The organism is Paenibacillus sp. J31R122, from assembly GCF_056269185.1.
This window is the reverse complement of sequence record NZ_JBWDNM010000003.1, coordinates 1-115,343: the sequence shown is the minus strand read 5'-3', so window position 1 is coordinate 115,343 and position 115,343 is coordinate 1. Positions and strand designations below refer to the sequence as shown.

90 protein-coding genes, 7 tRNA genes, 1 rRNA gene, 1 pseudogene and 1 riboswitch (1 of these 100 running past the window's edge) are annotated in these 115,343 nt (G+C 44.1%); of the genes and pseudogenes, 25 read left to right on the top strand and 74 right to left on the bottom strand.

All coding sequences use genetic code 11. The features are described 5' to 3' along the window. The 9 genes from polA to AC0YN7_RS06785 all read right to left on the bottom strand — a co-directional run. Window positions 1-2,598, bottom strand: partial view of a DNA polymerase I gene (polA, locus tag AC0YN7_RS06825; RefSeq protein ID WP_475809212.1) — the 5' portion only. Its footprint begins 81 nt before the window's first position; only the first 2,598 of its 2,679 coding nucleotides appear in the window; its start codon is at window positions 2,596-2,598; its stop codon lies off the left edge, out of view. 116 nt (window positions 2,599-2,714) lie between these two features. After that, window positions 2,715-3,932 carry an EAL domain-containing protein gene (locus AC0YN7_RS06820; RefSeq protein WP_475809211.1) on the bottom strand — a complete coding sequence of 406 codons (1,218 nt, stop codon included), beginning with the start codon at window positions 3,930-3,932 and terminating at the stop codon, window positions 2,715-2,717. Beyond that, a complete protein-coding gene (locus tag AC0YN7_RS06815; protein WP_475809210.1) occupies window positions 3,929-5,455 on the bottom strand; it encodes a GGDEF domain-containing protein in 1,527 nt (508 codons plus the stop codon). The genes AC0YN7_RS06820 and AC0YN7_RS06815 overlap by 4 nt, the downstream gene beginning before the upstream one ends. A 199-nt stretch (window positions 5,456-5,654) precedes the next feature. After that, the gene (phoU, locus tag AC0YN7_RS06810) at window positions 5,655-6,314 is read right to left on the bottom strand and encodes a phosphate signaling complex protein PhoU (protein WP_475809496.1); all 660 of its coding nucleotides are present in this window, start codon (window positions 6,312-6,314) and stop codon (window positions 5,655-5,657) included. A gap of 58 nt (window positions 6,315-6,372) precedes the next feature. Beyond that, window positions 6,373-7,128 (bottom strand): phosphate ABC transporter ATP-binding protein PstB, encoded by a 756-nt coding sequence (gene pstB, locus AC0YN7_RS06805; protein ID WP_475809209.1) that lies wholly within the window; start codon window positions 7,126-7,128, stop codon window positions 6,373-6,375. An 82-nt stretch (window positions 7,129-7,210) separates the two neighbouring features. After that, entirely contained in the window at window positions 7,211-8,086 is an 876-nt protein-coding gene (gene pstA, locus AC0YN7_RS06800; RefSeq protein ID WP_475809208.1) for a phosphate ABC transporter permease PstA, read from the bottom strand. A 1-nt stretch (window position 8,087) separates the two neighbouring features. Next, a complete protein-coding gene (gene pstC, locus AC0YN7_RS06795) occupies window positions 8,088-9,008 on the bottom strand; it encodes a phosphate ABC transporter permease subunit PstC (RefSeq protein ID WP_475809495.1) in 921 nt (306 codons plus the stop codon). A gap of 141 nt (window positions 9,009-9,149) precedes the next feature. Further along, window positions 9,150-10,151, bottom strand: a complete 1,002-nt coding sequence (locus AC0YN7_RS06790; RefSeq protein ID WP_475809207.1) for a PstS family phosphate ABC transporter substrate-binding protein — start codon at window positions 10,149-10,151, stop codon at window positions 9,150-9,152. Between the two features lie 102 nt (window positions 10,152-10,253). Further along, on the bottom strand, window positions 10,254-11,552 hold the full coding sequence (locus tag AC0YN7_RS06785) for a methyl-accepting chemotaxis protein (RefSeq protein WP_475809206.1): 1,299 nt from the start codon (window positions 11,550-11,552) through the stop codon (window positions 10,254-10,256). 747 nt (window positions 11,553-12,299) lie between these two features. Between AC0YN7_RS06785 and AC0YN7_RS06780 the strand changes: the two genes are divergently transcribed. The 4 genes from AC0YN7_RS06780 (at window position 12,300) to AC0YN7_RS06765 (ending at window position 15,705) form a co-directional block, all read left to right on the top strand. Further along, window positions 12,300-13,118, top strand: a complete 819-nt coding sequence (locus AC0YN7_RS06780; RefSeq protein WP_475809205.1) for an AraC family transcriptional regulator — start codon at window positions 12,300-12,302, stop codon at window positions 13,116-13,118. 136 nt (window positions 13,119-13,254) lie between these two features. Beyond that, window positions 13,255-14,427, top strand: a complete 1,173-nt coding sequence (locus tag AC0YN7_RS06775) for a M20 family metallopeptidase (protein ID WP_475809204.1) — start codon at window positions 13,255-13,257, stop codon at window positions 14,425-14,427. A 54-nt stretch (window positions 14,428-14,481) separates the two neighbouring features. Continuing rightward, entirely contained in the window at window positions 14,482-15,243 is a 762-nt protein-coding gene (locus tag AC0YN7_RS06770; RefSeq protein ID WP_475809203.1) for a threonine/serine exporter family protein, read from the top strand. Between the two features lie 27 nt (window positions 15,244-15,270). Then, window positions 15,271-15,705 (top strand): threonine/serine exporter family protein, encoded by a 435-nt coding sequence (locus tag AC0YN7_RS06765; protein ID WP_475809494.1) that lies wholly within the window; start codon window positions 15,271-15,273, stop codon window positions 15,703-15,705. Here the strand turns inward: AC0YN7_RS06765 and AC0YN7_RS06760 are convergent. After that, the gene (locus tag AC0YN7_RS06760) at window positions 15,689-16,558 is read right to left on the bottom strand and encodes a lipoate--protein ligase family protein (RefSeq protein ID WP_475809202.1); all 870 of its coding nucleotides are present in this window, start codon (window positions 16,556-16,558) and stop codon (window positions 15,689-15,691) included. The genes AC0YN7_RS06765 and AC0YN7_RS06760 overlap by 17 nt on opposite strands. A 218-nt stretch (window positions 16,559-16,776) precedes the next feature. Here AC0YN7_RS06760 and AC0YN7_RS06755 point away from each other — a divergent pair, with 218 nt between their 5' ends. Next, complete coding sequence (locus tag AC0YN7_RS06755; RefSeq protein WP_475809201.1) at window positions 16,777-17,643, top strand: AraC family transcriptional regulator; 867 nt, start codon at window positions 16,777-16,779, stop codon at window positions 17,641-17,643. 49 nt (window positions 17,644-17,692) lie between these two features. Here the strand turns inward: AC0YN7_RS06755 and AC0YN7_RS06750 are convergent, their stop codons facing one another. The 3 genes from AC0YN7_RS06750 to AC0YN7_RS06740 form a co-directional block, all read right to left on the bottom strand. Beyond that, entirely contained in the window at window positions 17,693-18,418 is a 726-nt protein-coding gene (locus AC0YN7_RS06750; protein WP_475809200.1) for a response regulator transcription factor, read from the bottom strand. A gap of 200 nt (window positions 18,419-18,618) precedes the next feature. Beyond that, the gene (pnpS, locus tag AC0YN7_RS06745) at window positions 18,619-20,394 is read right to left on the bottom strand and encodes a two-component system histidine kinase PnpS (RefSeq protein WP_475809199.1); all 1,776 of its coding nucleotides are present in this window, start codon (window positions 20,392-20,394) and stop codon (window positions 18,619-18,621) included. Between the two features lie 65 nt (window positions 20,395-20,459). Next, the gene (locus AC0YN7_RS06740; protein ID WP_475809198.1) at window positions 20,460-21,437 is read right to left on the bottom strand and encodes a bile acid:sodium symporter family protein; all 978 of its coding nucleotides are present in this window, start codon (window positions 21,435-21,437) and stop codon (window positions 20,460-20,462) included. A gap of 219 nt (window positions 21,438-21,656) precedes the next feature. Between AC0YN7_RS06740 and yfbR the strand changes: the two genes are divergently transcribed. Beyond that, window positions 21,657-22,262, top strand: coding sequence for a 5'-deoxynucleotidase (gene yfbR / locus AC0YN7_RS06735; protein WP_475809197.1), 606 nt, complete (start codon window positions 21,657-21,659; stop codon window positions 22,260-22,262). Between the two features lie 6 nt (window positions 22,263-22,268). On the opposite strand, the gene AC0YN7_RS06730 is transcribed toward yfbR, so the two are convergent. The 7 genes from AC0YN7_RS06730 to AC0YN7_RS06700 all read right to left on the bottom strand — a co-directional run bounded on the left by AC0YN7_RS06730 (window position 22,269) and on the right by AC0YN7_RS06700 (window position 33,842). Beyond that, entirely contained in the window at window positions 22,269-23,912 is a 1,644-nt protein-coding gene (locus tag AC0YN7_RS06730) for a response regulator transcription factor (protein WP_475809196.1), read from the bottom strand. Beyond that, complete coding sequence (locus AC0YN7_RS06725) at window positions 23,909-25,720, bottom strand: cache domain-containing sensor histidine kinase (protein WP_475809195.1); 1,812 nt, start codon at window positions 25,718-25,720, stop codon at window positions 23,909-23,911. The genes AC0YN7_RS06730 and AC0YN7_RS06725 overlap by 4 nt, the downstream gene beginning before the upstream one ends. Before the next feature lie 19 nt (window positions 25,721-25,739). After that, window positions 25,740-27,101, bottom strand: a complete 1,362-nt coding sequence (locus tag AC0YN7_RS06720) for an extracellular solute-binding protein (RefSeq protein WP_475809194.1) — start codon at window positions 27,099-27,101, stop codon at window positions 25,740-25,742. 189 nt (window positions 27,102-27,290) lie between these two features. After that, window positions 27,291-27,479 (bottom strand): hypothetical protein, encoded by a 189-nt coding sequence (locus tag AC0YN7_RS06715; protein WP_475809193.1) that lies wholly within the window; start codon window positions 27,477-27,479, stop codon window positions 27,291-27,293. Between the two features lie 9 nt (window positions 27,480-27,488). Beyond that, window positions 27,489-30,395, bottom strand: coding sequence for a DEAD/DEAH box helicase (locus AC0YN7_RS06710; RefSeq protein ID WP_475809192.1), 2,907 nt, complete (start codon window positions 30,393-30,395; stop codon window positions 27,489-27,491). After that, on the bottom strand, window positions 30,392-31,999 hold the full coding sequence (locus tag AC0YN7_RS06705) for an SWIM zinc finger family protein (RefSeq protein ID WP_475809191.1): 1,608 nt from the start codon (window positions 31,997-31,999) through the stop codon (window positions 30,392-30,394). Before AC0YN7_RS06705 ends, AC0YN7_RS06710 begins: the two co-directional genes overlap by 4 nt. A 97-nt stretch (window positions 32,000-32,096) precedes the next feature. Next, window positions 32,097-33,842: a sensor histidine kinase gene (locus AC0YN7_RS06700; RefSeq protein ID WP_475809190.1), complete on the bottom strand. Its 1,746-nt coding sequence runs from the start codon at window positions 33,840-33,842 to the stop codon at window positions 32,097-32,099. A gap of 417 nt (window positions 33,843-34,259) precedes the next feature. Here AC0YN7_RS06700 and AC0YN7_RS06695 point away from each other — a divergent pair, with 417 nt between their 5' ends. The 4 genes from AC0YN7_RS06695 (at window position 34,260) to AC0YN7_RS06680 (ending at window position 37,959) form a co-directional block, all read left to right on the top strand. Next, window positions 34,260-35,846: a plastocyanin/azurin family copper-binding protein gene (locus AC0YN7_RS06695; protein ID WP_475809189.1), complete on the top strand. Its 1,587-nt coding sequence runs from the start codon at window positions 34,260-34,262 to the stop codon at window positions 35,844-35,846. 13 nt (window positions 35,847-35,859) lie between these two features. Beyond that, window positions 35,860-36,528 (top strand): cupredoxin domain-containing protein, encoded by a 669-nt coding sequence (locus tag AC0YN7_RS06690; RefSeq protein WP_475809188.1) that lies wholly within the window; start codon window positions 35,860-35,862, stop codon window positions 36,526-36,528. A gap of 88 nt (window positions 36,529-36,616) precedes the next feature. Next, window positions 36,617-37,192: an RNA polymerase sigma factor gene (locus tag AC0YN7_RS06685; protein ID WP_475809187.1), complete on the top strand. Its 576-nt coding sequence runs from the start codon at window positions 36,617-36,619 to the stop codon at window positions 37,190-37,192. Next, entirely contained in the window at window positions 37,189-37,959 is a 771-nt protein-coding gene (locus AC0YN7_RS06680) for an anti-sigma factor domain-containing protein (protein ID WP_475809186.1), read from the top strand. Before AC0YN7_RS06685 ends, AC0YN7_RS06680 begins: the two co-directional genes overlap by 4 nt. A gap of 125 nt (window positions 37,960-38,084) precedes the next feature. Here the strand turns inward: AC0YN7_RS06680 and AC0YN7_RS06675 are convergent. Beyond that, window positions 38,085-38,171, bottom strand: a pseudogene (locus AC0YN7_RS06675) (helix-turn-helix domain-containing protein); the annotation flags it as partial. 443 nt (window positions 38,172-38,614) lie between these two features. Here AC0YN7_RS06675 and AC0YN7_RS06670 point away from each other — a divergent pair. Together AC0YN7_RS06670 and AC0YN7_RS06665 are read left to right on the top strand one after the other, a co-directional pair. Further along, window positions 38,615-40,978, top strand: a complete 2,364-nt coding sequence (locus tag AC0YN7_RS06670; RefSeq protein ID WP_475809185.1) for a LamG-like jellyroll fold domain-containing protein — start codon at window positions 38,615-38,617, stop codon at window positions 40,976-40,978. 47 nt (window positions 40,979-41,025) lie between these two features. Continuing rightward, window positions 41,026-41,190: a hypothetical protein gene (locus AC0YN7_RS06665; RefSeq protein WP_475809184.1), complete on the top strand. Its 165-nt coding sequence runs from the start codon at window positions 41,026-41,028 to the stop codon at window positions 41,188-41,190. Window positions 41,191-41,371: 181 nt separating this feature from the next. Here the strand turns inward: AC0YN7_RS06665 and AC0YN7_RS06660 are convergent, their stop codons facing one another. From AC0YN7_RS06660 to AC0YN7_RS06630, 7 genes are all read right to left on the bottom strand, one after another. Continuing rightward, the gene (locus AC0YN7_RS06660) at window positions 41,372-41,596 is read right to left on the bottom strand and encodes a helix-turn-helix domain-containing protein (RefSeq protein ID WP_006040330.1); all 225 of its coding nucleotides are present in this window, start codon (window positions 41,594-41,596) and stop codon (window positions 41,372-41,374) included. 123 nt (window positions 41,597-41,719) lie between these two features. Then, the gene (locus AC0YN7_RS06655; protein WP_475809183.1) at window positions 41,720-42,415 is read right to left on the bottom strand and encodes a class D sortase; all 696 of its coding nucleotides are present in this window, start codon (window positions 42,413-42,415) and stop codon (window positions 41,720-41,722) included. Window positions 42,416-42,442: 27 nt separating this feature from the next. Next, window positions 42,443-42,886, bottom strand: coding sequence for a GtrA family protein (locus AC0YN7_RS06650; RefSeq protein ID WP_475809182.1), 444 nt, complete (start codon window positions 42,884-42,886; stop codon window positions 42,443-42,445). Beyond that, entirely contained in the window at window positions 42,864-43,865 is a 1,002-nt protein-coding gene (locus AC0YN7_RS06645) for a glycosyltransferase family 2 protein (protein ID WP_475809181.1), read from the bottom strand. The genes AC0YN7_RS06650 and AC0YN7_RS06645 overlap by 23 nt, the downstream gene beginning before the upstream one ends. A gap of 56 nt (window positions 43,866-43,921) precedes the next feature. Continuing rightward, window positions 43,922-47,725, bottom strand: coding sequence for a phospholipid carrier-dependent glycosyltransferase (locus AC0YN7_RS06640; RefSeq protein ID WP_475809180.1), 3,804 nt, complete (start codon window positions 47,723-47,725; stop codon window positions 43,922-43,924). A gap of 132 nt (window positions 47,726-47,857) precedes the next feature. Further along, window positions 47,858-48,646, bottom strand: coding sequence for a glycosyltransferase family 2 protein (locus AC0YN7_RS06635; RefSeq protein ID WP_475809179.1), 789 nt, complete (start codon window positions 48,644-48,646; stop codon window positions 47,858-47,860). Then, window positions 48,643-49,956: a nucleotide sugar dehydrogenase gene (locus AC0YN7_RS06630; RefSeq protein ID WP_475809178.1), complete on the bottom strand. Its 1,314-nt coding sequence runs from the start codon at window positions 49,954-49,956 to the stop codon at window positions 48,643-48,645. Before AC0YN7_RS06630 ends, AC0YN7_RS06635 begins: the two co-directional genes overlap by 4 nt. Before the next feature lie 216 nt (window positions 49,957-50,172). Here AC0YN7_RS06630 and AC0YN7_RS06625 point away from each other — a divergent pair, with 216 nt between their 5' ends. After that, entirely contained in the window at window positions 50,173-51,270 is a 1,098-nt protein-coding gene (locus tag AC0YN7_RS06625) for a glycosyltransferase (protein WP_475809177.1), read from the top strand. A gap of 102 nt (window positions 51,271-51,372) precedes the next feature. Here the strand turns inward: AC0YN7_RS06625 and AC0YN7_RS06620 are convergent, their stop codons facing one another. Next, window positions 51,373-52,071: a YhcN/YlaJ family sporulation lipoprotein gene (locus AC0YN7_RS06620; protein WP_475809176.1), complete on the bottom strand. Its 699-nt coding sequence runs from the start codon at window positions 52,069-52,071 to the stop codon at window positions 51,373-51,375. A 161-nt stretch (window positions 52,072-52,232) separates the two neighbouring features. On the opposite strand from AC0YN7_RS06620, the gene AC0YN7_RS06615 reads away from it, so the two are divergent. Beyond that, on the top strand, window positions 52,233-53,240 hold the full coding sequence (locus AC0YN7_RS06615) for a beta-ketoacyl-ACP synthase 3 (protein WP_475809175.1): 1,008 nt from the start codon (window positions 52,233-52,235) through the stop codon (window positions 53,238-53,240). 108 nt (window positions 53,241-53,348) lie between these two features. Here the strand turns inward: AC0YN7_RS06615 and AC0YN7_RS06610 are convergent, their stop codons facing one another. Genes AC0YN7_RS06610 through AC0YN7_RS06580 form a run of 7 tightly spaced genes read right to left on the bottom strand, consistent with a single transcriptional unit; the run spans window position 53,349 to window position 60,559 of the window. Then, a complete protein-coding gene (locus tag AC0YN7_RS06610) occupies window positions 53,349-54,470 on the bottom strand; it encodes a YheC/YheD family endospore coat-associated protein (RefSeq protein WP_475809174.1) in 1,122 nt (373 codons plus the stop codon). Window positions 54,471-54,508: 38 nt separating this feature from the next. Further along, window positions 54,509-55,474, bottom strand: coding sequence for an NAD-dependent epimerase/dehydratase family protein (locus AC0YN7_RS06605; RefSeq protein ID WP_475809173.1), 966 nt, complete (start codon window positions 55,472-55,474; stop codon window positions 54,509-54,511). Continuing rightward, a complete protein-coding gene (locus AC0YN7_RS06600; protein ID WP_475809172.1) occupies window positions 55,471-56,802 on the bottom strand; it encodes a UDP-glucose dehydrogenase family protein in 1,332 nt (443 codons plus the stop codon). The genes AC0YN7_RS06605 and AC0YN7_RS06600 overlap by 4 nt, the downstream gene beginning before the upstream one ends. Next, the gene (locus AC0YN7_RS06595; protein ID WP_475809171.1) at window positions 56,799-57,620 is read right to left on the bottom strand and encodes a GT-D fold domain-containing protein; all 822 of its coding nucleotides are present in this window, start codon (window positions 57,618-57,620) and stop codon (window positions 56,799-56,801) included. Before AC0YN7_RS06595 ends, AC0YN7_RS06600 begins: the two co-directional genes overlap by 4 nt. Next, the gene (locus tag AC0YN7_RS06590; protein WP_475809170.1) at window positions 57,617-58,462 is read right to left on the bottom strand and encodes a glycosyltransferase family 2 protein; all 846 of its coding nucleotides are present in this window, start codon (window positions 58,460-58,462) and stop codon (window positions 57,617-57,619) included. Before AC0YN7_RS06590 ends, AC0YN7_RS06595 begins: the two co-directional genes overlap by 4 nt. Window position 58,463: 1 nt before the next feature. Next, window positions 58,464-59,540, bottom strand: coding sequence for a glycosyltransferase (locus AC0YN7_RS06585; protein WP_475809169.1), 1,077 nt, complete (start codon window positions 59,538-59,540; stop codon window positions 58,464-58,466). Next, window positions 59,537-60,559 carry a CotS family spore coat protein gene (locus tag AC0YN7_RS06580; protein ID WP_475809168.1) on the bottom strand — a complete coding sequence of 341 codons (1,023 nt, stop codon included), beginning with the start codon at window positions 60,557-60,559 and terminating at the stop codon, window positions 59,537-59,539. The genes AC0YN7_RS06585 and AC0YN7_RS06580 overlap by 4 nt, the downstream gene beginning before the upstream one ends. Before the next feature lie 253 nt (window positions 60,560-60,812). Here AC0YN7_RS06580 and AC0YN7_RS06575 point away from each other — a divergent pair, with 253 nt between their 5' ends. Together AC0YN7_RS06575 and AC0YN7_RS06570 are read left to right on the top strand one after the other, a co-directional pair. Continuing rightward, window positions 60,813-62,531, top strand: coding sequence for a glycosyltransferase (locus AC0YN7_RS06575; protein WP_475809167.1), 1,719 nt, complete (start codon window positions 60,813-60,815; stop codon window positions 62,529-62,531). Further along, entirely contained in the window at window positions 62,521-63,606 is a 1,086-nt protein-coding gene (locus AC0YN7_RS06570) for a glycosyltransferase (protein ID WP_475809166.1), read from the top strand. The genes AC0YN7_RS06575 and AC0YN7_RS06570 overlap by 11 nt, the downstream gene beginning before the upstream one ends. 86 nt (window positions 63,607-63,692) lie before the next feature. On the opposite strand, the gene AC0YN7_RS06565 is transcribed toward AC0YN7_RS06570, so the two are convergent. The 16 genes from AC0YN7_RS06565 to moaA all read right to left on the bottom strand — a co-directional run bounded on the left by AC0YN7_RS06565 (window position 63,693) and on the right by moaA (window position 87,084). After that, complete coding sequence (locus AC0YN7_RS06565) at window positions 63,693-64,766, bottom strand: glucose-1-phosphate thymidylyltransferase (protein WP_475809165.1); 1,074 nt, start codon at window positions 64,764-64,766, stop codon at window positions 63,693-63,695. Between the two features lie 233 nt (window positions 64,767-64,999). Continuing rightward, window positions 65,000-65,272: a hypothetical protein gene (locus tag AC0YN7_RS06560; RefSeq protein ID WP_475809164.1), complete on the bottom strand. Its 273-nt coding sequence runs from the start codon at window positions 65,270-65,272 to the stop codon at window positions 65,000-65,002. Beyond that, window positions 65,272-65,580, bottom strand: a complete 309-nt coding sequence (locus tag AC0YN7_RS06555) for an alpha-helical endospore appendage domain-containing protein (RefSeq protein WP_475809493.1) — start codon at window positions 65,578-65,580, stop codon at window positions 65,272-65,274. The genes AC0YN7_RS06560 and AC0YN7_RS06555 overlap by 1 nt, the downstream gene beginning before the upstream one ends. A 27-nt stretch (window positions 65,581-65,607) precedes the next feature. Further along, window positions 65,608-65,892, bottom strand: a complete 285-nt coding sequence (locus AC0YN7_RS06550; RefSeq protein WP_475809163.1) for a hypothetical protein — start codon at window positions 65,890-65,892, stop codon at window positions 65,608-65,610. A gap of 124 nt (window positions 65,893-66,016) precedes the next feature. Then, window positions 66,017-73,159, bottom strand: coding sequence for a WIAG-tail domain (locus AC0YN7_RS06545; protein WP_475809162.1), 7,143 nt, complete (start codon window positions 73,157-73,159; stop codon window positions 66,017-66,019). A 221-nt stretch (window positions 73,160-73,380) separates the two neighbouring features. Continuing rightward, window positions 73,381-74,526, bottom strand: a complete 1,146-nt coding sequence (gene thiO, locus AC0YN7_RS06540; RefSeq protein ID WP_475809161.1) for a glycine oxidase ThiO — start codon at window positions 74,524-74,526, stop codon at window positions 73,381-73,383. Between the two features lie 2 nt (window positions 74,527-74,528). After that, window positions 74,529-75,356 (bottom strand): thiazole synthase, encoded by an 828-nt coding sequence (locus AC0YN7_RS06535; protein WP_475809160.1) that lies wholly within the window; start codon window positions 75,354-75,356, stop codon window positions 74,529-74,531. 5 nt (window positions 75,357-75,361) lie between these two features. Next, window positions 75,362-76,216, bottom strand: a complete 855-nt coding sequence (thiE, locus tag AC0YN7_RS06530; protein ID WP_475809159.1) for a thiamine phosphate synthase — start codon at window positions 76,214-76,216, stop codon at window positions 75,362-75,364. A 13-nt stretch (window positions 76,217-76,229) separates the two neighbouring features. Then, window positions 76,230-77,363, bottom strand: coding sequence for a ThiF family adenylyltransferase (locus tag AC0YN7_RS06525; RefSeq protein ID WP_475809158.1), 1,134 nt, complete (start codon window positions 77,361-77,363; stop codon window positions 76,230-76,232). Next, entirely contained in the window at window positions 77,350-79,119 is a 1,770-nt protein-coding gene (thiC, locus tag AC0YN7_RS06520) for a phosphomethylpyrimidine synthase ThiC (RefSeq protein ID WP_475809157.1), read from the bottom strand. The genes AC0YN7_RS06525 and thiC overlap by 14 nt, the downstream gene beginning before the upstream one ends. A 354-nt stretch (window positions 79,120-79,473) precedes the next feature. Beyond that, window positions 79,474-79,578: riboswitch (TPP riboswitch) on the bottom strand. Between the two features lie 75 nt (window positions 79,579-79,653). Then, entirely contained in the window at window positions 79,654-80,811 is a 1,158-nt protein-coding gene (locus AC0YN7_RS06515) for a glycosyltransferase family 4 protein (RefSeq protein WP_475809156.1), read from the bottom strand. 101 nt (window positions 80,812-80,912) lie between these two features. Beyond that, the gene (gene ytvI, locus AC0YN7_RS06510) at window positions 80,913-81,944 is read right to left on the bottom strand and encodes a sporulation integral membrane protein YtvI (RefSeq protein ID WP_475809155.1); all 1,032 of its coding nucleotides are present in this window, start codon (window positions 81,942-81,944) and stop codon (window positions 80,913-80,915) included. A gap of 77 nt (window positions 81,945-82,021) precedes the next feature. Further along, entirely contained in the window at window positions 82,022-83,161 is a 1,140-nt protein-coding gene (gene yfkAB / locus AC0YN7_RS06505) for a radical SAM/CxCxxxxC motif protein YfkAB (protein WP_475809154.1), read from the bottom strand. A 129-nt stretch (window positions 83,162-83,290) separates the two neighbouring features. Further along, window positions 83,291-84,412: an HD-GYP domain-containing protein gene (locus tag AC0YN7_RS06500; protein ID WP_475809153.1), complete on the bottom strand. Its 1,122-nt coding sequence runs from the start codon at window positions 84,410-84,412 to the stop codon at window positions 83,291-83,293. Between the two features lie 138 nt (window positions 84,413-84,550). After that, the gene (locus AC0YN7_RS06495; protein WP_475809152.1) at window positions 84,551-85,999 is read right to left on the bottom strand and encodes a bifunctional metallophosphatase/5'-nucleotidase; all 1,449 of its coding nucleotides are present in this window, start codon (window positions 85,997-85,999) and stop codon (window positions 84,551-84,553) included. 83 nt (window positions 86,000-86,082) lie between these two features. Next, window positions 86,083-87,084 (bottom strand): GTP 3',8-cyclase MoaA, encoded by a 1,002-nt coding sequence (gene moaA, locus AC0YN7_RS06490; protein WP_475809151.1) that lies wholly within the window; start codon window positions 87,082-87,084, stop codon window positions 86,083-86,085. 102 nt (window positions 87,085-87,186) lie between these two features. Here moaA and AC0YN7_RS06485 point away from each other — a divergent pair, with 102 nt between their 5' ends. From AC0YN7_RS06485 to AC0YN7_RS06475, 3 genes are all read left to right on the top strand, one after another. Next, window positions 87,187-87,933, top strand: coding sequence for a molybdenum cofactor biosynthesis protein (locus tag AC0YN7_RS06485; protein ID WP_475809150.1), 747 nt, complete (start codon window positions 87,187-87,189; stop codon window positions 87,931-87,933). Window positions 87,934-88,075: 142 nt separating this feature from the next. Continuing rightward, a complete protein-coding gene (locus AC0YN7_RS06480) occupies window positions 88,076-89,152 on the top strand; it encodes a ThiF family adenylyltransferase (RefSeq protein WP_475809149.1) in 1,077 nt (358 codons plus the stop codon). A gap of 95 nt (window positions 89,153-89,247) precedes the next feature. Continuing rightward, window positions 89,248-90,303, top strand: a complete 1,056-nt coding sequence (locus AC0YN7_RS06475; protein WP_475809148.1) for an HD-GYP domain-containing protein — start codon at window positions 89,248-89,250, stop codon at window positions 90,301-90,303. A gap of 720 nt (window positions 90,304-91,023) precedes the next feature. Here the strand turns inward: AC0YN7_RS06475 and sufB are convergent. The 6 genes from sufB to AC0YN7_RS06445 all read right to left on the bottom strand — a co-directional run bounded on the left by sufB (window position 91,024) and on the right by AC0YN7_RS06445 (window position 96,966). After that, window positions 91,024-92,421, bottom strand: a complete 1,398-nt coding sequence (sufB, locus tag AC0YN7_RS06470) for a Fe-S cluster assembly protein SufB (RefSeq protein ID WP_475809147.1) — start codon at window positions 92,419-92,421, stop codon at window positions 91,024-91,026. 37 nt (window positions 92,422-92,458) lie between these two features. Next, window positions 92,459-92,890, bottom strand: coding sequence for a Fe-S cluster assembly sulfur transfer protein SufU (gene sufU / locus AC0YN7_RS06465; RefSeq protein ID WP_475809146.1), 432 nt, complete (start codon window positions 92,888-92,890; stop codon window positions 92,459-92,461). Further along, entirely contained in the window at window positions 92,874-94,103 is a 1,230-nt protein-coding gene (locus AC0YN7_RS06460) for a cysteine desulfurase (RefSeq protein WP_475809145.1), read from the bottom strand. Before AC0YN7_RS06460 ends, sufU begins: the two co-directional genes overlap by 17 nt. Then, a complete protein-coding gene (gene sufD / locus AC0YN7_RS06455; protein ID WP_475809144.1) occupies window positions 94,100-95,407 on the bottom strand; it encodes a Fe-S cluster assembly protein SufD in 1,308 nt (435 codons plus the stop codon). The genes AC0YN7_RS06460 and sufD overlap by 4 nt, the downstream gene beginning before the upstream one ends. Window positions 95,408-95,428: 21 nt before the next feature. Continuing rightward, window positions 95,429-96,208 carry a Fe-S cluster assembly ATPase SufC gene (gene sufC / locus AC0YN7_RS06450; RefSeq protein ID WP_475809143.1) on the bottom strand — a complete coding sequence of 260 codons (780 nt, stop codon included), beginning with the start codon at window positions 96,206-96,208 and terminating at the stop codon, window positions 95,429-95,431. Window positions 96,209-96,381: 173 nt separating this feature from the next. After that, window positions 96,382-96,966 carry a DUF1802 family protein gene (locus tag AC0YN7_RS06445; RefSeq protein ID WP_475809142.1) on the bottom strand — a complete coding sequence of 195 codons (585 nt, stop codon included), beginning with the start codon at window positions 96,964-96,966 and terminating at the stop codon, window positions 96,382-96,384. 153 nt (window positions 96,967-97,119) lie between these two features. On the opposite strand from AC0YN7_RS06445, the gene mtnK reads away from it, so the two are divergent. Both mtnK and mtnA read left to right on the top strand, forming a co-directional pair. Beyond that, window positions 97,120-98,331: an S-methyl-5-thioribose kinase gene (mtnK, locus tag AC0YN7_RS06440; protein ID WP_475809141.1), complete on the top strand. Its 1,212-nt coding sequence runs from the start codon at window positions 97,120-97,122 to the stop codon at window positions 98,329-98,331. A gap of 26 nt (window positions 98,332-98,357) precedes the next feature. Then, entirely contained in the window at window positions 98,358-99,410 is a 1,053-nt protein-coding gene (gene mtnA, locus AC0YN7_RS06435; RefSeq protein ID WP_475809140.1) for an S-methyl-5-thioribose-1-phosphate isomerase, read from the top strand. Window positions 99,411-99,502: 92 nt separating this feature from the next. Here mtnA and AC0YN7_RS06430 read toward each other — a convergent pair whose 3' ends face one another. Next, window positions 99,503-99,808: a YunC family protein gene (locus AC0YN7_RS06430; RefSeq protein ID WP_475809139.1), complete on the bottom strand. Its 306-nt coding sequence runs from the start codon at window positions 99,806-99,808 to the stop codon at window positions 99,503-99,505. Window positions 99,809-99,928: 120 nt separating this feature from the next. Continuing rightward, window positions 99,929-101,647 carry a hypothetical protein gene (locus AC0YN7_RS06425; protein ID WP_475809138.1) on the bottom strand — a complete coding sequence of 573 codons (1,719 nt, stop codon included), beginning with the start codon at window positions 101,645-101,647 and terminating at the stop codon, window positions 99,929-99,931. 227 nt (window positions 101,648-101,874) lie between these two features. Here AC0YN7_RS06425 and AC0YN7_RS06420 point away from each other — a divergent pair, with 227 nt between their 5' ends. Beyond that, window positions 101,875-102,309, top strand: coding sequence for a hypothetical protein (locus AC0YN7_RS06420; protein ID WP_475809137.1), 435 nt, complete (start codon window positions 101,875-101,877; stop codon window positions 102,307-102,309). A gap of 164 nt (window positions 102,310-102,473) precedes the next feature. Here the strand turns inward: AC0YN7_RS06420 and AC0YN7_RS06415 are convergent, their stop codons facing one another. Together AC0YN7_RS06415 and AC0YN7_RS06410 are read right to left on the bottom strand one after the other, a co-directional pair. Beyond that, a complete protein-coding gene (locus AC0YN7_RS06415) occupies window positions 102,474-104,378 on the bottom strand; it encodes a putative bifunctional diguanylate cyclase/phosphodiesterase (RefSeq protein ID WP_475809136.1) in 1,905 nt (634 codons plus the stop codon). A gap of 157 nt (window positions 104,379-104,535) precedes the next feature. After that, on the bottom strand, window positions 104,536-104,916 hold the full coding sequence (locus AC0YN7_RS06410; protein WP_475809135.1) for a DUF423 domain-containing protein: 381 nt from the start codon (window positions 104,914-104,916) through the stop codon (window positions 104,536-104,538). Between the two features lie 58 nt (window positions 104,917-104,974). On the opposite strand from AC0YN7_RS06410, the gene AC0YN7_RS06405 reads away from it, so the two are divergent. After that, on the top strand, window positions 104,975-105,481 hold the full coding sequence (locus tag AC0YN7_RS06405) for a hypothetical protein (RefSeq protein WP_475809134.1): 507 nt from the start codon (window positions 104,975-104,977) through the stop codon (window positions 105,479-105,481). Between the two features lie 106 nt (window positions 105,482-105,587). Here the strand turns inward: AC0YN7_RS06405 and AC0YN7_RS06400 are convergent, their stop codons facing one another. Together AC0YN7_RS06400 and AC0YN7_RS06395 are read right to left on the bottom strand one after the other, a co-directional pair. Next, complete coding sequence (locus AC0YN7_RS06400) at window positions 105,588-108,680, bottom strand: AAA family ATPase (protein ID WP_475809133.1); 3,093 nt, start codon at window positions 108,678-108,680, stop codon at window positions 105,588-105,590. Then, on the bottom strand, window positions 108,677-109,852 hold the full coding sequence (locus AC0YN7_RS06395) for an exonuclease SbcCD subunit D (RefSeq protein ID WP_475809132.1): 1,176 nt from the start codon (window positions 109,850-109,852) through the stop codon (window positions 108,677-108,679). The genes AC0YN7_RS06400 and AC0YN7_RS06395 overlap by 4 nt, the downstream gene beginning before the upstream one ends. Before the next feature lie 356 nt (window positions 109,853-110,208). On the opposite strand from AC0YN7_RS06395, the gene AC0YN7_RS06390 reads away from it, so the two are divergent. Continuing rightward, the gene (locus AC0YN7_RS06390) at window positions 110,209-110,661 is read left to right on the top strand and encodes an MFS transporter (RefSeq protein ID WP_475809131.1); all 453 of its coding nucleotides are present in this window, start codon (window positions 110,209-110,211) and stop codon (window positions 110,659-110,661) included. A gap of 199 nt (window positions 110,662-110,860) precedes the next feature. After that, window positions 110,861-112,024: a sporulation protein YhbH gene (gene yhbH / locus AC0YN7_RS06385; RefSeq protein WP_475809130.1), complete on the top strand. Its 1,164-nt coding sequence runs from the start codon at window positions 110,861-110,863 to the stop codon at window positions 112,022-112,024. 214 nt (window positions 112,025-112,238) lie between these two features. Here the strand turns inward: yhbH and AC0YN7_RS06380 are convergent, their stop codons facing one another. From AC0YN7_RS06380 to AC0YN7_RS06335, 10 genes are all read right to left on the bottom strand, one after another. Next, complete coding sequence (locus AC0YN7_RS06380) at window positions 112,239-112,940, bottom strand: copper homeostasis protein CutC (protein ID WP_475809129.1); 702 nt, start codon at window positions 112,938-112,940, stop codon at window positions 112,239-112,241. A gap of 440 nt (window positions 112,941-113,380) precedes the next feature. Continuing rightward, the gene (pdaA, locus tag AC0YN7_RS06375) at window positions 113,381-114,118 is read right to left on the bottom strand and encodes a delta-lactam-biosynthetic de-N-acetylase (protein ID WP_475809492.1); all 738 of its coding nucleotides are present in this window, start codon (window positions 114,116-114,118) and stop codon (window positions 113,381-113,383) included. Window positions 114,119-114,415: 297 nt separating this feature from the next. Continuing rightward, window positions 114,416-114,492 (bottom strand) — tRNA-Pro (locus AC0YN7_RS06370). 10 nt (window positions 114,493-114,502) lie between these two features. Beyond that, window positions 114,503-114,578 (bottom strand) — tRNA-Thr (locus AC0YN7_RS06365). 32 nt (window positions 114,579-114,610) lie between these two features. Next, window positions 114,611-114,687: transfer RNA gene (locus tag AC0YN7_RS06360), tRNA-Met, on the bottom strand. 16 nt (window positions 114,688-114,703) lie between these two features. Beyond that, window positions 114,704-114,778, bottom strand: a tRNA-Glu gene (locus AC0YN7_RS06355). Window positions 114,779-114,794: 16 nt separating this feature from the next. Then, a tRNA-Ser gene (locus AC0YN7_RS06350) sits at window positions 114,795-114,882 on the bottom strand. 5 nt (window positions 114,883-114,887) lie between these two features. Continuing rightward, window positions 114,888-114,963 (bottom strand) — tRNA-Asn (locus AC0YN7_RS06345). A 5-nt stretch (window positions 114,964-114,968) separates the two neighbouring features. After that, window positions 114,969-115,045 (bottom strand) — tRNA-Ile (locus AC0YN7_RS06340). A 137-nt stretch (window positions 115,046-115,182) separates the two neighbouring features. Then, window positions 115,183-115,343: ribosomal RNA gene (locus AC0YN7_RS06335) — 23S ribosomal RNA — on the bottom strand; the annotation flags it as partial.

Genomic DNA, 115,343 nt, shown 5'->3' with positions numbered 1-115,343 from the left:
ATCCGGAAGCAACGACTTCATAAGCTCTAATTCATCCTCCGGCACTTCAAACACGAGCTCATCATGAACTTGCAGGAGCATACGGCTCCGCAGCTTGCGTTCGCGCAGGGCATGATCCATATGCACCATTGCCAGCTTGATAATATCAGCAGCTGTTCCTTGAATCGGCGTATTCATAGCGGTACGTTCCGCAAACGAACGAATGTTAAAGTTAGAGGCTTTAATATCCGGCAAATAACGTCTACGCCCAAGCAATGTCGTAACATATCCATCCTTGCGCGCCTCTGCTACAACATCATCCATAAATTTGCGCACACCTTTGAATACTTCAAAATATTGCTCTATAAAATGTGACGCTTCCTTACGTGTGATGCCTAGATTTTGCGATAGACCAAAATCACTTATTCCGTAGACAATTCCGAAGTTTACGGCTTTGGCTTGTCGGCGCATGTTGGAATCAACCTGCTCCGCCGATACTCCAAACACGTCCATGGCTGTCTTCGTATGGATATCCATATCGTTAATGAACGCTTCCTTCAAATTCTCGTCACCGGATATATGCGCGAGCACGCGCAGCTCAATCTGCGAGTAATCCGCCGCCAATATAGACCAGCCCTTCTCCGAAGGGACAAACGCTTTACGAATTTTACGTCCTTCCTCTAGACGTATCGGAATGTTCTGTAGGTTGGGGAACTGACTGCTTAGCCTTCCGGTTGCGGCAATCGTCTGACGATAGTACGTATGTACCTTGCCAGTCTCTCCGCGAACCTCCTTGAGTAAACCTTCAACATAGGTAGATTGCAGCTTCGCAAGCTGTCGGTAATTAAGAATCAGTGGAATTATCTCACTATAAGGAGCCAGCTCTTCCAGCACCTCGGCATCAGTTGAATAGCCTGTTTTTGTTTTTTTCTTAGCGGGCAAGCCCAGCTTATCAAACAAAATTTCGCCTAGCTGCTTCGGAGACCCAATATTAAACTCCGTACCTGCATGCTTGTAAATATTCGTCACGATAGCAGTTAACTGGCGTTCTAGATCACTGCCCAGCGCCTTCAGCTCTTCCCGCTCCACCTTAATGCCCTGACGCTCCATACCAGCCAAAATACGAGACAACGGCTGCTCTAGATCAAAATAAAGCTTACTCATGCCAGTCTCATTCAATTCCTCCGTCAATAATGGCACAAGACGTTTAACCGCTTCTGCTTTAAGCGCCAAATGACGATAAAGAATCTCCGCGCCCGGCAGCTTGAATTTGGCGCCCTTGCCGTAAACGGCTTCATCGGAAGGCAATCCCGGCAAATTATGCTTCTCATTAATACCGCTTAACGTCTGGGTTGCTTCTGTTGGGTCTAATAAATATGCGGCAAGCTGAACATCGAAAGCCGATCCATTAAGTTCAATTCCGCCCCACGCTAACGCAAGCTCTACCTTATGCAGGTCAAATCCGTATTTAGGCTTGTCCGCTTGACCCAGCCATTCACGAAGCTTCGCTGTGAAAGGCTGCTCTAATACTGAAATTGGAGCGACGTATACCGCTTCCTCTGTCGCGATTGCAATGCCTATCAGCTCCGCATGATGCGGATTTTCACCGATGGCTTCCACATATAAGCCGTTCTTATCTGTCTGCTCCAGCGTTAGCAGCAGCTTCTCCAACGCTTCAGCATCATTCTCGGACGCAATAACAGTAATCGTCAAGTCAGCTGCAGATTGCTGCGCGGCTTCCTCCGCCGAACCTACATCATCGCCTAATTGCAGACGCTCGATAAGCGATTTAAATTCAAGCTTGCGAAAGGCCTCTCCAAGCTTGGCAGAATCATAGCCGTCATAACGGATAGCATCCGTTTCTTGCTCCAAAGGCACCTCGCGGAAAATCGTCGCCAGCTTCTTGCTCATGATGGCGTCATCCTTGTGATTCTCGATATTTTCCTTTAGCTTTCCTTTTAGTTGATCAAGATTGTCCAGAACCTGCTCAACCGAGCCATGCTCATGCAGCAGCTTAAGCGCAGTCTTCTCACCTACACCCGGCACACCAGGTATGTTATCGGACGTATCGCCCATAAGCCCTTTCAGATCAATGATTTGCAACGGCACAAGACCGTATTTCTCTTGAATCGCTGCTGGGGTATACACATCAATTTCACTTACACCCTTGCGCGTCATTACAATCGTAACCTGCTCCGAAGCCAGCTGCAGCATATCCTTATCACCTGTTACTACTACTGCAGGTACGTTATTCTCATCGGCAATGCGCGTAAGCGTGCCAATAATATCATCCGCTTCATAGCCGGATAACTCAAACTGTGCAATGCTGAACGCTTGTAGAAGCTCTTTAAGAACAGGGAATTGCTCTGATAGCTCAGGCGGCGTTTTTGCCCGTCCGCCCTTATACTCACTGTATCCCTCATGACGAAACGTTACTTTACCCGCATCGAACGCCACAAGAACATGTGTCGGTTTTTCTTCCTCAAGCAGCTTAAGCAGCATCGTTGTAAAGCCAAATATCGCATTCGTATGTAAACCTGCAGAATTTGTAAGCGGCGGCATCGCGAAGAAAGCCCGATAAGCGATACTGTTTCCGTCTATTAGCATCCATTTTTCCATATGGTTTCAACACCTCATTTAAGTAGCTTCCATACGTTCTATTATACCACAAAAAGGACTATCCCAAGCACTGTCTGCCTTAGGAAAGCCCATATTCATTGTATTTATATCATTTATCAAAATGCTGACGGTCTGCCTAGTAAATAGCCTTGCGCGTAATGGACACCCATCTTACGAACAAGCGCAAGCTCCTCTTCCAGCTCTATCCCCTCAGCTATAACTGAAATGCCCATTTTGGAAGCTAAGTGGATCAAGGTTTGCAAAATATATTCTTTCATCTCATCCTTATGTATGTTTTGAATAATAGAACGATCCACCTTCAAGTAATCCGGACGCAGCTCAATAATAGATTGAAGGGAAGAATAGCCGGCACCTACATCATCAATCGCGATTTGATACCCTTGGCTGCGATAATGCTCCAAAGCCTTCTTCACAGAGCCAAAGTCCGCAATCTCGCTGCGCTCCGTTATTTCGAATACGATATTGTGCGGTGACAAGTGATGCTGCTCCAAAAGACTAAGCGTCTGGCCAGGTGAAAAGCTGGGATCCTCCATGATCTGAGCCATCACATTAATGAACAGCTTTTGCTCCTTCCCTAGAGTCTTACAGTTTGCAATCGCCTTCTCCCTCGCCAATCTATCAAGGGCATAGGTTAGACCTTCCTTCTCCGCAAACAGAAACAGCTCCATCGGACCCGTGAACCACGTCTGATCCTCTGTTCGAGAAAGAGCTTCGTACCCAAACACCTCTCCAAAATGCTGAAGTGCAATAATTGGCTGATAAACAGGTTTAATCATTCTCTTCTCTAGAAGATGATCTAAGGCTCGCCGCTTCAGGCTATGCTTCATTGCTCCTGCGGATTGCCCATGCAGTATCGCCCTTTTCATCGCCTCATACCAGAAATCATGACTATCACTCGGTAACGAAGCATCCTCAGCAACTACGGAGACGCCGGCGTGCAGCATCCCTGCCCAGCGTGACTTGTCATCCTCATGCAGCATGTCTATAAACTTTTGCCCCCATGCTTCCGCATGCTTATAGACAAGCTCTAGCAGCCACCCCTCCAGCAGCTCCTGACGTCCGCTTGGAAGCTTCATAAGAATGAATAAATCATCATGCATCCACCTCAAGCCCTCGAATAAATTGAAACTGTGAAACATAGTTGCTACTTCTTGATCCACAAATACACGCCACCGCTCCTGAAGAGAAGCCTCCTGTCTTTTCTGAGACACAAACTGAAAATTCCATGACAAATAAATAATACCTAAATGTCCTGAAACCCCGTTTTCTTCACCACTTTGCTGCTCTATCGCTCGTTGTTGTCTCACGTTCACTTTCGTTCCTCTCCAAGATGCGTTCCTGATATTTGATCGATCACATAAGCACTACCCTCTTGAGCCTTCGCCAGCTTCTTCAGCTTTGCTGCATGCTTGGATATGTATTCGGGTGTAAGCGGAACCTCACCGTCCCAGATCATGAGAGATAGCGACAGCGTGACGCCCTTCTGCTCAACAATATTTCCATGTCTATCTTCGACCGTCATCACCTCTACACCCCCGTAGAACGCTATTATCCCGCTGTCGAATCGCTCGATCAACAATTGGCAATAATTTTCCGCGCTACTTATACTTGTCACCGCGATAAAATCATCGCCGCCAACATGCCCTATAAAATCATTCTCACCACCCAGCTTATCAAGCTCCTCTCTTAGCAGCTCTGCCAAATAGCGAATAAGCTCATCGCCTAATCCGAAGCCAAAATAATCGTTATACCATTTGAAATAATCCAGATCCGCATAAATGACTGCGAATGGCTTCCCTCGCGCAATTCTGCGCTGCAGCTCAAGTTGAATTTCCTCATTGCCTGGAAGCCCAGTTAGCGGATTAGCACCTCTGGCTGCTTCCGTCCGTAATGCGGTTATGCTCTCAAGTATCGAACGAATGGATGCCGCACCCGCCATTTGGCCATTCTTCGTAATAAGTACGACGTCATATAGCTGTGAGAAATCCCTCGCCATCGCCAGCTGAGATACTTGTTCGACAGGAAGCAGCTCATCCACTATAAGCGGATGCTTATTCATAATTCGTTCAACCGGCCTGTTCCAATAAAGCGGAAGCCCGAATTGACCAGCCAGCATTTGATGCAGCTTCTCTTTCATTAATATGCCAATCGGACGACCTTGATCCACAATTACCGCACCTTGCGCCTTTGCACTCGTATCAAAGAGATGAGCGATCTCTGACACGCGAGCGTTTGGCGGAAAAATGGGGAATGGTACCGCCAGCATCCCAATTGTGACGGTATTGGCCTGAATGCTCCTTGAATAAGCCGATTGTCTCTTGACCTGAGAGCTATTTGCCCCCACCCCATCCGCTTTCAATAAAACATTGGATTCATCGGATGAATGACAGCTTCTGCAGCGAAATTCATGATTTGAGTTTTGCTCCATTGCCTCTAGCAGCATTCTATAGATAATAGTTTCCGATGAGCGACCCGTGACCGAACGTGATGCAACCGATGTGCTTACGCTAATTTCACAGTCTTTTCCAATCATGCTCTGCTGCCCCTCATTGACATGCCGCAAACGATCTCTCAGCCTCTCAGCAGCCGCGCTTATAAAAAGTGCAATGGGTTCACCGGTCTGCTGCATATGAAATAAAAAGAAATAATCATATTCCAGCTGCTGCTGCCAAAACAGATTCGGCTCATCTCGCTTCCATTGCTGTATAGCCAGGTGTAGATCAGTGTTTGCCTGCTTAGAACTGACATAGACAGCCGCTATTCCGCCGTCATGCCATAGTCCCTTAATTTTGTGGACCATATCTCGATTGAATAGACCAACCCCAACCTCGTTCATTTCGATCCCCTCGATTAGTAATCATCAAATTCAGCTTCTCTATGTCTACTGTAACAGCCGATTGTGAATTAAGAACCATTAAACCATTAACTTAAGGTAAAATTCGACAATTTATAGGACTTTTCATCTAGTTATAACAGGAACAAAAAAACCGCCAAAGCAGCTGCTCTAACGGTCATTGATAGGGTATGAAGTGGATTTATACATTCAAGTCCGGGCGATTGCCTGTCACTAAATAAACGACGCTCTCACCAATATTAGTTGCATGATCGCCGTACCTTTCCAGATAACGACCTACAAAGCTCAGCAAAGAGGATTGCGTTATGTTCCTTGGGTTTTCCATCATAAGTGAGTATAACTCGCGAGTAATTTGTCCATACAAGGCGTCAACTTGATCATCGTCCTTCGCCATTTTATAAGCCAAATCTACATTCTCTTGAATGAACGATTGAATGGATTCATAAGTCATCGTCTGAACGATTTCTGCCATTCGCGGCAAATCGATCAATGGCTTAATTAGCATCTGGCCTTCTAAGCGCAATACAACATTTGCGATATCGACGGATAGATCACCCATGCGCTCCAAATCACTAGCAATTTTGAATGCGGATAAAATACGGCGTAAATCCTTTGCAACCGGCTGCTGCGTAGCGATTAGCTTAGAACCGACATCTGTAATTTTCTCTTCCATTTGATTAAGGCTTGGATCATTTTTTATAACCTTCTTCGCACGTTCCGTATCTACATTAACCAATGCTTCCATCGATTCGACTAGCGCCTTCTCTACAAATGTACCCATATCAATGATTAAATTATGAAGCTGCTCCAGACCTTGATCAAATTCCTTACGCGTTGTCATCATAATGATTTCCCCCTTATAAGTTGTCAAACCATACTACTTTTTCTAACGCATCAGCTTAGCCGAAGCGTCCACTAATATAATCTTCAGTACGTTGATCAACCGGGTTGGAGAACAGCTTTTCTGTGTCCGAATATTCAATAACCTCGCCATTTAAGAAAAACACGGTTTGGTTCGAAACACGAGCAGCTTGATGCATGTTGTGAGTGACCATAACGATTGTATACTTGTCCTTCAACTCCTGAACCAGCTCTTCAATCTTCAAAGTTGAAATCGGATCAAGCGCGGAAGTCGCTTCATCCATCAGCAAAATATTCGGATTCACAGCAAGCGCACGCGCGATGCAAAGACGCTGCTGTTGTCCACCAGAGAGACCGAAGGCAGAACGCTTCAAATGATCCTTTACTTCTTCCCACAATACTGCCGACTTCAAGCTCGTCTCAACAATTTCATCGAGCTCTTTCTTGGCAGTAATACCGTGCAGTCGAGGCCCATAAGCAACGTTATCATAGATCGATTTTGGGAAAGGATTCGGCTGTTGGAATACCATGCCTACTTTTTTGCGGAGAGTCTCCACATCAACTTCATTCGAATAAATTTCAGTACCGCCGATAGCTATGCCGCCTTCAATACGTGTACCCGGAATCATATCATTCATACGATTCAGCGTACGAAGCAGTGTTGACTTACCGCAACCTGATGGACCGATGAAAGCAGTAATTGCTTTCTCTGGAATCGTTAGCGTTACATCCTTCAAAGCGTGGAAAGCGCCATAAAACAAGTTCAATTTATTGATATTAATAAGTGCTTCCATTTCGGTCTCCTCCTAAAGGTATAATTCACCGCGAAACGAGCTTTTGCCGCCAAGGACGGCGACAGCCGTTTACGCTTGCTTCTTAAACGTTTTTCTGATACTTGTTGCGAAGCAGAATCGCTGAGAAATTCATAAGCAATAACAAAGCTAGCAGGACAATAATACCACTGGCGGCAAGCTCCTTGAACTCCGCCTGAGGCTTCGAAAGCCAGTTATACACTTGAATCGGAATAACGGTGAACGAATCTCCAAGACCATTCGGCAGAAAAGCCACATACGTCAATGCCCCTATCATAACTAGCGGAGCCGTCTCGCCAATAGCCCGCGACATCGCTAGAATAACGCCAGTCAAAATTCCGGGAATTGCAGATGGCATAACCGATCTTGCAACGGTCTGCCACTTCGTCGCGCCAAGTGCGAACGAGGCGTCACGACGAGATTTAGGAACGGCGCGAATAGCCTCCTGTGCCGATACGATAATAATCGGTAGGACGAGCAAGGTCATTGTAAGCGCGCCTGCGATTAAACTGCGATCCAGCGCAAGCAGTCGAACGAATAAAGCCAATCCCAAAATACCGTACACGATGGATGGAACTCCTGCCAGCGTACTGATATTCAACTGAATGAGACGAGTCAAGCGTCCCTTCTTCGCGTATTCTTCCAAATAAATGGCAGAGCCTACACCGAAGATGAAGGATAGCGGCGCCATAATGAGAAGCATATACACCGTACCGACAATTGCGGATTTCATACCTGATACATCCGCTTTCCGTGAAGGAAAGTTAGTGAACAGTTCCGGCTGAAGTCTAGCTATACCATCAACCAAAATATCGATTATAAGAACACATAAAGCGAGAACCCCTATAGAGGTCGCTACAACGAATAAAATGTGCAGCATCCAGTCCGTTCTGCGTCTTCCGGCAATTTGCTTGCGATTCGCATCTTGAAAGATATCCATTCTAATACTCCTCTCTGAATCGTCTCGCCACATATTGGGCAAGAATATTGAGCAGGAATGTAATGAGGAACAACGTCATTCCTACAGCGAATATTGAACCGTACTCAACCGTACCATGCGGCGTATCTCCCAGACTTACCTGAACGATGTAAGCCGTCATTGTCTGAATACTCTCAAGCGGGTTAAAGGTCATGTTTGGTGTCGATCCTGCCGCAACGGTTACGATCATCGTTTCACCAATCGCGCGGGAAAATGCAAGCACAGCTGAAGCTACAATTCCAGAGAAGGCAGCCGGTACAACAATTTTCAGCGCAACCTCGAAGCGCGTAGCACCAAGCGCGTAAGCACCGTCTCGCAAACTGCGCGGCACCGCTGACATGGCGTCCTCGCTAAGTGAGCTGACCATTGGAATTATCATGATACCAACAACAATACCGGCGCTTAATCCGTTAAATACGCCAGCTCCGCTAAATAGCGTTTGAATAAGAGGTGTTACGACACTAAGCGCGAAGTAACCATATACGATCGTTGGGACACCAGCGAGCACTTCTAAAATAGGCTTAATCACTTTACGCACCTTTTTCGGAGCGTATTCTGACAAGTAAATCGCGCTTGCTAGACCTAGTGGAATAGCTACCAGGCATGCGATAACGGTAATCATGAGCGTGCCAGATAGAAGTGGCAGCACCCCGTAGCTTTTTGGAGGAATTAACGGTGACCATTTTGTTCCGAACAGGAAATCAAAAATCGGTATCTTCTGAAAAAATTGATACGTTTCAGAAATTAGCGTGACAACAATCCCGATTGTTGTGAGTACAGAAACGATCGCGCATAGAAACAATAAGATGGGCATTACTTTGTTTAAAATACTGACACGCTCATTTTTGAAAGCATACGACTCTCTAGGTGCTTTTGGCGTCATGTTAATCTTTTGTAGATCTTTGCTGGGCATGTGGCGGCCTCCCTCTTGCCTTTACAATTCGTTTACATACGTGTCGAGAAAAATGTGATGTCCCTCAAGACACCACATTCTAATCAGCAAGTATGGTTACTTATTATTCGATTATTGAATCTTAGCAGCTTCAGTTGCGTATTGATCGTCTGGAAGAGCAACGTATCCAACTTCACCGGCGAAAGTGCCAATGTTGTTAATGTAGTATTTTGCAAATTCCTTCACTTCTGGACGCTCAAGCTCTTTGTTGCTTACGTAGATGTATAGCGGACGGGACAATGGTGCATAAGAACCGTCTTTGATCGTGTCATAAGTTGGAGTAATAGCTCCTTTACCTGCTTCGATTGGAACTACCTTCAATTTATCTTGGTTCTCTTCATAGTAAGCAAAGCCAAAGTATCCAATACCGTATTTGCTGCCTGCTACACCTTGTACAAGAGAATTGTCATCTTCACTGAATGTGATTGCTTTGTCATTACGAATGCCTGCTTTATCAAGGATAGCTTCATTAAAATAGTCATAAGTTCCGGAATCAGCACCTGGTGAGAACATGACAATCGGCTCAGCAGGGAATGTGTCGCGAACGTCTTTCCAAGTCGTTACTGTGCTGCCAGTTAGAAAAATTTTGTTCAATTCTTCAACAGTCAGGTGGTCGATAAAGTCGTTATCTTTGCTTACTACTACAGACAAACCATCAAATGCTACGGAAAGTTCAGTGTACTCAATTCCTTTATCTTTACAAGCTGCTGCTTCTTCGTCTTTGATTGGACGGGAAGCATCCGCTATAGCAATTTCGCCTGCGCAAAACTGTTTGAAACCGCCGCCTGTACCGGATACGCCTACAGGTACACGAACATCTTTATGTTCTTTATTGAATTCTTCCGCAGCAGCCTCTGTTAGAGGGAACACTGTGCTTGAACCGTCAATTTTAATTTCACCAGACAGCTTAGCTGTTTCGTTTGTTGGCGTATTCGTTGTTGTGTTATTCGTTGAACCTGTATTTTCCGTTCCTTCATTCCCGCTCTTCGTATCGTTTCCACATGCAGCCGCGAATACAAGCAGCGCCACCATAGATAACATCAAAATTCCTTTAAATCCTTTTTTCTTAAACATCTGTTCCACTCCTCTAGTTATTTCTATTTGGGTTGTCTCCCCCGTGCCTTTAATACTACTCCCCGATTGTTAATCAAGTGTTCTGTTTTTGTAAACTCCATGTTAAAAATATGACTCTTGTAATTTCTTCATTTCTTCTGCGACATGTATCGACTGCTGATGCGCTTGCTCGGATAGCGACTCAATCTGCTTGGCACTTGCGCGATTGTCCGCTGCAGCCTTGAACAATCGGTTGAAAGCCTCTCCCGCTTCACGAACATGCGCTTCACTAGCTGCCGTTTCAGCTCGTCCCTTATGGGCAAGTGTTGTTGTTTGCTGGATGGCAGTCAAGATGGTTTGTGTTAGTTTTGTAATCTCATTAGCCGAATGCTTCGTTTGACCTGCCAGCTTCATAACTTCACCGGCTACTATCGCAAAGCCGCGACCATGCTCTCCTGCGCGCGCTGCTTCTATAGAAGCATTTAATGCAAGCAAGTTACTTTGCTCTGCAAGCTCCTTAATTAGCGTTGACACTTTGCTTATAGATCCCGCTTCCTCTTGCAGCTCATTCATTCGCTTTTCTTGAAGTTGCGAATTAACCGTTATTGAACCAATAACGTTCGTGACCTTATCCAGCTCATTTTTTCCCGATAACGTCAAATCTACCATTTCAACCGATAGAGACTCACCTTGTCCCGTTGAGAGGCGCACGCTGCTTATTGCCTGCTCAATTTCATTCACTCGCAGCTCCGCTGACCGAATCGTCCTCATTTGAGCGTCGATTGCTTCCTGCTGAAGCAAACGGGACAGCTTAAGCAGTCCCGACATCGTTAGAACACCCGACAGACCGCCATTCTTCGTCACAATTACACAATCGTATAGAACACTGTCATGCCGACTTAATGCGCTGTCGATAAGCTGCTGTGGTGGATAATTGCAATCAACTGTCAGAGGATCCGCATCCATAAGATTTGTAATCGATTTGTCATAAAATAAATCAGCACTGAAGCGATGTCCTAGCTTCAGAAAAAAACGATTTCGCATCATAAGACCGATTGGCAGCCTTTCAGCATCACATACAACAACACATTCACATTCTGGATGCTGTTTAAAGGTTGAGATTGTCTCTCTGCATGTTTGCTCTGCTGATACGACTGGTGCAGCTATTACAAAATGCTGCAGACTAGCAGACTGTGGCTTAGGAGCCGTATACGATTCTGTTGCTTCGTTAGTAGTAATTGATATGATACTTGCGATTTTTGTTGCATTTGCTTCGGTGTTCATGTCTGCACTTTTATTTTCATTCTGGATGCTTTTAGAGTTTTCTTTTCTGTTCTTGTGGATTAAATCCACTGTTAGCTTGTTATGCTTGCTAGTTTCAATATTCGGTTTAGCTCCATGCTCCAAAACTGATTCTGTCACAGGCTCTCACCCTTCCTTATATTACCTCTGCTATCAATATAGGTCTGAAGCATCAATACTATTAAAGAGATATGTTATCCCATTGTTAAATTCGACAATTATTTTTTGAAAAAATGTATAACTCCCTCCTATATGCCTACTTCTTAATCATTATTTGTTTCTTTGAGTCAGACTAGGCGAAAATACTTAGCTGGAGCCAAGTATTTCGTTAATAAACTGAAGCAAACCTCATTAATAATGAATATTCCTTCATTAAATCAATACTGATGCAAATGGGCTATTCCATTAGTGAGTTTTTTCTCACTTGCCATGAACCGAACCTCATGGTGTGTGAGCTCTACCTCACTAATTTGAAAAATAACGATCTCTCACGTAGTTTTGTGAAGTTTACTTCAGTAATTAATGAGTTCGCTTCACTATAGGTCAAATGTTCGATAATGCCCTTACCTGTGAAAAAACGAAAAGGCCGTGCAAGACGCATAACTCTCAAACGTCTCACACAGCCTTCTTATATACACTTATCTACTTATAGACATATAGCTTTCTCACATTCCTCGCCGTATTTATCCGCTGATCGGCAGGAATTCAGCAGTCATTTTTATAACCTCCTATTTGTTATTGATAATAGTCCGAAATGGATATACTATAATGATATTCATATTATATATTTTTAAATAAACGATTAAAATAATAGTATTTTCGTATATCTTTTAAAATATGAAACTGGAGTGTTGCCCTATCGATACGATGGCTTTTCCAATTCTAACTGAAACGGACACCACTTTGCCGGTTTATCTCACCAGTATCGGGCATTGGACTAACCAAGATCCGATTGACCGCCCATCTGGCTATCCGCATTTTCAATGGCTGCAGGTTATTTCCGGTGTAGGCGAGCTTCACGTTGGTGATCAAAAAATGACCGTGCGCGCGGGCCAGGGCTTCTGTCTTTTTCCGAATGAGCCCCATCAATACTATGCTACACAAGAGCCTTGGGATATTATTTGGATGAGCTTCAAAGGGGATTTATCAGAGCTGCTGTTTCGACAAGCTGGTATCGCAAATTCCGGCGTTTATTCGACTGCTAATCATGATATAATTGTGACCCATATGAAAAATATTTACGCTATGACACAATCTGGTCGAGCATTTCTCGGAATCGAGTGTTCGAAGCTCGTTTATATGTTTTTGCTTGACTTAATGAAGGTAATTCTCGTTAGCTCCCTCTCGGTAGAACAAAACTATTTGAAGCTCAATCCAGTATTTCGATATATCGAAGCCCATCATAGCGAGCTTATAACGATTAAGGATTTAGCGAATTGTATAGAAGTAACACCCCAGTATTTGTGCTTGCTCTTCAAAAAGGCTATGAAGATGCGACCTATGGAATATGTAAACCGCGAGCGAATCAATCGCAGCAAAGAGCTCATGTTCAACGAGAGTGATATAAAAATGCATGAAATTTCACATCGAGTCGGCTTCGACTCGCCTAGCTACTTCAGCTCCGTATTCAAACGAATCGAAGGACTTAGTCCCGAACAGTTCAAAAAAATTCACGGCATGCGATAGAACGTATATACGTAGTGATTTTTGCTTCGCAAAAATTCAAAGCTCATGCTTACGTAGTGATTTTTGCTTCGCAAAAATTCAAAGCTCATGCTTACGTAGTGATTTTTGCTTCGCAAAAAATTCAGGAGGTACCAAAATGACGCACAAACAACAAATCTTCTCTACAATAGATCTTCACGCTGAGACGTTTCGTTCTATTTCACGATCCATCGGCAATCGTCCGGAGCTTGGACATGAGGAATATTTTGCATCTGAGCTGCTTACAGTAGAGCTTTACCAACAGGGCTTCAGCGTTGAGCGAGGCATACTTGGGATCGAAACGTCTTTTATTGCTACCTATGACACCGGTAAGCCTGGACCAACGGTCGGCTTTCTATGTGAATATGATGCCCTGCCCGAAATAGGTCATGCTTGCGGTCATCATCTTATTTGCTCGATGAGCATTGCTGCTGCTGTTGGACTAAAGGCGGTATTAAACAGCATAGGTGGAAAAATTCGCGTGTATGGCACACCTGCCGAGGAAACGCGCGGAGCCAAAGTACCTATGGCGGAAGCAGGATTGTTCGATGATTGCGACTTTGCGCTAATGGCACATCCTTATTATACCTTCGAGAGGTCTGGCGAATCACTTGCGCTTGACGCGGTTCAATTTGAATTTAACGGTGTCGCCGCGCATGCAGCCGCCAGCCCCTATGAGGGCGTAAATGCTCTAGATGCCGTACTCCAGCTGTTCAACAGTGTAAACGCGCTGCGCCAACAAACACGCAGCGATGCTCGTATTCACGGTATTATTAATAACGGAGGCCAAGCGCCGAACATCATCCCTGACTACGCGTCAGCTAAATTTTATGTTCGCTCCGCCACGCGTGCCTATACAAATGAACTAACCGCTAAAGTGCTTCGCTGCGCAGAAGGTGCAGCTTTGCAAACGGGCTGCGCGTTAAAAACGAATCATTATGAATTTTCATACGATGAGCTGCTGACCAATGAAGCATTATCGGAGCAATTTAATGCAAATTTAATAGCAGCAGGCATTCTTCCTGAAGAAATTGAGATTGGCAAAGATCACGGCTCGCTTGATCTCGGTAACGTCTCCGTTCGCTGCCCGGCCATCCACCCTTACATTAGGGTTGTACAAGAGCGATTACTACTGCATACCGAAGCGTTTCGCGATGCGGCCATGACAGATTATGCACTAGACGGCATGCTGTTCGGAGCAAAAATGCTCGCCGCCACTGCATACGATGTATTTTCAGACCCTTCATTATTGAAACGTATTCGGATAGAATTTGAACAGCTATCAAAGTAGGCTGTTCATCATAATTATCGCGGGCAACTCCGCCTTACGAAGGGGGAAGCAATTATGAGCAATGATAATAATAGCAATGCTGATGAGATTACACGAGTTTGTTTGCTTGCGGGGAAGATCATTTTGCAAAATGGCGGAGAAACCTATCGGGTCGAGGATACCATGATACGTATTGCGGCAGCCTACGGGTTGGATAACTCGCACAGCTATGTGACGCCAACCGGCATTATTTTTGCAATTGATGGATCTTTACAGGTGACTAGACTTATTCGAATATCTGAACGTGACACAAACCTCCTCAAGGTGTCTTTGGTCAATGATATTTCGAGACGAATAAGCAGCGGTGCGCTTGCCGCGGCTGATGCCCATCGTCTGCTTCTTGATATAGATACAGCAGCTTACATCTATCCCATTTGGTTGAAAGTATTTGCAGCTGCAATTGCGAGCGGTTGCTTTCTAATTATGTTCCAAGGAAGCTGGGTGGATTTTTTGCCGGTCTTCCTTACAGGCGGTCTCGGTTTTTTATTTCTCATTACGCTGCAGCGTGTCGTGCATATTAAGTTTTTTGCCGAGCTCCTGACCGCTATGCTCATTGGTACGATATCCTTGCTTTTCGTACAATTCGAGCTAGGCTATCACCTCGACAAAATTATTATAGCTTCCGTTATGCCGCTAGTTCCAGGATTGCTTATTACTGCCGCTGTAAGGGATTTGATGGCAGGGCATCTGGTATCTGGACTATCCAAAGGAGCCGAGGCATTTCTAACTGCGTTCGCCATTGGCTCTGGCATTGCAGCCGTGCTTTCCTTTTATTAACCATTACGGAGGGGATAGAAGTTGGGAATGATAGAACAGCTGCTAACTAGCTTTATAGCTTCAGCCGCTTTCGGAATCATCTTCAATGTGCCGAAGCGAACACTTGCTCATTGCGGCGCTGTCGGCATGATCGGCTGGCTGATTTATGTCATCTGTACACAGCTATCACTGCATATAATTGCCGCAACGCTCATTGCTGCTTTTTTTGTAACTATAATAAGCCAGCTTTTCTCAAAGCATTACAAAACACCGATTATCGTATTCAACGTATCCGGGATCATTCCGTTAGTACCTGGTGGAATCGCTTATGATGCCATGAAAAACGTTGTACTCAATCAATATAATCTAGCTGTTCAGCTAGCAGTGGAAGCCTTCATGATCTCTGGAGCGATAGCGATCGGACTTGTATTCTCCGAGGTTATCAATCAAATTATTCGGAAAATGCTTACTCGTCCAAGCTGATGACTCGTTTTTCGATCATATATCTTGCGCGGAGCTTGTCAATCATCTCTTGAATCTGTTCTTGTGAAGGCATAGAAAATGCGGCTTCGGCATTAGCTATTCCTTCCAGCGTCTGTTCACTCGTAAAGATGCGCTTCAAAGCCTCGATGAACACTTTTCCAGAGTCTGGACCTAAATTGGTCAATTCCTCAAGGCTAGCCGTACTGCTCTCTGTGACGACGGGATGGTCAGAAGTACTGCTGCCCTCTAAGGCAAAGTCATAGAAAGAACGAACAAGCTGTGCCCTCTTCTGCCCTGATCCCTCTGCAATAACAAATGCTTGCACGATGAAAGCATGTGTCTGCCGCCTCTGCGCAATTCCACAAAATTTTAGACCCTTAATACTTAAATCAAAATCACCAGGACAAAAAGCGCCCTGTATTTCACCTTTATCAACCTGACAGCCAGTTTGCTCTAATGCCAGTTTAATTAAGCCGTACATTCTCTCAAAGTCTTGATGAAAATGAAAGCTCTGAACCGTATCCTTTGGCAAAATCAGCGAAATATTAATGACACCAAGATCTAGCGGAACAGCCGCCCCGCCTGAATTCCGTATGGCAACTGATTTGCCTTGTGCTTCCAACCACTGCTGAGCAGCCTCGGCTTCCGGTAAACGGCTATCACGCAAGCCCATCACAAATGCGTCCCGATGCCGCCAAATATGGCAAATCGCCGGCCCGCCTTGTCCTGTACTTCGGCACAGCAGCTCATCTAAAGCAAACGGATATAAGATGTCATTCTCCGTTAAATCATCCGTCCGATCAAGCAACAACACATTTTTTAATTGTAAATCAGTCGTTTTATCCCATTCCATATGCCATTCATCCTGCCCTCTCTTGCAAGCCAATACCCGTGCTTGAATTCTATGCTATTTATTTTAGCGATAAATGAACAATCATGCATCTCTTTTCCTGAAAAAAGACACCATACATTTAAACTTTCCATTTATCTTTCAAAGCTCCCTTATTGCCTTTGAAGAGCCCTTTCACTACAATGAAGAGTAGGTTATTAAGTGCCAAGGGGGAAGCATAATTGGAAGCCGTTAATGAAAAGGTCGCATACGAGAACCCATTATTGTCGCTGCGAATTTTTCAGTCGACGCGCGGTCAAAGTGGATTTACGAATTGGCATTATCACAAACAGCTCGAGCTGCTGCTTATTTTGGAAGGAAAATTAGATATCTTTGTGGAAGATGGCAGCTTTCACCTTACTCCAGGCGATGTCCTCTTATTAGGGGCTTCAGAATTGCACCGAGACCGCAGTCACAATGAACTCAATTATATTGTGCTGCAATTCGATTTGGAACAATTTTTCGACCAAAGCACCATTCCATACATGCGATATTTCTCAGAATCGCAAATGCCGCTTAGTAAAGTGAATTATATTTTCGAACAAAATGATTCACTCAAACAGCAAGCCGCTTCCTACATTAGTCAAATACTTGAAGAAGCAACGCGCAAAGAAACTGGATATGAGCTCGCGGTCAGCGTCATCATTAAACAAATTTTGCTTCTTTTACTGCGTAATGACACTCGGAAGGTGCTCATTGAACAGGATAATTTTGACCGACTTCGCCTCAAGCCAGTGCTTGACTATATAGAAAATCATCTAACAGAACGGATTCAAGTCGAAGAGGTGTGCAAAATCGCCAATATGAGTTATTTCTATTTCGTTAAATATTTCAAAAAGACGATCGGCTTGTCCTTCACGGAATATGTGAATTATCGAAAAGTGAAGTGGGCGGAGCGTATATTGCTTACGAAGGATCTTAGTATTTCGGAGGTTGGAGAACGAATAGGTATGCCTAACATGGCGCATTTTTACAAAATGTTCAAAAAGTATAACGATTGCTCGCCAAAGCAGTTCCAGCGTAAAATGCTCATATGGAATCGTCAATAGCTGACAGCAACAAACGACTTTCTTATATTTTGAAAAAGACTCGCTCTCCCTATAATTTGGGGGTAACGAGTCTTTTTGGCATGACGAGCTTATAGCCTACGCCTCTAATCGATTCAATCTGTACGGACTGCTGTCCAAGCTCAAGCTTCTTACGCAGCGAGCTAACATGAACATCAACTGTTCTTTGCCCGCCAATATAATCAAAGCCCCATACTACGTTCATTAGGTCATCACGAGTAATAACCATACCCGGGCGTTGTACCAAATAGAGCAGCACTTCAAATTCTTTCGGTCTAAGCGGTATCGTCTCTTCGTTTAGTATCACTTCATATTTCTCAGGATAAATTAACAATTCGCCTGCAGTGATTACCTTCTCAGTCGACTGAACCTCCTGCTTGCTTTCATCAAGCTGAGTCCTCCGCATTACTGCTGATACCCGGGCGAGCAGCTCCGCTACACCAAACGGCTTCGTAATATAATCATCTGCTCCATGCTTCAGTCCTTGAACTACTTCTTCCTCCGCATTACGCGCTGTTAAAATAATGACAGGCGTCCGTACACCATTCTGTCGAAGTCTATTCAAAATCTCAAAACCATTCATACCGGGCAGCATGATATCCAATATGACCAGATCAAAGCTTCTTTGCAATGCTGTTTGCAAGCCTTGCCCGCCATGGTCTATAACCGTTGTTTCATAACCCTCTTGGGTTAAATTATACGACAAAAGTCGCGCTAATGTCGGTTCATCTTCAATTACGAGCACTTTATGCGACATATTAACCTCCAGCTCAGCAAATGCCGCCAATAAGCGGCATTCACTTTTTTTGTACTTACTACTTAGAGTTTATCATGCTTTCATGAAGAATAGGTAAACCTTTTTAAAATATAGGGTATAAGTTGCCCTCTTTATACTCTGATTATATTTCATCGCGAAACGAGCTGACGCCGCCATGGGACTGCTTCAGCCGTTTACGCTTATTGTAGAACAGGTAATTCGATAATAAAGGTCGATCCGCTGCCTACGGAGCTTGTAACAGAAATAGTCCCTTTGTGAAGCTCGACCAAATGCTTGACGATAGACAATCCTAGTCCTGTACCGCCTGAACTCCGCGAACGGGCTTTGTCCACACGATAAAAACGTTCAAATATTCGCGGCAAATCCTTCTTTGGAATCCCTATCCCGGAATCGCTAATTTCAATTTGAATATGATCCTCGCCCTTGCCTTCTACCTTAATAGAAACCCTTCCGCCTTCCGGCGTATAATTAATGCCATTTGAGAGCAAATTCATAATAATTTGACGCAGACGATCCTCATCAGCTTCCACGTACAAGCCTTGCTCGATTTTCATATGAAGGCCAATTTTTTTGCGCTCCGCTTCAACCTCTAATAACTTAACAGTTTTAGAAACGAAGGAATCCATCTCTACCGGTGAGAATATAAGCGGAACACGGCGTGATTCGACCTTGGAAAGCTCCAAAATATCTCCGATCAATCGGTTTAAACGATCACTTTCATCGTATATGATTTGCAAAAACGAACGGGTCGTTTCTTCATCCTTCACCGCTCCGCCAAGCAATGTCTCGGCAAATCCCTTAACCGCTGTTATTGGCGTCTTGAGTTCATGGGAAACGTTAGCAACGAATTCGCTGCGCATCCGCTCCAAGCGACGAATCGCGGAAACATCCTGCAGCACGAGCAATACGCCGGTAAACTCATCACTATCGGTAAGTACAGGTACTAAATTAAGCTCAAGCAGCCTCTCTTCCGGAAAATAAAACGTAATCTCCTCATGCAAATGCTCCTTGCTCGTAAGTCCCTCTTGTATCATTTGCAAAAGCTCATACTGCTGCTTCGCTTCAGCAAAATGCCGTCCGACGAGCTCAAGCGCTGAGAAACCAAGCACTTCCTCCGCACGCTTGTTCATAAGCAGGATCTGACCATCTCGATCTATCATCACGATACCGTTAATCATATTATCGAGTACGCTTTCGAGCTGACTCTCATTTTGTTCGATACGCGTCATTTGTACATGCAAGCTATCTGCCATTGCATTAATGGCGTTGCCAAGCTCTCCGATCTCATCATTCTTCAGAACTTTTACGCGTGCGCTATAATCCATATTTTTTATCCGTTTCGCAACCTTCGTTATTTGTTCTAGCGGGCGAGTGAGACCAAGGGCAACCCGGTAGCTAATGATGGCAGCAATTAGAAACAGCACAAGCAAGCCTATAACTAATACTATCGTTAGGTTGCGTATACTTTGCTCTACCTCATTCAGATTCATGGCCAACCTCATGATATAAGGGGCTTGACCAGGGTTAATTTCCACCGGTACTGCTACATAGATCATATTTTGATTGGCTGTATCGCTTTCCCTAATTACCTGGCCAGTACCGGTCTCCAGCGCTTCCTTTATTTCCTTGCGGGCTAGATGGTTGTCCATTTTCTTCGGATCCCAGTCGGAGTCGCCCAGCACGACGCCGTCATCGCGTATAAACGTTACACGCGCGCCAGTGTAGCCTTTAAGCTCCTTTGCTTCCAACGTGTAATAATTAAAAAGTGAAGACAGCTCACCCGTTTCCCACTCCATCTTTGCTATTATAATTCGCATTTCTCTGACCATATTTTCTTCAAGCGCTTTAATATGGTTATCCTTGTATGATTTCGCCATAAATATTCCCGCGGCGCTAACGGACAACGCAATCATTCCAATCATTATGAGTGTCAGCCTCGTGCGAAAGCTGTTCATCCCGTTCACCCTCCTATTCGATTCGCTGTATAAAGGTTAATTTGACTTTCCTTTACATGCAAAGTTTATCCTACACTCGTCGGCATCGTTGCGCCAGCTTTGTTTTTGTTAAGTTTTTGTAAAACGTAATGATGGAGCGTTGCCAGCGGCTGCTGAATAAGGATAGAAAGAACAACTGGTACAGCGGACAGCGGACTAAAATAACCGAGTGCAAGCACGATGCCTAGCGAGATATTGCGCATGCCAGTCGCATACGATACCGTAACCTGCTGCTCAAAGCTGTGAAATTTAGCTGTACACACAAAGCCAATCGCGTAGCATAATGCAACGAGAACAACTACAAGAGGAACAATTACAAGCATATCATCCTTGAGCTGTTCTATATGCGGCGCTATAGCCGAAGCATTTAGCGCAACCACCGCAACGAAGCAGAGCTTTGATAACGGTGCCGTGAACGGCTGCACAACACTTTGGATACGTCCTTTACTGAGTTGATTTAATCCCACACCAATGACTGTAGGTAGCACAATAATAATTAGCAAATCAACGATCAAAGGTCCGGCTTCCACTTCTACAGCTGAGTTAAAAAATAGATGAAGGCCTGTCGGTACTACGAAAGGACTAAGTATTGAATCCAAGACAACCATCGCAAGGACGAGTGGAACATTTCCTCCTGACATTCCTACCCAAAGAACAGTAGACACTCCGAGCGGAATGATCGTGAAGAGGACAAAGCCTATAACATAGGGTGAGTCTGCTCCGAAAATGGCTGTTCCAAGTCCATAAGCTGCCAGCGGGCATATGACATGAGCAATAATAAAAGTAAGAAGCATAATACCCGGGCGCTTCATAACCTCTTTCAATTGTCCCAGCCCGCAGCCAAGCGCCATTGTGAGTGTCACGTACGCGAACAAATACGGTACAGCAGCTATAAGCGGTTGAATACGATTAGCAAAAAGAAAACCCAGAATAAGTGACCCCGGGATAATGATGAACATCCATCTCTCGAAATATCGATTAAAGGAAAGACCGAACTCACGCATACTATATCCCTCTTTTACATCATCTAGTCGTTTTTGTACATAAGCTATATAATAGCATAGACAGTATAACTGTAACATGCTAACCAAGTGTAAACGGCTGTCGCCGTCCTTGGCGGCAAAGCTCGTTTCACGGTGAATTATAAACCTATTATAAGTGTGAAACTTATGAATTGTTATAATTTATCAAACAGCCGCTTCATAAAGGAGTGTAGTTTTCCAATGGAAAGTCATTTCTTCGCTTATATGTACAGGTTGAAATATATTGAACGATGGAGCCTCATGCGTAATACAACGAAGGAAAATGTAGCGGAGCATACATTTCACGTTGCTATATTAGCGCATATGCTCTGTGAAATTGGTAATCATGTCTACAACCAAACGTACAATGCGGACAGAGCAGTAACAATCGCCCTGTTCCATGATGTGACCGAGGTATTCACAGGAGACATACCGACACCCGTCAAGCATCATAACCCGAAAATGCTGGCCAGCTTCCGTGAAATTGAAGCAATGGCTGCGGATAGACTGCTCAGTATGGTTCCGTCTTCACTTAAGCCAGCCTACGAGCCTCTACTCGGCAAGCTGCCCCAAGCGCAAGCGGCTGATGAGCATGACAAACAGCTGCATCACATCGTGAAGGCAGCTGATTTATTGGACGCTTATTTAAAATGCTTATCTGAGTTGTCCGCAGGTAACCGTGAATTCCTTGTCGCCAAAGGACAAACAGAGCTTGCGCTCGCCAAGCTTGAAATGCCCGAGGTCGAATGGTTCCTAACACATCTTGCTCCAAGCATAGGCAAAACATTGGATGAGCTTTCCGAGTAACTTGCCTTAATCGATCAATTCTCCCGTATCTAACCCAACATCAGAAGCTTCCTGCCGGTTGCTTCTATAATCGGTTGGGTTTTCACCCGTATATTTCATGAATACCTTTGTAAAATAGCGCCGCTCCGCATATCCGACTTCCTTAGCTATTTGAGCCACACTCTTCGATGTGTCTAGGAGCATAGACTTCGCTCGCTCCATTCTTTGTCTGGTTACGTATTCAATGAACGTTTCTCCGAATGTTTGCTTGAACAGCAAGCTGAAATATGACGTGCTTAGTCCAACATAAGTCGCGGATTCCTCCACACTGAGATCCCGGTAAAGGTTCCGATCCAAGAAAGCTTTAATATCCAGCATGGAACGCTCTGACTGCTTCTTCTTGTCCATCGACTTCTCTGCCACTGCGCTTGTCGCCTGATGAATAACTGACAACAAATCCTTAATGCCGAAGTGCCGATCTAATTTACGCCATAGCACTTCCTCTTGCTCCCGTGAGAACACGCCCATCTCTTTTATTTCACGCATAAGATGCAGTACAAAGAAGTGCAGCATCGGCTTTACACGACCAATTGAAGGCCCGTCTATTTGCTGCAACAGATTGGTTATACTTTGCAGCTCGTTATCCACCGCCAATGAGTCGCCGCGCTTCACTGCTCCTACTAATTTCTCCGCTGTATCCCAGAAGAGCTGGTCCTTTTGTAATGATTTTAGCTGCTCAGATGGATACAGCGTAATAATATCATGCACTGGCGTCAGCTGCATGCCTTGCTGCACCAGCTTATATGCCCGTGATAAATCAATTGCTGCTGCAAACTCTCGGTAAATTCCAGCAAACAACGAAAGCTTCACATGATTTTTAACGGCATTCAGCAGCATATCCGCCCATCCCCGAATGACAGACAAATTGAAATCGGCTGTTTTATCGCATTCAATTAATACGCACCATTCACCATCTCTAATTTGAATCACCGCGTGATGCAGCCCGTTTTGCCCAAGCTTCTCGCGCAGCACATTGCATACAGCAAAATTCCATAACTTCCGCTCTTTGTCCGACCATTCGCGCCAGTCCTTTGTTTTCTCCGAGCTTACATCTAGATCCAACACAATTACTACAAACTGCTGCTGACTCAGCTGTTGTTCGTCACCAGTAAACATCCAATTGACTGCCGATACATCCGTGTAATCCTTAATAATGTCATACAAAATTTTCTCACTTGCTAGGTCAATCATCCTGCCTAGCTTCTTCTTTTCTTCTTGTAGCTGCTTTTGCTTATTTCGCTGAGTAGACATTACCCTAGCAATAACACCTGTTAGTTCATCATATGGAATAGGTTTAAGAATGTAATCATTGACGCCGAATTGGATTGCAGTTCGTGTATAGGCGAAATCCTGATACCCTGACAGCATAATAATGTCGCAAGGCGTTCCGTTCTCACGTATATGACGCACAAGCTCCAGTCCATCCATAACCGGCATCCGAATGTCGCATAGTAATAGATCAAACGTATGCTGCTCCATAAGCTCTAGCGCCTCTTGACCGTTTTTAGCAGTGCCTGCCACAGTAAGACCTAGCATTTCCCAGGGAATAACCTTCTCTAGGTTTCTCGTGATATGTGCCTCATCATCAACTAACAGTACTTTGCCCGTCATACTTGTTCACCTCTGCTCTTAGGAATGACACAGCGAATTACCGTACCGTACCCTTCTTGGCTGCAAATCCATAATCCAAACGCTGATCCGTAATGAATGCGAAGCCGGTCCGCTACATTTTTGAGGCCGAGTCCTCTTCGTTCTCCAAGTTCTACCGCGTTCGGCTGCCTGCTTGACGGGTTGAAGCCTTCCGCAAGCTTACGTAATACCTCCATGCTCATTCCAAGGCCGTTATCGCGGATCATCAAAACAATTTGGTGCATCTCCACCTCAACATCAATCGAAATAACACCCTGTCCGTCAGCATAACCGTCAAATCCATGCTGAATGCTATTTTCTACGAGTGGCTGAAGCGTAAGTTTTAATATCGTATAATCAAGCGCTTCATCAGGAACATTCAATTCATAGGAGAAAAGCTCTTCAAAGCGGTATTTTTGAATTTCTAAATAGCTGCGCGCATGTTCGATTTCTTGTCTTAATCGAATTTCTTCCGAATCGTTCATCGCTGTCCGGAGGAGGATGCTTAATCTCCTAACCATCAGCATAATTTTCGCTCCATCATTTTGAGAAGCAAGAGCATTAATCGATTCGAGCGTATTGAACAAAAAATGCGGCTTAATTTGCGCTTGCATCAGCATCAGCTCCGCATGCTGCTTGCGAGCTTGCTCTCTTCTAACCTCACTGAGCAAATTGCCTATACGCTCAACCATACTATTGAAACTATTAGCAAGTAATACGGTTTCATCCTTGCCCTGCGCAGTAATTCGAATATCAAGCAGCCCTTGTTCGACCAGCCTCATTTTCCGAACGACTTTAATGATCGATTTTGCAACACGATTGACAAAGAAAACGTTGAACAGCACTGCTGAAAACAGGCCAAGCACGGTTATCATGCCAATCCACTGCACGAAACGTACATTTTCATCCGTTAGTGAGTTCCACGGCTTAATAGACACTAAGATCCAGTCATTCCGATCCAACTGATAGGACGATACTAAGCTGTCTATACCAGCAAATCTCTCGCGAGAGCTCTCGTAATTACTCGTCTGCTGCGGAAACGAATGCGTTTGTTCATTAATGCTTTGACCATCCAGTTCACCTTGGCTGTCCAACATAATAAGACCTGATTTATTAACGATCATATATCTGGTTTCAGTAGCATCTGCTTGCGGGTTCTGAAAGGCTTTCAGCATACTCGAAATCTCTTCCGACTTGTACTGTGTAATCATGACACCAAGGTCATTGAATGTTTCCATATCCTTCACAACACGCATTTGTGTAAATAATGGCGGATCAACGCCCGTTAGCTCCCTCTGCTCGTAAGGACCTATCCAAAGTGGACGCCCCCCAAGCCGCAGCACTTCCTGATAAAGCGGTGTCTTCTCCAGCAGATCAAATGCAATCGGTTTAAAAGTCGTCGGATCATTCCGATAGGAACGGAACATCGTCCCATTCTGGGCATACAGCACAACAAAGCTTACTGCTGGATGCTGGAATAAAATCCTTTTCATTTCTTTCTCAGCTTGGTTGACAGCAATAAGCATACTGGCGTCACTCGAGACAATATTGCTATATTTGAGCGTATCCTGCACCTCGGAGCTTGTCAGGTTTCCATCAGACAGCTGATCCAGCTCACGAAAGAAATACCGAATATTCCCTCCCACAGCCTTCAGCGTTATTTCTGTTTGCTCGCTGTATTTTTTCTCAAGCAAAGCCTCTGAATTAATAAAGGAGAATATGCCAAGACCAATCATTGGGATAATAATTAGAAGTATAAAGGCCAGCATCAATTTCGGTTTCAAGTTCATTTATACAATCTCCTACCAATTAATGAATGGTATTTGCCCGGTTGGCTCTATCTTGCGTAGCTTGTATTTTTGCTGCTACATGCTCTGGTCCGCTCACTTTACCAATGAGCTCTTGAATGCCCACGTTAATGTCAGAACCGACAGCTGGCTGGACGATTGCATCATACGCTTTCCAAGAACTAGAGGCGTTAATCATGACGTTTAAAATTTCTGTTGTCAGCGGGTCTATGCCGGATAGATCGCTTAACTTCATGGACGGGAGTAATTTATCTTCCACTAACGTGCGTTTTTGAACTTCTTCCGTATAGAAGTTGGCAATGAACTTCTTCACCGCTGCTATTTGATCTTCACTCAGGTCAGCAGAGAAACCAAATCCATTCGAGTATGATGCGTTAATTGATGTTTGATCACCCGCACCACCTTCAATAGCCGGGAAGGCGAAGTAACCGATATGCCCTTTAAGCGCGCCAGCGTCATCGCCAGAAAATCGATTCGCGTCCCAAGTTCCTGTGAATACCATCGCTGCTTTACCGGAAAGAAATAGTGTTCCTTGGTCTGCGTAAGCAAGGCTGAGTGCATCTTTTGTAAAAAAATCTTTATTTACAAGCTCAGCATACGTAGCAAAGCCCTTAATAAAATTGGCATCCGTCCATTTCGCTTCACCTGTAGTCACTTTAGTGAACTCCACAATACCGACGTTTCGCTCCATTACTGTATTCCACAGCATTCCATTAACCCAGCCGTCTTTCGCGGCCAAATCAAATGGCGTATAACCAGCCTCTTTAATTTTCTTGCATACCTGAAGCAATTGCGCCCATGTTGTTGGGATTTCCAAGTTAAGCTCCGCAAACATTTTCTTATTATAGAAAATCGCCTCGCTATAGCCTCCGAATGGAAGACCGTATACTTTGCCATCGATTGTGAACTCATCCAGACTTGCGAATTTATCAGTCAGCCCAAGCTCATCAATGATTGAAGTAAGATCAAGCATGCGGTTTGCTTTCACGTATAGCTTAAGATCCGCTCCGCCAAATACTTCAAAAATATTAGGTGGATTGCCGGCAGCCATTTCAGCCTTCAGCTTTTGATCGCGATTAACAATCTCATCAATGCCTTCAAGCTTAAACGTTAAACCTTCGTTTTCTTGTTGTGTCTTCGCAACAACATCCTCAATAATTCTCAAACGTGACTGGCTTGTTTCTTTTATTTGTGTATGACGCAGTGACAGGGTAACATCTTTCGTTTCCGCCACAGGGTCAGAAGATCCATCTGTCATGTTTTTATTTGGTTGCGTATGGTTGGCTCCGCATGCAGATGCTATAAGCACTGTAGATATTAACAGCGCAGATAGGGCAACAAATCCTTTATGTCTTTTTTTCATTGCCTGAACCTCCTAGTTTATAGGGCTGCAGATTTGCCGCGCATCTTTATTATAATCTTATCCATTCACCAGATAGAAGACCAAATACCGACGAGTTAGGGATACAATTCTATTTTAATGGAAAAGCGACACAAGAAATAAGCCCGCCGAGTTATTACCCCGACAGGCTCAGTATAATCACTAATCGTATTAGTAACGCATATTGCTTGTTATCTCTTTGATCACATTATAAAACTGCTGCCATTCTTGATTAGCATGCTCTAGTTGCGGCTTACTTAGCTCAGTTGATTCTGCTTGTGCATTTTTGTCTCCAGTGTCGCTTGTATCGCTTTGTAGTTGAAGCTTTTCCTGTTTTATACGCAAGCTATCTAATGACATTTATATCCCTCATCCCTTAAGCCAGCTTTTCCTTAATGCAAAAAGCTCCTTCAAGTCATCTGTTGACATTTCCGTAATAAACTGCTCGGATTGACCGACGACCTGATCGTTCAATGATTGCTTCCGCTCAATCATTTCGTCAATCTTCTCCTCCAAGGTTCCAGTTGTTATAAATTTATGCACCTGAACCGACTTCGTTTGTCCGATACGGAATGCACGATCGGTTGCCTGATTTTCTACCGCCGGATTCCACCAACGGTCGAAATGGAACACATGGTTAGCAGCGGTCAAGTTGAGCCCCGTGCCCCCGGCCTTTAGCGATAATACAAAGGCACAACAGGCCTCTTCAGGATTTTGAAACTTGTCGATCATCTCATCCCGCTTTGCCTTTGGAACGCCGCCGTGCAAGTAAGGTACAGGCATACCTAACTTCTCTTCAAGCAGCTGCTTAAGCTGATGACCCATATCAATGTATTGGGTGAAAATCAAGCATCGCTCGCCTTCGGCAGCAATTTCCTCGCACATCTCCAGCAGTCTCGCGACTTTATTAGAACGCTCTGCCTCCCATAATGCAGGAGAACGGTCATCACTGGCTAACAATGACGGGTGATCACATAGCTGCTTAAGCTTCGTTAAAGTAGCCAGAATAAGCCCTCGTCGCTGCATGGGTCCTAGCTTATCTAGATTTTCCAGCAAATCGGCAACAATATTTTCATACATGGCCCCTTGCTCTGCCGTTAAAGTCATATAGGTCTTAGATTCTTGCTTCTCCGGCAAAGAAAGCTGTATCGACGGATCCTTCTTAATTCTTCGCAGCATGAATGGCTTAACCCAACGTTGAAGACCTAAGATGAGGCTCTCGTCACGCGTCTTCTCAATCGGTGTAACGACCGCCTTGCGGAATTCGTTCAAATTGCCCAAATAGCCCGGATTAATAAAATCATAGATCGACCACAGCTCAGTCAAACGGTTCTCCATCGGTGTTCCTGTTAGTGCAACCCGATGATAAGCTGGAAATCTGCGAATCGCGGTAGATTGCTTCGTGTACACATTTTTAATATTTTGAGCCTCATCCAAACAAAGCGCATCCCATTCCATCATGCTAATATCCTCTTCATCAAGCTGCGCCAGTGAATAAGACGTAATGACTAAATCCGCCTCCATTGCAGCATCTCGGAAGGCTTCACCCTTATCCCGCTTATTTCCATAATGCAGCATAATACGAAGCGAAGGCGCGAATTTATCAAGCTCCTTCTCCCAGTTTCCAATAACTGATGTCGGACATATAAGAAGCGAAGGACCATTAGGTTGCAGCTTCTGCTCCTTCACATAGGCCAAGTAAGCCATAAATTGAATCGTCTTACCTAGGCCCATATCATCCGCGAGAACGCCTCCCAAACCAAAGCGTCTTAAGAACAACAGCCAGGAGACACCCTGATGCTGATACGGTCGAAGATCTCCAAGGAAGGTGTTCGGTATATCAACAAGCGGAATTTGTGAGGTTTGCTGCAGCTGTTCAAGAAAGGAGGCCAGATGCTCATTTAGCTCTACCTCAGCCTGAAGATCCATCTCCAGGTCACCAGCTTCGTCAAACGGCGCGCCGCCACGGAGATGCATTTCCAGCACATCACGGAATGACAGCCCTTTTCGTTTACCCATCCGCTTCAACCATTGCTTAATTTGGGTAACATCCTGAGGATCGAGATGAACCCATTCACCGCCTACATTAAACAAACGCCGATTCTGCTCTGCGAGATTAAGAAATTCCGCTTCAGACAGATCAACATCACCCAGAGCAAGCTTCCAATCGAATTGAACAATTTGATCTAGACCGAACATCGGCTGTGCCGCTGAACCCACTGATGATTTCATCTTTGCCTTCAAACGAAGCTTACGTGAACGAACGGCTTCCCACCAGCTCGGCAATAAAACCGGACATCCCGCTTCAAGAAGCCGTACACTTGCCTCCTCAAGAAACTTCCAAGCTTCATTTTCCGTTAGCCGCTCACGTATTTGCCCATCACTTGAAATTTCCTCCCATTCGGGGAGAGCGCTAATCCACTTCGCCTGCTCCTTAACGAGCTTGGCATCGATATAGGGCTGCCATTCAGTCGGAATTGGCTGCTCACCTTCACTCTCAAATTCAGGTCCATCCTGCCAATCACTTTTCCGAATAGGCAGCCAAGGTCCACCCTCACGATCCTGCAGTGCTGGACGTAACCGCCATCCATCAGCTTCAGTTGGCTCCGCTAATTGAAGGGCCACGCGGAATGGAAGTGTATCCTTATTCAGCCCTATTGCTATGAGCCAATCTTCCTCATCCACAGATTTCCTTCTTAATACCGCATCACCGGACGCTTCACCTATCTTTTTCCAAGCCTCCGCAGCCTGCTCATTATCTTGAATCATTTGATTGATCACATGGCTCAGCCAATGCTGGGTACCTTTATCTCCGTTTGCGAGTGCCGTTTGGATCGATTCCTCCCATTGTTCGGCCAGCTGTTGCTCATGCTTAGGAATGGACATTTTCCAGCTCTTACTGTCTTCACTCCACTGCTCCCAATTCGGAGCAAACCAACCATACAGCAGAGCTCTTCGTATGTGCTCGGCTATGTTCATCAATGTTTTCAAGCGATCCGTCCACTCTAGCTGCAGCAGTCGAACATGCTTAGGAGAAGACAAGTAATCCATTGCAAGCAAAGGATTTACTTTGAGGAGAGTACGTTCCCCTATGCTGATTTCTTCAATTTCCGCACCATAATAGGATGCTGAATGCCAAGCAAATAAAAGGGGTTTTAGTCTAGCCTCTGCAGCATCTTTCCGATCGGCCGCGCTCAAGAGAACGGAAGCTCCGTCAGTATCTTCGTTCCAAAATCCATCTATCACTAATTTGCGCGCGCCAATATATGCTCTCATGTTACGATTTTCCCTTTCCACAGTTCCTCCTGAAACGCTCTGAGACGCTGATGTTTGCGAACAAGACCTTCAATATATATATCCCATCTGTATGAATCATTTTCCGCCTTATAGAGTCGCTCCAGCTTCTTCAATTGCTTAACGGCCATACGGTAGCCTTGGCGATTACGAGTCAGCATCCATGTCTCAACCGATTGATGGTAAAGCGGCATTAAGGATCGCGGTGCTAATTTGGCCACCTCGCGAAGCGCTTGAACGCTAATATCCTCAGGATGCGAACCAATTAACAGTTGAAGATCAGCCCATTTATCGTAATATTTTTGATTCAACCAATGTTCAGACAGCTCGGTATAGGAATGCGGCAGCAATTGCGTCATATAATCCGTCCACGTTGAAATATCTGGCCGATCCTGATCAGCTCTTCGACATAACGCTACAAATGGGCCGACAGAGCGGCCATTCCGAACTGCGAACACTCGCTCATATAAAAAGCTCATCCAAAGCTTCACCTGATCCCATTTTGCTTCTTCCAATCGGAGAGCCGCACATGGATACATCACCTTTTGAGAACGCTCGAAATTTGCTTTCGCGAAATGCGCAATGGACAGCTCATCCTTGTTATCTAGAAAATACATCATACCAATGGCAATATGCGAAAAGGAAGCGTTGAAGGTAACATCCTCCTCATTCTGTACCGTTAGGAGCATAGCCTGTAATTCCTGATCATACCAGCTCCTGTTCTCGGACAGCTTCTCGCTTACAGCTAAATAAATATGATCCCACTCAAATAATTGTCGTTCTGTATTTGATGCCCTAGCCTTGATATAGGCAACCAGCGCATTTGCCCATTCTATTTCCTTCGTGTCCATATCAACAGGAACTAGGTCTGATACGAGTGTATATAAATGTTCCACCCATGGCTCCGCCATGCGTATGAAAGACATTTCATGATAATATCTGCTGAAGGAGTCCACAGTCAGAATAGCGCGTTCAGCTTGATCTAATACAAATGCGACTGCTGTTGACCAATGCAAGCGCTGAAGCGGTTTTTCCCAGTGTTTCGACGAGCCCTTCAACGACTGCAACACGGGCTGAAGCGCATGAAGAGAATGTCTGCACTTTCTCCAAGCATCGCCATGTGTTGCTTCCATCCATTCTAGCCATTGCTCGGTGCTTCCGTTATGACCCGGGTCAGTCGGCCCTTGCTGGTTCATGGTTGACAATGGCTCTTCGCTTTGTTTCTTCAGTAAGACGCTTGCCGGTGTAAGGCCGAGTAAACGGAAATAGGTCTGCTCCGCATTGTCATGCCCGCCTTCCAGCATACTGCAATATTGGAAATAAACAGCTGCCATATGCTTGCAAAACCCTTCATATGAACAAGTACATGAACTGTACTCAAAATGTCCCGCATCAATTACGACCGCATATAGATCTGATCCTTGCACGACACCATAAAGATTGTCATGATTTCCTGCCTTAGCGTTTTTAACATGACCATCTAAATAATATTGCCAGCCTCTTTTCACAATCGTACTCGCGACTTCATCGCTTATTCGCTGTTCTAAAGCTTCATGCAGCTTTTCGTTGAGATGCATTGCAGACATTCACCCGCTTCCTTTCCGTTCACTTGCATTCTTTCCATTATAACAAAAAAAACGCCGCACCGACGAATGGAATTCGATCAGTTGGCGCTTTTCCTTATTATAGAGGAATTTTTACAATAAACGTAAGCTGTCCTAAAGGCTCCGCTTTAACACAAATTTTCCCTTTATACTGCTCGGTAATCAGCTTCACTATTGGTAACCCGAGCCCTTGGTGATCATGCTGCTTCGTTGAAAAACCCGTTTCAAAGAGCGGCTTCTTAATGACCTCGTCAGCCTTCTCGCAAGTATTGCTAATAACAAACTCCAAATGCTGAGTTGTCTGCGTACCGATCAGCTTTACCTGACGATGTTGTTCTGGATACTTTAGAACTTCATCAAATGCGTTATCGATCAAATTGCCAAGCATTCGATTTACGTCTAACGTCTTAACACCCATTTCCTGCATGTTTAACCCATTGAAGGAGCAGCTGAATTGAATTTTAAAATCCTCGGCTTGAGAAATCTTCGATCGCACAAGCGCAGCGATCGCTGGATTTCCGATATTAATAATATCGTTCATCATTCGAATTTCGCCGGTCAATTCCTTCGTATACGCGATAAGTTCATCCGATTTCCTAAACTCGGCAAGCGAGTGAATGGTCTGCACATGATTTAAGAAATCATGCCGCTGAGCGCGAATCGATTGGAATAGCTGATTAATTTCATCTACATATGTTTCTTGGGTTACGCGCACTGCTTTATCACGGGATAGTCTGTAATATTTCATTGCAAAAAATGCAATCAATACGCTCAAGGCTGTAAAAATTATAATAATAGAAAAGATATTCAAAAACTGAGAATGGAGTTGTTCTCTTATTAACTTATGATCAGAAACTATCGATAGCACATAGTCGTTCAACGGATCACCGTACATATCCGTAATATTAATGCCTTTATCCTTCACATTAACAGGAATAAACATTTTGGATATGTATTTATCACCGACTTTGCGCTCAATGGTTATCGTCTTCTTTGTTCTATGCGCTTCTCGTACAGCGTCTACATCCTCGTCCAGCTTTATCGTGTTTGTTCCATAAAAAATCGCCCGCTGCACAAAATGCTCTTGTACGCCATTCGCTTTTTTTGTTTTCTTTCCGTTAGGAAACGTTTCTGGATTAATAACGGCTACTTCTAGCAGCGTGTCACTATTTTTCACCAAATTCTGGATCATATGATTCACGCCTGTAGCCGTTTCATATTCATCCTGAACGGCATAGCTGATGTAAGGATCAATGATATAGTTAGTAGAACCGTCGTAGTAATAGCCCCATTTATATATTTCATTCAAGTCAGTCGTTGCAACCTCGAATGGACCGCTCCAGAAATTGGGCATCTTTTGACCAAGCCAATTTAAAGATACGTTCTGCTCGTTAAATAGTTCAAGAAAAGCAAAATACCATGGCTTCCAAGTGCTCGTGCTCTCACCAACCTCTTTCTCATCGGATGATTTATAAAGAACAATGTCGTCGTTATCCAATCTCTTTAATAAAGTGATATCCTTAACACCTAGCTTGCCGCTCAGCTCCTCAAGCTGCTTGGTCGTCACCTTTTCCACATCTGGATCAAGCGCGTACTGCGCTGCGATGGAAACCGCCCGCAGCTCGCGTGCGGTTTGCTGCTCAAATAAATTGGCTCCCTTTCGTGATTGTTCCACAGAAACTTCAATTTGTTTGGCAAGCAAGGACACTTCATGATTAAGGGCATCCTCCAGCGTTTCTTTCGTTAGAAAATAGTAAGCCGTATTGTTTATTAAAATCAATATAACGATCACGCTAATTGTCATAAGCCATATATTGCGCTGCATCTCTTGTATCTTGCCCCTCTACGTAACATAACTATCATTTTTTAATACATATGTACTTCTATTAAAACAAGAGACTTAAGAATGATAATCCCCAAATTAATACATCCCATCCTCCAATATTTTTCATTTAAATAGTGAAATACGGTTCTATCATATCATAAAACCTTCAATTATTGAGTGAATTTAATTTATATGATCAATCACAATAATAGAATAATAATGCCGTTCAGAGTGGACATGTCGGAACGTTCTCGACCAATGAAGGCATGGAGCTATCCGAAGAACTTGGTCTAGCCCACTAATTTCGAATTAGAACGGTCATCTTATCTTGGCTCATTTTTTTTATATCGTATCAAACCGGTATTGCTATTCGTTCGTTATCTCTTATGAAACTAAATTCACAGGAGGTAATTGTATATGCAGGCAAAAAAATTTTTAATCGCTTTCTTAGTTTTTATTTTTAGCACGGGAGCTCTACTATCCTTAGACGCTTCGGCTGCGGGTGAACCTTCAGCAATCAAGACGGATGCAGAAGCAGCCGCAGAGTTAGGTTTATTGCTCGGTGACGGTAATGGCGTCGACAGCTCCTATCTAGGTAAGCACTCGACTCGGCTGCAAGCTGCCATTATTTCTTTGCGTCTTCAAGGACTTTTAGATGAAGCTATGGAGTATGCTGGCGATATCAACTTCTCAGATGCAAATGAAGTCAGCAAAGCCAATCAAAAGATTCTAGCTTATTTGAAAAATCATCCAGAACACGGCTGGTTAGGCACAGGCAATGGAATGTTTAACCCATCCAAGCAAATTAGCTCACAACAGTTTTACAAGGTGCTTCTAGAGGTTTTAGGTTATCAATCAGGTAAAGAGTTTTCGTACGCGGATACGGAGAAATTTGCAGCGAACAAAGGACTACAGCAAGTTTCGGGAACTTCCTCACTAACAAATGCACATATCGCAACCGCACTCGTTGAGGCGTTATCCGTACATACATCAAGCGGTCCTTCTCTGTTTGAAGTGTTGCAATCCGAAAAAGTTATTCCTTCAACAGCTCAACTTCCTGATAATCAAATCTTATTAAACAAATCCAACGACAAGCTCAGAACATTTTTCACCGACAAAAACGGGCGTACGCTCTATTTCTTTACAAAGGACGCAGAAGATCCAAATTCCTGCCAAGAGAAATGCTTAAGTAATTGGCCCGTTTTCTATTCCGAGCAACTGATAATACCCGGCAGTTTAAATGCGGATGATTTCTCGGTTATGACACGTTCAGACGGCTCCAAACAAACGACTTATAAAGGCTGGCCTTTGTACTATTTTGTAAAAGACATGACAGCCGGCGATGTAGCAGGCGAAGCAGTCGGCGGAGTATGGTTTGTGGCAAAGCCCGACTATTCGATAATGATCGGAACTTCAACAAAGCTAGGAAATTACTTTACTGACGCTTATGGCCGCACGCTTTACTATTTTGATAAGGATACGCCGCAAAACAGCGCTTGTGAAGGAGCTTGTCTAGCCAACTGGCCCGCATATTCGTTCACAGAGAGTCACACCACCCCATCAACAGTCCCAAGCAGCGATCTAGGCTCAATCACTCGTTCGGATGGAAGCAAACAAGCAACCTATAAAGGTTATCCCTTGTATTATTTCATCAAAGATATCAAACATGGCGACATTAATGGCCAAAATGTCAATAAAGTATGGTTCGTGATTGATCCCGCCGTGTTCAATGGAACGACTGCCCCTCAAGTAAAGACGTACAAGGTTGACATTAAACAGTTTTCCTTCGGTTCAGAGGCCTTAACTGTTGAAGCTGGCTCACGAGTGGTGTTCACCAATTACGACGATATGAAACATAATGCAGTTGCGGTAGATGGTTCTTTTGCTTCTCCTCTCCTTGGCAAAGGGGAGTCATATACGATAACACTAGATAAGGTCGGGACGTACGACTATTACTGTGAACCGCATAAGAATTTTATGACTGGCAAAATCATCGTGAAATGAGTGTGATGTGAGTATGCAAAGCAAACTCCGATTTTTATCACTGCTCCTAAGCAGCTTTCTATGTCTAATTGTCATTGCTGCATGTGGGTCAGAGGCAACGCCCGTTTCGGAACAGCATGCCAGTAACGCGGTCGTTTCTCCTGAGATAGATATAGAACCCACAATTGAAGCATCAACGGAGCCGGTAAGCACACCTACACCTACACCTACACCTATGCCAACTAAAGAAACAGAAGCTCCCACTGCTAAACCATCTGAAAGCAATCATTCTGATGGGCATGCTTCTAATATCGATGATAAAGATAAAGTCGATGATAAAGAGAAGGTGGATAATCCAGTCACTCCTAAGAAGACGGATCCAACTCCAACAAAATCAACCGCTATAAGTCCTAAGCCATCGGCTGCAACAGCTTCTAATGCACCAGAAGAAGTGCATGTCGTGGAAATTACGAACTTTGCATTCTCTCCCGAGAAGCTTACGATTAAAGCTGGAGATCGTGTGAAATTCATCAATAAGGATGAGATCAGCCACACTGCTACAGCTGATGATGATTCTTTCGACACCGGGTTGCTAGATCAAGATAAATCGCAAGAGGTTACATTCTCGAAGACTGGTGAGTTTTCATATTTCTGTGTGCCACATCCAGGGATGAAAGGAACGATCGTTGTAGAAGCCAATTAATAAATTGAGAGATAGGAGAGCCGTTTACGGCTCTCCTATCTCCTGTTATGATAAATCTTATTACAGCCTGATCTGGAGGCCAAACGATATGCGGAATCTGTCCGATTACGAACTTATGGTGCTGATCAAAAGAAAGCAGCATAACGCACTCGAGATTTTATATGACCGATATGCTTCTTTTACATACTCATATGCCATGAAAGCGGTAAAGCACGAACCTGCAGCGAGAGATATCGTCCAACTGGTTTTCATCCGGTTATGGACAACCGAATCGGAATTCGAATCCGACAAAGGCCGATTTTCGAGCTGGCTTCTGACAATTACTCGAAATATAACGATTGACTGGATACGCAAAGAACGGCGGGAGACGATGGATAACGTCCCTTTCGAGCCTGAGCAAATAGATGGCATCCCAGACCAACTCACCTTATCTCCAGAAGATAATGTTGTACGAAGTGCACAAAAGGAAGAAATTCAAAGTGCCTATCGTTATTTGTCTAATCCACAAATTATGCTCTTAGAACATTTTTATTGGCAAGGTTACAGTTTAAGCGAGCTGTCAGCTATCTATAATCAGCCTCTAGGAACAGTAAAAAACCGACTGCATCAAGCATTGAAAATACTACGTAGGCATCTACTGGTGGAAGGAGATGGGCTAGGATGAACAAGGACAAGCAAACAGCGGCATGTGACCTATGTCTGGATTATGTATCAAGCACATGTACAGATGAACAAAGACTTTTATTCGAAAGTCATCTTTCCGAATGTATCCACTGCCAGAAAGAAATCGATGAACTACGAATTGTATGGGAGGCGTTTCCAGAAACTATGGAACAAATCGATCCACCAAAAGATTTGAAGAAACAAGTAATGGATGCTATAGTCGCTTTGGATGCTACTAATCCGGTTAATGCGGTTAGTGCTGCTGCCACGCCACCAATCAAACGCTTCTTCACTCGAAGATGGAAATCGCTCGCTTCAATAGCAGTTATGCTTGCTTTCTTCGCAGGTTCTGTCTGGAATTATCAGCTGTACCGCGAACGATCGGCTGCTCCATATTCATTAGAACAAGCATTACAGGTTCCCGCAGCCCAAATTGAGCGACTAGTATCATTAAAACCTCAAAACCTCACAGAATCTAAACAATCATACGGCGTCGCTTGCATTATCGACAATGGCCAAAGCAAGCAGTTTGTCGTATACGTGTTCGGAGCAAAGGCTACAACGGATACACAAGCATATCAAGTATGGCTTCTCCAAGACGGTGAGCGAAAAAGTGCCGGCACATTCCGCGTTGACGAGCACGGAATCGGCTTAATGGCACTTCCTCTTACTACGGATAACCTCACTTTTGAGTCGATTGGCATCACTCTTGAGCCCGACGATCGCGGAGACAAACCACGTGGCGAGAAGATGTTTGGATCTGTTTAGCTAATAGATTACAAATATGCTGCCATCGTCACTACCCTTCAATGTTTGTCACCCTACATTCCACACTATGTGAACAAAAATAAGACAGCATCCTTTTCACGATGCTGTCCGATTATTTGACTATGTTAGATTTGTAATTCCCCCAGCTTGATTAGTTCAACAACCGCTTGCGACCGTCCTTTAACGTTCAATTTTTGCATGACGTTAGAGATGGGTTTTAAATACGTCAGATGAACGTGCAGGGATTGCTTTCACATGCTTGTAATTGTTCTTGCTAAAGAACCTTTTCGCTTTGACTGAATAAGCAACGTTTAGATATCGAGGAAAACCTCCCTAAATTCTATGGGGCGGTTATTTGTCATGCGTTTTTACCAGAATAGCACCCTAGTTATAATACCCTATGGCTCACCTCCTACTGTTGAACGAAAAGCCCAAAAACGGCCGCATCAGTCTACCTCCCGGCAACCTGTCACAAGCTCAAAGCCAAGTGTGTTATAGTAGTGCTAAGATAGCAGCTCCGATGTACTCGAGCAATGGGATCGCTTCGTACTTACATCGAAAGAATCAAACACATATTGAGATTTCAGGATTGAGGGCATATGGTGTTCATCGGCAATTTTATCCTAAAAAAATCGTATCGGGGGAAATTGACAATATGCAGCCGGTTTACGGTCAAATGATCACAGCTAGTGATGTCATGCTTGATGACTCAATGGGCAACAACCCAACATTTCAATGGCAAGTACAGGAATCACGTATAAGCGACCAATATATTAATGTGAAATCGGGTGGGACATCGGACAGCTACACCGTAACATTAAATGATATTGGCAAAAAATTGCGTGTTGTAGTTTCACAATTAAATGGTGACAGTAAAACTTCATTGCCCACGAGCACAGTATTAAATACCAACCCCCTTATTGCATCGATTAATTTCGATAATCATTTAATGAACGATGCAGATCAAGTGCATTTGTTGGTAGCAAATGGAGAATATCGTTATGTAGACGGTGTATTACCCGGGACCAAAGCTCTGCATTTAGAAAGCGGAAACAGCAATTATGTCGGTACGACGCATAGCTTGAATTTTGGTCATGACAGTTTTACCGTATCCTTCTGGTATAAGGGCGACACGAACAACACTCAGGTCATCTGTTCAAACAAGGATTTTAGTAACGGCTCTAACGCAGGCTGGGCGATTTACACATCAGCCCATTCAGTCGAAATGAACTTCGGATTCCCGAATGCGGCAGTAAAGAACATCTCCTTTGGACGCAACACGTTTGATGCATCCGATTGGCGTTACGTGACCTACGTTGTAGATAGAAATAAAATGCTCGCGTCGTTGTATATTGATGGTTACGAAATGGCTCAAACTACGCTAAGCCTCGGAACTTTAGATACATCGAACCCCTTACATATAGGTTGCGATGGGCTTTGCAACCTCGGCGGTAATTCATTCGATATCGCTGATCTGATGATTTGGCAAGGCGCATTTAGCAGTGATGTAGTTCAAGCGAATTATAACAGTTACGCTATAAATAAAGTAGAGATGCAAGCGCTTAACGACACTATATCAGAAGCAAATACAATAATTGCAAGCGGTCTTGGCAACGGCTTCAGCGAAACTGATTTTGATTACTTGAAGAAGGTTTTGAATACGGCAGCTTCGGTTGCAGCAACGCAACAAGTAAAATTGTATACACAGGAAACCATCAATTATTACGTACGTGAACTAAACAATGCCTTATTCATCTATCAAAAAAGTAATAAAAAATTAACTCCCGCCGATTTAAATATGATTGTGGACAGCGACCCGGAAATGAGTCCCAATGCAATCAAGCGCGTGGAAGAAAGTTTCAGAAAAGAACTGAGCGTATTCCCGCAGGCCGACGTCATGTTTATTCCTGGCGACGTTACCGGCGGTAACAATGCCAACGAATATGTGTGGATGAAAGAGATGACAAACGTATACGACAAACTTAAAAATGAGGGGTTATTTGACAACACGGCGTTTTATATAATAAGAGGGAACCATGATATGGAAGGCGCTGAAGAGATCATACCTGTCGGTTCGGCAGGCGCGTGGAACGAATCTACGAATTCGTACGACAACAATTTTTTTAACGATTCTTATCGGGTACAGGTAAAAGGATTTAATCTTGTAGGTTTTGATGGTAATTATAACAATTATAATACGGTGGGGAAAACCAACACTTTCCTCAACCAGATTACAGAAGAAGAGGATTACGATCCTACAAAGCCGATATTTGTATCTTCTCACTTCCCAATAAGCGGAACCGTGTGGTCATCGGAATGGAGCAGCAAGGCAAGTGATGAGGTAGGAAAATATATTGCTGACAACAATTTGTCCCAGGTTATGTATCTATCAGGTCATACGCATTTCGACCCGACCGACGAACGTTCTCTCTATCAAGGTGCGGCCACGTATCTCGAATGCGGCGCGTCGACATATTCCAGTTATATTGATAACGGTCCGTACGGTGGATATATAGAAGGCAAGTATATCAAATACAATATCGCACCCCGCATCGCGAATTTCTTTGAGGTTTACGGCACCAAGGTTATTATTAAACAGTATAATTTAAGCACAGATCAATTTGTAGGCATACCTTATGTAGTAAACGTCGGCGAAGGCAAAGATGCTTTTACATACAACAGGCGCGATACAAGAGAACTCATTGCTCCGCAGTTTGATGAAGGTATTACGGTCAATTCTATCGATTGCACCGAAGTTACTTTTACAATAAAACAAGCAAATGACAATGTGCGCGTATTGGAATATAATATCCAGCTAATCAACAAGCTCACCGGGGAAGTGGACAAATCGTTCAACAGCCTTTCGCTGCCGCTAGACGATCCATACCTTGAATACAAGGAATATAAAATGACTGATTTATTGCCGGGTACTCCATATATAGTCAGGGTATTCGCCGCGGATTCCATGTATAACCGTTCGTCGCAGGACATTGACATTATTACTGACGGTGTAAATTAAACAGCTTCGCTGCGCCTACTAACATAACAGGGGTGGCAATCGGAACGGTGAAGGCAGCGGACGCCCTTGCATTGCCAACAACAGTAGAATTGGTTACCCATGCAGGAAGCGTGAATGCGAACGTAGCCAGGAATGTCGATCACGCGAGCTATGATCCGTCCGTCAAAACTACACTCCTTGCTTCTCGTTTTACACCGCTATCATCTTTTTGAAGATGAACGGCTGTCGTTTCGTAATGAATCAGAAAAAAGAAGCAAAAATCCACAACCGCGAGAGGTTGTGGATTTACATGGTGGAGACGAGGGTATTTGAACCCCTGTCCACTATCTCCTACTATGTGAACAAAAATAAGACAGCATCCTTTTCACGATGCTGTCCGATTATTTGACTATGTTAGATTTGTAATTCCCCAAGCTTGATTAGTTCAACAACCGCTTGCGACCGACCTTTTACGTTCAGCTTTTGCATGACGTTGGAGATATGGTTGCGGACGGTCTTTTCACTAATAAATAGTTGCTGAGCGATATCCCTCGTTGTTTTGTCCTGTACCAGTAGCTCGAATACTTCGCGTTCACGATGAGTCAGTAAGAACTTGCTCTTATGGTCGCTGCCCTTCAATGTTTGTCACCCCTCCTTGCGCGGGTTTTTATGGTTTAACAAGGTTAAGGGATACAGTCAAAATATAGTATGAAGGGGCGATAGCAATGGTGCTTTTATCAGCTAAAATGGGCACTCGATGACTTACAGTTTTGCGTGGATAATCAACCGATGGGTTGGATTAACGATGGGGTCGCATGTAATCAGTGTGAGCAGCTTGTCTTTTTTGTTGTAATTGAGAACAGAGACGTCTGTCGGTTCAACGATTGATACTTTATATACGGTATAGGTGTACGTTCCCGACTTCGTCTCTACAACAATCTTATCACCGACCTCGATCTCGCCTAAGCGATTAAACAGCCTTCCTTTAGTGCGCATACGGTGCCCTGCAATGGCTGCATTCCCTACTTGCCCGATAGCCGCCGTTTCCTTCAAATGGGCTGTGGCTGCCTTCAAATTTTTTTGCGTCGCGCCTTCAACAACAGGAAGCTTCAGCTTTATCTTATCGATCTTAAGGGTCGCAATAGATACTTGCTTGGGAGCTGCTGTTATTGGAGTTGGCGATGGCAATGACGTCGGTAATGGGGTTGGTACGGTCGATGGGTCTTGTGTTACTGCCGCAGCTTCAGGTTCCTCGTTCATATTCTCCTCATCAAATAAGGCTGTCAGCTGCTCATATTGCTGCTGAACTGGCTGCTGAGCCGTTTCATCAAAACTCGACTCTTCCCATTCCGCCATCAGCTTTTCCTGCTGCCTATTTCCATACCATTCGTTTGCTTTCGGATACAGCAGCACCAAAATACCAAGAATGACTAATGTATAAGACAATATTCTCCTCATGGCTTCACTCCCAATACCGAACTAACTTCAGCCTGAAGATGATGCTTTTGTGACAAAAACCCATCTTTTGCTGCCGTAGAAATTAATGCCGACTATAACGATTGTTACAACGACCTTAGCTACAAACTTATCGATGCTCCAAAACATAGTTAAAGCCGATAGCATTAATAGAGAAAGTCCGAGTAAAATTAGATTCCATACTATAAAACGCAAGCTTCTTTTCCAATCCTTGAAGTAAGATGTTGAACTCCCGCTCTTTGCGAATGTGAATTTATTATTCAATATATAGCTATTAATCATTCCGGCGCCGTATGCAGCAATTTGAGCCAGAATTATGGATACACCCAGCCAACTGAGTAAAGTGAACGTAATAAAATCAATAGCTGTATTCAAAAGTCCCACCAAATTAAATTTAACGAATTGAATCGCCAATGCTTTTCTGCTTGGTTCAAACATATTTCTTAACGCCATCCGCGCCAGTTTCCACGCTTGAGGCATTCCCCTTTTGCTCGGGATATCCCTGCACCTCACGAACGATATACAACGGTCGATTCTTGGATTCATCATATATTCTGCCGATGTATTCTCCGATAACGCCAAGCAGCATTAGAATAATGCCGTTAAATAATAAATTTACAGCAACTATGGATGCCCAGCCTTCTACGGTGCCACCTGTAACGAGCTTCTGAAAAATTACGACTACTAAGTAGATAAAGCTTGAAATAGACAAGGCAAAACCTACATAGGTAGCAATTTTGAGAGGTTTGTAGGAAAAGGACGTAATACCGTCTACCGCAAAGCCAATCATTTTCTTAAGCGGATACTTCGTTTCTCCGGCAAACCGTTCCTCACGCACATATTCAACCATCGTTTGCCTAAAGCCTATCCAGCTTACCAACCCTCTAACGAAGCGATTCTTTTCTTTCAGGCTGCGGAGTACGTCACATACCTTTCGATCAATCAAGCGGAAATCTCCGGTATCGATCGGTATATCGACATTTGTCATGCTGCGCAATAAGCGATAAAACAGCTTAGCGGTCGCTTTCTTGAACAAGGTCTCCCCTTTTCGTTTCAGCCGCTTCCCATATACGACCTCATATCCTTCCTTCCACTTTGCAATCATATCTAAGATGACCTCAGGGGGGTCCTGGAGATCCGCGTCGATGACGACTATTGCATCACCCTGCGCGTAGTCCATACCCGCAGAGATGGCGATTTGATGACCGAAGTTGCGTGAGAAATTAATGAGTCGAGCATTTGGGTCGCATTGGCATATCATCGTAACCAGATCAACCGTTCGATCTTTGCTTCCATCGTTAACGAATACAAGCTCGTATGGCTCTTTCGTCAGATCCATCACTTGCTTTAGTCGATTATAGGTATGATCAATAACCTCTTCTTCGTTGTACATAGGCACAATGATGCTATATTTTACAGCTGACTGGTTCATCCTTGAACCTCCTTAAAGTTTTCCGACAAGAATAGCAACTTCCAGCATGCTCTTAGCTAAAATAACCAACTTGGGAACCAACGCAGCACATACATGATATACCACTTCTGGACGGGCAAGCCGGATAAAGCTGGATAAAATAATAAAAATAATATTACAGCCGCCGTCAAATACAGATATCGTATTTTGACAAAGCCTGGTTTCTTTTCTTCCATTATTTTAAACAAGTATACAAGACTAAGAATAATAAACGGCACCATTGCGAAGTAGTGATAAAGATAAGTTAACCGAGTCACTAGCATCCATGGCACATACTGCGCTAAGAAAGCAATCCATACGATATACATCGATTTATCTTTGCGTTTAATACTTACCCAAATGGTTAGCAGCATGGCAAGAATACCTGTCCACCAAATGAGCGGGTTACCCATCGCCACAATAGTCGAGGCTTGTCCAGCCGGCATATTGTCACCGGAATAATACCAGACAGGCCGTTTCATAAACGGCCACTCCCACCAGGTCGAAGCGAATGGATGTGTCGAGACAAGATTGCTGTGATAACTAAACATATGCTTCTGGTAGTCTACAAGATTCTTAACAGTATACCCTTCATCCATAACCGTAAGTACCGGAATGTAGGACAAACTATATATTATTAGAGGAATCGCAATATAAAAAATAAGGCAGCTGGCTAAAGTAATCAATGTATTTCTCGGAAAAACGTTAACGATATGCAGAAGCTTCTCTTTATTGTATAACTCGCTCCCTTTGCGAAGTACCCGCCTTGCAGCAGCATATTCCTTGTAGCGATCATAAAGCGATAGAGCTAGTATAATCGCTAGACCTGCGCCGCCATATAAAACAATCCACTTTGAAGCAACTCCAATTCCAAAAAACAGACCGGCTAAAAACAACGGCATTAGTGTTGCGCCAAGCTTAACACGGTAAAAGCTGAGCGACTGATACTTTTGCATAAAATAAAACATCAGCATAATAAAGAACACGCCGTAAACATCAATTGTTGCGATTCTCGTTTGTGTAAAGTGCATGAAATCAACCGCGAATAACGAAGTTGCTAAAATAGCGTAGCTCCGATTTTTAAATAAGCTTCTTGCAAACAAATACATAATAGGCAGCATTAAAATACCGAAGACAGTGCCCGCAATCCGCCATCCAAATGGATTTAAACCAAATAACTTAATACCAAGCGCTATTATTATTTTACCCAGCGGCGGATGTGTATTCTCATAGGCTACAATATGTTCAATATGCTCATAGGCTGTACGAGCGTGGTATATTTCATCAAAATAAGAGCCATTCATATAGGTAGCTTGATATTCTGCTTTACTTTGCTCATCGAAAAGCAGCTGTACGCTCCCGCGCTTAGCTTCCAATGCTTGTTCTGCATGAACAGCAGTAATTGGCAGCGGAGTTTCGCTGCCTTGCTCATAAATCGCAAGCTCATGCATAGAAAAACCACTTGTTTGAACGTTTAACTTAACGTATCTCGCTTCAACAGCTACGTTTTGAGTATTCCAAGTAAACACGGCGGTATGACTATTTTCTACATCCGTCTTATTACCCCAATTTGTTCCATCGACACTAAATTCATAGTTGAATTTGCCTGTGCCGACCCCGCCGAAGTTATTAATTCGCTCAATCTGCTTGTTCTCTCCTAGATCTACATAGAAGCTTTGAGCACTGCTTGAAGGCTGCCAAGCCGTTTCAGGCCCCTTCATCGCGCCGAGATTAGATATGGCTACAATCGCATACAATAGCGTAATAGCTCCCATCCACAGCCAGTCTTTGCGATCTAGCCGCTTACCCTTCTGTTTAACGCTCTCCTTCGAATCCAGCTTAAATGGCTGCAAGGCTTGATGATCCGCAACGCTTTTTACTTCGTCTGTAACGATCTCGACCTCTTTAATTGCTCCTCTTTTATAAATATCATATCCGATATACAGCATATAAAGCAGCAGCCCTATATTCGTTATGGATCCCACTATAACAAACCCGTCCATTGGCAGCTTCGTTGTTGTCTCACTGTACGCCAATACATATGAAATGTTTATAAAATTGGTCACACTAAATCCAAAAAACAGATGCAGCATTCTTCGGTCAAGAGTTTGAATAAAAGTGAATAGGCTGAGTAGAAGAATAGGGAACATATAACGCTCATGCATTTTGGTCACGAAGAGAAATACAATACTGATTAGAAGCATCGCAATATAAAAGGACCGATCACTTCCTCTGCTGTCCCTCTTTCTCCATGAGTAATAAATAGCTAGCGCGACCGCGACAAAAATAAATATCGTTCCCCAAGTTTTGAAGGTTAGAAATAACCATTCCTGATCCAGCGGTTTCCAGTTGGCATTGCTGAGCGCATAAATATTAAATGCATTCAATGTCGCATAAGGATACGAGGAAAGCGTCCCTTTATACAAAGCGATAAGCGTCTTAAGCCCGCCCTCGCCTCCAAAAAACGGAAGTGCAAGTAAAATGAATGTAGTAAAGCCATAAAACGCGCTGAGCGCAACTTGCTTCCAGTCACGACGATAATAGAGTGCGATAAGCAGCACCGGCATAAAGATGAACGCCTGTGGCTTAATCAACGCGGCAATCGCATACCAAATCGATGCGCTTCTTATGCGATTTTCCGAAATGCCGTGAATGGATAGAATAAGTACAAACGCAAACACAGCATCTACTTGTCCCCAAGCCGCAGAATCAACGATAACAGCAGGATTAAAGAGATAAAGGGTCGCAAGACCTAGAGAAACCGCGTAGCTTACTTTCTTCTTCGCGATAACATATATATAAGCGGCAGCAGCTAAATCTGCTATAATTGCGGGTAATTTAAACAAGAGAAGCGCTTGAGCCGAGCTTGAATTCAGAGCAAGCATGCTTTTAATAGAGCCCAATATATATAAAATATAAATATAGCCAGGCGGATAATCTACAAACATGCCAGTATTATAAAATTTAGACAGACCGCTATTAGCCGCGTGGTCAGCCCATGCCATAAACAAAGCGATATCATTCTCATAACCTTTATTAGATACGGCAATCCATAATCGAAGCGCTAATGCGACCAAAAAAACAGCGGCAAAAGCAATTGGATACATAGCTTTCCTCTGATCTAACCAGTTCCTATCCCTTATTACCTTATTGTAAATGACTCCAAATAGAATGGCGAACATCATCGCGTACAAAAGATACGAAATAACCGATACAGGCTTGCTAGCATCCGCTTCCGTATCGGTCACAGTAGTTGTTGCGAGTGAGAACACTTCCGTCCCTGCTGGTGCACTGGATACCTTTTCAACCTTTAAATCATCGAAGAAAGCTTGTCCAGTGTTGACACTTCCGTATCCGCCCAGGCTGGCACCGACAATGATTTCCTTTTGTTTCTTGCTCGTCTTCCCATAGAACTCGACGTATTGCCATTGCCCGTTCGTATTCTTTACTTGAGGATAGGATACAGCTACCCCCTCAACGAATAAATGGGCTCCCATGGCATCCTCATTGATTCCTTCTGCTAGGACGTACCCCGATATACGATAGATACTTTTCTCCTTGACTTCTATCGTTTGAATCCATCGCGCATGGTCAGCTGTTGCATTATGTATAGAAACAGAATTAGAGCCAGAATGAGCAACCTCTCGTTCAATTGAAAAAACGCTTAAACCATCATCCTTGCTCCATTCCTCATGGACCCAAGCATCAGGTGCATCTGCTGTTACTTGCTCAAAGCCTGCATTCTTCAGCAAATTATCAGCAGCGCTGCTCATAACAGCGGGCCACATCATGAAAAGTAGAATGACTGCGGCTATTGTTCGAGAGTACAGTTTAAAGCTCATTTTAATGCTCACCTCAAATCTAAAGAATAAGAAACCTTTATTTTACATATAAACACACTATCACTGTAAAGGATGAAAACGACTTGGTCAATGAATGTACAAAAAAAACCGGTAGGATGGCAAATGCCATCCTTATTTAATTGTAACCGATTGGCTTACCAAATTTCTATACCGATCCGTTCGAGAGACAAACTTCACACGGAGCAGCCGTTTCGTCCTCGCGCTTACTTTCCAGGTATGCGTGCTTTGATCAGCCCTTCTTAAAGCAGCAAAATTATAAAAGCTGGTAGATTGGATCTTGTAACCTTTATTGATGCAATCTCTTAAAAACCGCATATCTGTTCCTTTAGGCAGATCAATAAAAGGAACGTTCAGATGAATCTCCTTCTTAAATAATATAGTCGCTCCCGCAACACGGTTAACATTCGGCATTTTGGCCAGCATAAGCTTTTTCGATTGCAAAAAATACATGAAAAACTTATTCTTTCCAATAATATCTGCATTGGATTGGTCGAATTTTTTAATGGCTTCTGTTAAGTAATGCGAGGAATAGAAATCATCATCATCAAATTTTGCTATTATATCGTACCGAGCTCTACTAATTCCTTCATTCAAGCATTTGCCTAACGACCATTTCTCCGGCAGCTGGAGGATAGTTATTCGTTTCAGTTTCTTCGTATACCGCTTGTAGCTGTTAATGCTCATGCTATCGTTATTTAGTATAACGATCAATTCTTTCCTCTTAAAATTTTGACGGATATAGTTTTTGAATAATGGTTCCATAAATTCCGGCCTGTTTGTTACACAAATAATTGAAATACCCTTTATTGTCTTCCTAGTTGAGTGAGCTTCCTCTTCCTTCGGCAACTGCTTTGGAGCAGCGGCATCCAGGCTTTCTGAAAGCTCCTGTTTCCCTGTCATGGATTGCCTCCTCCAAGTCTGACAATTTTAGCATTTCCGGTTACTCCTTCCGTTACATTTCGAGTGTCATAAATAAGAGACGTGTAATTAGTCAGCAAGGGCAGCGGCAGATTGGAATGATCCGTTGCAATAATAACGCAGTCTACCCCCGATAATGTTTCTTCCGTAAGATCAACGCTTTCTAGCTTGTGCCCTCCTACTTGAATGGAAGGTATATATGGATCATGATATACCACTGCAGTACCTTCAATCTGTAGAAGCTCAATCAGTTCAATTGAAGCGGACTCTCTATAGTCGGCGATGTCAGGCTTATAAGCAGCCCCATAAACCATCAGATTAGCGCTAGAGAGCGGCTTAGGAGCGAGCAGCCGTTTAAGCTGCTGCACCACGTACATCGGCATCATTTGATTAACAGCATTTGAAATTTGAATAAACTCAGAATTGATCCCGTACTGTTTAATTTTCCATACCAAATAAGAAGGATCTACAGGAATGCAATGTCCCCCAATTCCCGGACCCGGATAAAAGGCGGTATAGCCGAATGGCTTTGTACTTGCCGCGCCTATAATTTCCCATATATTCAGGCCTAGAACATCAGATATCATCGCCAGCTCATTGATAAACGATATATTAATTAATCTAAATGAATTTTCCAGCAGCTTCGTCATTTCTGCCGCGTCCGTTGAAGAGACGGGATGGACTTTAATAAATAACTGCTGATATAGCTTTTCTACTTTGTCCAAGCAGCTTTCGGTTATTCCGCTTACTACCTTTGGAATACTTTCCATAGGGTACTTCTTATTGCCAGGATCCACCCGCTCAGGGGAATAAGCGACAAAAAAATCTACACCAATCCTTAATCCTGAATTACTTAAAACGGGCAGAAGAACCTCTCTTGTCGTCCCAGGGTATGTGGAGCTCTCTAAAATAACAAGCTGTCCTTTTTTCAAATAACCGCTTATTTGCAATGCAGCTTCTGTCAAATAACTCAAATCTGGTGTTCCATAGGAGGAGAGCGGTGTCGGTACACAAACGATAATGGCTTCAGCAGCCTCCATCATACTGAGCTGATCAGTGGGCGTAAAGCGTTTTGAGTGAAGGACAGTCTGAATCTCCTGATCTGCGATTTCTAATATATAGCTCTGCCCTTTGTTTAGCTTTTCAATTTTATGTTGGTCTAAATCGATGCCAAGCACATGAAATCCCTTTTGTGCAAATAGCAATGCTAAAGGAAGACCGACATAACCCAGACCCATTATTGCTACTGTACGCTGTTCATCATTTGTTCTCATTATTAATTCATCTGTCATAATCTACTATCTCGCCCTCTTTCTAGCAACTAAATTAGATTCGATAGTATATGAAGAAGCGAATTAAAAAGATTGGACAATTAGCCAAGTAGTGATTTACAACATGATAGATAACCATTTGACTCTGACCCAAGCATTTGTCTTACACAGGCAATGGTTCAGCAGCATAGAATGAAGGAATCTGCCGCGATTAAATGAAAGGGATGTGGTCTTGAGATGAGAAGGAAGTTCAGTAGCCCCCGTGAGCATTTCGACATTATACTGATGTCCAACTTTGGTCTTCCGGGAGGAACAACCTCATCAAATATTGAAGAAATGAAAGTGCAAAGACAAGCTGGATTAAAGACTGGCCTCATACACATGCCGAGTAATGGGAGAAAAAGCGCTAGAGTAATCAATAAGAAAATTAAATATATGATTGATAGAAGACGAATTAAAATGCTGGCTTATAACTCTAAGGTTTCCTGTGATGTGCTTATTATTAGGCACCCTAGAGTGCTTCAAGTGAAAAAGCGTTATAAACCCAACATTGTAGCGAAGAAGATACACATTATTGTTAATCAAACACCTAGAGTAGATTACGGCAAAAGAGGAAAGCTTGTATATAATATCAGGCAGTGCGATCAACGGGTTAAACATTATTTTGGTCATGCGGGCATTTGGCATCCTATCGGCCCTCAGGTCAGATCAACCCTTCATAAGCATCATCCAAATCAATTAAAATCTATTCAATTAGCGTCAACTGATTGGGTAAATATTATTAACACGAGAGAATGGAGAAGGAAAAGCCGTCCGAAACAAAACAATGTTATTAAAATAGGCAGACATTCAAGAGATGGGCTCGTGAAGTGGCCTAACAATTCTACTGATTTGTTGAATATATATCCTACATCACCTAAGTATGAAATACATGTTCTAGGCGGAGCAGAAATTCCAAAAAAAGTGCTAGGCAAATTGCCGGAAAATTGGCGTGTGCTCAAATTTGGAAAACGCTCTCCCAAAGCTTTTTTATCAGAGCTTGATGTATTTGTTTATTTCACTCATCCAGACTGCGTAGAAGCTTTCGGACGCGTTATCTTCGAAGCAATGGCAGTTGGCGTACCTGTTATTCTTCCATATAACTACAAAGTGTTGTTTGGAGAAGCAGCCCTCTATGCAAAGCCTTCCGAGGTAGAAAGTCAAATTCAAAGACTGATGTCTGATTCCGAGTTTTATGAAAGGCAAGTGAAAAAAGCTATAAAATATGTAGACTCTAACTTTGGTTACACGAAGCATAGATCTAGAATAAGAAGGAGTAGAAGGAGCTTAAAATAATTATGAAAAATGCACCTGCGCGATAATGGCGTATGTAGGTCAGACTACATCTTAAGCCACTCACGCTAGGTGCATTTTGCAATACTGTCATAAAAGATCTATTTACATCGACTTTGGAGGGAAGATTCGTTCAGCTAGTGCGTTGAATTCTGCTATATAACCTTGTATGGGGTGTCCAAGCTTCACATCATTCATATAGGCATTCATACGTCCGACAAACTCTGGATTTGCCGATACATACACGTGCTCCACACTTGGTTTCAAGCGCTTGACCTCATCCGTAATTTTTTCTTTCATTTGTTCCGTCAGCTTATCTTGTCCCGTTGAAAGGCTGCTCATTCTTTTACTCCAATTTATGCTGTCTTTACCTAAGGACTCCGTATTTGATCTACTCATCATATGCTTATCTCCTTTTAGCTCACCTTCAGCTAGCGATACCGCGACATAGGCATTTTGATCAGTCAACATGACGTAGGATCGTTTTACCATTTCCAATTTAGAAATTTGCTCAGAGATTGCTTCACTCATTTCCATCCGATAATTTTTATGTGAACCGCGCACATTGTTTCTTTTCGATTTATTGCCATTTACTTGGCCGCCTGCTTGACCATCAACTTGATTCATTTCATATGCTTGGTCCTTCGTGGAGCGCTGAGCCTTAATGAGGTTGCCATTGGCATCATATCGAATCTTATTTTGACGAATGTTTTTATTTCCCAAATCCCCTAACTTGTCGCTGCATCCCGTCAGCATAGTACTAAGTAGTAAAGCCGCGGACAGAACCGCCATTATTTTGCGCATTTAGCCATCCTCCATTTAGGTTTGATCAGACTACAGGCCTGCTCTTAGCGTTTGCAGTGATCATACTGGCTATACACGCATTGACAAAATCAAATCAATGAAGTAAATTGGTATCAGATACTAGTACTAGGTACTAATTATGAAAGGATGCGTGATCTGATATGTCTGAACAAAGTCAATACGCCGTTCGCTCCAATGCTGTCATTACCGCCATCGGCTCATATGTACCTGAACGCATACTAACGAATGCTGATTTAGAGAAGCTGGTCGAAACGAATGATGAATGGATCGTGCAGCGCACCGGTATTCATGAACGACGAATTGCAGCCAGCAACGAATATACGAGTGATCTATGCTTTGCTGCTGTACAAAATATGATTGATAGATATAACGTTAACATTTCCGATGTTGACTACATTATTGTGGCTACTTCAACGCCAGATTCAACCTTCCCCAGTGTAGCATCACAAGTGCAAGGTCATTTTGGAATTACAGGATGCGGAGCAATCGATATGCAGGCAGCATGCGCAGGTTTCACCGCTTCTATACAGCTTGCTAATGGGCTTCTATTATCAGGTGCATATAATAAAATATTGGTAATTGGGGCAGAAGCCCTATCCAAAATTACGGACTACACAGATCGTACAACGTGTATATTGTTTGGTGACGGAGCAGGAGTAGTGCTAATGGAGGCAGCTGCAGAAGATTCGGGCAATATACTCGGGGTGTATTCTAGTACGAACGGCTCTCGCGGTCATCTTCTTTATCGCAGCAGCCTTGCACCCGCTATCGGCGAACATGCTATTGATATGAACGGTTTTATCGTGCAAAATGGTCGTGAAGTTTATAAGTGGGCCGTCAGTCAAGTAGCAGCTAGTGTGAATGAGATGCTGCAACGCAGTAAGCTGACGGTTGAGGACATCGCTTGGTTCGTCCCTCATAGTGCCAATATGCGTATTATCGAAGCGCTTTGTGAACGAACCGGATTTAGCCTTGATCATACGTTAACCAGCATTAAACATTTCGGCAATACATCAGCCGCTTCGATACCTCTAGCTATCGATTTAGCCCTTCAAGCGGGCACCCTGAGGCCCAATCAGCTCATGCTTTTATTTGGCTTCGGAGGAGGCTTAACACAATCTGGAGTCATTATTAGGTGGTCTTTATAGACGAAATAAGCAGTGCTGGAACCTCTAATTACGCGATAAGCAAATAACCCCTTGCAAGAAACTGACAGGATTACATCCTAATAAGCTTCTTGCAAGGGGTTTTCTTAATTAAACAATTTGTGCCGTTGCCTCATTTTCCAACTTTGAGCTCTCGTACTCTTTTGTTTGTGCTTTTTCCTTCAGCTGCTTATTGAGATATGTTGCATAACGAACAGGGTTGGCAAAGGTTGCCCGCCACTTTTCCTTTTCACCTGCATCTCGGAACGTAATCCTCAAATCGCGAAAATTAACCTCAATAAGCCAAGGATGCTGCTGTTCATCCAGCGCAATGTCCATTCCCAGGTCGGCAATATGAGGGTGCTCCTTTTCAATCGTTTTTGCAATTCGCAATGCTAGCTTTGCCACTTTTCTTTCAATAACAGGTCCATTCCAACCCCATTTCTCAAACAGCTGCTCCGCCTTCAGCGATTGGCCGCCGCAATGAAGATTTGTAACAATCGAACCTTTCTTCGCGACTCTGCCGACTATACCCGTATAATTCCAGCGGCCTCTTCCGTCCTTTTGTACGGATACTCGGAAATCAACTGGTTTACCATGGTAGGGCATTAACGTAATTCCACGCTGCACCAAATATTTTTGTTTCTTTCTTTTGATCATTTTAATAATTTGATCAATACTAACTTTTTTTCGTCTAGTCCGTCCAAGCACATTGATTTCAGCAACCGTTTTTTCATTCTCTTTACGAATACGTATGATTCCTTTTCCAACGGATAATTTGCTTGGTTTTAGAAATAAATACGTGTCTTTGTTCTTTTCTAAAAGTTCCTTCACTGATTGATGCGTTACTGATTCTGTATCCGGAAGATGTGGGAGCAGCCTTTTTTCTTTAGCCAAAATGTGATGAATGTCCAGCTTGGAAATGATATTTTGCTCGTTGAAGACGATTTTCCCCATTTTTTTTAGTTTTTTAATCTTATTAATAGAATAGGAGTTATTCGTCCTTGTTCGATTTATAATGACGGAAGGAAGTGCTGTTTTTAATCGAGCCGAATCTGTTCCGTTCCAGCCTCGGACTTTCCCCTTATCCCAATCGATATCAAGCAATGAAAAAAAAATGATTTCTTCTCCTGTTTGATGAGCCGTTTCGATATAAAAAGCAGGCTTTTCAAAGCTGCGTATACCTTTGATTAATCGGCGTAGCATCGAATGAGGATACAGTATTCCGATCATCGCTTATCCTCCGATCATAATAAAATATTTTTGATATATTATATGCCCTCCACGTTTCCGTGACCGTAAAGAATGGAAATATAACGCCATTGTTTTTCCATTCCTTCGTCGAGGGATATGATCGGATTGTAGCTGAGCTCGCTTCGAGCGAGTGAAATGTCCGCTCGTGTAGTAAAAGGGTCGCCTGCCTGCTCTGGCAAATAAGTTAACCGTAATTTTTTTCCGGACAGTCTTTCAATTTTCTGAATGACATCATTAACGGATGCTGTTTCAACTCCTCCTATATTAAATACGGTCCCATGCGTTCCATAATTCATCGCGGCTATATTAGCTTTCACTACATCTTCTACGTAAGTGAAATCACGTGTTTGTTCACCATTTCCATAAACTGTTAACGGCTGATCCAGCAACGCGGCTTTCATAAACCGGTGAAAGCCCATATCTGGACGCTGTCTCGGACCGTATACGGTAAAATACCTCATTGCCGAGTATGGCAGGCCGTATTGTTTATGGTATAGAGAACAAAGTTGCTCTCCTGCTAATTTTGTCAATCCATAGGGGGAAATCGGTTTGGTTGGTGATTGCTCTGTACTGTATTGTCCGGAACCGCCTCCGTAGACGGAGGAAGAAGAAGCGTAAACTAACTTTTTTAACCTCGTGGATTTTTTACATGCTTCCGCAATTTTTTGAGTCAACAAAATATTTGCTTGCAAATAGTCTCCAAATGTTGATCCCCAACTATTTCGTACACCTGCTATTCCCGCTAAATGAAAAACCACATCAGCATCATCAAGCAGACGTTCCAGATCAGCATTTAACATGTTAACAGCCTGCCATTTAAAATTAGGATGCAGCAGCATCCTCTTCATATTGTCATCTTTAATATTTCGGTCTGGATTTTGCTCTATATGATCAAATCCTAGCACGTTATGGCCCTGCTTCAGCAAGGCCTCGCATAAATGTGACCCGATAAACCCAGCTACACCTGTAATTACAATGTTCATGTCAATTCCCCCCGAGCAACACCAACGTATTTCCAACCAAAATGACGCATTTCCTCCGAGTTAAGAAAATTTCTTCCATCAAATAAATAAGGATTATCCGTTTTCTTAACCCACTCTTGCCAAGGATATGAGGAAAATTGCGACCATGATGTCGTTAACAGGATAGCATGAACACCAGTTGCAGCTTCGTCGTCCACCGTGACTATTTTGATTTTCGCCTTATCACGGTCATCAAGCGCTTTTGTCCAATGAATTTGATCTACTGAAGAAATTGTAGGATCTATCACTCTAATTTCATCGATCTCATTCGCTAGCAATTGCTCAATTATGCTAATGCTTGGAGACTCCCGCTGATCATCTGTATCTTCCTTGAAGGTCACACCGAGTACAAGCACCCTTTTTCCTTTCAGAGGAAGCATGGTTTGTATCTTCTGGATAAACCAATCGATTTGTGAATCATTGATACGTTTTACTTGCTCCAGCAAGCTCAAATTTACATTCCTCTGCTTTGCAAGATAAAGAAGTTCATTAACATCTTTAGGGAAACAAGAGCCTCCATAACCGATCCCTGCATACAAATGATGTGGAGATATTCGAGGGTCCATTCCCATTCCCGCTGCAACTCCGCCAATATCCGCGCCAACCAGGTCAGCTAATCGGGCAATTTCATTAATATATGAGATTTTAGCGGCTAAAAATCCGTTAGAGGCGTATTTGATAAGCTCAGCCGTTTCATAGTTGCATATAAAATACGTGGTTTGCAGGGGAGTATATAGCTGTTTCACCTTTTCTATTGCCTCTTTATCCCCCCCGCCGATTACTGTTCGGGAAGGATGAAGCGAATCATGAAGAGCATTACCTTCACGTAGAAACTCAGGGTTTGATATCACTTCTATCGGAAACTTGCTTGTATTTATTTTGTCAGTTAATTGCTGCTTCATCCACCGATTCGTTCCAATGGGCACCGTGCTTTTGGTCACGATAACCTTTGGAGCATTAATATGTTCGGCGATGACGTCCAGCACTTGATGAACATATTTTAAATCAGCGTTTCCGTTTGAGGTTGAAGGCGTGCCTACAGAAATCATTAAAATTTCACTATGAATAATCGCAGCCCTGCTGTCTGAAGTGAACACGATCCGATTGTCTTTCAGCAGCTCCTTCAGCATGGGCTCTAAACCAGGTTCACTAAATGGAAGGATTCCATCGTTTAGCCTCTCCACTTTGACGTTATCGACATCGTAGCCGATGACATCATGACCGAGATAAGCTAATACAAGCGCTGTCGTCGTACCAACATATCCCGAGCCAATGACGGTGATCTTCAAGTCTGCTCTCCCCTTTCTGCTGACTCCTTGTTGTTATCTGTCTTTCTGGGATTCCACGACTTAACTTTTTGATTCCCTTTAATCATGAATATCGCTGATTTCCCAAAATCAATCGCAATTCGTTTCTGTTCCTCCGCGAGCTGCTGCGCCAATATAACTGCATTAACTCCTGCGGAAATAAATACGATATCACAATCTATTTCTTTCATCTTCTGCTTCACTTTTGAAATCTCTTCATAACGATTGATCTGAATCGTCTTGACGAATTTAATGTCGAACGCTTCGTATCTGCTTTTTAATAGGTTTTTGAAATCATCGGCCCAGCGGGAAATGACTACCACCTTTTTACCCCTTAACAGCTCCCAAAACTGAACGTGTTCGACCATATGACGATTGACGAAGGTATGACAAAGCCGCTTAGGGTGCAGATTGTATTTTTCAAAACAAGTGTCAGTCAAGGGACGTAAATATCGCTGTCTGGCCAGTATCTCCTTATCATCGTAGTAAGGAATACCGACAATATCCGCTTTTGCAATCGCTGCTATCAATTGATCGCGAAGCTTAATATTCGGCAGCCGAACTCCTTTCCAATTGGTGCTGCGAGACAGTCTGCCCCATCGTGTTGAAAGTGTTTTTTGAATAGGCCATACTTTGTACTGGGTTAGACAGATGTTTTCACCGTCACCTATCCGGATGATGGAGAGAGGCGTTTTCTCCTCCATAGCCCTGCCAATCTCTTCAATCACTTCCAATGTCGTTAACCACTTTTCTTCCGTTTGACTGCTCGAAGCAGTCTCTAGCTGCTCATCTATCGTCATTTTCTGATCAACCTGCCTACTTTAAGCCGACCTTTAACCCAAGTGAATTTTGCTTTGTACTTGTTTCCCCAACGCTTTAATGCGCTTTTGTACAAATATCTTGTAACCTTGGCATACTTATGACGATTGTCTATTCTAGAATTATTATTTTTATGCTTTAAACGGTTATATAAGCTTTCTCTGATTATTTTAAAGGAATAACGTCCGGCAAGCTTAAGCAGAATTTGTCTATCCTCTGCAAAACGGCCACCTTGCGGAACTCTTGTTGACCAGCCTCCAACTTTGCGAAGTGCCTCTGTGCGGTAAAAACGAGGATAAATCATTGGATGATAAGTAATAAATTTATATTTGCTTGTAATTCTCTGCTTTTTTTTCTTTTCAATATACCTGACCTTACCCCTTTTTCCAGACTTCCATACTTTCTCATGTCCATACACTAAGGCTGTTCTTTTCCCTGACTTCTCCATTTTGTTCAAACAGGTTTCAAGTGTATTTGGCTCATACCAATCATCTGCATCCAGCTGCGAAAAATAAGGTGTATCCACCAACGACAAGCCGTGATTCAACGTATAGGACACGCCTTTGTTTTTCTTCAACCTCACATAACGGATTCTTGGATCATTTAAGTAGTCTTTAACTACCTTGTTCGTTTTGTCCTTTGAGCCATCGTCAACTATTAAAAGCTTCCATCTTTTGGTCGTTTGCCCTAATATACTTTCTATTCCCCTCTTTAAAAACTTCGCTCGGTTATACGTTGGAATTACCACTGTAACTAGCGCGGAATCTAGGCCGGCTACCTCACTCGTTTTATCAACTTGACTCACGGCATTGTTTGTATCCAAATCATCGCCCCTTTCTAATTAAATCGCTGTATATTTCCTCCAATTTCCGGACCTGCTTCGCCGAATTAAACTGTTGTTCTATTTTTTCACGTCCCTTCTTGCCCATATCCTCCCTTAATATGGGATTTTCTATTAAAAGCTTGATCTTTTCCGCCAGCATCTTCGTATTTTTTTCAGGAACCAAAAATCCTTCCTTTCCATCAGTAACCAATTCCGGAATGCCACCATGTCGAGTAGAAACGATAGGAATACCCGTCGCCATCGCTTCTTTAATAGCATTTGGAATACCTTCATGATTTCCATTCTTCGTCGTTACGCTGGGCAGGCAAAAAATATCCGCTTGAATCAAAAATTCGGATAGCTTGCTGTGGGCGACTAGCCCTTCCATTTGAACATATTTTTCAAGCTTCAACCTTGAAATGAGACGTTTTATTTTCTTTTTCTCATCCCCATCACCTACAATGATGAGTTTGCAAGAGGAATAGCGATCACGCACCATTTTGAAAGCCTTCAACAAATAGGGAAACCCCTTTTTAGGATGAAGACGTCCGACAGCAATGATCGTTATCCCTTCTTTTTTTTGTTCACGCTTCGTATATTGGAACTTATTTAAATCAATACCGCTGTACATAATTTTAATTTTTTGCGGGTGGCATCCCCATTTAATTAGCTGCCGCTTCATATGACGGGAGGGTACTGTAAATTTATTACCGACTCTGAGTAATTTAGGCAGCTTACGGTGATAATCTTTTTTCTTCGTCCTTTTTGCAGGTAAGTCAAAACCATGAAACGACGTTAACATAGGAATTCGAAGCTTTTGTTTAACCCGGAGCAAACGGACCCCTGCATTTCCAAAACGGGCGTGTATTAGCTTGATTTTTTTTCTTCTGAATACTTTCACGATTCCCCTTTGACTATGAGGCAATTTTTTTATTCTAGGAAAGGGAAATCGATTCACATTCATTTTTTTTCGTGTAAACACGATTGGCTTGTAATCTGTAATATTTTTCAGCTCTTCATAAATAAATGTTTCAGATGGAGGAAGGTAACGCATGCGGACAAATGCGATTTTATTCAATACTGTCCCTCACCTTCTAGGGTACCTTTGGTCTTAATAAAATGTTTGTATATATACGATACTTTTTTCTTTTCTTGTTTGATCCTATGCTTTAGCTCATCTTTGCTCATTCCGACATATTTTTTTTTGCGAAGCATCCTCTCGAAAATATGCGGAAACAGCAAGTCTATGAAGACCAGCTGTTTGACTTCTGGAGAAAGTGAATGATAACGTTCATATGTCTTCATCATGCTATCGAATTCTTCCCCTACAAATGGGCGATTTTTGGTGTACATACTATACGTGCGAATTAAATCCTTTGAGGGAAGATCATAGCGAATATCTTCAAAATCAATCAGTGTAACCGCAGCTTTCCCATCAATCAGATTATTGTGATGTAGGTCGCCATGCACTAGACTTTTGGCAGAAACAAGTCCCTTCATGTATTCATCGTATCGGCTGCTTTTCAGAGCTTTCAGTGCCTTCTTCGCCATCTTTTGAAAAAAAGGAATTTCACTGTTAATAATTGCTTCTGCCTGATTTTTCACGGCTTTATGCTTTTTATACCAGCGTTCTATCGACTTTAGACGGTCTTCGTATTCATTCATCCAATGAGGGTGTTCATATACTTTTACACCCGAGGGATAATCCAGTTCACGAGATGCATGGTGAAATTTCGCCATTACCTTTACGATTGTTTCAAGATCATCCAGATGACGTAATCGCGTACTTTTTCCATCCACCCATTCATATAAGACGTATGGATCATCGTTATAATTCGTATACAAATCACCTTTTAAGGTCGGTGTCGGCTGGGCTAACTCAACACCTCTCTCTAACAGCATCTGCTCCGATTTAGCGATAAACAGCTGTCGTTCTGGTGATATATATAAGCTTTTCAGAGCATATTTCTCACCTTTCTCGGTGATAATACGAGCGACATAGCTGGATTTTTTTTCGTCCTTGATGACATCCCATTTCTTGATTTTAATCCCAAAGTCTTTTTCTACCCTCCGTTTTAGTCTCTCGATTTCGCTCACGTTTCCTTTCTTCCTTACCGATTCTTCTTACCACACTATGCGAAATCATATAAAAAGCGTGGGCAAAAAGGTTCTTTTCTCGAAACGCTGCCCCTAACTACACGGTTGTCTATACATCCTGCAGTAACCCATCATAAATTAAGGAGGAATGCATAAAACATCAAGGGAGGTAAACTTTCTGAACAACATCGCGGTTGTCCGTTCCGTTTTTTTGCCGATCAGTGAAACTTTCATTTACGGTGAGATCCAGCAGATGAAACGTTATGAGCCTTACATTTTTTGTGAGAAGAGAAGAAACAAAACACGTTTCCCACATAAAAACGTAATAATCTCCCCCAATAATCGCAAATTGGAATCCATGCTTCAAAACCGCTATTTTAAACTGATTCATGCGCGGTTCGGGACGTCAGGCATCAAAATGATTCCATTAAAAGAAAAGTGGACCATTCCACTCGTTACTTCCTTTCATGGGTGCGACTCGCCTGGCGCCGATAATATGAAAAAGCATATGAAATCTTTGCTGCGTCTATTTTCTATAGGAGATTACTTTACTGTCCCTTGTCATACGATGAAATACGATTTAATTAAACATGGCTGCCCAGCAAATAAAATTGCTGTCCAATACAGTGGAATCAATTTAAAGCAATTTGCCTTCAAAGAACGTTTTTTCCCTGAGGATGGTCAGGTTCGGATCGTTTATGTTGGCAGGCTGGTCGAAAAGAAAGGTGCAGATCTACTAATTAAAGCCTTTCAGCAAGTTCATAAAGCATTCCCGCAAGCCCAGCTAAGCATAGTTGGAGACGGTGTGCTGGCAAAAAAATTAAAGCGATTAACAAAAGAATTGAGCCTAGAACACCATGTTTCGTTTTTGGGTGCTCTCCCTCACCATGCAGTAGCAAAACTTTTGGAGCAGGCACATATCTTTTGCCTTCCAAGCTTGAAAGATCGAGCAGGAAACATAGAAGGCATTCCCAATGCAATCAAAGAGGCTATGGCATGTGGACTGCCCGTTGTATCAACGTTTCATTCGGGAATTCCTGAATTGATTGAAGATGGCCAAACAGGGCATCTGGTTGCTGAAAATGATATTAATGGACTGACGAGGAAACTCATTCATTTAATGAGTCATCCAGATACTTGGAAAGAGCTCGGATTAAATGCGCGATTAAAAATCGAGGCAGACTTCGATCGGGACATACAAACAGAGAGATTAGAACGGCTCTTTGATCAAGTAATCAAAGCCCATGAACAAAAAGAATCTAAAAAGCCTTTCTTTAGCGTTATAATTCCTACTTATAACCGTGCGCAATTTATTGGAAAAGCTATTAAGAGTGTTCTGAAACAGTCCTGCAATGATTATGAGATTATCGTTGTAGATGATGGTTCAACGGATAAAACCTCGAAAATAGTAAAATCCTTCGGGGATCAGGTTCGATATATCCGTCAAAAAAACAAAGGACCTTCCGAAGCAAGAAACACGGGGATTCAGTCAGCAAGAGGTAAATATATCGCTTTCTTGGACTCTGATGATCGCTTCCTCCCTAACAAACTAAATGAGAATAAAAATTTTTTGATGAGCAATCAAAATTGCAATTTTTTATATAGCTGGTATTACAATATTAGACGAGGGCGAAGAAGAAGACTTATTCGTAATATCAAAAGCTATCCAAATTTAAAAAAGTTCCGCGATCACCTATACAAGCGGAAAATTACTATCCGAACCTCAACTGTTGTTATTCATCAAGATTGTTTTGATCAAACTGGACTATTTAACGGGAAATACCGCTATTCACAGGATTGGGATATGTGGCTTCGTTTAGCATGCTATTATCCTGGAAGCTGCCAAAAGAAACCATTATCCGTATATCGCAGGCATCATCGCAAGAGAATCCCAGGAAGTAAACGTCACTCTATCATAAGAAAAGCTGCTAAGAAGCTATACAAAAGGGGAGGAACAATAGATGTCAACTGAATTACCTGCTATTTTGCATCATAAATACTCATTAGATGACGGGCATGTAGCAGACCAAGTTAACAAGGTTAATGGATATCGAGGGATTATGATAACGAATAATCCTTCGGAGTACGTTGATCAATCTCCTTTTACATCTGTTCTCTCATTAAAAGCAATTAAACAAAATCCGAGCCTATTAAAAAATGCTAATGTCGTAGGCGTTCATGTTCACCATGGTTCTCTAGCTCCAAAATTTCAATTTCTGAAAGATCAATACGGAATTCCATTGTTCGTCAGCTTCCGCGGGAAGGATGCTACCGCTTATCCTAAAAAAGAAAAAAATTTAGAACGTTTGAAAAGTTTGTTTGTAACTGCTGACCTTTTTTTACCGGTATGTGAGCATCTTAAACAAGAAATCATTAAATTAGGATGTCCCGAGCATAAGATTCGCGTATTGTATGGGGGCACTGATTTAAATCGATTCAAATACAAGCCTCGCACAATAGAAGATCAGAAAAATATACGTTTTTTGGCGATTGGACGTTTTGTCGAGAAAAAAGGTTTTTCCAACTTGATTCGTGCCTTTGCAGATGTAAACAAAAAGCATAAGAAGCTCGAATTATTATTAATAGGCGCAGGGCCATGCGAAGCTGAATATCGCAACCTTATTAAAAAATTCCACCTTGAAAAAAATGTGAAAATCTTATCATGGGTCACCTACCGAAAAATTCAAAAAAATTATTACAGCTCTCATATATTTTGTGCCCCAAGCGTTACAGATATGGACGGGAATCAAGAGGGAATTCCTAATACGCTAAAAGAAGCAATGGCTACTGGAATGCCTGTTATATCAACAATCCACGCCGGAATCCCAGAGCTCGTCACACACAAAGCATCTGGACTTCTGGTCCCTGAAGGATCCGTTGATGAGCTGGCAAAGGCTATGAAATGGTTAATAAAAAACCCAAGTGAATGGGAAAAAATAGGCGAAAACGCACGTAGGAAAATAGAAGCAGACTTTAATCTCGCTACACAATTGAAAACACAACAGAAGTATTATGATGAAGTCATTTTAAATAAATTAGAAAATTGAATGCATACATGAAAAAATGGCGGTGCAGGAGCTATTCCTGTACCGCCATCCTTTAATTTTGGAGTAAGCCACCCGAAATATTTTATTTAAGAAGGGAAATTGATTTGAGAATGATCCCCTACCCACAGCTGAACCCGCTTCGGTTGCTGCGATTTTCCCATCAATTTCACTTCTCCGCCTATTAAGCTTTCATCAATGCGATCCGGAATGTTCTGAAGTACAGTATTCTCTAAAATAATGCTATTTTCAAGCTCGCAATTATAAATAGACACATGCTCAGAAATCGATGTGTACGGGCCAATATAGGAGTTTTCTACAATCGTATTTGGACCAATAATGACTGGGCCTCGAATAATGCTATTAATAATTTTCGCGTTTTCTCCGATTATAACTGGTGATGAGACACTAGAACTCAGGTCGACTTCCCCTTGAATATGAAGACCTTTTATTTTTTGCAGAAAATACTGATTGCACGTGAGCAAATCTTTTGGCTGTCCAGTATCTTTCCACCAATAAGGGGATCGAAATACACCCAGCTGATAATCGTCATCAATCAATTGTTGAATCGCATCGGTTAGCTCATATTCCCCCCGTAATGATGGAACAATTTTCTCAATTGCGCCAAAAAGGGAATTCCGAAACAAATAAACGCCATTTATAGCTAAATTACTTAAACTATTTTTAGGTTTCTCTACTACTTTAACGATTTTCTCCCCATCCAGTTGAACAACACCGAATTGCTCTGGGTTTTCCACGAGGCTCACCGATATCAATCCGTCCAAATTTTCATGCTCGAATTTGTCAATAAGCGGCTGGAGTGAACCGTCAATTATATTGTCACCTAAATATAAAAGAAAATCATCCTCTTGAATAAAGGATTCTGCTACTCTAATGGCGTCAGCCAATCCTCTTGGTTCAGGCTGTTCGATTAGAGAAATGGTAATATCCCAAGGCGCGCCGCCTTTCAATGCTTCATCAAATATTTTCCGGTATACCGGAGAAACAACAACTGCAATCTCAGTAATGCCGGCCTGGATCATTAATTCGATTCCATAGAATATAACAGACTTGTTCATTAATGGCAAAAGATGCTTTGGTCGAGAAAACGTCAAAGGACGCAATCGAGAACCTAATCCACCACATAAAATCAGGCCTTTCAAAATAAAAAACCTCCCATTATACAGTCATGCCTAGCTTGAATTAGTTCTTTCGTCTTCCTACTATATGGAAGAAAGTTTCTAGTTGGCACGGTACTTGTCTTGGGATTGAAAATCTAATTTTTAGAATGATTTGTAAACAGTCATAAAATAATAGATTCGTAAACAACAAAAAAAGGCCAAGGACATAAATACCTAAAGCCTTTAATTGAAACCAATTCTTCTCTTCAAAAATCCTATAGCCGCAACCAGGGCTGCAGCCATGGTTCACTCGGCCTCGTACTCCGCCTAGCTCGTTTTCGCCTACCTAAACCTGCTATCATCTCCGTAATCGATTCCTGCATCGCGGTTAATGAATGCATATTATCTCGCAATAGCTTAGCTGTTTCAGGCGAGCATTCCCCAATATCAGCTATACTCTCCAACACTCTGGCAAGCGCCTGCAGGCTTCTCGCCAATGAAACCAGGAGGGCTGTTCTCGCCTCACGCTCCAGCTTATCGCTATCCATTAGTTAGTATCGCCAAATGAAAAAGAGTCATTATGCCCTTCCTCATCCCCTTGAAGCACAACCTTCATGATTGAGACCATACCTAAATTAACTTTTGTAATGCCATCAATGAGTTGAACCACCTGTTCATGTATTTGCAAGGATTGATTTAGCTGGATTTGCTGTGAGTTTTCACTATGCTGATGGTTGCAAAACCAGCTGCGCATTTTCTCTGCCTCTATAGCCTTCGCTTCCAGCATTAAAGCTATGCTCTGCTGCATATCGACCGTAGACCCAAGCATGCGCATATAAGCTTCTTTGCGATTCATCACTACCACAGCCTCCTTATAGGATCCTTATTCTTCCTCATCTGCTTCCTTTAGTCCATGAATAACAAAGGATAATTGAGCGGCTATCGATTCCTCTAAGTCCCCTATGCTTGTTAAATAAGCGGCTAAATTGTTCGCTAAGGCTTGTGTATTTTCTAGACACACCGGCAATTCAGCAGAATGCTCGTCTGGAAGCGCCTCTACGAGTCCAGACAATTTCATCGTCACATGACTATCGGCCTCAGCCATACGAGCAAGCTGTTGACTAGATTTAGACATGTACTTCAACATTTCTGTCACCATATCTTGCATAGTATCCACACTCCCTGCTTCTACAGCATATGCACTGCCTACAATTGTGATACTCTTTGAGCGTTCCAAAAAAAGAGGACCTTGACGCGGAAGGCTTCCGCTCCAAATCCTCTTTTTGCTTTCCCTATGCTCTTCCTATTGCAATCCAGTTCAAGCTGCCTATCGGCTCATGGCTAATTCGAGTACGAATTATTTTGATGATTGCTTGATCCTCTCTCTTCGAATGAACTACTGCATAACAAGCAGTATTGTCAGATGTGACGGTTAATACGTAACCGTTATCTATGAACGGCTCATTGAATGCTATTGTAAGCTCGACCTGCTCTTCTTGAGCCGTAAAGCTGTATGGAGCCAATCCGAACTGCTGCTTTACGACTCCTATAGACGAATTCGTTATAACAGGCGTAAACCGCAATGTGTCTAATTCAATGGATTGTTCCTGAATATGATGACCCGAAATCGTTTTTTCTGCGATATGCTTACCTTGAATCTCCGCTAACCCAATTGAATAATCAGGCATTAAATCAGGCGCAAGCTTATCAGCCGTAATACTTCCATTAGCTAGCTGCTCGGTACCAACGCTTCCTAACGCCAGCTTATCAGACGTCACGCTGCCAATTGACAGCTGCTCCGTCCCAATTGATCCAGTTTCAATTTGCTCGCTGCCAACTACAGCTGCCGAAAGCTTTTCACGTGTAACCGCGCCATCCTTCAACTGCTTCGTCCGCACACTGTCGACAGCTAACTCTTTACTGCTAATTGTTCCTGATTTGATCTTGCTGCCAACAATACTTCCCTCAATTGTTTTATCATATGCAAGCACTTCACTAGCCAGATGGGCCAACGTTATGGTCCCTTTATGAATGTGATAGCCCTCTATCGTATCTGGCTTCAGATGCTTGCCGGACAATGACACTTCCTGCACATGCTCACCGGATATGGAGTCAAGAGCTAGCTTCGATTGTGTAACCGACTCATCCTGCAACGCTTCCTCGCCAACGCTTCCGTCCGCTAGCTTCTCAGCTGTCACGCTGCCGTTTGACAGCTGCTCGGCGCCTATACTGCCGTCCGCTAGCTTCTCAGCAGTTACGCTGCCGATTGACAGCTGCTCGGCGCCTATACTTCCTAGTGCCAGCTGCTTGCTGCTGATTGAACCTGTCTTGAGCTTGCTGCCATCGATGCTTTCCTCTTCTACTTTATCGAAAGTAAGCACATCATCAGCCAAATGGGCCAATGTTATCGTTCCTTCATGAATGTGATAGCCCTGTATCGTTTCTGGCTTCAGATGCTTGCCGGATAATGACTCCTCCTGCACATGCTCACCTGATACGGAGCCGAAAGCTAGCTTCGATTGTGTAACCGACTCATCCTGCAACGCTTCCTCGCCAACGCTTCCTTCCGCTAGCTTCTCAGCAGTTACACTGCCGATTGACAGCTGCTCGGCGCCTATACTCCCTAGTGCCAGCTGCTTGCTGCTGATTGAACCTGACTTGAGCCTGCTGCCATCGATGCTTTCCTCTTCTACTTTATCGAAAGTAAGCACATCATCAGCCAAATGGGCCAATGTTATCGTTCCTTCATGAATGTGATAGCCCTGTATCGTTTCTGGCTTCAGATGCTTGCCGGATAATGACTCCTCCTGCACATGCTCACCTGATACGGAGCCGAAAGCTAGCTTCGATTGTGTAACCGACTCATCCTGCAACGCTTCCTCGCCAACGCTTCCTTCCGCTAGCTTCTCAGCAGTTACACTGCCGATTGACAGCTGCTCGGCGCCTATACTCCCTAGTGCCAGCTGCTTGCTGCTGATTGAACCTGACTTGAGCCTGCTGCCATCGATGCTTTCCTCTTCTACTTTATCGAAAGTAAGCACATCATCAGCCAAATGGGCCAATGTTATCGTTCCTTCATGAATGTGATAGCCTTGAATCGTTTCTGGCTTCAGATGCTTTCCGGATAATGACTCCTCCTGCACATGCTCACCCGATATGGAGTCAAGAGCTAGCTTCGATTGTGTAACCGACTCATCCTGCAACGCTTCCTCGCCAACGCTTCCGTCCGCTAGCTTCTCGGCAGTCACGCTGCCGATTGACAGCTGCTCGGCGCCTATACTTCCTAGTGCCAGCTGCTTGCTGCTGATTGAACCTGACTTGAGCTTGCTGCCATCGATGCTTTCCTCTTCTACTTTATCGAAAGTAAGCACATCATCAGCCAAATGGGCCAATGTTATCGTTCCTTCATGAATGTGATAGCCTTGAATCGTTTCTGGCTTCAGATGCTTTCCGGATAATGACTCCTCCTGCACATGCTCACCCGATACGGAGTCAAGAGCTAGCTTCGATAGTGTAACCGACTCATCCTGCAGGGCTTGCTCGCCAACGCTTCTGTCCGCTAGCTTCTCAGCAGTTACGCTGCCGTTTGACAGCTGCTCGGCGCCTATACTTCCAAGCGCCAGCTGCTTGCTGCTGATTGAACCTGACTTAAGCTTGCTGCCGTCAATGCTTTCCTCTTCTACTTTATCGAAAGTAAGCACATCGTCAGCCAGATGGGCCAACGTTATCGTTCCTTTTTGAATATGAAGACCCTGTAGTGTGTCTAGCTTCAGATGCTTGCCGGACAACGAAACGAACTGAACATGCTCACCAGTTACGGAATCAAGAGCTAACTTCGATTGTGTAACCGACTCATCCTGCAAGGCTTCCTCGCCAACGCTTCCTTCCGCTAGCTGCTCGACGCCTATACTTCCTAACGCCAGCTGCTTGCTGTTGATTGAACCTGATTTGAGCTTGCTGCCATCTATGCTTTCCTCTTTTACTTTATCGAAAGTAAGCACATCATCAGCCAAATGGGCTAATGTTATCGTTCCTTCATGAATGTGATAGCCCTGTATCGCTTCTGGCTTCAGATGCTTTCCAGACAATGACTCGAGCTGCATATGCTCACCTGACACTGAGTCTAAAGCAAGCTTTGCTCGTGTTACCGATTCATCCTGCAAAGCATGCTCACCAACGCTGCCCGCTGACAAGTGAACGGATAAAACCGAATCCGGCTGAAGTTGATTAGCGCCAATTGAATGGTCTGCGATCTTGCTCGACGTGATTGCGCCCTCTGCAACATGATCCGTTTTAATAGATCTCATTTGTATTGCTTCTGCACAAATGGAATCATTTTGCAGCTGTTCTGCTCCAACGCTTCCGGCAGCAAGCTTCTCAGTCGTCACGCTGCCGATTAACAGATGCTCAGCTCCTACGCTTCCAAACGCCAGTTGCTCTGCCTTTACGCTTCCAACTGACAAATGCTCAGCGCCTACAATTCCGTTTGCAAGCTGCTTACTGCCGATTGAACCTGACTTGATCTTGCTCCCACCGATACTTTCCTCTGCTATTTTTTCGAAAGCATGACCATCGCCAGACAGGTGGGCTAACGTAAGCGTACCTTTTTGAATGTGATAACCCTGAATCGTATCCGGCTTCAGATGCTTTCCAGACAATGACTCGAGCTGCATATGCTCACCTGACACTGAGTCTAAAGCAAGCTTTGTTCGTGTTACCGATTCATCCTGCAAAGCATGCTCACCAACGCTGCCCGCTGACAAGTGAACGGATAAAACCGAATCCGGCTGAAGTTGATTAGCGCCAATTGAATGGTCTGCGATCTTGCTCGACGTGATTGCGCCCTCTGCGACATGATCCGTTTTAATAGATCCCATTTGTATTGCTTCTGCACAAATGGAATCATTTTGCAGCTGTTCTGCTCCAACGCTTCCGGCAGCAAGCTTCTCAGTCGTCACGCTGCCGATTGACAGATGCTCAGCTCCTACACTTCCAAACGCCAGATGCTCTGCCTTTACGCTTCCAGCTGACAAATGCTCAGCGCCTACAATTCCGTTTGCAAGCTGCTTACTGCCGATTGAACCTGACTTGATCTTGCTTCCACCGATACTTTCCTCCGCTATTTTTTCGAAAGCATGACCATCGCCAAACAGGTGGGCTAACGTAATCGTACCTTTTTGAATGTGATAACCCTGAATCGTATCCGGCTTCAGATGCTTTCCAGACAATGACTCGAGCTGCATATGCTCACCTGACACTGAGTCTAAAGCAAGCTTTGCTCGTGTTACCGATTCATCCTGCAAAGCATGCTCACCAACGCTGCCCGCTGACAAGTGAACCGATAAAACCGAATCCGGCTGAAGTTGATTAGCGCCAATTGAATGGTCTGCGATCTTGCTCGACGTGATTGCGCCCTCTGCAACATGATCCGTTTTAATAGATCTCATTTGTATTGCTTCTGCACAAATGGAATCATTTTGCAGCTGTTCTGCTCCAACGCTTCCGGCAGCAAGCTTCTCAGTCGTCACGCTGCCGATTGACAGATGCTCAGCTCCTACGCTTCCAAACGCCAGATGCTCTGCTTTTACGCTGCCAGTTGATAGATGCTGAGCTTCTATAATTCTAAACGCCAGCTGCTTACTGCCGATTGAACCTGACTTGATCTTGCTCCCACCGATACTTTCCTCCGCTATTTTTTCGAAAACCTGACCATCGCCAGACAGGTGGGCTAACGTAAGCGTACCTTTTTGAATGTGATAACCCTGAATCGTATCCGGCTTTAGATGCTTTCCAGACAATGATTCGAGCTGCATATGCTCACCTGACACTGAGTCTAAAGCAAGCTTTGCTCGCGTAACCGATTCATCCTGCAAAGCATGCTCACTAACGCTGTCCGTTGACAAGTGAACGGATAAAACCGAATCCGGCTGAAGTTGATTAGCACCAATTGAATGGTCTGCGATCTTGCTCGACGTGATCGCGCCCTCTGCGACATGATCCGTATTTACAGCACCATTTCGGAGTGTAACAGCACTTACGGAACCATTTTTCAGATGTGCTGCTCCAATGCTTCCGGCTGCTATCTTCCCCTCTGTAATGGAACAGTCTGTCAAATGAATATCGTGAACGCTGTTTTCACTCAAATGAATACCTAGTACAGATCCGTTCACCAAATGTCGGCTTTGCACTGCTTCATTGGCAATTTGCTTCGACTGAACAGCACCACCCGTCAGTTTTACAGCTGTGATCGAACCATCCTGCAGTGCTTCTGCTCCGACCGACTGTTTATCCAAATGCTTGGCTTCAATCGCCTTAGTCTGGATATGCTCCTTCTGAATGGATTCGATCCGGATATGCTGTGCCGTTACGGATTGCTTCACTAAATGGTCAGACGACACGGCATTAGGTGCAAGCTTTGCACTTGTAACACTTCCATCCGCCAACTTCGCAGATGATACACTGTAATCAGTTAACTTATCAGTAGAAACCGATTCTGGTGATAACTTGAGCGAATTTACAGCATAATCCGCCATATGATGTGAGAATACAACGCCGGAGGCGATAATTTGTTCCGTTACTGCGCCATAAGCCAGCTTATTGCTCGTTATGACTCCATTCTGCAAATTATTTGTTTCAATAACAGCATTTGTCAGATGATGATTCTCGATTATACCGGGCAGTAAATGACCACCTTTAATGGACTCATTAGCAATCGCATCACCTGATACTGAGCCCGCTCCAAAATGAAAGGAACGAAGCTGTTCGGGCGCTATCTTCTGGAATGTTATCACATCGTCTTTCAGATGAGTCGATTCCACAGATCCATCCGCCAATATTTTTCCATCTACCGCTCCATGTGTCAGCTTGCTCCGTGAGACAGACTCATCAGCAAGTTGCGCCATACTTACAGCATTGTAGCCAATATGCTCTTCGCGAACTGCTAAGGGTGCTAGCTTATCCTCGGTAATGATCCCGTTTTGTAAATGCTCCCTCTTGATAGAATCGGTAGCGATCTGCTTTGTCCTTACTGATCCTTCAGCCAAGTGCGACTGCTTGATCTGAACCTCACCTATATTATCGGAGCGGACGCTTCCCCTGCCAAGATGTTGGTTATGAACCGAGTCATTAGCCAACTTCTGTGCGTTAACACTTTGATCGGAAAGCTTGGATGACGTAATGGAATGATCGACGAGCTTTATAGTCGATACCGATTGATCGGCTAACTTCGAGGAAGTAACCGATACGTCAGCCAGCAATCCGCTTGTGATTTGTCCTGTTCCGATATGTTCGCTTTTAACAGCCGCTGCCTGCAGATGAGACGAAGATACCGAGCCATCTGCTATTTGTTTGGATTCGACTGCTTTTTCCTGCAACGCTCTTGTTCCTACAGCTCCCTCCGACAAATGCTCGGCTGTAATTTCACCCAAGGCTAAATGCTTCCCCTGGATATTGCCTAAAGCGACATGCTCAGCAAGCAATATCCCTGGCTGCAAATGACTGGCTTCAATCGCTTCAGCAGCAATTTTCTCACTTGTTACAGCCCCATCGCGAAGTTTAGAACGAGTTACAGATCCTTCTGTAAGTTTGGAATTATCAATTATATCATTTGCCAAATTCCCCGACTGAATCGTACCGCTTTGTATTTTTTCAGATGTAATCGAATGATCCGCAATCAGCTCAGTTGTAACGAAAAGTGACTTTAAATGTCTTGAATCAATGGAGCCATCCGCGATTTTGTTTGTATCTATCGTACGATCTGCCAGTTTATTTGACGTAATACTTCCATCCTGCAGTTTGCTTCCATAAATGGAGTGATCTAATATTTTATCGCCAGATATCGAATGGTTGGTCAAATGGTACCCAGCTATCGATTCAGGTGCGATTTTAGCGGAACTAATGGCTCCATCTGCAATATGAATGTTCTCTATCGCAAAATCTGCAATTACATCAGAATGAACACTTCCTGCTGCAAGCTTGCTGTTGTCGATTGCGCCTGACGCGACTTTTTCGGCAGTAACGGAGTAGTTTACCATATCATCCGTATAAATAAACGGAACTGGTCTATCTGGGTTTTTCTTTTCTTCAATCATTTCTATCTTCTGTTCTTGGCTAATCTCATCCAATTGATTATTCTCTTCAACTATTTCAACTAATGTTGATTCTTCAATCAGATTGCATTCATTCTGTTCATCACTCTTCAATTCATCTTCAACGGGTTCCGTCTCCGGTTCCAATTCTGCAGTAATCGCATGAATATTAACTTCTGGCTGGTCTGTAACCACGGCTGATAAATTCGTTTCAGCTGCTTCAAATCGAGTAGTTCCTTTCCTTATGTTCGATTCATCCAGCCACTGTAACTCGGAAGTCTGCGGATTATCAACATAAAAAAGCGGCTTTCGCCCCTTCGGGCTTTTTCCTCTTCTGCTTTTTGTCATTGTTCTCTCCTTCTTCCACCTGAAATGTCATAGGCAATATATGCAACTACCTATGGGCTGGCTACTCATGAATCAATAAAAATACAATTGTACAAAAAAAAGCAGGAGCACTTAGCTCCTGCGACATGGCTATACTCAAACTTACAAGGACGTTATCTTCATTGACTGTAATGCATCTGGCATAGAGACTGTTATACACCTGGCATAGAAAATTGTACTTACTAACAACTTCGTCGTCTGGATTGAGAGACTGTAAAACGATTTGGTGAAAATGCATTTATCGGTAGTTCAGCCTGCTTCCCTTCAAGCAAATCTGCAATCATTAACGCAGTAACTGGACTTAACAAAATTCCATTACGATAATGTCCCGCCGCCATTAAAACGTTCGGCATCCCATCGACCTCACCAATAAGAGGAAAACCATCCTTTGTTGCTGGACGCAGACCTGCCCATCGATTAGCCGTTTCCTTACCTTCCAGATACGGAAAAAGCTGATTGCTGCTTCTTATCAACCGACCGATCCCTCGCTCTGTTACTTGTGTATCAAAGCCTGCTACATCCTCGGACGCTCCACAAACGAGACGGCCGTTCTGTTTGCCAACCCAGTAAGCTTGGCTGCTAAATATCATATGCCTCACTTCATCAATGCTATGCTCGAAGGAACAGATTTGTCCTCGTATTGGATGAATCGGTATCGTTAGTCCGAGCCAACTCTCATATGCGCCTGACCAAGCTCCCGCACAGACAACGAGCCGTTCAGCGCTTATCGGCCTATGCAGTTCCTTGGCATGAACCGTTACACCTCCATCGACATGCGCGACGACGTTATCCACTTCACCCGCTTGCGTCACGATCAAGACACCGAGCTTACGGCACGCCACCTCCAATGCAGCTACCAGCTTTGGCGCGTAGATATGACTCTCATGAGGCGTATATACACCAGCAACGGCCGACTTTACAAGCTGCGGCTCAAGCTTCCTAAGCTGTGCCGCGTCAATAAGCTCCGCTTCTGCTCCGTGAACGTTTTGCCAGTGCAGCCTAGATTGCATCGGCAGCACATCAGCTTCATGCAGAAGCACGTTTATGCTGCCGCTGCGAGTCCATTCCACCGACATGCCAGACAGCTCCTCTACAACTTCAATCCACTTCGGATAATGACGAAGGCTGTGCAGGCTCAGTTGGAAGAAGCTATCCGGCTGCTCCGTATTCTCTGAATAGGGAGCGAGCATTCCAGCAGCAGCACCCGATGCTTGACCGCCGAGTTCAGCAGGCTCAATTAATGTAACCTTCATTCCTCTGCAAGCCGCTTCAAAAGCGCAGGACAAGCCAATTATTCCTCCACCCAACACGATAATGGATTGCGTCATTGTTAATCGCCTCCGCCTATACCCTTGCCGCTCGCTGCAGCTTCGAACAACGAGCCTGCCCAGTCGCTGCTTGCCGAAGCGTAGCGCTTCTTCGGTATACGACCAGCCTGCCAAGCGAGACGGCCTGCTTCAATAGCTAAGCGAAATGCTCGTGCCATCATGACAGGATCCTGTGCTTTAGCTATCGGCGTATTCGCCAATATACCGTCCGCGCCAAGCTCCATCGCTTCCGCGGCATCCTTAGCCGACCCGATACCCGCATCAATGATGACGGGCACTTTAGATTGCTCAGCTATCAGTCCGAGATTATACGGATTCAGCAAACCAAGCCCTGTTCCGATTGGTGAACCTCCTGGCATGACCGCTGCTGCTCCAGCTTCCTCCAGCCTTTTGCAAAGCATAGGGTCATCCGATGTATAAGGAAGAACGATAAAGCCTTCTTTAGCAAGCATTTCGGTCGCGCGAAGCGTTTCAATCGGATCCGGCAAAAGCGTGCGCGGGTCACCGCTTATCTCAATCTTTATCCAGCTGCCCAACCCCGCCTCTCGCGCAAGTCTAGCAATTCTTGCCGCCTCCTCAGCTGTTCCCGCACCTGATGTGTTTGGCAAATAAATAGTCGATTGCTCCGCGAAATGCTGCAATATAGAGTCATCCTCTACACTGTCCAGATTAACGCGTCTCACAGCAAACGTAATGACTTCTGATCCAGATGCCGCGAGCGCCTGCTGAAGTACAGCAGGACTTGGAAATCTTCCCGTTCCAAACAAAAATCGCGAGCGAAGCGTATGACCGCCTATGACTAGCAGGTCTTCATTTTCCCGTTTCTCCATACCCTTCAACCCCCTCCTACAAAATGGACCAGTTCAATAACAGCACCATCTTCAAGCACTGTATTTGCCCAATTCGTACGCTGCACTATGACTCCGTTTAGTTCAACTATAAGCTTCTTGTTTTGTTGACCAAGCAGAACGACCAGCTCTTCAATCGTATCTGCACAAACCTGCTCAAGACGGCCATTTACAGTTACACTCTTCTCATTGGTCGAAAATTGTGAGTCCACAGACTGGATAGCTTGAAGGAATGACCGGCATACTGCGGCGGGGTTTTCACTGCCTACGATTTCCGATACGGCGCATATTCGCTTCGCGCCAGCCGCGAGCACTTGATCAACATTTGCTAAATTGATCCCGCCAATAGCAACGAAAGGAATCGAGATATGACTTGCCGCCTCTGAGACATAGCTTGTCGTTACAGCTGCGCGGCCTGGCTTCGTATTGGTTGGAAATACGGGCCCCACGCCAATATAATCGGCCCCGTCTCGTTCAGCCTTTATGGCCTGGACCAAGTTATGTGTTGAAATCCCAATGATTCGATCAGGCCCCATAAGCCTTCTTGCTTCTGCAATCGGCATATCCTCTTGACCTAGATGAACGCCATCCGCATCGACCTCCAGAACGATATCCGGATAATCATTAATAATGAACGGCACCTTATATTTCCGCGTCAGCAATCGCAGCTCCCTTGCTTGTTCAAGCACTTCCGCTCGCGTTCCTGTCTTGTTGCGAAGCTGAACGATCTGTGCGCCTCCCAGAAGCGTCTGCTCCATAACGTCCACAACCGATCTCCCCGGATGATTTGACTGTGCGGTTATGGCATACAACCGAAAATCCTTCCATCCTTCATATTGCATAACCAATCCCCCGTTATCGAATAAATGACTTATGTCTTTTTCCCAAAATATAGGTTTTGCACAGCCAGGCCGCCTTCTCCCTATCAGCTGTACCTTGTACAAGTACTCGCCCATCCGGGAATAAGACTAGCTGTTCCCCGCTCGGCAGAAAGGCCTTTACCAAATAACGATTTACAGTCAACCTGCAGCCTTGAGCTGCTAATTGCTCCTCCTGCTTTTCTAGCTGTAGCGGCTTTGCTAGCGTCACCTGTACCGAATTCCTTCCACATAGTACAACGGTGCCTACTTCATCTTCATCTGCTACTGTTTCTGCAACCATAACAGCACCGTATGCCGCTCCCTCTTCTTCTGCACGAGTATCGCTGCTCTCCTCCATCCGATGCTTTTGGCCGCAATATTTACATGCCTCGCTGCCCAAAGGCAATATCGCTTCTCGGAGACGGAAAGACCATAGATCAAAGCTGACCATCGTTAGACGTATCGCGGCTTCATTGCCCGACAGCCACTTGATTGCCTCGGCAGCCTGCAGTGCAGCCACGAATTCTACAGCTGGAGAAAGAACACCAACCGTGTCGCAGGTGTCCACCTCCGCTTCCTCTTCCGATGAACCAATTAAGCATCGCAGACATGTTGTTTGTCCTGGTATAAGGGCGGCGCTCATCCCATGTGATCCTGCAATTCCGCCATAGATAAACGGAATGCCTTGCTGGAAGCATTGATCGCTAAGCAGCAAGCGTGTTGACGTATTATCTGTACCGTCGAGCACAAGGTGCGCTCCTGCAACTAGAGGTTGTACCGTATGCTCATGTACGTCTGTTACAGAAGCTGTTATGCTAATCTCGCTATTTATTTTACGAAGCTTTTCGGCAGCAGCAACAGCCTTTGGCAGCATAGCAAGCGCGTCAGCCTCATCGAACAGCATCTGCCTTTGCAAATTACTAGGCTCGACATAATCGCGATCGACCAGTCTCACCTCGCCGATACCTGCGCGCACCATATGCTGTGCAAGCGAAGCACCAAGAGCACCGATTCCAACAATAAGGACGATAGCATCACTCAGCTTTGTCTGGCCCACTTCACCAATCGGCGCAAATCTCGTTTGCCTGGAATACCGGTCAGTCCAAGCGTGTTGGTCATGATTGACCATAAATAGAGCTCCCTGCCGCTTTGAATGCCTCTGCCTTTTCCTTCATACCAGATTCAATTGCTTCCGTTGTCTCAAGCCCGTTCTGCGCCGCGTACTCCCTAATATCCTGCGTAATCCGCATGCTGCAAAACTTCGGCCCGCACATGGAGCAAAAATGGGCGGATTTCGCGGCATCTGCCGGCAATGTCTCGTCGTGATAGGCCATTGCCCGTTCTGGATCAAGTGATAGATGGAATTGATCACGCCACCTGAATTCAAAGCGAGCTTTCGATAATGCATCGTCACGCAGCCTGGCGCGTGGATGACCCTTTGCTAAATCAGCGGCATGTGCCGCGATTTTGTAAGTGATGACCCCCTCCTTCACGTCCTCCTTGTTCGGTAGACCCAAATGCTCCTTTGGCGTTACGTAGCAGAGCATTGCTGTTCCGAACCAACCAATCATAGCCGCTCCGATTGCTGACGTAATATGATCATAACCGGGTGCGATATCAGTCGTAAGCGGTCCAAGCGTATAAAATGGCGCCTCATCACAAACTTCCAATTGACGATCCATATTTTCCTTAATGAGATGCAAAGGCACATGTCCTGGCCCTTCAATCATCACCTGTACATCATGCTTCCACGCAATTTTCGTCAGCTCCCCCAGCGTATCCAGCTCAGCAAACTGCGCGTCATCATTCGCGTCGGCTATTGAACCTGGTCTTAGTCCGTCACCCAACGAGAACGAAACATCATACTGCTTCATAATTTTGCAAATATCTTCAAAATGCGTATACAAAAAATTTTCTTTATGATGGGCTAAGCACCAAGCAGCCATAATAGAGCCCCCGCGTGAGACGATGCCCGTTACTCGCTTGGCTGTAAGTGGAATATAACGCAGCAGTACTCCCGCATGAATTGTAAAATAGTCAACGCCTTGCTCCGCTTGCTCGATTAGCGTATCGCGATATACTTCCCAACTGAGATCCTCCGCTTTCCCATTTACCTTTTCAAGCGCCTGATAAATCGGCACTGTTCCTACAGGAACCGGTGAATTTCGTACGATCCACTCACGCGTCGTATGAATGTTTTTGCCGGTCGACAAATCCATAATCGTATCAGCGCCCCAACGCGTTGCCCAGGTCATCTTTTCTACCTCTTCCTCGATGGATGACGCAACTGCTGAGTTTCCTATGTTCGCGTTTATTTTCACATGAAAATGACGCCCGATTATCATCGGTTCACTTTCTGGATGATTGATATTAGCAGGTATAATGGCACGCCCTGCAGCAATTTCATTCCGCACAAATTCAGCGCTCAAGCCTTCTCGAATCGCGATATACTCCATTTCAGGAGTAATGCAGCCCTTACGGGCATAATGCAGCTGTGTTACGTTTAAGCCTTCCTTCGCCCTCAGCGGCCTTCTTGATAAGCCAGGAAACAGCTCAGCGCCTCGCTGCTCAGCCTTTTCCTCCGATATAAATCCGTTATCCTCTGGACGAACTTCTCGCCCTTCATAGGCCTCTACATCGTCTCTTTCAGTAATCCAACTCACGCGCACCGCAGGCAATCCGCGTCTGATGTCAGCCTCATAGGCAAGATCGGTATAAGGACCGCTAGCATCATATACGAAAACCGATTCATTCGACTGCTCCTCGCCGTTTCTTCCAGTAGTCGGATCTAATACAATTTCTCTCATAGGTACGCGGATGCTCTCCTTCGTTCCTGTTACATATACCTTGCGGCTGCCTGGCAGCGGCGTCATAATAATTGCCATAGTACAAAAAAACCTCCCATATGGAATAATCGGAATTCCACCTGGAGGTATATGCGAGCATATAAGAAAGTTTAAAGGCACCGCTAAAGACGCATAATCTAATGCGGCAACAATCGCTGAGGCGGGGGATTAGAAAGGCTGCTCTTAAGTGAACCAGCATATGGTTCTACTAAATGGGGAGCACTCTATCACAACAAAAAAACCGCCCCAGCGAAGGAGCGGTTGAAATGTGTCGTCAAACACGAGAATCGAGCCTGCTTGGCATACAAGCGGACGAAGCACTGCCATCCAATCTCATTCGAGCTGACTATGCAGCCGATTGAAGCAGAGCGCTTTCTCACGTTTTGTGTAAATAAACGCACAATCCCACTTTCCTACGCTGGCATGACCCAGATCAGGTTCAAAGGGACCAAAGCATATCGCTTTATCTCAGCCGTAACGGCGCCCCTAGTGGATTTCCTTGTTAGACTATAACGTTAATTCAAGAAGAGTGTCAACCCTCATTTTCTCATTTCCACAAAATCGTGGTACCAATTAGAATCCTTTTTCTCGGAATAGCTTCAACCAACGATTAGCGGTATGCCTCCAAGTAAACGTCTGCTCCACCCGTTCACGGCTGCGCTTCCCCATCCTCTCACGCAGCTGTTTATCGCTTAACAGCAGATTCAGCTTATTTTTGAGCTCCGATTCAATATGACTTTCGTTAACCAAATAACCAGTCACTCCATGCCGAATGATTTCCTTCATTCCGCCTGCACGAGTTGCGATAACGGGCACGCCGCAGGACATTGCTTCCACATTAACAAGCCCGAATGCCTCACGTTGTCCAGATGGAACGACGGCAATATCAGCTGCAAGTGCCCAGCTTGGCACTTCCGTATAAGGCACGTAAGGTATAAATCGTACATGTCCTGGACACTTCCGCCCAAGCTTCTCCAGCTTACGCGAATAAGCGGTCTTTCGATGCGAGCCGTAAAATGGACTGCCGACAATAATAACGATTAAGTCAGGATGTCTTTTTATTAGCTTCGGAACGACACGCAGCAAATGATGAACGCCTTTTAGCGGAATAAGCCTCCCGATGAATAATACAACCTTTTTTCCATTCAGGCCTCTGTTATTACGAAATTTCTTCCGCATTTCAGCTCCCTGAGCCGAATATTGTGAAGGAAATCTGATCGTGTCGACACCAGGATAGATAACGTTAGTCTTAGCTGCAACCTCAGGAACCTTAGTAACGACTATATGTCTCAAATACTCGCTGTTCACAATAATTTTATCTGCAGCCTGCAGACATTTATGCAGCTTTGCAGACGAAATATACGGCGGAACGATAAATGTGGATGAATGCAAATAAAGCCAGACAGGCTTGTCTGGATTCATTCGTTTCATCGTTAATACATATTGAGGACGATTTTCGACATCGATGATATCCGGTGAGTAGCGCTTCACACTGCTTGCTACCGCTTCAACATATCTTTGCTTATTTCCAGCAGGAAACCTCTCGCAAACAAGACCTTTAAACATCCCGTAGCGGGGCAGCTTATTACTCAGTTTCCCATAAATACGAGGCTCGGCATAGGGCAGCAGCAGCGGAGCAAACTTCTCAATCACCCGCTCGACCGAACTGCTCCCAGCCGATGGAATCGGGTACGACCCAGGCGTAATAATCGCCATTTTTATTGGTGCCATTTAATTAGAGGCCTCCTAGTAATCTGCTTTTTTGCAGTATCATACGTGAAGGAGGCTCTCTTTGACACGGCTCGGCCTATTGCTTTCCAGCCAATTGCATGCTATAACTTTATTTTCATTTGGAATAATCCAGCTTTGCGCGCCGCCATATAAATAATGACGATGAGAGGTCCGATAAATACACCGATAACGCCGACCAGCTTGAAACCCACGTATAAACTAATAAGTGCGGACAAAGAGCCAATTCCGACTGAATCCCCAAGAATTTTCGGCTCAACAATCCTGCGGAACACCGTAATAAATAGAAACAGTATGATGAGTCCAACTCCTGAGAACGCATCGCCAGTAAGTATTAAGTAGGTTCCCCACGGCACTAGCACCGAACCCGTCCCGAGAATAGGCATAATGTCAACCACAATAATAAGCAGTGCAATCGCCAGAGGATACTTAATATCGAGAACAAACAGTCCTATTAAGGAAATGATATACGTTAAGGCGCTTAATATAAACTGCGAACGCAAAAATCCAAAAATAGATTTTCTCAAATTAAGCAGCACATCATTTACTTGCGTCTGTGATTTCTCATCGAACATCGACAATACAGTTGCCTTCATCGTATTTAAGCTGAAGCTAAACATATATACAGCCACTAAAAATACGATAAAGAATATAAACATGCCAGGTATACTTGATGCAAACGCAAGAACGGTATTAGACAATGAGCCTACCATTTTCGTTAGTGTACTCGTTAAGCCCATTAGCCAGCTTTCAAGTGTATCAATTGCATCTGGAGGCAAACCTTGATACAACGATTGCGCTTGCAGCATAAGGTCATCGACCATACCGTTGACGTCCTCGAAGTAATTCGGTACTTTTTTGAAGAAAGCGATAAGCTCTGCTACAATTTTGACGCCTAGCAATCCGATTAAACCAATGAGGATGACTGTAAAAATAGAGCTAGACACAGTAGCTGCGACTAGTCTATTCATCCGGAATCTCTTCATGAAAAACTGACAAAGCGGTTCTAGAAAGATTGCTACAACAAGGGCTAACATAAAAGGTGCCCCGACTGTAAACATCAAGTACAGCAGCAGCAAGCCAACTGCAATAAATATTAGCGTTTTTACGGACATCGCTTCTCCTCCTCTCCTATTGAACAGGCAATTCGGCATTTCAAATTCAATCGATGCAAGAGAGCGGCAACTGCCTGCTATTCCAACATAGCACTGCGTTGATGAAAATCTATATCCTTAAAATACATATCTTTGACAAGCAAATTCGGACCGCAGCAGGCTGCTGCTGAACAATGACAATTCACACTTTTCGCAAGCTTATGATCAAGCCAGCTTTCAAACAAATCATCCAGCTTTGAAGAGCTAATATTACCAAAGGCCGGTACATCAGAGAAGTCAGTTACGTATACGTCACCTGTAAACAAGTTAACATTGAGCCTGTTACGGCCGTCTGGATCGTTCCGAACGGTTACATTCGGCTCGTTTGCGAGCCGTGTAAGCAGCTTACGCTCCTCAGCGCTATCACTGCAATGGAAGAACGGTAAAGTTCCAAACAGCATCCAAACGGACTTATCCCTTGTATCCAGCAGCTTCTCAATCGCCTGCAGCATTTGCGCTCTCGAAAGAACAGGCAAATCCTTGGCAAATGCACTTGGGTACATCGGATGCACTTCATGGCGCTGGCATCCCATTTCTACGATTAACTGATGGATCTCATCGATTTTGTCATACGTTCTATAATTGATCATCGACTCCGCCGATACTAATACTCCCGTTTCACTAAGACGACGGGTATTATCGATCATCCGTTCATACAGCTTGGTAGCTGCTTCTAGCGATACGTGATGTCCTGCCTTTGCAAATCCAATCTGGTGAAATTGCTCTGCGGAGGTATAATTAAATGAAATATGCATGACGTCCAAATAGGGCGCTAACTGCTCATATCTGCTATAAGGAAGAGTTACATTGGAGTTGATTTGCGAACGAATACCACGGCTGCGCGCATATTGAAGGAGCGGCACCATGTAGTCGCGTACGGTTTTATCAGAGAAAGATGGCTCTCCTCCCGTAATGCTTATCGTTTCTAGATGCTCCACTTCGTCTAATCGTTGCAGCATTTGCTTGAGAGGTATTTTAGCTGGCTCTGACATGACAAGCGTATCACCAACGGCGCAATGCTCACACCGCATATTGCATAGATTAGAAACTGTCATTTCCACGCTAGTTAATTGATGTCTACCATACTGCTGCAGAGAGCGAATTGGATCCCATGGGTCATTCGTAGGAGATAAAGCAGAAAGCGGGTTAAAGGATTGTTGTAAATCTATCGTATTCATGTACTCAGCACCTGACTAATTATATATGTAATGTATCCTACTTTATTGTAATGTCCTATTCGGCAGGAAGCAAATAAATAACTAAAAAAAATAAAAAGGAGCCATTATGGCTCCTTTTCCTGTGAATAATTAAATAACTGAAGCCCTCTGCACGTCGGTTGTCTCGTCATTGACACCGACAATCATCATCGACAGCTGCTTCGATAAATCAATCTCGTAGGGCGATGTAATCTCCTCGCCCGCTTCGTTATAGAGCACCCGAACTATAGGTCTCTGGGGATAGGAATGATTCAAATCAACGACAATGCCAGTTTCACCAGTCTGCAGCTTTACTGAAATGCCTATCGGGTAAATAGCAACTTTATCTCGAAAAAGCTGAATCATATTTTGCTCGTATAACGTACCCGTACCCGCATACAAACGCTCCATCGCGTGATGCGGCAGCATCGGAGCGCTATATACACGGTTTGTCGTCATAGCATCGTATGAGTCAACCAATCCGATCCATTTCGCATACTCATGAATTTCATTTCCTTTAATACCCCGAGGATATCCGCTGCCATCAATCCGCTCATGATGCTGAAATGCGCAATGCGCAGCCAGCAGCGGTATATTCGGCTCATCCTTCAATAGCTCATAGCCGATTCTTGGATGCTGCTTCATCGCCTCAAACTCTTCTTTAGACAGAGAACCGGGCTTTCTTAACACATTAATCGATATTTGTGTCTTTCCAATATCATGCAGCAGCGCGCCCATGCCCAGCGTCATCAGTTCCTCACGGGAGTAACCGTTTGACATACCCAGCAAAGTCGTATAGACGCATACGTTTAGTGAGTGTTGATACAAGTAGTGGTCGACAGTCCCCATATCCATAAGCATGATCATCGCATCACTATGCATGGATAAATCATCTATAATCATACTCATCATTTGCTTAAAGGGCTGAGCAATATAAGGATAAGTCCCGCCTTTTTTTTTCACTTTTGGACGATCCATCATCTCACGAAAACTTGTACGAATCTCCCGAATCGCAAAGCGCGTCGTATCCTCGTTAATTAAAGAAGGCAGAACGATATCGTCTGTTCTGTGATCCGAAATATATACGTATTCTATCCCGCACTGATTAAGGCGGGTAATTAGGCGACTTGTTAGTTCTATATTTTCACCGAGAAGGATCATGCCATCCTGCGAAAATATTTTTTTGGCCAGCTTCATACCTGGCAGACAATTAGTAATCGGTACCAAACGCATCTTCTCGACCCTTCCCTATATGGCATCTTAACTAATACATCGGAAAATGCCGTTCGTAATGTTAATGTAAGGGAAAATCTCGACAAGATCAACCATTTTTTCTTTATAAACGACAAACGACTACATTTATCGACATTATCACAACTTAATTGAAATATTATCCCATTTTTCGTAATGACATTGTTCAAGCGCGGTTTCACTTTGAAGTTGTGCGGCAATGACGTCTCGTATAAACTCCGGCAAATAAAACGACGTTTGTTCAGCTTTTGCGAGCGATTCATAACCTACCTTGAAGCTGAACATATCAATGGTGCCTACCGTGTACAGCTTCTCATCCACAAGCAGGTCTCCATTGACCTTTACCGATATGAGCTTGCTCATCGCAGGAAGCGTTGAGTCATATTGAATGGTCATGCCGTCTACCGCGAGCATGCCCAGTACTTCTCCTCGGAAGCCATAGCCTTTAATCGGCTTCCCGATAAATTCAGGCAGCAGCGACTGCTCAAGCGCTGCCCGCAGGTGCGTGCCGGCAATGACCATCCGGCACGGATTAATCGGCGACGGACAGAGGGCGTGCAGCTCGCCCGCTGTCACGTCACCTAAAGCTAAGCCGCCTAGCAGCTGACCCGCGTTGACGATGCCGATCTCGGCATCGGTCAAGCGTCTCAGGCCAGCGGCCAGCAGGTTGCCGAGCGGCGTTTCTCGCTCGGCTCTAGCTGGCAGCGGCACCGTAAGCCGGGCTATTACCCGGCTTAGGCGCCGCTGGCTTATTTCTTGAAAGCCGCTAATGATCTCGGCGGCTTCTTGCTGCTCCGCTAATGCGGCCGTCGGCACGCAAGCTGCGCGGAACACAGGGCGGGTTGAAATCGGATCGATCCCGATTTCAACCCGCCCGATATACTCGCCGAATTTTCCGGCTGCGCAAATCGTCGTCTCGCCGATAACAATTGGCTCCTCAAGCAAATGATGGGTATGCGCCCCAAGAATGAGGTCAATCCCTTCTACTTGTTCCGCCATTTGGCGATCTAATGTTATGCCAAGATGCGACATAACGACCACGACATCAACACTGTCTCGAAGCCGTGCCGCTTGCTTCTTCACTGCTTCCAGAGGATCTGTCACCTGCCAGCCCAGCAATATATAAAATTCAGAGAATGCGGCTGTCACTCCAATGAGTCCAATACGCAATCCGTTTTTTTTAATTATCGTGTAAGGAAGCATCCAATCAGGAACCTCGCCAGTTTCGGAGTCGAACATATTAGCGACAAGCACTGCAAATTTAGGGTGGTTCGTGTACGCGCTAGTGAGAATTTGATAGGAATATGTCAGCCCTTCGTTATTGCCAAGTGTAACGGCTTCATATCCCGCATCGTTCAAAAGCGCTATATTCACCATTCCATCGCTGCCCTCGGTTTCGACACGCATCCGATCCATATGATCTCCGCAATCTACCGCAAGCACACTGTCACTGCCATAATTACGCCGTTCCTCTGCAATAAATGCTGCGATTTTGGCAGCATTCTCAAGTCGGCTATGAATATCGTTACTATGAAGGAGCACTACTCGGGTTTGAAAAGTTTGTTTCAAATTTATGAACGCCTCCTAATCGCTTCCTACTCACGATACAAGTTTCTCTTATCTTTATTATGGAAATTACTTCAGAAGCAACTCTAGCCGCCAATTTGCGACATGCGCCTTTCTGTCGGGACATGGGACAGCGCTTTATCCGCAAGTTTTGCAGCCATTTCATGATTTTCCGGTTTAATATCCATTGCTCTTAATAATATTTGCTCCATAGCTTTCGGATCGCCAAACGCAGTTTTCACGTTTAATTCATCTATCCAATACAAACAAGGCTTAATTGAGCCATCCGCAGTCAACCGCAGACGATTACAGTTTTTACAAAAATGATCGCTAATCGGATGTATAAGCCCAAAGGAACCCCGAGCGCCTTCCATTTGCCAATCATCAGATGGGCCATTACCATGAACATTAGGACCCCGATTGATGCGGAAGCCCTCTTTCTCAGCAACCTCAAGTACTCGTGTCAACGGCAAATAATGCTTTTTCCAATTTTCATCCGCGTGCCCTATTGGCATATATTCAATAAATCGGACGTGCAGCGGCTGCTCGTAGGCAAGCTTAAGGAAGGCGGAAATTTCGTCTTCGTTAACTTCCTTCAACAGTACGCAGTTCAGCTTGATTGGATCGAATCCAACCTCGCCCGCCGCCTCGATCCCTTCCATTACTTTTTTCAAATCTCCTCGCCTTGCAATGAACCGAAAACGCGAAGGATCTAACGTATCCAAACTAATATTTACGCGATTCAATCCAGCTTCACGCAGCGCCTTCGCTTTCTTTGCGAGAAATATGCCGTTTGTCGTTAATGCTATATCATTTATGCCAGGGATGGCTTTTAATCTTCTTATTAATACGTCCAAATCTGGGCGAATAAGCGGCTCGCCACCAGTTATGCGCAGTTTTGTAATGCCAAGCTTCGCACCTGCTTCAACTACCTCTACGATTTGATTGTAGGAAAGCAAAGTTTCGGATTCCGCGAATTCCATGCCCTCTTCCGGCATGCAGTATAAACATCGTAAATTACAGCGATCTGTAACCGAAATACGCAAATAATCATGTACGCGTCCAAAGCGGTCCGTCATGATCGGCATGTCATACACTTCCTTTCTAATACTGTACCAGCATAACATTTTTTTCGGAAATATGGTATTCTATAAAGATCATCACGTCATGATAATGAGAGGTTTACTACCATGAATTTCAATTGGACAATTAAACTATTCGCCGGTCTTCCAGAACGATTTGGACATTCTGAGATCATCATAGAATCAAGCTTAGAGCAGCTTACAGTAGAGCAATTAAAGTTATTCATATCAGCAAAATATCCCGAGCATGCAAGCTTGATTTCTATTTCTTTTATTGCTTGCAATCATGCTTACGCCACTGATAACACGCTGCTGAGCTCCTCAGACGAGTTAGCCTTGTTACCTCCTGTATCCGGAGGTCAAGAAGCCTTAGAGGGGCTTCCAGACTCGTCAGGCGAGCAGCATGAGCGCTACGTAATAACAGCAGAACAAATTATTTCAGATGACGTGCTGGCGAAAGTAATCGTAAAGGAGCACGGAGCCGCGATCGCGTTCGTAGGAACGACAAGGGAATGGACTCACGGTCAAAGAACCGTAAGACTCGAATATGAAGCCTATGCGCCGATGGCAGTCGCTACGATGCGTCAAATCGGTGATGAAATAGCTGACCACTGGCAAGGCGCATTATGTGCCATTAGCCATCGGATCGGGGTTGTAGGACTTGCGGAAACAAGCGTCGTTATCGCTGTATCCGCTCCCCATCGAGATAGCTGCTATGAAGCTAGCCGATACGCAATTGAAAGACTGAAACAGATTGTGCCAATATGGAAAAAAGAAATATGGGAGGATGGTTCTGAATGGAAGGGGCATCAGCTTGGCCCTTGGAATCCAACAGAGCCATTAGCCGAATCTTAAGGATAGATTAAAGCCGATGCTTATGATGCTAGCTATCCTACGTAAAGTTTAAGTTATGCTTTCGATGCCAGCTTTACTTCGTAAAGCTTAGGTTATGCTTACGATGTAGCTTTACTACGTAAAGCTTGAAGGAGAACCAAATATGACAAAACAACACGAGGATGCGTCGACCGAGTCAACAACGTCGGCCTCCTCTTCTCGTTATGCCAGACAAATACGCTTCGCGCCCATTGGTGATGCTGGGCAGCATGCTTTAGGTAAAGCTCGCGCGGCAGTCGTCGGAATGGGGGCTCTCGGATCTGTAATCGCCCAGCATCTTGTACGCTCTGGGGTCGGCTTTGTGCGAATTATAGATCGCGACATCATTGAATGGAGCAATCTGCAGAGACAAATGCTCTATACGGAGCAGGACGTTGTTTCTATGCTCCCAAAAGCTCCCGCTGCTGCCGCTCATTTGCGCGCGATGAACAGCTCTGTCACGGTTGAGCCTGTAGTTGCTGATGTAACTGCGCTTAACGTCGAAGAACTACTCTCTGATGTTCACGTCATTATAGATGGAAGCGATAATTTCTCCGTCAGATATTTATTGAACGATTTCAGCGTGAAAAATCAAATACCTTGGATATATGGTGGAGCGGTTGGCGCATCCGGCATGTCAATGACTATAATCCCGCATGAAACGCCGTGTTATCGATGCTTATTTTCCAATCCTCCCGCACCTGGTACAACGGATACTTGTGAAACGGCTGGCGTAATTTCCCCTATCGTTGATATTATTGGTTCTGTGCAAGCGACGGAAGCTATTAAGCTGTTATCAGGCAATCGGCAAGCGCTGCATCGTTCTCTATTTCAAGTAGATCTCTGGAACCACGCGTGGTTGCCGGTCTCACTCGAAAAGGCTAAGCGAAGCGATTGTTTAGCTTGCAGCCATCAACGATTTGATTTTCTAGATGAGAACCAATCAGAACCAGCTGCCGCATCGCTGTGCGGACGAAATTCTGTTCAGATTTCACCTAATCAAACAGTTGCCCTTCAATTGGAAGAGCTGGCTAATCGACTGCATCCACTAGGTACCTTAACTATAAATCGATTTCTATTACGAATTGAATTAAACAGTGATATGACATTCGTATTATTCAGTGACGGAAGAGCTATCATTCAAGGAACAAATAATTTGACAAAAGCAAGGTCTATTTATGCTGAAATTTTGGGTATTTAGTCGCATTATCAACATCCTCATATTGCCAATTCAATAAATCATTGCTACTATTATTCATATATTATATTCCATGCTTATTCAATAGGGGTGTCTTGATGAAGGTTCATGTCACAGATTTAATAAATGGGGACCAATTAAGCCGGGATACGTTCAATAACTACGGGCTTCATGTTCTTTCACAAGGAACGATATTGAAGGACGTTGAAATATCAAAGTTATTTCAGCATCAAATTGAATACGTCGACATTGACGATCGAGCGAATAATCCGTCACTAGTTCGGACTCTCGAGTCAACGATAAATCCTAATTGGCTCCCCGTAGTGCAGCCTATTTACGAGAACGCTGTCAAAAGCTTTGAAGCCATGTTTTCAGAAGCCATGAATCTAGGCCAGATCGCTGATGAGCAAGTTACAGAAATACTAGAACCGTTATTTCAAAATCTCCAATTAGAACGTGATGTAGTATCCATGCTTTTATTATTGAATACAACGGACGATTATACCTATCAGCATTCCGTTCAAGTAGGTATGCTCTCCTATTACTTAGCAACTTGGCTCGATTACTCAGAGACCGAAATTAACCAGATCGGCAAAGCTGGCTTTCTTCATGATATCGGGAAATGTCGCATACAAGATGAATTATTGAATAAACCTAGCAAGCTTACCGATGAAGAGTTTGAGGAAATCAAGAAGCACACCCTATATGGACATGACATTATATCAAGCTCTTTTAACGAGCCCTATTTAGCAATTGGAGCACTTCAGCATCACGAACGAAACGATGGCAGCGGATATCCTCATGGTTTGACTGGAGAATCCATCCATCCTATAGCCAAAATTATTGCGGTAGCCGACATATATAGCGCTATGATATCAGAGCGTGTCTACCAAGAGAAACGCGATCTGTTATATGTATTGAAAGAGCTTTATCGCTTGAGCTTTAAGGAGCTAGACCCTTTAACAACACACACCTTTATTAAGCACATGATGCCTAATTTTATTGGCAAACGTATTGAGCTCGTATCCGGAGAAATAGGAATGATTGTAATGACTCACACAACTGAGTTTTTCCGCCCGCTCATTAAAATTAACGAACGATTTATCGATCTGACTGTCGAACGTGAATACGAAATCAAACATGTGTACTTATAAATAAAAGCCCAGCTTGCAGTGATTAATCTCACAGCAAGCTGGGCTTTTAACTTATGTAATTAGTCGATAGAGTCTTCCATTTCGACTAAATGCGACTAGCTCATAACCTATGTAACGGAAAGATAACCGATTAGAATGGATATTGTACATTCAAACAGCTTATTTTCCAAGCTTCAATGTGTTTGAATGGAAAAAATACAATCAAATAGGTAGTTAAATGCTCTTTCTCTGCGTAACAGGTGATTAGCTTGTATGAAATACAGTCTGGGACAATGACAACGGTTCTGAATTGGAGTTGATTGTATGAAATACAGTCTAGGACTAAGACAGCGTTTTTGAAGTGGAGTTGATTGTATGAAATACAGTCAACTCCGACATCAGAAGGGTACAGTCAGTACAGTGGAGTGGAGTGGAGTACAGTACAGTACGGTAGAGTAGAGTACAGTAGAGTACAGAACAGAACAGTAGGCTGATCTCACTTTCTGTCCACGCTGATTTTGAAGTTGAGCCGAAAACATCTACGGAATCAACGATTGGTTATATGTATTCGGTGGACAATCACCGTATCGCTATTCGTACTAATTCTTAGTATTTAACTAAACGGTATCAAAAAGGGTTCACCAAATTTCAAATTTCACATTAGTGTTTACACATGAATGAAAAAAAGCTTTGCCTGCAGTGATATATATCACAGCAAGCAAAGCCTTCTCCAAGTTATTATTAGCCGATAGAGCCTTCCATCTCGAACTTGATCAAACGGTTCATTTCAACTGCATATTCCATTGGCAGCTCCTTCGTGAACGGTTCAATGAAGCCCATTACGATCATTTGCGTAGCTTCCGCTTCGCTTAATCCGCGGCTCATCAGATAGAACAATTGATCTTCTGATACTTTTGATACCGTTGCTTCATGCTCAAGTGTAATGTTATCGTTCATAATCTCGTTATAAGGAATCGTATCTGAAGTCGATTCATTATCAAGAATGAGCGTATCACATTTGATGTTCGCCTTTGCGCCATCAGAATTGCGTCCGAACGATGCAAGACCACGGTATGTTACTTTACCGCCATGCTTACTAATCGATTTCGAAATAATCGTTGAGCTCGTATCTGGTGCAAGGTGAGTCATTTTGGCACCAGCATCCTGATGCTGACCTTTACCTGCAACAGCTATGGACAACACCATACCTTTTGCGCCGCGGCCTCTAAGAACAACGGCTGGGTACTTCATCGTCAGCTTAGAGCCAATGTTTCCATCTACCCATTCCATCGTTGCGTTCTCATCGGCTACCGCACGTTTTGTTACCAGGTTATAAATGTTCGGAGCCCAGTTCTGAATCGTCGTATAACGGCAGACCGCATTTTTCTTAACCAAAATTTCTACAACCGCACTATGCAAAGAGTTTGTGCTATATACAGGTGCAGTACAGCCTTCAACATAGTGTACGGAGCTGTCTTCATCGGCAATAATAAGCGTGCGTTCGAATTGGCCCATGTTTTCGGAGTTAATCCGGAAATATGCTTGGAGTGGAATATCACATTTCACGCCTTTCGGCACGTAGATGAAGCTTCCGCCTGACCATACCGCACTGTTAAGTGCAGCAAATTTATTATCACTCGGAGGGATAATCGTTCCGAAATATTCTTTCATCAGCTCAGGGTACTCACGCAGCGCTGTATCCGTATCTGTGAAGATAACGCCTTGTTTTTCCAAGTCCTCTTGCATGCTGTGGTATACAACCTCGGATTCATATTGTGCAGATACGCCGGCAAGAAACTTTTGCTCTGCTTCAGGAATACCAAGCTTGTCGAATGTTTCTTTGATTTCTGAAGGAACTTCTTCCCAAGTCTTACCTTGTTTATCCGAAGCCCGAACGAAATATTGAATGTCATCGAAATCGAGATCATCCATGTTTCCGCCCCATGTCGGCATTGGCATTTTGTAAAATTGTTCAAGCGACTTTAAGCGGAAGTCAAGCATCCACTCAGGCTCATTCTTAATTTCCGAAATCGTCCGTACGATTTCAGGAGTTAATCCTTTACCCGATTTAAAAACAGCTTCATGCTCATCACGGAAACCATACTTATACTCTTCCATTTCAGGCATTTGTTTAGCCATCGTTATTCACGCTCCTCATATATAATGCTTGTAGCTGTTATTCCTGCTGTTGATGTTCTATACCTTTTCGCAAGGCATTCCAAGCAAGGGTCGCACATTTGATTCGAGCGGGAAACTTATTCACGCCAGATAGTGCTTCGATATCCTCTAGCTCTTCAAATTCAACGGGCTCGCCCTTCATCAAGGCTGAAAATTTGGATGCCATAGTAAGCGCCTCATCAAATGTTTTGCCTTTGACTGCTTCCGTCATCATCGAAGCCGAGCTCATGCTGATTGAACAGCCTTCTCCACTGTATTTCGCATCGACAACCTTACCGTCGACTACTTGAAGCTGCAGTGAGATTCGGTCTCCGCAGGTCGGATTGTTGAGATTAATTGTAACCGCATCGTCATTCATCGTTCCACGATTACGAGGGTTTTTATAATGATCCATAATTACTCTGCGATATAAATCATCCAATTGTTGCATGGCCGAAGAACTCCTTTGTTTGAATTAAACCATCGGCTAAGCGGTCAATGTCTTCTTCCGTATTATATAGATAAAAGCTTGCTCTAGCCGTAGCCGACACATTCAGCCATCTCATGAGCGGCTGGCAGCAATGATGACCCGCTCGCACTGCGATCCCTTTGGAATCCAATACAGTCGCCACATCATGAGGATGAACGTCATCGAGATTAAAAGTAACAAGTCCAACTCGGTTTTGCTTCGGACCGTACAAGGTAATCCCGTCCATCGATGAAAGCTTCTCATAGGCATAAGCAGCTAAACGCTTCTCATGCTTATCAATTTCATCAAGCCCAATTTCCTGTAAGAAATCAATGGCTGCTCCTAAGCCGACCGCGCCAGCGATAATTGGTGTGCCGCCTTCGAAGCGATAAGGAATCTCTTTCCATGTAGACTCGTAGAGATCGACAAAGTCAATCATCTCGCCGCCGTACTCAATGGGTTCCATATTGTTAAGCAATGATTTCTTGCCGTATAAAGCACCGATACCAGTGGGACCGCACATTTTATGACCGGAAAGCGCATAAAAATCTACGTCCAAATCCTGAACATCGATTTTCATATGCGGCGTGCTTTGAGCACCGTCCACAACCATAATCGCACCATTACGATGAGCAATTTGCGTGATTTCCTTAATCGGATTAATTAAGCCAAGCACATTCGATACATAGGTTATCGAGACTACCTTTGTTTGCGGCGTGATCGTCTTCTCGACATCCGCAAGGGATATGGACCCATCTGGTTGAAGCGGAATATACTTCAGCGTTGCGCCAGTGGCTTTCGCCACTTGCTGCCAAGGAATCAAATTGCTGTGATGCTCCATTGGAGTAATGACGATTTCGTCACCTTCACCGCATACCGATCGCGCATAACTTGAAGCAACTAAATTAAGAGCAGTCGTTGTTCCCCTTGTAAAAATAATTTCTTCCGATGCTCCCGCATTCAGCAATTTTGCTACTTTCTCACGCGCTCCCTCATAGGCATCAGTCGCCCTCGAACCGAGAGTATGCACGCCGCGATGAACGTTCGCATTATCGAGCTCGTAGTATCGTTTAACCGCATCAATGACGGAGCGCGGCTTCTGAGAAGACGCCGCGCTATCCAGATAAACGAGCGGATGCCCGTTTATTTCTTGATGCAATATCGGGAATTGCTCCCGTATCGCATTTATATTCATCCCTCAAGCTTCCTTTCGAGCAAGCGCTGAAGCTGCCCGCGTACCGCTTCGACTGGAATTTCCGAAACGACTGGAGCCAAAAAGCCGTAAATAATTAAGCGTTCAGCGTCTTGTTTAGATATACCGCGTGACATCAGGTAATAGACCTGCTCTGGGTTTACTTGCCCTACGCTTGCTGCATGGCCTGCAGTTACATCATCTTCATCTATAAGCAAAATCGGATTGGCATCGCCGCGCGCTTTCGGACTAAGCATAAGAACCTTCTCGGTTTGTACGCCGTTTGCTTTCGTCGCGCCTTTCTCGATTTTTGTAATTCCGTTAATGATCGCTGAAGCAGAATCCTTCATTACCGCGCGAGTTACCATATTGCTATCGGTACTCTTGCCGAAATGTACGGCCTGCGTAGTCAAGCTGTTTTGTTGTGCATTTTTGCCTACACTGATTACTTTCGCATCTGATGTAGAGCCTTGACCCTTCAGAATAGATTTCGTATCGGATAGGGTATGTCCATCATTCAGATCACCAATAATCCATTCCATCTGTCCATCATTTTCGATAATGGAGCGACGAATCGTCATATCGACACCTGTCTCAGCCATATGATGTATGGAGCTGAATCGAACATGAGCGCCCGCATTAACGAATACTTCTACGATAGATGGATGTACGAACGGAGCGTTGTTTGCGCCTGTTTCAGATACAACACAATCCACGTAAGTCACACGGCTATTATTGTCTGCTACGATAAGGATATGCGGAGCAAACGTAGCTTCTGCATTATCGTTGTAGAAAATAGCTTGAAGAGGAAGCTCTACTTCCACATTTTTTGGAACATAAACGAATACTCCGCCGTTCCAAATAGCTGCTTGCAGCGCTGTAAGCTTATCTTCGTTCTTCTCTACTGCTTTGAACAGATACTTCTGAACGAGCTCACCGTGTTCCTTGCAAGCTGTCTCCAAATCTGTGAAAATAACACCTTTACTTGCCAGCTCCTGCGAGAATTGATTCCAAACGATACCTGAATTGCGTTGAACAAGCAGGCTTTCCGTTCCTTCTGTAATCAATTCACGAACAGCCTCTGGCAATTCGCTAATTGCACTAACCGCTGCAGGCTGCTCGAAGCTTCCTACTGCATTCAAATTCCAACGTTCAATACGAACCTTCTCAGGTTTTGGCCAACCGATTGTTCCGGCAAGCTCTGCGGCTTCTCCGCGCTGTTCGATAAGCCAATTCGGCTCATTCTTGCTCCGGGCCAGCGCTTCAGCAGCTTGGCGGTTAGTCGGAGTCGTTAGTTGTGTACTCATCCGTTATGCCCCCTTCTCTGCTTAAGCTTGACCGACTGTTTCATCTTCAATACCAAGTTCTTCTTTAACCCAATCATAACCTTCGTTTTCCAAACGTTCAGCAAGCTCAGGACCGCCTGATTTAACAATGCGTCCTTGCATCATAACGTGAACAAAGTCAGGTGTAATATAGTTAAGCAAACGCTGATAGTGAGTAATAATAAGGAATCCGCGATCTTCCGAACGCATTGCATTAACACCGTTCGATACGATACGAAGCGCATCAATATCAAGGCCTGAATCTATTTCATCAAGAATTACAATTTTCGGATCAAGCAGCATCATTTGCAAAATCTCGTTGCGCTTTTTCTCACCGCCTGAGAAACCTTCATTCAAATAACGGTGTGCAAATTCTGCGTTCATTTCAAGCTCTTTCATTTTGCCTTCCATTTTACGAATGAATTTGATTAGCGAGATTTCATTACCTTCGCCAAGACGGGCATTCAACGCGCTGCGTAGGAAGTCAGAATTTGTTACACCTGAAATTTCACTTGGATATTGCATAGCTAGGAATAAGCCTGCAAGAGCACGTTCGTCCACACCCATTTCAAGAAGGTTTTCGCCGTCCAATAGAGCAGTACCCTCTGTTACTTCATATTTAGGATGTCCCATCAATGCGGAAGCTAGCGTACTTTTTCCAGTTCCGTTAGGACCCATGATTGCGTGAATTTCTCCACCTTTTATGTTGAGGTTGATTCCTTTTAATATTTCTTTTCCTTCGATAGCCGCTTTCAGGCCTTCGATGACAAAATGCGTTGCCATAATATGCTGATCCCTCCAAGGTTGGTTTAAGTTGGTTCATTCGCACCGCGTTAGACAAACCTGTCTAGTCGGTCTTGATTCTCATTGATTCTCAATAATCATTTTAATATAGTTTTAGTTATAAATCAATGCGTGATGAAGTTATATTGTTTATTCATGCCGCCTTTTGGTCATTATTGAGCTAACGCACACTTTATTTTTTGATACTCAGCCTGAAACATTTTCTCATCCAGCACTGGCTTCATTTCTGGTGCAGCTAGTTCATCTATCAATCTTACCCAAGATTTGCATCCGTTATAAGCTGGCCTCATAGGAATGGCTAGAGGCTGTTCCAAACGATATATACGTAGAACCAAAACATGCAAAGGCTTTGTTTTTTTCCACTTCAATCTTTCCTCCGCGAACGTGTCCGTCCAAATATGCAACGCGCGAAGACGATCCAGCGTTTCCTGATCCCTTATTTCAATATCTTCAACGACCTCGGCATAGGCTGCCAATCTCATGGTATCCATGTCAGCAGACCACTCTGTCAGCGTTTCTTCCAAATCAGCGATGTAACCATCCTTTAACAGATGCTGTTTCTGATGCTCATACGCGGGCATTAAATAAAAAGCTGGACTAATAAGTTGAAAATCCCTGGTCTCTTCAATAATTCCGCCTTTGCGCATGACGATAATTTGCTTCCCCTCCGCAAGCGCTTTAACGCTAACCGCCCATTCCTTTAACGCTATAGGTTCCAACTCTTTTTGCAATGTCATAATGACTCATCCACCCAACTCGTTTATAATAGATAACATTATATCAAATGAGGTATTCCAAGGCGAAATATAATCCATTATACTATGTTGAGATGAATACTAGGCTTTAATGCACTATTCCCCCTATTACTATGGAACCGGAGGTGGACAGCTATGTCTACGTATCACCCGTTAAATGACCAAGAAGCTATTGAAATAGCCGCATCTCTCGATGGTTTTTTTCCAGCAGGCGCAGCCTTGAATTGCCGTGAAATCGGCGATGGCAATCTTAATTTAGTATTCCACATAACGGATGCTGCAAGCAAGAAAAGCCTTATTATGAAGCAAGCATTGCCATATGCGAAAGTAGTAGGCGAGTCCTGGCCGCTAACTTTAGACAGAGCTCGTATTGAAAGTGAGAAGCTTATATTGGAAAACGAGCTTGCTCCAGGACTTGTACCAATCGTTTATAAATATGATCCTGAGCTTTATCTTACTATAATGGAGGATCTTAGCGATCATGTTATTATGCGCAAGGGACTAATTGAAGGTATACGCTACCCCAAACTTGCTGATGATATTTCAACCTTTATCGCGCAAACTTTATTTTTCACTTCAGATCTTGGCTTAAATCAGCAAGAAAAGAAATTACGCGTCAAAGCTTTTATTAACCCTGAATTGTGTAAAATAACCGAAGATCTTATTTTCGACGATCCATACACGAACTCATCTAACAACAGCTATGATGCGGCCATTAAGGATGCTGCTGAAGCGCTCTGGCAAGATGAGAAGCTTCAGCTCGAAGTCGCTATTTTGCGCGATAAATTTTTGACTAGTTCTCAGGCTTTGCTTCATGGTGACCTTCATACCGGCAGTATTTTTGCAACTCCCGCTTCTACTAAAATAATAGATCCTGAGTTTGCTTATTATGGACCAATCGGCTTTGATATCGGTGCGGTGATCGCCAATCTACTTCTTAATTTCGCTGGTCAGGAGCATTGGATTGCGGATAAAGAGCAGCGTATTGAATTCCGTCGTTACTTAACAGACACCGTATGCGACATCTGGCATTTATTCGATAAGAAGTTTCGTGCCTTGTGGAATGAACAATGTGTCGATCGACTCGCATCCTCGACACCTGGCTACCAGGACTATTACATGAATCAACTGCTCCAAGACACAGTTGGATTTGCAGGCGCCAAAATGGTACGCCGTATTGTTGGCCTGGCACATGTCGCGGATATCGACACCATCCCTAACGATGCTGCTCGCGAACGCGCACAACGGCTTGCATTGACAATCGGAAAGACGCTTATACGCAACAATCGTACAACGCAATCAATAGAAGAAGTAGTCGATATTGCTCTATCCGCTGCAACCCAATGATTCAAGACAGAGAGGAACAAAACATCATGACAACAAATTACACAGGCTTACAATCACTTATTTGGTCCGATAATAAACTAGATCTATTAGACCAACGTCTATTACCTGAAGAAATTGTTTATTTACCTTTAACAACATCCGAGGGTGTATGGGAAGCAATTAGACATTTGAAGGTTCGCGGAGCTCCTGCAATCGGCATTTCCGCAGCATACGGTGTCGTACTGGGCAGCCGCGATGCAGCTACAAGCGAGCAATGGCTTACTGACGTTATCAAGCATGCAGAGTATCTCGCGACCTCCCGGCCAACAGCAGTAAATCTATTCTGGGCACTTGACCGTATGAAGGCTGCAGCAGCTTCTTTTGTCGAGAAGGGTTTATCACTTGAGCAGAGCAAAGCAGCCTTGCTTATTGAGGCAGTCTCCATCCAGAGTGAGGATGAGCAAACGAATCGACTTATTGGCGAGCATGCGCTATCTCTCTTCAAAAATGATATGGGCGTACTTACCCATTGCAACGCGGGCGGCTTAGCTACTGCCAAATACGGTACCGCGCTAGCGCCTTTTTATCTCGCGTTAGAACAAGGCATTACTTTACGTGTCTACGCTGATGAAACTCGTCCCGTACTTCAAGGCGCACGTTTAACCGCTTTTGAGCTTCAACAGGCGGGGGTAGATGTCACGTTAATTTGTGACAATATGGCTGGGATGATCATGGCTAAAGGTTGGGTTGATGCCGTAATTGTCGGAACCGACCGCGTTGCTGCCAACGGTGATGTAGCCAACAAAATCGGTACCTATAGCGTTGCTGTTTTGGCAAAAGCACATGGCATCCCTTTTTATGTCGCTTCTCCGCTATCTACGATTGATTTGAACACTCCGACAGGTGCCGAAATTCCGATCGAAGAACGGAATGCTGAGGAAATAACGGAAGGCTTCGGTAAACGTACTGCTCCAACAGGCGTTAAGGTATACAATCCCGCCTTCGACATTACGCCAAATGAATATGTAACAGCGATCATTACGGAGAAGGGCATTGTACAAGCACCTTATGACGTTAATCTTTGCAAGCTTTTTGAATAATTGCAGCCAGCTATGCTGCTCGAATAATAAGAGTCCTAACCAAGGAAGCATGCCTAGACAGCGCTTTCCTGGTTAGGACTATTTTTACATTTTCATAGCATCAAGTGAAGTGCGTCCGAACCTTTCATCCCAACTTCTATACCCAGCGTCTCGGCTGTAGTTGTCACAGATTCTAACGGCGCGTCCATTAGCTCCTCTAAAGTTTTCACACCGACAGCTCGAGCGGCTACTATTTCCCGATCCTTAAGTCGCTCATTAAGAAGAGATACGTCCAGAGCCCCGCACATAATATATCCTTTGTCCGTCATAATGGCTAGCAGCGTCGTTTTGGGCAGCTTCACTTCAACGCCAAGAACGGTTTCTCCATTCTTAAGTGTGAAAGGAACCATACGCATCATATAGGATCCCTCCCTTCATCCGATAATAAGAGGCATAGCACCGCATCAACATTATATGCTCGACTTTTTTTGTAGTTGCGTGGTATATGCTTATTTATCGAACTAAATGGCTTTGATAGATTAGAATCCTTCAGGCAGCAAAAACAGTCTTCCTTCTCCCGCAGCAAAATCAGCGGATAATGTGCCGGTTGTAGGATCAAAGTTCGTACTGGTTTCCTCACCATTTACTTTGGAAATTTCGTTTACAGTTGATGGATTTCCTGTAATTCGGAATTGGACGGTTGTCGGATTTCTCCAATCCCGATTGACGACCATGATATATTTCCGGCCCTCCTTATCGAGGGAATACCCAATAATTAGCTGTTCATCCTGATCGACAGGCTGCCAGAAAAATTGCTCCGGCAACTCGACTGTAGAAACAGGCAATGCACCTGTATGATACACTTCTTGTGATGTAATCTTCAGCAAAGCAGGTCCGAGGTTAAGAACTTCGCTGTTTAATTGTTTGGCCCATTCATAGAGAGGACTTTGGGAACCATCCGGTAAAATGATTCCACCATGAAAAGCCCCTTGCCCGACTGGCGTTTCATAAGTGAAGTACATGTAACCTTTCGCCCCATAAACTAAGTTGGAATAAATATGGTATCTCAACTCGTTTTGAGTAGGGGAACGCAGCATACCTTCGAGTCCGACAGATTGGATATATGTCCAGAAGTCGACGGATCCAGCAAGAGATTGGCGACGGATGATATCCAAATTTTTATAATATCCGAAGGGAATTTCTGCGTCACTGTTCTCTCCGAAAGGATAATTGTCGAATATGAGCACTTCCGGATTGGTCCTCATCCAGCGATATACATATTCTTCATAGCTATTGCCTTCAAAGCTTTGATTGATGGTAAACCACAGATCCGCATCTATCGGCTTGCCGTTTTTGTAAGCAGATCCTTCAATAAACCATTTCTCACCGAGCTTGGAATGGTAAACTCGACTTACGATATTATCCCCTCCGCCTTGATGCGTTAGCTCAATATAGTACATTGTGTCCGGTTTTACTTTCGCATCCAATGTGAATAGCATCCAATCGCTTCCCTCTCCAGTACCAGTGAGTGATTGTTCCGCAATTAACTTTGATTTCTTAGGTGAATCCCATAGCGATAACAGTAGTTTTTCATTTACCTCCCAATCCTCCGCGAACATGCCTAGTTGAATAGTTGAGATAAGTGTTTCATTCTTATTCGTTCGAAAGGTTTGCCCTAATGATTGGTCTGGGCGAAGTTCACTCCTTGGCATTGAACCTTGCTGGAAAAGTTGTGATGAATTTGCGTAGTTTGGAAACAAATTAACAAACACCAGACTGTTCGGATCTTTTAACTTTAAACGATTTGTCATCGAAGCCAGCTTCACCATTTCCTTTGTGGAAGGTTCGTCATAAAGATGATATCCGAGAACAGCGGGATGGTCCTTGTAACGTTCACTCAAAGAATCCAAAACGTCATTGTCAGCGAGCCCCCGGAATCTCGAGTCATCAATTAGCAATTTTAAACCGTTCGCTTCAATTTGTTCTAATGCAGCATCGTTAGTTTCCGGATTAGTAACACCGTTGGTACCTACAATAAAGTTGACATTCATTTTTTTGAGTTCTTCATATTTCTCATAGTTCGTATTTTCAGGAGACGCCTGCCAAAAAATACCGATTGGAAATGTTTTCTCTCCCAATACAGATACATAATCTGAATCCGTATTCCCAATGTCTAAATCTAGAAAATTGAAGCTGAGCAGTGCAACTAAAAGTAAACCAAGAATCACATAAATAAGTAAGTTATCTCTTTTCATCATCTTTCCCCCCTTGGATACAATTTGAAAAGAAGTCCGACAAATTCTTAATCATTAAGATTATTACAATTATTATTGTATATTACTTACTATCGATGTCAAGATATACTTGCTCATACCTGTCTCACTTGGATTTCGCGCTAAGCATCTTGCCTTTTATACCTGCTCAATATTAAATAAATGGTTCATTTATGTTATATTAGACATATAACATCTAGCACGGAGGTCCTATGACAAAGCAACCCGCATCCTCAGATCAATCATCCTTTGTCTTTAATGTAGAGGTTCTTATTGAAGGAAGTAATAATGCCGTCGCACTGGAGCAACTGTTCCACGCGCTTAACAATTGTGATTTTCTAGATTATCGCGTATTATCGGGTATAAAGCTTGGTAAACGCATTGACGAACAAAAGGCAGCTGCATCTTCAGTGGTTGACGTCCCTATTGCCTCCGAATCTAATAGCGGTTTCGAGCCTATACGAGCACTTATGAAAAGCAATGCATTAATTAGGCTAATAGTGAACAAAGGTCTTGGAATCATGCTAAACATCCCTTGTAGAATTATTAACGTAGATGAAAAAGATAATCTAATAACCGTCTACCACGTTGACGAGAAACAAGTCTATTCGTTCCGTTTAAATGAAATAGAAGACTTCTCTCAATAATTAATCAAGCGTGAACGGCTGTCACAGTCCTCTGGCGGTAAAAGCTGACGTTTCGCGGTGAAATATAGGCATTGGTATACGTGTGAAACATATACTTTCCTATATTTTAAAAATTGAAAATACCCGTTCGTTTGACTGTTGCTGCAGTCAAACGAACGGGTATTTTACATTCCGCTGGCCGTTAACAATTCTTCGATGTTGTCACTCGGAACGGGTGGACTCCAAAAGAAGCCTTGTATTTCATCGCAGTTATGCTTGCGAAGAAAATCCAGCTGTTCCTTGTTCTCGACTCCTTCAGCAATAACCTGTATGTTCAGATTATGTGCCATCGCAATAATTGCGGCAACAATCTCTGCATCACTTGGATCCTGCTGAATATCACGCACGAAGGAGCGGTCTATCTTCAAACGGTCAATCGGAAAGTTTTTCAAATAATGAAACGAGCTGTAGCCTGTGCCGAAGTCATCAACACTAATGCCAACTCCGAGGTCCGTTAGAGCCAATAAGCAACGTGATACATGACTTACGTCCATCGTCATTGATTCGGTAATTTCTAAATCCAAATATTTAGAATCAAGGCCCGTTCTTTCAAGAATGGAAGCAACCTTGCTTGCCAAATCATTTTGCACAAATTGTCTAATCGACAAATTGACCGATACAGGCATCGGAGCAAATCCAGCATCCTGCCAAGCTTTATTTTGACGGCAAGCTTCTTCCAGCACCCAGTCACCAATTTGAACGATCATCCCGCTCTCTTCCGCTAATGGAATAAAGCTTCCAGGCGGAATCATGCCCTTAAGCGGATGCATCCACCTCACAAGCGCCTCTACTCCTACCATTGCGCCAGAAACCAAATCGTATTGGGGCTGGTAATGAAGAATAAACTCATTTCGCTGAATGGCGCGATACATCTCATGCTGGAGAGTAAGCCGCTCAAATGAAGAATTGCTCCAGCTCTCTGAGTAGAGCAGACAGTCATTTTTTCCGCTTTCCTTTACCTTCACAAGAGCCATATCCGCTTTTTTGATGAGCGTATATCCGTCATCCTCTTCATCACGATTCGTTACAGATCCAATGCTAGCTGTTATATGAAGCGGAAAACCTTTTAATTCATAGGGCTCCTCGATCGATTTCAAAAGCTGTCGCGACAGCTCATACAAGTGCTTCTCAGATTGCACGTCACAAAACAACAAAGCGAATTCATCGCCTTCCATCCGTGCGGCAAAATCATTTTCTGAAAGGTCTCTATTCAGCCTCTCCGCAACCTGCATGAGAAGCATATCTCCAAACTCTCGTCCAAAGGACGCGTTAACGAGCTTAAAACGGTCAAGATCCAAGTAACAAATACCAACTACACGTTCTTCTTCTTTGGCCCTTGTTAAGGTCTCCGTTAATTTCATTTGGAACAAAGTGCGATTAGGCAAACCGGTCATATCATCATAATAAGCCATATAACGGATACGTTCCACGTTTCGCTTGCGATCGCTTAGATCATGACAAATCATTACGGTACCGATCACTTCATCTTCTCTAATCATTGGAGCGCATACAACCTGTAGCTCTAATGGAAAGCCCGAACGATGTGTAATATTAATGTTTGTCTGACCTGCCTCGCCATTTAATGCCTGATCAAACGTCTCTTGAAGCGGCTTTCTGCTTCCTGGTTCAACTAAACGGGCAATAGGCTCACCGTGCAGCTCAGAACGATGATATCCAAAGGTTTTGCTCGAAGCTTCATTCATCTCTATTACAATACCGCTGCGATCCAATATGGCAAGTGGGACAGCTTCAGAACGAAGTAATGTTTCAACGATTGCCGTATGATAATTACGGAAGCTCGCTGCTTGATGTCGCTTTAAATAAACTATAATTGCTGTAACGAATAACGATGCCGCAATGGCCATAGCGATCCATTTGTACATCGGATTAGAAATAAATAAAATAGAAATTACAACCCAAACCATTCCAAGTGCTGTAAGAAGTGCACTAATTGTCCACGGCTGGTTTAACGACATCGAGATCAGCTTTCGTTTCCGCATTTTAGGCAAACCATCCATCCTCTTTGTCACGCACCAACTTCCTTCCTCTAGTTCGAGTCAAGTGAGTGTTCGCTTTATTATAAACGATGAGAGGATTTCGGTATAGAAATATTTACTAAAGTCCTTTTATTTTTTGTAAAATAATTAGTTATAATGTCGAAAACGCACTTGCTATTACATTTTTTCTCTATTTTCGAGCTGATTTTAATGCTGCCATAACGACACAGATCCAGCCTGCAATTATCCCGACACCGCCAAAAGGGGTAATAATACCTAGCTTGCTCATGTCCGTAATCGCTAGAATATATAAGCTGCCGCTGAACAATATCATTCCAGCCAAAATGAGACGAGCACCATTTAATACAAGCTTGCTCTCATTAATTTGTTTAACCAAAAGTGAAATGAGCATTAGACCAAGCGCGCTGTACATGTGATAACGGACGCCCGTTTCGAACACCTCCAGCATATGCTCGTCTAATCGATCCTCAAGTCCGTGTGCGCCGAAAGCCCCAAGCGCTACCGCAAGAGCGGCGTTTATAGCGCCAATTGCAAAATATTTTGGAAACATATAGTTTTCAATCCTTTCTTTTATGTGTATAATTTTACCTAATTAGGTAAAGGAGACGATGATAATAGAAGACGAACGTAACAAACCCAACGAATTGCAAAATACCAATACAGGTCAATCAACCTATGCACCATACCCTCCAGGACCAACCTTTACAAACGAGCCGCAGCTTGCAGATGCTCCGAAGAAACAGTCAGGTCTCGGCATCGCCTCATTTATCATTGCTTTAGTATCCATTCTAATGATCGTAATCGCAATAGTAATGGCAGCAACTACCGTTGCCGACGTAATGAACTCAGGAGTCATATTCAATCCTGACGATGTTCAGGCAATGGGCGAAGAAGCGTTAGTTCCACTTATGCTTACCGGTTTTTTAATGATAGCAGCTATAGGAATTGCATTTATAGGCTTTGTACTCGGGATTATTGGAGCCTTCTCCAAAACCCGACGTAAAGCATTTAGTGTAATTGGAATCGTACTTAACGGGATCATTTTTATCGGTGCGGTTGCTTTGGTTGTTATTGGTTTAGCGATTGGTTCGGCAAATGCTACTTCTTTAGTCTAATGCTTTCTAGATAACGATCTACTTTTAAAATAATGGATATAGACAGTCTGCTTCCGTCTCATTTGAGAGCGCGTGAAGCAGACTGTTTTGTATGTTCAACTACTTTCTATTTGACTGTGATCAACGTACGGCTAAAGCCTTCCTTCGTCTTCATCACTTCAAGACAAGCGGGAAATGCATCCTTCAGCTCCTGTACATGAGAGATGACACCAATCATCCTCCCCGCTCGCTGCAAATCAACAAGTGCTGTAATTGCTTTCTGCAATGATTCCTCATCCAATGAGCCAAAGCCTTCGTCAATAAACATCATTTCGATCGTTACGCCGCCTTGATGAGATTGGATTACATCCGTCATGCCTAGCGCGAGACATAAGGACGCGTTAAATTTTTCCCCTCCGGACAAGGTTTTCACATCGCGATTTTGTCCGGTATACGCATCATAAACATCGAGTCCAAGGCCGCTTTGCTTGCCGCGGTTTTCAAGACGATCACTGCGCTGCAGCGTAAATTGTCCATTAGACAGATCACGAAGCCTAACATTGGCTGCATGTAAAATATGCTCTAAAAACTCAATAAGAATGTACCTTTCGAATGAAATCTTTAAGGCGTTGTCGCCTTTGAGCATATGGAATACGTCCATTACCTCTTCCAGCTTCCCTTCGAGCAGCTTCACATTTTCATAGGATCGACTGATTGAAGCAGACAAACGCTGCGCTTCACGACCTGTTCGAAGAGCAGTCTGGATATTAAGTAGAGCTTGCTCCAACTGCTTCTTCAAAGCGAGAAGCTGCTCCTGCAGCGCAATGATGTCTATTCGTTGTTTTCCGGCAAGCTCACTTCGCAGCTCGAGCAGCTGCTGAGTTAATAAAGTGACCGCTGAGCGATACGACTCAATTTCCTTCTTAAGCGAGTCTCTTGCCGTCTCCGTCATAGCTGCTTCCCGATATTGTGTGGCGGAAGCAAATCCAGCTTTTAATAATTCCGCCTTTTGACGCTCTTGGGCTGCCTGCTTGTTGTGTTTCGACTCAGTTAGCTGTGCCATCGCTTGGCTGACATATGCCTTCTGCTCAGCAAGCTTCGTACTCGCTGTCTGAAGCTGCTCCTGAGCTGCTTTCCACGCAGCGATAAGACGCTCTGTAAAAATTCGCTGCTCGTTCAGCTTAGCTGTTATTTGAGGCTGAGTGCGCAGGTGATCTGGAATTCGATCAAGCTCCTTCTGCAGCACTGATTGCTGAGCTGTGCGCTTAATGATCCCCTGCTGCTGATCCTGCAGCAGCATGTCCTTATCAAGGAGATGCTTCTCCAACGACTGCTCCTGCTGCTCCAGTTCCGCCTTAAACTCCGGAAGCTGCTTCACTTTAAGCTGCAGTCGATCCGTCTCTTCCTTCAACTCGCGCCATAACTGTCTCAGCTGCGCCTGCTGCTCCTCCAGCCGTGATGCGGGCAAACCAGCTTCCGCCAGCTCTGCCGCCCCTTCCTCGCGCGTCATAGAAGCGGCGGCAGCCTGAGCTTTAGCTTGCAGCAGCTCACGTTCCACTACAGTTAACAGCTCCTTCGATTGCTGCAGCATCTCTCGGGAAGGAATTTCGGCATGATTAACTGCCTTCTCTGGATGATTCTCGCTGCCGCAAACCGGACAGGGCTTGCCATCATGCAAATGAACAGCCAGCAGCGATGCTTGACCTTCAACCCATGAGGCTTCCATGCGATCATGCTCAGACTTTGCCCTTGCTAGCGCCAGAGAGCAGTCTACTTCAAGCTGTGCGAATCGAGAAATTTCTTTATCAACATCAATCAACCGTTTCAATTGCTTACCTTGCTGTTCAATTTGACGCAGCTTGTCCAGCTTTACTTGCCAGCCATTCGTTTCCGTTTCAATATCCCTAATCTGCGTAGTCAAAGCCTGTTTCTTCTCTCGAAGCTGAGTAAGTGTTGAATCGGTTGCAGCCAGCTTAGCAGTACAGATTTTCTCCTCCTGAAGCAGCCTCTCGATCGCTTGCTGTTGGCTTGCGAGTGTCTGCACAATTGGAGCAAGCTCAATCAGCTTGTTCAGCTCATGCTCGGCTTCACGACGCTCATCTTCGCGCTTCTCCTCGCCTTGGTGCCGCTCTACCGCCCGTGCGTGCGATAGCTCCACAACTGCTAACTCACTTCGCCTAGCTTCCAGCTGCTTCTGCTTCGCGGCCGCATCAGCAGCCGTACGTGCTGCTTGCTCTTCATATGGCGTCAAATGAGCCGCCTTCTCCGCCAGCGCTAATCGCTGTTCGGAAAGCGCATATTCGTCCTTTCGTGCACTTAATTGCTCATATTGAGTCACTTTCTTATCCTGCTCATCATGCTTAGCGTTCAACGAGACGGCATCTCGCAGCCTCTGCTCCTGCTTATCCAGCTGATCAGTCAATATGCCCTTTCTTTCTTCTGCTTTTACAGCGAGCTCCTCATAATACTCGACTTCAAGCCGCAAGGCTTCCGTTATTTGAGTTGCACTGTACACCTCTTGCTTTAAGGTTTGCTGCAATTCGCTATCCTCGCGCACCGGCAGCGTTTCCTCCGCCTGCCTCATATAGCTAGCTGAATCAGCCTTTGCCGCCTTTAATTGATCCTGCAGCTCGCGATTTTTTTGCTGAAATCGATTTTCCAGCTTCTCATACAACTCCGTACGAAAAATCCGACGCAATATTTCTTCCTTATTATCGGTGTCCGACGTAAGCAGCTTGCGGAATTCTCCCTGCGGCAGCATAACAATTTGGCTAAATTGCTCCTTCGTCAATCCAATAATTGCTTCCAGCTTCGCATTCACATCAGAGACGATGAACCGATCTACCGCAGGAACTGCCGCACCGCTAGTCGTCTCGTATAGCTCAGCCTTACCGCCCGTTTCACTTTTATTTGAACCTTTGCGATGAGGCATTTGACGCAGGACTGTATAACTCCTACGCCCTATAGCAAACTCGAACTCGACAGCGGTATGCGTTTCCTCATCCGCAAAGTGACTCCGCAGCATACGCGAGTCAGAACGATCCTCACCGCTTGCCGTACCGTAGAAAGCAAAGCAAATCGCATCAAAAATAGATGTTTTTCCGGCACCGGTATTGCCTGATATAACAAATAAGCGGCGATGCTCAAGCACGCCAAAATCTATAACCTCTGTATCCCGATAGGGTCCGAAGGCTGTCATCGTTAATTTAAGCGGCCTCATATAGCATCACCCTCCTCGCGCAAAAGCTCCGCATAGGTATCCGCAAACAATCGCTTTTTAGATTCAGAAAGAGGGGCGCCTTTTACCTCCGTATAAAAGGCCGAAAACAGTTCAATCGGATCTGCTTCACGGCGTCCTCCGCCGTTGCTCGTTCCCTCAGTTCCTTCAGCATTGCCTAACCCACCTGCCGCAGACGAACGCCGTTCTACATGCAGCGCATTCGGATAAACCGCCCGTACCTTTTCCATCGGAAATAATACAGGATTATCGTTAAGCAAGGTTACAAAAACGTAATCCTCATTTATTGGATGTGTCTCTAACTCCTCAATCGAAGCAGAAACTCTACGCATATTGCGAAGCGGCTTCAACTCTCGCTTCTCGATTTGAGCTGCTCCTGCTTCATCAAGCTCGATAATGTAATATCCTTTTATATGCTTCTCCTCAGAAATTGAATATTTAAGAGGCGAGCCCGCATACCTGATCGTGTCATTCCGTACAAAATGCGCCTGATGCAAATGGCCAAGCGCGGTATAATGGAATCTCTCGAAATAAGCAGCGCTAACATGCTCCGCTCCGCCGATAGACAACGGGCGTTCAGAATCACTCGTATTGAGCTCCGGTTCTCCAGCAGTCGTTACGAATGCATGTCCTATAAACACATGCCTAGCTTTAGGCTCCATAACTGCTTCCAGCCTTGTTACTATCGCACGCATTGCATCATCATGCGTTCGAATGGATTCATCTCCAAATTGATTCCTAACCTGCGCAGGATCGGCAAATGGAACCAGGTGAAAATGCACCTCGCCGTACTCATCCCGCAGAACGACAGGTTTCCAGTCATCCTTAAGCTGTCCAACCAAATATAAACCGCGGTTTTCCATCATTTTAGTTCCAAAGTTAATCCGATCGGGACTGTCGTGGTTACCTGAAATAGCAAGCACTGGCGTATTCAAATCTATTACGATACGTCCAAGCAGCTCATCCAGCAATTCTACCGCCTCAGTTGGCGGAACTCCTCGATCATATAAGTCACCTGCTATTATAACTGCATCCGGGCGCTCAGCTTCTATTGCAGCAAGCAGCTGCTCCAGCACATATCGCTGGTCCTCCGTCATATATACGCCTTGCACAAGCTTGCCGAGATGCCAGTCAGCGGTATGAAATAGCTTCATTCGTTCATAACATCCTTTCGCAGCAAATCTACTCTATTATTTCTACTAAAATCGCGAATTTCTATCTTCTATATTACCATTCTAGATTGCTTATCGCCTAATAAATTCACTTAGGACATGCCCAGTATTGCACTGCATCTCTACCTGCACTAAAGTTAAGAACGACCTTGCGAGTTAATTCAAATCATATGACCACAAAAATATCTTCTCTATAGTCTATCATTCTTGCCTCGGAGGTTTTCCTTTTATGTCTCACTTTTCTGTTTCCAGTTTATCAAAAAATTACATACTACTCCTAATCGTTGTGTTTGGCGGTTTCCTGGTATTCGGCTTCTCGGAAATATTAAAGGGCCCGCATGCTGGCCAGACTTCTCCTTGGTCCGTTAGCCGATAAAATTGGTTATACGTTGTCGCTTATTATTTTGTCAGCAAGCTCAGGCATATGCTCAATTGCTGCTATTATAATTGGAGAATCTGGTGCATTTCTGTTCACTTTGGCGGGAATCGGCATTGCGCCTGTCTATCCGACCGTTATGGCTCTTATTGCAAGACGTTACCCTAATGGTGCTGACACGGCGATTACATTCACCGTTACGATGATGGGAATCGCAAGTGTTATTGGCAATTTTGTGATTGGCGCCATTACCGATTGGACTAAACATATTTTTGCTTACAATGAACGCGCGGAAGCAGGACTTATTACCAGACTTCAAGCGGGATACTTATTTATCGGGGCTTGTGCGCTGCTCTGTTCCGCAACTGCTATTGTACTCTACCGACTGCTCAAACGAAGAAATGAGCTGCTTTAGTTTTCTAATCGGCTTGAATATTTTTTGAATTCTAACTACAGGAATAGCAAGGCGCTGTCTCTAATATTAGGCAGCGCCTCTTTTTATTGACTTCCTTAGAGCTAGACTCATAGATATGGACTAATTTTCCTTCACATAACCGCCAGAGACTTGAATATATTGAATAACAACAAAGAAATAAGCGAGGAGGTGCTCCGAAATGGGTTCATCAGACAACGGATTGTTCATCGTTTCACAGGAGGACTGGTCACTGCATCGCAAGGGGTATCAGGATCAATCCAGGCACCAGCAGAAAGTGCGGGAAGCCATTAAGCAAAACTTGCCTGATCTCGTGTCCGAAGAAAGTATAGTTATGTCTGACGGTAAACAAGTCATTAAAGTGCCGATTCGGAGCCTTGATGAGTTTCGATTCGTTTATAACTACAATAAAAATAAACATGTGGGGCAAGGAGACGGTGACAGCCAGGTCGGCGACGTACTCGGCGTCGACCCCTCATCAGCGCAAAAAGGCGGTAAAGGGGAAGGTGCAGGCGATCAGCCGGGTGATGATATTATCGAAGCGGAGATCAGTCTTGAAGAGCTAGAGACGATGCTGTTCGCGGAGCTGGAGCTTCCTTTCCTGAAGAAAAAGGATAAGGACCAACTAGAGACGAAGGATATTCGATTCAACGACATTCGCAAAAAAGGAATTATGTCCAACATCGACAAAAAGCGGACGATCATTGAAAACCTGCGTAGAAATGCAACGACTGGACAGCCAGGCATTCACGGCATTTCACCAGACGATCTGCGTTACAAGACGTGGGAGGAAATCATTAAGCCGCAATCCAACGCTGTAATCATCGCGATGATGGACACGTCAGGCAGTATGGGCTCTTTTGAAAAATATGTGGCTCGTTCGTTCTTCTTCTGGATGACGCGTTTCCTGCGGCATCAATACGAAAAGGTTGAAATCGTTTTTATCGCCCATCACACGGAAGCAAAGGAAGTAACCGAAGAAGAGTTTTTCACCAGAGGTGAAAGCGGCGGCACCATTTGCTCTTCAGCCTACGTGAAGGCGCTCGAAATAATCGATAGCCGTTTCCCTTCGAATCTGTACAACATTTATCCGTTCCACTTTTCTGACGGTGATAACCTAACCAGTGATAATGAGCGCTGTGTCAAGCTGATCGGAGAGCTTCTCAAGCGTTCCAACCTCTTCGGCTACGGCGAGGTCAACCAGTATAACCGCTCCAGCACGCTTATGTCCGCTTACAAGCATATTAACATGCAGCACTTCATGTATTACGTTATCAAAGAAAAGGGAGAGGTCTACAGTGCTCTCAAGTCGTTCTTCCGGAAGCGTGAGGGCGTGATTGGGTAGTATCATTTAAGAAATCGACTGAATTTGATGAGTGAATGCATTTCGTGCATAATTCTTATAGACAGATTTATCATATTCTCTGAAAAATGGCGACCAGATCGGTCGCCATTTTTAAATTTCTATATGTATGTTAGTGTCGTATTTTAACCAAGATCACTATTCCTTCTTTCGATGTTCATCAATTACATCATGGCCTGTCTATTTTATAATCATCTTATTTACGCTTCTCACGCAATGCGGCAGTTAATACCTGTAATTGAAGCGGATCAATTGGCTCCAGACCATTCCTATTTTTTCGGACTGCCGTACCAAAATGTACCTCCGTAACTCCTGTTTGTTCTATAAAACTCTCAATCCCCTCTACCTGCATACCGTTTCCAGCAAGAATGGTCAGTGAGCTGCCTGATGCTGATGTTTCCTCTACTAAACCTCGGATAACTAAAACAGACTCAAATGCTGGCTTAAGTCCGCCTGAAGTTAATACACGTGAAATTTCAGGATAAGTAGACAGCCTTCGAATTCCTGCAATTTGATCGGCCAGCTCGTCAAAGGCACGGTGAAACGTTACATTCATCCCTTGCGCATATGGTAAAATCCTTTCAACAAATGATTCATCTATTTGTCGATCATCCGTCAACGCTCCTATTACAATTCCAGCAGCTCCCACAGAAGAAATGGCTTTAATCTCCGCTATCATCGTATCGATATCGTATTTATCATAAATAAAAGATCTGCTATGCGGCCTAACCATAACATGAACGGGAATGTTCACTGCTCGTGTTACACATTCGATCATGCCGATACCGGGAGTCAATCCGCCTTCAGTTACCGCAGTAATTAATTCAATTCTATCTGCCCCATTTTCTTCTGCCGTTATGGCATCCTGTAAACAAGTCGCGATTACCTCTATTATCATAAAATCACCTTTTCCTTTTATATTGAATTATAAAAAAAGAGCATGGAACTCGAATAGCAAGGTGCTCCTCAACATGTATAATATGAAGGATGAAGAAGGTCATGTCAATAAACAAAGTGTTCTCTGCTACCCCAGCAATAAAACCTTAGAATGGATATTGTCCATTCAAACACCTATTACTCCCATTCCATATGTGTTTGAATGGAAAAGATCCAATCAAATAGGGTGTTAGAAGCTCTTTTTCTGCGAAACGGACGATTTGGTTGGATGAAATACAGTCTTAGACGATTACATCGTTTTTGATGTAGTTTTGATTGGATGAAATACAATCAAATTGTAAGCGATAATTGAGAATGATATCGCCGAAATAATGTACTAAAAAACCTTAACCATATTGGCTAAGGTTTTTCATAAACCATGGATTGATAAGTGGAATGCCGTTAATTAATCATAAGCTGATCCAAGCTAGTGAACTCATACCCCTGACGACGCGCTTCATCAATGATTCGACCTAGTGCTTCTGTGTTATCCTTAGATACGGAATGCAATAAAATAATCGCACCTGGATGGAGCTGTTTTACGACTTGGTTATAAGCGTACTGCGAGCCGCTCTGTGCATTGACATCCCAATCCTTATAAGCTACAGACCAGAAAACATTGGTGTAACCAAGTTGTTTGCTTGCTGCTAACACCTTTTCGCTAAAAATCCCTCTTGGTGGACGAAGATACTTCATTTCCTTCTGCCCTGTAAGGACTTCCACTTGCTCTCTTACCTTATCAAGCTCCGTTTGAATCTGTCCATCAGAGAGCTGGGTCATATCCGGATGGCTCCAAGAGTGGTTACCGACGATATGCCCTTCCGTGACCATCCTTTTAAGCAGCTCTGGCTGATCCTTTACATAATGGCCCGTTACAAAAAAAACAGCGGGTACACTTTTCTCTCTAAGCACATCGAGAATTTTTGATGTATAGCCGTTTTCGTAGCCATTATCAAACGTGAGGAACAGCTCTTTCTTGTTCGTATCGCCGAGAAACAGCGCTCCGTATTTGGTAACGATGTCTTTAAAGCCCTCTTCATTTATTGAAGGCAGCTTGCCCTCCACACTCTTCTTAAAGCCAAAGTGAAAAACACCAGGTCCTGCATCTGCTGCAGATGGGATTATTACACTCCAAATCATTATCGTGAGCAACATCACTAACGACTTGCTATGCTTTTGCAACAGATCACTCCTTAAATTGAATCTTGATCCAATGGTTAATTGTGTATTTAAATTGCCCTATTCCAGCTATAATTAATCAGCAATTTCTAAAAATCACAAATTTCAAAAGATCGCAAAATTTATTCGTGATCATTAACTCTCACTTGAAACTACTTTGATCTATCACAGAAAAACAAAAAAAACCACTTACATCATATGTCCTAGGGACAGTACGATAGGTGATTTTAAGGTTTAAGTTGTGTTATTAAAAATTTATGGTCGGGACGACACGATTTGAACATGCGACCCCCTGGTCCCAAACCAGGTGCTCTACCAAGCTGAGCTACGTCCCGCCAAAAAAAATGGTGCCGTCGAGAGGACTTGAACCCCCAACCTACTGATTACAAGTCAGTTGCTCTACCAGTTGAGCTACAACGGCACATCGATTATGATCACCAGTAGTAAGGTGATTGGTTGCGGAGGCAGGATTTGAACCTGCGGCCTTCGGGTTATGAGCCCGACGAGCTACCGGGCTGCTCCACCCCGCGTCATTAAGAAAAAATATGGTGACCCGTAGGGGACTCGAACCCCTGTTACCTCCGTGAAAGGGAGGTGTCTTAACCACTTGACCAACGGGCCTAGAAAAAGTTTGGAACGGAGAGAGAGGGATTCGAACCCTCGCACCGCTTGCGCAGTCTAACCCCTTAGCAGAGGGTCCCCTTGAACCACTTGGGTATCTCCCCGTATTTGGCTCCCCGAACAGGACTCGAACCTGTGACAACTCGATTAACAGTCGAGTGCTCTACCAACTGAGCTATCAGGGAAAATTTGGTGGGCCCTAGTGGACTCGAACCACCGACCTCACCCTTATCAGGGGTGCGCTCTAACCAGCTGAGCTAAGGGCCCTAAGCGAAAACAAAACCTATGTAAAGATGTTTGTCTAAGCATTCAGGTACTTTGCACGCTGAAAACTGGATACGAAAGTTGTCTTACTGAACCTTAGCTGTTTGTCTGCTGGATGTATGGGTCCATGCAAACTTATTTAGGATAAGCCCTCGACCGATTAGTATTCGTCAGCTCCACACATTGCTGTGCTTCCACCCCGAACCTATCAACCTCGTCGTCTTCAAGGGGTCTTACATACTGGGAAATCTCATCTTGAGGGGGGCTTCACGCTTAGATGCTTTCAGCGCTTATCCCGTCC

Bases quoted from the DNA above. Each gene is read 5' to 3' on its own strand.
- AC0YN7_RS06400 (WP_475809133.1), bottom strand. From the start codon at position 108,680: ATGAGGCCGCTTAAATTAACGATGACAGCCTTCGGACCCTATCGGGAT.
- AC0YN7_RS06750 (WP_475809200.1), bottom strand. From the start codon at position 18,418: ATGTCGCATAAAGTGCTCGTAATTGAAGATGAACCGACATTAGCGCGA.
- AC0YN7_RS06695 (WP_475809189.1), top strand. From the start codon at position 34,260: ATGCAGGCAAAAAAATTTTTAATCGCTTTCTTAGTTTTTATTTTTAGC.
- AC0YN7_RS06655 (WP_475809183.1), bottom strand. From the start codon at position 42,415: ATGAGGAGAATATTGTCTTATACATTAGTCATTCTTGGTATTTTGGTG.
- AC0YN7_RS06430 (WP_475809139.1), bottom strand. From the start codon at position 99,808: ATGATGCGTATGGTTCCTTTCACACTTAAGAATGGAGAAACCGTTCTT.
- AC0YN7_RS06620 (WP_475809176.1), bottom strand. From the start codon at position 52,071: ATGCGCAAAATAATGGCGGTTCTGTCCGCGGCTTTACTACTTAGTACT.
- AC0YN7_RS06690 (WP_475809188.1), top strand. From the start codon at position 35,860: ATGCAAAGCAAACTCCGATTTTTATCACTGCTCCTAAGCAGCTTTCTA.
- AC0YN7_RS06405 (WP_475809134.1), top strand. From the start codon at position 104,975: ATGATAATAGAAGACGAACGTAACAAACCCAACGAATTGCAAAATACC.
- mtnA (WP_475809140.1), top strand. From the start codon at position 98,358: ATGACAACAAATTACACAGGCTTACAATCACTTATTTGGTCCGATAAT.
- pnpS (WP_475809199.1), bottom strand. From the start codon at position 20,394: ATGAACAGCTTTCGCACGAGGCTGACACTCATAATGATTGGAATGATT.
- AC0YN7_RS06685 (WP_475809187.1), top strand. From the start codon at position 36,617: ATGCGGAATCTGTCCGATTACGAACTTATGGTGCTGATCAAAAGAAAG.
- AC0YN7_RS06770 (WP_475809203.1), top strand. From the start codon at position 14,482: ATGAGCAATGATAATAATAGCAATGCTGATGAGATTACACGAGTTTGT.
- AC0YN7_RS06645 (WP_475809181.1), bottom strand. From the start codon at position 43,865: ATGAACCAGTCAGCTGTAAAATATAGCATCATTGTGCCTATGTACAAC.
- AC0YN7_RS06760 (WP_475809202.1), bottom strand. From the start codon at position 16,558: ATGGAATGGGATAAAACGACTGATTTACAATTAAAAAATGTGTTGTTG.
- AC0YN7_RS06395 (WP_475809132.1), bottom strand. From the start codon at position 109,852: ATGAAGCTATTTCATACCGCTGACTGGCATCTCGGCAAGCTTGTGCAA.
- yfkAB (WP_475809154.1), bottom strand. From the start codon at position 83,161: ATGAATACGATAGATTTACAACAATCCTTTAACCCGCTTTCTGCTTTA.
- AC0YN7_RS06390 (WP_475809131.1), top strand. From the start codon at position 110,209: ATGCTGGCCAGACTTCTCCTTGGTCCGTTAGCCGATAAAATTGGTTAT.
- AC0YN7_RS06475 (WP_475809148.1), top strand. From the start codon at position 89,248: ATGAAGGTTCATGTCACAGATTTAATAAATGGGGACCAATTAAGCCGG.
- AC0YN7_RS06595 (WP_475809171.1), bottom strand. From the start codon at position 57,620: ATGACGATAGATGAGCAGCTAGAGACTGCTTCGAGCAGTCAAACGGAA.
- AC0YN7_RS06555 (WP_475809493.1), bottom strand. From the start codon at position 65,580: ATGAATCGCAAAGAAGCTTATATGCGCATGCTTGGGTCTACGGTCGAT.
- AC0YN7_RS06790 (WP_475809207.1), bottom strand. From the start codon at position 10,151: ATGTTTAAGAAAAAAGGATTTAAAGGAATTTTGATGTTATCTATGGTG.
- AC0YN7_RS06670 (WP_475809185.1), top strand. From the start codon at position 38,615: ATGCAGCCGGTTTACGGTCAAATGATCACAGCTAGTGATGTCATGCTT.
- pstC (WP_475809495.1), bottom strand. From the start codon at position 9,008: ATGACGCCAAAAGCACCTAGAGAGTCGTATGCTTTCAAAAATGAGCGT.
- AC0YN7_RS06720 (WP_475809194.1), bottom strand. From the start codon at position 27,101: ATGAAAAAAAGACATAAAGGATTTGTTGCCCTATCTGCGCTGTTAATA.
- mtnK (WP_475809141.1), top strand. From the start codon at position 97,120: ATGTCTACGTATCACCCGTTAAATGACCAAGAAGCTATTGAAATAGCC.
- AC0YN7_RS06700 (WP_475809190.1), bottom strand. From the start codon at position 33,842: ATGCAGCGCAATATATGGCTTATGACAATTAGCGTGATCGTTATATTG.
- AC0YN7_RS06780 (WP_475809205.1), top strand. From the start codon at position 12,300: ATGGCTTTTCCAATTCTAACTGAAACGGACACCACTTTGCCGGTTTAT.
- AC0YN7_RS06625 (WP_475809177.1), top strand. From the start codon at position 50,173: ATGAGAAGGAAGTTCAGTAGCCCCCGTGAGCATTTCGACATTATACTG.
- AC0YN7_RS06705 (WP_475809191.1), bottom strand. From the start codon at position 31,999: ATGTCTGCAATGCATCTCAACGAAAAGCTGCATGAAGCTTTAGAACAG.
- AC0YN7_RS06740 (WP_475809198.1), bottom strand. From the start codon at position 21,437: ATGCGTGAGTTCGGTCTTTCCTTTAATCGATATTTCGAGAGATGGATG.
- AC0YN7_RS06410 (WP_475809135.1), bottom strand. From the start codon at position 104,916: ATGTTTCCAAAATATTTTGCAATTGGCGCTATAAACGCCGCTCTTGCG.
- AC0YN7_RS06500 (WP_475809153.1), bottom strand. From the start codon at position 84,412: ATGCGTTTGGTACCGATTACTAATTGTCTGCCAGGTATGAAGCTGGCC.
- thiC (WP_475809157.1), bottom strand. From the start codon at position 79,119: ATGGCAATTATTATGACGCCGCTGCCAGGCAGCCGCAAGGTATATGTA.
- AC0YN7_RS06525 (WP_475809158.1), bottom strand. From the start codon at position 77,363: ATGGTCAATCATGACCAACACGCTTGGACTGACCGGTATTCCAGGCAA.
- AC0YN7_RS06610 (WP_475809174.1), bottom strand. From the start codon at position 54,470: ATGATCGGAATACTGTATCCTCATTCGATGCTACGCCGATTAATCAAA.
- AC0YN7_RS06560 (WP_475809164.1), bottom strand. From the start codon at position 65,272: ATGGATAGCGATAAGCTGGAGCGTGAGGCGAGAACAGCCCTCCTGGTT.
- AC0YN7_RS06730 (WP_475809196.1), bottom strand. From the start codon at position 23,912: ATGACGGGCAAAGTACTGTTAGTTGATGATGAGGCACATATCACGAGA.
- AC0YN7_RS06460 (WP_475809145.1), bottom strand. From the start codon at position 94,103: ATGAATATAAATGCGATACGGGAGCAATTCCCGATATTGCATCAAGAA.
- AC0YN7_RS06485 (WP_475809150.1), top strand. From the start codon at position 87,187: ATGAATTTCAATTGGACAATTAAACTATTCGCCGGTCTTCCAGAACGA.
- pstB (WP_475809209.1), bottom strand. From the start codon at position 7,128: ATGGAAGCACTTATTAATATCAATAAATTGAACTTGTTTTATGGCGCT.
- sufC (WP_475809143.1), bottom strand. From the start codon at position 96,208: ATGGCAACGCATTTTGTCATCGAAGGCCTGAAAGCGGCTATCGAAGGA.
- AC0YN7_RS06725 (WP_475809195.1), bottom strand. From the start codon at position 25,720: ATGAACTTGAAACCGAAATTGATGCTGGCCTTTATACTTCTAATTATT.
- AC0YN7_RS06420 (WP_475809137.1), top strand. From the start codon at position 101,875: ATGACAAAGCAACCCGCATCCTCAGATCAATCATCCTTTGTCTTTAAT.
- AC0YN7_RS06605 (WP_475809173.1), bottom strand. From the start codon at position 55,474: ATGAACATTGTAATTACAGGTGTAGCTGGGTTTATCGGGTCACATTTA.
- AC0YN7_RS06380 (WP_475809129.1), bottom strand. From the start codon at position 112,940: ATGATAATAGAGGTAATCGCGACTTGTTTACAGGATGCCATAACGGCA.
- AC0YN7_RS06545 (WP_475809162.1), bottom strand. From the start codon at position 73,159: ATGACAAAAAGCAGAAGAGGAAAAAGCCCGAAGGGGCGAAAGCCGCTT.
- AC0YN7_RS06640 (WP_475809180.1), bottom strand. From the start codon at position 47,725: ATGAGCTTTAAACTGTACTCTCGAACAATAGCCGCAGTCATTCTACTT.
- AC0YN7_RS06630 (WP_475809178.1), bottom strand. From the start codon at position 49,956: ATGACAGATGAATTAATAATGAGAACAAATGATGAACAGCGTACAGTA.
- AC0YN7_RS06535 (WP_475809160.1), bottom strand. From the start codon at position 75,356: ATGGAGAAACGGGAAAATGAAGACCTGCTAGTCATAGGCGGTCATACG.
- yhbH (WP_475809130.1), top strand. From the start codon at position 110,861: ATGGGTTCATCAGACAACGGATTGTTCATCGTTTCACAGGAGGACTGG.
- AC0YN7_RS06765 (WP_475809494.1), top strand. From the start codon at position 15,271: ATGATAGAACAGCTGCTAACTAGCTTTATAGCTTCAGCCGCTTTCGGA.
- thiO (WP_475809161.1), bottom strand. From the start codon at position 74,526: ATGACGCAATCCATTATCGTGTTGGGTGGAGGAATAATTGGCTTGTCC.
- AC0YN7_RS06715 (WP_475809193.1), bottom strand. From the start codon at position 27,479: ATGTCATTAGATAGCTTGCGTATAAAACAGGAAAAGCTTCAACTACAA.
- pdaA (WP_475809492.1), bottom strand. From the start codon at position 114,118: ATGATTTGGAGTGTAATAATCCCATCTGCAGCAGATGCAGGACCTGGT.
- AC0YN7_RS06635 (WP_475809179.1), bottom strand. From the start codon at position 48,646: ATGACAGGGAAACAGGAGCTTTCAGAAAGCCTGGATGCCGCTGCTCCA.
- pstA (WP_475809208.1), bottom strand. From the start codon at position 8,086: ATGGATATCTTTCAAGATGCGAATCGCAAGCAAATTGCCGGAAGACGC.
- AC0YN7_RS06425 (WP_475809138.1), bottom strand. From the start codon at position 101,647: ATGATGAAAAGAGATAACTTACTTATTTATGTGATTCTTGGTTTACTT.
- AC0YN7_RS06680 (WP_475809186.1), top strand. From the start codon at position 37,189: ATGAACAAGGACAAGCAAACAGCGGCATGTGACCTATGTCTGGATTAT.
- AC0YN7_RS06515 (WP_475809156.1), bottom strand. From the start codon at position 80,811: ATGGCACCAATAAAAATGGCGATTATTACGCCTGGGTCGTACCCGATT.
- sufU (WP_475809146.1), bottom strand. From the start codon at position 92,890: ATGCAACAATTGGATGATTTATATCGCAGAGTAATTATGGATCATTAT.
- AC0YN7_RS06550 (WP_475809163.1), bottom strand. From the start codon at position 65,892: ATGCAAGATATGGTGACAGAAATGTTGAAGTACATGTCTAAATCTAGT.
- AC0YN7_RS06775 (WP_475809204.1), top strand. From the start codon at position 13,255: ATGACGCACAAACAACAAATCTTCTCTACAATAGATCTTCACGCTGAG.
- ytvI (WP_475809155.1), bottom strand. From the start codon at position 81,944: ATGTCCGTAAAAACGCTAATATTTATTGCAGTTGGCTTGCTGCTGCTG.
- AC0YN7_RS06710 (WP_475809192.1), bottom strand. From the start codon at position 30,395: ATGAGAGCATATATTGGCGCGCGCAAATTAGTGATAGATGGATTTTGG.
- moaA (WP_475809151.1), bottom strand. From the start codon at position 87,084: ATGCCGATCATGACGGACCGCTTTGGACGCGTACATGATTATTTGCGT.
- AC0YN7_RS06570 (WP_475809166.1), top strand. From the start codon at position 62,521: ATGTCAACTGAATTACCTGCTATTTTGCATCATAAATACTCATTAGAT.
- AC0YN7_RS06480 (WP_475809149.1), top strand. From the start codon at position 88,076: ATGACAAAACAACACGAGGATGCGTCGACCGAGTCAACAACGTCGGCC.
- AC0YN7_RS06650 (WP_475809182.1), bottom strand. From the start codon at position 42,886: ATGGCGTTAAGAAATATGTTTGAACCAAGCAGAAAAGCATTGGCGATT.
- thiE (WP_475809159.1), bottom strand. From the start codon at position 76,216: ATGCAATATGAAGGATGGAAGGATTTTCGGTTGTATGCCATAACCGCA.
- AC0YN7_RS06815 (WP_475809210.1), bottom strand. From the start codon at position 5,455: ATGAACGAGGTTGGGGTTGGTCTATTCAATCGAGATATGGTCCACAAA.
- phoU (WP_475809496.1), bottom strand. From the start codon at position 6,314: ATGACAACGCGTAAGGAATTTGATCAAGGTCTGGAGCAGCTTCATAAT.
- yfbR (WP_475809197.1), top strand. From the start codon at position 21,657: ATGGAAAGTCATTTCTTCGCTTATATGTACAGGTTGAAATATATTGAA.
- sufD (WP_475809144.1), bottom strand. From the start codon at position 95,407: ATGAGTACACAACTAACGACTCCGACTAACCGCCAAGCTGCTGAAGCG.
- AC0YN7_RS06575 (WP_475809167.1), top strand. From the start codon at position 60,813: ATGAAACGTTATGAGCCTTACATTTTTTGTGAGAAGAGAAGAAACAAA.
- AC0YN7_RS06445 (WP_475809142.1), bottom strand. From the start codon at position 96,966: ATGACATTGCAAAAAGAGTTGGAACCTATAGCGTTAAAGGAATGGGCG.
- sufB (WP_475809147.1), bottom strand. From the start codon at position 92,421: ATGGCTAAACAAATGCCTGAAATGGAAGAGTATAAGTATGGTTTCCGT.
- AC0YN7_RS06615 (WP_475809175.1), top strand. From the start codon at position 52,233: ATGTCTGAACAAAGTCAATACGCCGTTCGCTCCAATGCTGTCATTACC.